At 38.2% G+C, this 115,343-nt stretch carries 110 protein-coding genes, 2 tRNA genes, 3 pseudogenes and 1 riboswitch (1 of these 116 running past the window's edge); of the genes and pseudogenes, 83 read left to right on the top strand and 32 right to left on the bottom strand.

Annotated elements, in window-relative coordinates:
- From Ga0466249_RS07830 to Ga0466249_RS07815, 4 genes are all read left to right on the top strand, one after another.
- Positions 1-666, top strand: the 3' portion of a protein-coding gene (locus tag Ga0466249_RS07830; RefSeq protein WP_215828901.1) for a chloramphenicol acetyltransferase. Its footprint begins 21 nt before the window's first position; 666 of the gene's 687 nt are visible here — the last part of the coding sequence; its start codon lies beyond the left edge, outside the window; the stop codon is at positions 664-666.
- 241 nt (positions 667-907) lie between these two features.
- Entirely contained in the window at positions 908-1,492 is a 585-nt protein-coding gene (locus Ga0466249_RS07825) for a helix-turn-helix domain-containing protein (protein ID WP_215828900.1), read from the top strand.
- A gap of 18 nt (positions 1,493-1,510) precedes the next feature.
- A complete protein-coding gene (locus Ga0466249_RS07820; protein ID WP_215828899.1) occupies positions 1,511-2,182 on the top strand; it encodes a flavodoxin family protein in 672 nt (223 codons plus the stop codon).
- A 442-nt stretch (positions 2,183-2,624) separates the two neighbouring features.
- Complete coding sequence (locus Ga0466249_RS07815) at positions 2,625-3,305, top strand: class I SAM-dependent methyltransferase (RefSeq protein WP_215828898.1); 681 nt, start codon at positions 2,625-2,627, stop codon at positions 3,303-3,305.
- Between the two features lie 415 nt (positions 3,306-3,720).
- Here the strand turns inward: Ga0466249_RS07815 and Ga0466249_RS07810 are convergent, their stop codons facing one another.
- Positions 3,721-4,611, bottom strand: coding sequence for a LysR family transcriptional regulator (locus tag Ga0466249_RS07810; RefSeq protein WP_215828897.1), 891 nt, complete (start codon positions 4,609-4,611; stop codon positions 3,721-3,723).
- Between the two features lie 157 nt (positions 4,612-4,768).
- Between Ga0466249_RS07810 and Ga0466249_RS07805 the strand changes: the two genes are divergently transcribed.
- On the top strand, positions 4,769-5,977 hold the full coding sequence (locus tag Ga0466249_RS07805; protein WP_312889731.1) for an MFS transporter: 1,209 nt from the start codon (positions 4,769-4,771) through the stop codon (positions 5,975-5,977).
- Between the two features lie 93 nt (positions 5,978-6,070).
- On the opposite strand, the gene Ga0466249_RS07800 is transcribed toward Ga0466249_RS07805, so the two are convergent.
- Entirely contained in the window at positions 6,071-6,298 is a 228-nt protein-coding gene (locus Ga0466249_RS07800) for a hypothetical protein (RefSeq protein ID WP_215828895.1), read from the bottom strand.
- Positions 6,299-6,370: 72 nt separating this feature from the next.
- Positions 6,371-6,934, bottom strand: coding sequence for a biotin transporter BioY (locus tag Ga0466249_RS07795; protein WP_312889730.1), 564 nt, complete (start codon positions 6,932-6,934; stop codon positions 6,371-6,373).
- Between the two features lie 166 nt (positions 6,935-7,100).
- On the opposite strand from Ga0466249_RS07795, the gene Ga0466249_RS07790 reads away from it, so the two are divergent.
- The gene (locus Ga0466249_RS07790) at positions 7,101-7,913 is read left to right on the top strand and encodes a hypothetical protein (RefSeq protein ID WP_215828894.1); all 813 of its coding nucleotides are present in this window, start codon (positions 7,101-7,103) and stop codon (positions 7,911-7,913) included.
- Here the strand turns inward: Ga0466249_RS07790 and Ga0466249_RS07785 are convergent.
- Positions 7,897-8,292 (bottom strand): alpha/beta hydrolase family protein, encoded by a 396-nt coding sequence (locus Ga0466249_RS07785; protein WP_215828893.1) that lies wholly within the window; start codon positions 8,290-8,292, stop codon positions 7,897-7,899. The genes Ga0466249_RS07790 and Ga0466249_RS07785 overlap by 17 nt on opposite strands.
- A gap of 88 nt (positions 8,293-8,380) precedes the next feature.
- On the opposite strand from Ga0466249_RS07785, the gene Ga0466249_RS07780 reads away from it, so the two are divergent.
- A complete protein-coding gene (locus Ga0466249_RS07780; protein WP_215828892.1) occupies positions 8,381-9,160 on the top strand; it encodes a class I SAM-dependent methyltransferase in 780 nt (259 codons plus the stop codon).
- Between the two features lie 109 nt (positions 9,161-9,269).
- On the opposite strand, the gene Ga0466249_RS07775 is transcribed toward Ga0466249_RS07780, so the two are convergent.
- A complete protein-coding gene (locus tag Ga0466249_RS07775) occupies positions 9,270-9,812 on the bottom strand; it encodes a hypothetical protein (RefSeq protein WP_215828891.1) in 543 nt (180 codons plus the stop codon).
- A 191-nt stretch (positions 9,813-10,003) separates the two neighbouring features.
- Positions 10,004-10,837 carry a protease complex subunit PrcB family protein gene (locus tag Ga0466249_RS07770; RefSeq protein ID WP_215828890.1) on the bottom strand — a complete coding sequence of 278 codons (834 nt, stop codon included), beginning with the start codon at positions 10,835-10,837 and terminating at the stop codon, positions 10,004-10,006.
- Between the two features lie 424 nt (positions 10,838-11,261).
- On the opposite strand from Ga0466249_RS07770, the gene Ga0466249_RS07765 reads away from it, so the two are divergent.
- From Ga0466249_RS07765 to Ga0466249_RS07750, 4 genes are all read left to right on the top strand, one after another.
- A complete protein-coding gene (locus Ga0466249_RS07765; RefSeq protein ID WP_215828889.1) occupies positions 11,262-11,834 on the top strand; it encodes an acyloxyacyl hydrolase in 573 nt (190 codons plus the stop codon).
- A 292-nt stretch (positions 11,835-12,126) separates the two neighbouring features.
- Positions 12,127-12,765: an RpiB/LacA/LacB family sugar-phosphate isomerase gene (locus Ga0466249_RS07760; RefSeq protein WP_215828888.1), complete on the top strand. Its 639-nt coding sequence runs from the start codon at positions 12,127-12,129 to the stop codon at positions 12,763-12,765.
- Positions 12,766-13,115: 350 nt separating this feature from the next.
- Entirely contained in the window at positions 13,116-14,861 is a 1,746-nt protein-coding gene (locus Ga0466249_RS07755; protein WP_215828887.1) for an ABC transporter ATP-binding protein, read from the top strand.
- Positions 14,862-15,013: 152 nt separating this feature from the next.
- Positions 15,014-15,601 carry a nucleoside/nucleotide kinase family protein gene (locus Ga0466249_RS07750; protein WP_215828886.1) on the top strand — a complete coding sequence of 196 codons (588 nt, stop codon included), beginning with the start codon at positions 15,014-15,016 and terminating at the stop codon, positions 15,599-15,601.
- A 386-nt stretch (positions 15,602-15,987) separates the two neighbouring features.
- Here Ga0466249_RS07750 and Ga0466249_RS07745 read toward each other — a convergent pair whose 3' ends face one another.
- A complete protein-coding gene (locus Ga0466249_RS07745; RefSeq protein WP_246588551.1) occupies positions 15,988-17,778 on the bottom strand; it encodes a sigma-54 interaction domain-containing protein in 1,791 nt (596 codons plus the stop codon).
- A 305-nt stretch (positions 17,779-18,083) separates the two neighbouring features.
- Here Ga0466249_RS07745 and Ga0466249_RS07740 point away from each other — a divergent pair, with 305 nt between their 5' ends.
- The 5 genes and pseudogenes from Ga0466249_RS07740 to Ga0466249_RS07720 all read left to right on the top strand — a co-directional run bounded on the left by Ga0466249_RS07740 (position 18,084) and on the right by Ga0466249_RS07720 (position 23,076).
- Positions 18,084-19,484, top strand: a complete 1,401-nt coding sequence (locus Ga0466249_RS07740; protein WP_215828884.1) for a GntP family permease — start codon at positions 18,084-18,086, stop codon at positions 19,482-19,484.
- 98 nt (positions 19,485-19,582) lie between these two features.
- Positions 19,583-21,124, top strand: a pseudogene (locus Ga0466249_RS07735) (acyl CoA:acetate/3-ketoacid CoA transferase); the annotation flags it as partial.
- A 140-nt stretch (positions 21,125-21,264) separates the two neighbouring features.
- Positions 21,265-21,684 carry a MaoC family dehydratase gene (locus tag Ga0466249_RS07730; protein ID WP_215828882.1) on the top strand — a complete coding sequence of 140 codons (420 nt, stop codon included), beginning with the start codon at positions 21,265-21,267 and terminating at the stop codon, positions 21,682-21,684.
- A 246-nt stretch (positions 21,685-21,930) separates the two neighbouring features.
- Positions 21,931-22,569, top strand: a complete 639-nt coding sequence (locus tag Ga0466249_RS07725; RefSeq protein WP_215828881.1) for a chromate transporter — start codon at positions 21,931-21,933, stop codon at positions 22,567-22,569.
- Entirely contained in the window at positions 22,570-23,076 is a 507-nt protein-coding gene (locus Ga0466249_RS07720; RefSeq protein ID WP_215828880.1) for a chromate transporter, read from the top strand.
- Between the two features lie 87 nt (positions 23,077-23,163).
- Here the strand turns inward: Ga0466249_RS07720 and Ga0466249_RS07715 are convergent, their stop codons facing one another.
- The gene (locus Ga0466249_RS07715; RefSeq protein WP_215828879.1) at positions 23,164-24,186 is read right to left on the bottom strand and encodes a LacI family DNA-binding transcriptional regulator; all 1,023 of its coding nucleotides are present in this window, start codon (positions 24,184-24,186) and stop codon (positions 23,164-23,166) included.
- 501 nt (positions 24,187-24,687) lie between these two features.
- Between Ga0466249_RS07715 and xylB the strand changes: the two genes are divergently transcribed.
- From xylB to Ga0466249_RS07685, 6 genes are all read left to right on the top strand, one after another.
- A complete protein-coding gene (gene xylB / locus Ga0466249_RS07710; RefSeq protein ID WP_215828878.1) occupies positions 24,688-26,187 on the top strand; it encodes a xylulokinase in 1,500 nt (499 codons plus the stop codon).
- Between the two features lie 168 nt (positions 26,188-26,355).
- Positions 26,356-27,435, top strand: a complete 1,080-nt coding sequence (xylF, locus tag Ga0466249_RS07705; protein ID WP_215828877.1) for a D-xylose ABC transporter substrate-binding protein — start codon at positions 26,356-26,358, stop codon at positions 27,433-27,435.
- 64 nt (positions 27,436-27,499) lie between these two features.
- The gene (locus Ga0466249_RS07700; RefSeq protein WP_215828876.1) at positions 27,500-29,026 is read left to right on the top strand and encodes a xylose ABC transporter ATP-binding protein; all 1,527 of its coding nucleotides are present in this window, start codon (positions 27,500-27,502) and stop codon (positions 29,024-29,026) included.
- A complete protein-coding gene (locus tag Ga0466249_RS07695) occupies positions 29,023-30,204 on the top strand; it encodes a sugar ABC transporter permease (RefSeq protein WP_312889729.1) in 1,182 nt (393 codons plus the stop codon). The genes Ga0466249_RS07700 and Ga0466249_RS07695 overlap by 4 nt, the downstream gene beginning before the upstream one ends.
- 128 nt (positions 30,205-30,332) lie before the next feature.
- Entirely contained in the window at positions 30,333-31,382 is a 1,050-nt protein-coding gene (locus Ga0466249_RS07690) for an aldose epimerase family protein (RefSeq protein WP_215828875.1), read from the top strand.
- 62 nt (positions 31,383-31,444) lie between these two features.
- Positions 31,445-32,926, top strand: coding sequence for an L-fucose/L-arabinose isomerase family protein (locus tag Ga0466249_RS07685; RefSeq protein ID WP_215828874.1), 1,482 nt, complete (start codon positions 31,445-31,447; stop codon positions 32,924-32,926).
- An 87-nt stretch (positions 32,927-33,013) separates the two neighbouring features.
- Here the strand turns inward: Ga0466249_RS07685 and gap are convergent, their stop codons facing one another.
- The 3 genes from gap to Ga0466249_RS07670 form a co-directional block, all read right to left on the bottom strand.
- Complete coding sequence (gene gap / locus Ga0466249_RS07680; RefSeq protein WP_215828873.1) at positions 33,014-34,060, bottom strand: type I glyceraldehyde-3-phosphate dehydrogenase; 1,047 nt, start codon at positions 34,058-34,060, stop codon at positions 33,014-33,016.
- 316 nt (positions 34,061-34,376) lie between these two features.
- The gene (locus Ga0466249_RS07675) at positions 34,377-35,141 is read right to left on the bottom strand and encodes a hypothetical protein (RefSeq protein WP_215828872.1); all 765 of its coding nucleotides are present in this window, start codon (positions 35,139-35,141) and stop codon (positions 34,377-34,379) included.
- Positions 35,126-35,665, bottom strand: a complete 540-nt coding sequence (locus Ga0466249_RS07670) for a hypothetical protein (protein ID WP_215828871.1) — start codon at positions 35,663-35,665, stop codon at positions 35,126-35,128. The genes Ga0466249_RS07675 and Ga0466249_RS07670 overlap by 16 nt, the downstream gene beginning before the upstream one ends.
- Before the next feature lie 391 nt (positions 35,666-36,056).
- On the opposite strand from Ga0466249_RS07670, the gene Ga0466249_RS07665 reads away from it, so the two are divergent.
- Positions 36,057-37,727 (top strand): bifunctional diguanylate cyclase/phosphohydrolase, encoded by a 1,671-nt coding sequence (locus Ga0466249_RS07665; protein WP_215828870.1) that lies wholly within the window; start codon positions 36,057-36,059, stop codon positions 37,725-37,727.
- Between the two features lie 115 nt (positions 37,728-37,842).
- Here the strand turns inward: Ga0466249_RS07665 and Ga0466249_RS07660 are convergent, their stop codons facing one another.
- On the bottom strand, positions 37,843-38,778 hold the full coding sequence (locus Ga0466249_RS07660; RefSeq protein ID WP_215828869.1) for an AEC family transporter: 936 nt from the start codon (positions 38,776-38,778) through the stop codon (positions 37,843-37,845).
- A gap of 389 nt (positions 38,779-39,167) precedes the next feature.
- On the opposite strand from Ga0466249_RS07660, the gene Ga0466249_RS07655 reads away from it, so the two are divergent.
- Entirely contained in the window at positions 39,168-39,737 is a 570-nt protein-coding gene (locus Ga0466249_RS07655) for a DJ-1/PfpI family protein (protein WP_215828868.1), read from the top strand.
- Positions 39,738-39,808: 71 nt separating this feature from the next.
- Here the strand turns inward: Ga0466249_RS07655 and Ga0466249_RS07650 are convergent, their stop codons facing one another.
- The gene (locus tag Ga0466249_RS07650; RefSeq protein WP_215828867.1) at positions 39,809-40,603 is read right to left on the bottom strand and encodes an EFR1 family ferrodoxin; all 795 of its coding nucleotides are present in this window, start codon (positions 40,601-40,603) and stop codon (positions 39,809-39,811) included.
- Positions 40,604-40,834: 231 nt separating this feature from the next.
- On the opposite strand from Ga0466249_RS07650, the gene Ga0466249_RS07645 reads away from it, so the two are divergent.
- From Ga0466249_RS07645 to Ga0466249_RS07620, 6 genes are all read left to right on the top strand, one after another.
- Positions 40,835-41,779, top strand: coding sequence for an L-lactate dehydrogenase (locus Ga0466249_RS07645; protein WP_215828866.1), 945 nt, complete (start codon positions 40,835-40,837; stop codon positions 41,777-41,779).
- A gap of 193 nt (positions 41,780-41,972) precedes the next feature.
- Positions 41,973-42,055, top strand: a riboswitch (cyclic di-GMP riboswitch).
- A 59-nt stretch (positions 42,056-42,114) separates the two neighbouring features.
- Positions 42,115-44,322, top strand: a complete 2,208-nt coding sequence (locus Ga0466249_RS07640) for a tetratricopeptide repeat protein (protein WP_215828865.1) — start codon at positions 42,115-42,117, stop codon at positions 44,320-44,322.
- Positions 44,323-44,333: 11 nt separating this feature from the next.
- Entirely contained in the window at positions 44,334-46,244 is a 1,911-nt protein-coding gene (gene pgaB / locus Ga0466249_RS07635) for a poly-beta-1,6-N-acetyl-D-glucosamine N-deacetylase PgaB (RefSeq protein WP_215828864.1), read from the top strand.
- A 20-nt stretch (positions 46,245-46,264) separates the two neighbouring features.
- On the top strand, positions 46,265-47,518 hold the full coding sequence (pgaC, locus tag Ga0466249_RS07630) for a poly-beta-1,6-N-acetyl-D-glucosamine synthase (protein ID WP_215828863.1): 1,254 nt from the start codon (positions 46,265-46,267) through the stop codon (positions 47,516-47,518).
- A gap of 29 nt (positions 47,519-47,547) precedes the next feature.
- The gene (gene pgaD, locus Ga0466249_RS07625) at positions 47,548-48,282 is read left to right on the top strand and encodes a poly-beta-1,6-N-acetyl-D-glucosamine biosynthesis protein PgaD (protein ID WP_215828862.1); all 735 of its coding nucleotides are present in this window, start codon (positions 47,548-47,550) and stop codon (positions 48,280-48,282) included.
- Positions 48,283-48,307: 25 nt separating this feature from the next.
- Positions 48,308-50,269, top strand: coding sequence for a cellulose biosynthesis cyclic di-GMP-binding regulatory protein BcsB (locus tag Ga0466249_RS07620; RefSeq protein ID WP_215828861.1), 1,962 nt, complete (start codon positions 48,308-48,310; stop codon positions 50,267-50,269).
- A gap of 90 nt (positions 50,270-50,359) precedes the next feature.
- On the opposite strand, the gene Ga0466249_RS07615 is transcribed toward Ga0466249_RS07620, so the two are convergent.
- Positions 50,360-50,752 carry a bacteriohemerythrin gene (locus Ga0466249_RS07615; RefSeq protein WP_215828860.1) on the bottom strand — a complete coding sequence of 131 codons (393 nt, stop codon included), beginning with the start codon at positions 50,750-50,752 and terminating at the stop codon, positions 50,360-50,362.
- Positions 50,753-50,929: 177 nt separating this feature from the next.
- On the opposite strand from Ga0466249_RS07615, the gene Ga0466249_RS07610 reads away from it, so the two are divergent.
- Positions 50,930-51,529, top strand: a complete 600-nt coding sequence (locus tag Ga0466249_RS07610) for a nitroreductase family protein (RefSeq protein WP_215828859.1) — start codon at positions 50,930-50,932, stop codon at positions 51,527-51,529.
- A 62-nt stretch (positions 51,530-51,591) separates the two neighbouring features.
- On the opposite strand, the gene Ga0466249_RS07605 is transcribed toward Ga0466249_RS07610, so the two are convergent.
- The gene (locus Ga0466249_RS07605; RefSeq protein ID WP_215828858.1) at positions 51,592-52,470 is read right to left on the bottom strand and encodes a LysR family transcriptional regulator; all 879 of its coding nucleotides are present in this window, start codon (positions 52,468-52,470) and stop codon (positions 51,592-51,594) included.
- 124 nt (positions 52,471-52,594) lie between these two features.
- Here Ga0466249_RS07605 and Ga0466249_RS07600 point away from each other — a divergent pair, with 124 nt between their 5' ends.
- The 5 genes from Ga0466249_RS07600 (at position 52,595) to Ga0466249_RS07580 (ending at position 56,227) form a co-directional block, all read left to right on the top strand.
- Positions 52,595-52,753: a hypothetical protein gene (locus tag Ga0466249_RS07600; RefSeq protein WP_215828857.1), complete on the top strand. Its 159-nt coding sequence runs from the start codon at positions 52,595-52,597 to the stop codon at positions 52,751-52,753.
- A gap of 183 nt (positions 52,754-52,936) precedes the next feature.
- A complete protein-coding gene (locus tag Ga0466249_RS07595) occupies positions 52,937-54,058 on the top strand; it encodes a DUF362 domain-containing protein (RefSeq protein ID WP_215828856.1) in 1,122 nt (373 codons plus the stop codon).
- Positions 54,059-54,369: 311 nt separating this feature from the next.
- Positions 54,370-54,825, top strand: a complete 456-nt coding sequence (gene tadA, locus Ga0466249_RS07590; RefSeq protein ID WP_215828855.1) for a tRNA adenosine(34) deaminase TadA — start codon at positions 54,370-54,372, stop codon at positions 54,823-54,825.
- Between the two features lie 15 nt (positions 54,826-54,840).
- Positions 54,841-54,928: transfer RNA gene (locus tag Ga0466249_RS07585), tRNA-Ser, on the top strand.
- Positions 54,929-55,399: 471 nt separating this feature from the next.
- Complete coding sequence (locus Ga0466249_RS07580; RefSeq protein WP_215828854.1) at positions 55,400-56,227, top strand: hypothetical protein; 828 nt, start codon at positions 55,400-55,402, stop codon at positions 56,225-56,227.
- Positions 56,228-56,308: 81 nt separating this feature from the next.
- On the opposite strand, the gene Ga0466249_RS07575 is transcribed toward Ga0466249_RS07580, so the two are convergent.
- On the bottom strand, positions 56,309-56,866 hold the full coding sequence (locus Ga0466249_RS07575) for a recombinase family protein (RefSeq protein ID WP_215828853.1): 558 nt from the start codon (positions 56,864-56,866) through the stop codon (positions 56,309-56,311).
- A 277-nt stretch (positions 56,867-57,143) separates the two neighbouring features.
- Between Ga0466249_RS07575 and Ga0466249_RS07570 the strand changes: the two genes are divergently transcribed.
- The 22 genes from Ga0466249_RS07570 to Ga0466249_RS07465 all read left to right on the top strand — a co-directional run bounded on the left by Ga0466249_RS07570 (position 57,144) and on the right by Ga0466249_RS07465 (position 81,493).
- Positions 57,144-57,350, top strand: a complete 207-nt coding sequence (locus Ga0466249_RS07570; RefSeq protein WP_215828852.1) for a helix-turn-helix domain-containing protein — start codon at positions 57,144-57,146, stop codon at positions 57,348-57,350.
- A gap of 24 nt (positions 57,351-57,374) precedes the next feature.
- Positions 57,375-60,221, top strand: a complete 2,847-nt coding sequence (locus tag Ga0466249_RS07565) for an SNF2-related protein (RefSeq protein ID WP_215828851.1) — start codon at positions 57,375-57,377, stop codon at positions 60,219-60,221.
- Between the two features lie 19 nt (positions 60,222-60,240).
- On the top strand, positions 60,241-63,402 hold the full coding sequence (locus Ga0466249_RS07560) for a site-specific DNA-methyltransferase (RefSeq protein WP_215828850.1): 3,162 nt from the start codon (positions 60,241-60,243) through the stop codon (positions 63,400-63,402).
- Positions 63,403-63,776: 374 nt separating this feature from the next.
- Positions 63,777-66,632, top strand: a complete 2,856-nt coding sequence (locus tag Ga0466249_RS07555; RefSeq protein WP_215828849.1) for a DEAD/DEAH box helicase family protein — start codon at positions 63,777-63,779, stop codon at positions 66,630-66,632.
- A gap of 580 nt (positions 66,633-67,212) precedes the next feature.
- A complete protein-coding gene (locus Ga0466249_RS07550; RefSeq protein ID WP_215828848.1) occupies positions 67,213-67,554 on the top strand; it encodes a hypothetical protein in 342 nt (113 codons plus the stop codon).
- Positions 67,555-67,587: 33 nt separating this feature from the next.
- The gene (locus tag Ga0466249_RS07545; RefSeq protein ID WP_215828847.1) at positions 67,588-67,863 is read left to right on the top strand and encodes a helix-turn-helix domain-containing protein; all 276 of its coding nucleotides are present in this window, start codon (positions 67,588-67,590) and stop codon (positions 67,861-67,863) included.
- Positions 67,864-68,034: 171 nt separating this feature from the next.
- Positions 68,035-68,241, top strand: a complete 207-nt coding sequence (locus Ga0466249_RS07540; RefSeq protein WP_215828846.1) for a hypothetical protein — start codon at positions 68,035-68,037, stop codon at positions 68,239-68,241.
- A 70-nt stretch (positions 68,242-68,311) separates the two neighbouring features.
- Positions 68,312-69,100, top strand: a complete 789-nt coding sequence (locus tag Ga0466249_RS07535) for a Rad52/Rad22 family DNA repair protein (RefSeq protein ID WP_215828845.1) — start codon at positions 68,312-68,314, stop codon at positions 69,098-69,100.
- A 156-nt stretch (positions 69,101-69,256) separates the two neighbouring features.
- Entirely contained in the window at positions 69,257-70,261 is a 1,005-nt protein-coding gene (locus tag Ga0466249_RS07530) for a hypothetical protein (protein ID WP_215828844.1), read from the top strand.
- Positions 70,245-71,537 (top strand): DnaB-like helicase C-terminal domain-containing protein, encoded by a 1,293-nt coding sequence (locus tag Ga0466249_RS07525; protein WP_215828843.1) that lies wholly within the window; start codon positions 70,245-70,247, stop codon positions 71,535-71,537. The genes Ga0466249_RS07530 and Ga0466249_RS07525 overlap by 17 nt, the downstream gene beginning before the upstream one ends.
- Before the next feature lie 99 nt (positions 71,538-71,636).
- Positions 71,637-72,065, top strand: coding sequence for a RusA family crossover junction endodeoxyribonuclease (locus Ga0466249_RS07520; protein ID WP_215828842.1), 429 nt, complete (start codon positions 71,637-71,639; stop codon positions 72,063-72,065).
- A 138-nt stretch (positions 72,066-72,203) separates the two neighbouring features.
- A complete protein-coding gene (locus Ga0466249_RS07515; RefSeq protein WP_215828841.1) occupies positions 72,204-72,941 on the top strand; it encodes a hypothetical protein in 738 nt (245 codons plus the stop codon).
- Positions 72,942-73,323: 382 nt separating this feature from the next.
- Complete coding sequence (locus tag Ga0466249_RS07510) at positions 73,324-73,962, top strand: hypothetical protein (protein ID WP_215828840.1); 639 nt, start codon at positions 73,324-73,326, stop codon at positions 73,960-73,962.
- 49 nt (positions 73,963-74,011) lie between these two features.
- Positions 74,012-74,197 carry a hypothetical protein gene (locus Ga0466249_RS07505; protein WP_215828839.1) on the top strand — a complete coding sequence of 62 codons (186 nt, stop codon included), beginning with the start codon at positions 74,012-74,014 and terminating at the stop codon, positions 74,195-74,197.
- A 72-nt stretch (positions 74,198-74,269) separates the two neighbouring features.
- Positions 74,270-75,247, top strand: coding sequence for a hypothetical protein (locus Ga0466249_RS07500; RefSeq protein ID WP_215828838.1), 978 nt, complete (start codon positions 74,270-74,272; stop codon positions 75,245-75,247).
- A gap of 91 nt (positions 75,248-75,338) precedes the next feature.
- On the top strand, positions 75,339-75,800 hold the full coding sequence (locus tag Ga0466249_RS07495; protein ID WP_215828837.1) for a hypothetical protein: 462 nt from the start codon (positions 75,339-75,341) through the stop codon (positions 75,798-75,800).
- A complete protein-coding gene (locus Ga0466249_RS07490; protein WP_215828836.1) occupies positions 75,801-76,247 on the top strand; it encodes a hypothetical protein in 447 nt (148 codons plus the stop codon).
- Positions 76,248-76,426: 179 nt separating this feature from the next.
- Positions 76,427-77,725 carry a tyrosine-type recombinase/integrase gene (locus Ga0466249_RS27515; RefSeq protein ID WP_215828835.1) on the top strand — a complete coding sequence of 433 codons (1,299 nt, stop codon included), beginning with the start codon at positions 76,427-76,429 and terminating at the stop codon, positions 77,723-77,725.
- A gap of 2 nt (positions 77,726-77,727) precedes the next feature.
- The gene (locus Ga0466249_RS07480; RefSeq protein WP_215828834.1) at positions 77,728-77,892 is read left to right on the top strand and encodes a hypothetical protein; all 165 of its coding nucleotides are present in this window, start codon (positions 77,728-77,730) and stop codon (positions 77,890-77,892) included.
- Positions 77,861-77,950: transfer RNA gene (locus tag Ga0466249_RS07475), tRNA-Ser, on the top strand. Before Ga0466249_RS07480 ends, Ga0466249_RS07475 begins: the two co-directional genes overlap by 32 nt.
- Before the next feature lie 1,058 nt (positions 77,951-79,008).
- Complete coding sequence (locus tag Ga0466249_RS07470; RefSeq protein WP_246588560.1) at positions 79,009-80,298, top strand: MFS transporter; 1,290 nt, start codon at positions 79,009-79,011, stop codon at positions 80,296-80,298.
- A 43-nt stretch (positions 80,299-80,341) separates the two neighbouring features.
- Positions 80,342-81,493: an amidohydrolase family protein gene (locus Ga0466249_RS07465; protein WP_215828833.1), complete on the top strand. Its 1,152-nt coding sequence runs from the start codon at positions 80,342-80,344 to the stop codon at positions 81,491-81,493.
- 519 nt (positions 81,494-82,012) lie between these two features.
- Here Ga0466249_RS07465 and Ga0466249_RS07460 read toward each other — a convergent pair.
- Together Ga0466249_RS07460 and Ga0466249_RS07455 are read right to left on the bottom strand one after the other, a co-directional pair.
- Positions 82,013-83,452, bottom strand: coding sequence for a radical SAM protein (locus Ga0466249_RS07460; RefSeq protein WP_215828832.1), 1,440 nt, complete (start codon positions 83,450-83,452; stop codon positions 82,013-82,015).
- Positions 83,453-84,159: 707 nt separating this feature from the next.
- Positions 84,160-84,780, bottom strand: a complete 621-nt coding sequence (locus Ga0466249_RS07455) for a TetR/AcrR family transcriptional regulator (RefSeq protein WP_215828831.1) — start codon at positions 84,778-84,780, stop codon at positions 84,160-84,162.
- 119 nt (positions 84,781-84,899) lie between these two features.
- On the opposite strand from Ga0466249_RS07455, the gene Ga0466249_RS07450 reads away from it, so the two are divergent.
- The 5 genes from Ga0466249_RS07450 to Ga0466249_RS07430 all read left to right on the top strand — a co-directional run bounded on the left by Ga0466249_RS07450 (position 84,900) and on the right by Ga0466249_RS07430 (position 90,211).
- Positions 84,900-86,282 carry an MFS transporter gene (locus tag Ga0466249_RS07450; RefSeq protein WP_215828830.1) on the top strand — a complete coding sequence of 461 codons (1,383 nt, stop codon included), beginning with the start codon at positions 84,900-84,902 and terminating at the stop codon, positions 86,280-86,282.
- Positions 86,283-86,328: 46 nt separating this feature from the next.
- A complete protein-coding gene (locus Ga0466249_RS07445; protein WP_215828829.1) occupies positions 86,329-86,973 on the top strand; it encodes an MBL fold metallo-hydrolase in 645 nt (214 codons plus the stop codon).
- 278 nt (positions 86,974-87,251) lie between these two features.
- Complete coding sequence (locus tag Ga0466249_RS07440) at positions 87,252-88,385, top strand: alpha/beta hydrolase family protein (protein ID WP_215828828.1); 1,134 nt, start codon at positions 87,252-87,254, stop codon at positions 88,383-88,385.
- A 379-nt stretch (positions 88,386-88,764) separates the two neighbouring features.
- Positions 88,765-88,965, top strand: a complete 201-nt coding sequence (locus Ga0466249_RS27740) for a DUF2691 family protein (protein ID WP_215829023.1) — start codon at positions 88,765-88,767, stop codon at positions 88,963-88,965.
- A gap of 19 nt (positions 88,966-88,984) precedes the next feature.
- Positions 88,985-90,211 carry a TlpA family protein disulfide reductase gene (locus Ga0466249_RS07430; protein WP_215828827.1) on the top strand — a complete coding sequence of 409 codons (1,227 nt, stop codon included), beginning with the start codon at positions 88,985-88,987 and terminating at the stop codon, positions 90,209-90,211.
- 464 nt (positions 90,212-90,675) lie between these two features.
- Here Ga0466249_RS07430 and Ga0466249_RS07425 read toward each other — a convergent pair whose 3' ends face one another.
- The 7 genes from Ga0466249_RS07425 to Ga0466249_RS07395 all read right to left on the bottom strand — a co-directional run bounded on the left by Ga0466249_RS07425 (position 90,676) and on the right by Ga0466249_RS07395 (position 96,404).
- Positions 90,676-90,966, bottom strand: a complete 291-nt coding sequence (locus Ga0466249_RS07425; protein ID WP_215828826.1) for a replication protein RepA — start codon at positions 90,964-90,966, stop codon at positions 90,676-90,678.
- Positions 90,967-91,451: 485 nt separating this feature from the next.
- On the bottom strand, positions 91,452-92,312 hold the full coding sequence (locus Ga0466249_RS07420) for a hypothetical protein (protein WP_215828825.1): 861 nt from the start codon (positions 92,310-92,312) through the stop codon (positions 91,452-91,454).
- An 80-nt stretch (positions 92,313-92,392) separates the two neighbouring features.
- The gene (locus Ga0466249_RS07415) at positions 92,393-92,725 is read right to left on the bottom strand and encodes a hypothetical protein (RefSeq protein ID WP_215828824.1); all 333 of its coding nucleotides are present in this window, start codon (positions 92,723-92,725) and stop codon (positions 92,393-92,395) included.
- Between the two features lie 67 nt (positions 92,726-92,792).
- A complete protein-coding gene (locus tag Ga0466249_RS07410; RefSeq protein ID WP_215828823.1) occupies positions 92,793-93,326 on the bottom strand; it encodes an AMMECR1 domain-containing protein in 534 nt (177 codons plus the stop codon).
- Complete coding sequence (locus Ga0466249_RS07405; protein WP_215828822.1) at positions 93,313-94,965, bottom strand: outer membrane protein assembly factor BamB family protein; 1,653 nt, start codon at positions 94,963-94,965, stop codon at positions 93,313-93,315. The genes Ga0466249_RS07410 and Ga0466249_RS07405 overlap by 14 nt, the downstream gene beginning before the upstream one ends.
- A gap of 20 nt (positions 94,966-94,985) precedes the next feature.
- Entirely contained in the window at positions 94,986-95,714 is a 729-nt protein-coding gene (locus tag Ga0466249_RS07400; RefSeq protein WP_215828821.1) for a hypothetical protein, read from the bottom strand.
- A 33-nt stretch (positions 95,715-95,747) separates the two neighbouring features.
- Positions 95,748-96,404 (bottom strand): VgrG-related protein, encoded by a 657-nt coding sequence (locus Ga0466249_RS07395; RefSeq protein WP_215828820.1) that lies wholly within the window; start codon positions 96,402-96,404, stop codon positions 95,748-95,750.
- Between the two features lie 717 nt (positions 96,405-97,121).
- Between Ga0466249_RS07395 and Ga0466249_RS26545 the strand changes: the two genes are divergently transcribed.
- Together Ga0466249_RS26545 and Ga0466249_RS07385 are read left to right on the top strand one after the other, a co-directional pair.
- Complete coding sequence (locus Ga0466249_RS26545; RefSeq protein WP_215828819.1) at positions 97,122-98,084, top strand: alpha/beta hydrolase family protein; 963 nt, start codon at positions 97,122-97,124, stop codon at positions 98,082-98,084.
- A gap of 168 nt (positions 98,085-98,252) precedes the next feature.
- Positions 98,253-98,543 (top strand): hypothetical protein, encoded by a 291-nt coding sequence (locus tag Ga0466249_RS07385; protein WP_215828818.1) that lies wholly within the window; start codon positions 98,253-98,255, stop codon positions 98,541-98,543.
- Between the two features lie 70 nt (positions 98,544-98,613).
- On the opposite strand, the gene Ga0466249_RS07380 is transcribed toward Ga0466249_RS07385, so the two are convergent.
- From Ga0466249_RS07380 to Ga0466249_RS07360, 5 genes are all read right to left on the bottom strand, one after another.
- On the bottom strand, positions 98,614-99,687 hold the full coding sequence (locus Ga0466249_RS07380; protein WP_215828817.1) for a radical SAM/SPASM domain-containing protein: 1,074 nt from the start codon (positions 99,685-99,687) through the stop codon (positions 98,614-98,616).
- Positions 99,688-100,003: 316 nt separating this feature from the next.
- Positions 100,004-100,243 carry a hypothetical protein gene (locus Ga0466249_RS07375; protein ID WP_215828816.1) on the bottom strand — a complete coding sequence of 80 codons (240 nt, stop codon included), beginning with the start codon at positions 100,241-100,243 and terminating at the stop codon, positions 100,004-100,006.
- A 94-nt stretch (positions 100,244-100,337) separates the two neighbouring features.
- Positions 100,338-100,823, bottom strand: coding sequence for a hypothetical protein (locus Ga0466249_RS07370; protein WP_215828815.1), 486 nt, complete (start codon positions 100,821-100,823; stop codon positions 100,338-100,340).
- A gap of 253 nt (positions 100,824-101,076) precedes the next feature.
- Positions 101,077-101,541 carry a DUF722 domain-containing protein gene (locus Ga0466249_RS07365; RefSeq protein WP_215828814.1) on the bottom strand — a complete coding sequence of 155 codons (465 nt, stop codon included), beginning with the start codon at positions 101,539-101,541 and terminating at the stop codon, positions 101,077-101,079.
- Between the two features lie 134 nt (positions 101,542-101,675).
- Complete coding sequence (locus Ga0466249_RS07360; RefSeq protein ID WP_215828813.1) at positions 101,676-101,903, bottom strand: helix-turn-helix domain-containing protein; 228 nt, start codon at positions 101,901-101,903, stop codon at positions 101,676-101,678.
- Positions 101,904-102,138: 235 nt separating this feature from the next.
- Here Ga0466249_RS07360 and Ga0466249_RS07355 point away from each other — a divergent pair, with 235 nt between their 5' ends.
- A complete protein-coding gene (locus Ga0466249_RS07355; RefSeq protein WP_215828812.1) occupies positions 102,139-102,711 on the top strand; it encodes a helix-turn-helix domain-containing protein in 573 nt (190 codons plus the stop codon).
- 81 nt (positions 102,712-102,792) lie between these two features.
- Here the strand turns inward: Ga0466249_RS07355 and Ga0466249_RS07350 are convergent, their stop codons facing one another.
- Positions 102,793-102,954, bottom strand: coding sequence for a hypothetical protein (locus Ga0466249_RS07350; RefSeq protein ID WP_215828811.1), 162 nt, complete (start codon positions 102,952-102,954; stop codon positions 102,793-102,795).
- Between the two features lie 473 nt (positions 102,955-103,427).
- Here Ga0466249_RS07350 and Ga0466249_RS07345 point away from each other — a divergent pair, with 473 nt between their 5' ends.
- The 17 genes and pseudogenes from Ga0466249_RS07345 (at position 103,428) to Ga0466249_RS07265 (ending at position 114,802) form a co-directional block, all read left to right on the top strand.
- Positions 103,428-103,769 (top strand): hypothetical protein, encoded by a 342-nt coding sequence (locus Ga0466249_RS07345; RefSeq protein WP_215828810.1) that lies wholly within the window; start codon positions 103,428-103,430, stop codon positions 103,767-103,769.
- A 412-nt stretch (positions 103,770-104,181) separates the two neighbouring features.
- The gene (locus Ga0466249_RS27735; protein WP_215828809.1) at positions 104,182-104,439 is read left to right on the top strand and encodes a LysR family transcriptional regulator; all 258 of its coding nucleotides are present in this window, start codon (positions 104,182-104,184) and stop codon (positions 104,437-104,439) included.
- Between the two features lie 340 nt (positions 104,440-104,779).
- On the top strand, positions 104,780-105,253 hold the full coding sequence (locus tag Ga0466249_RS07335; RefSeq protein WP_215828808.1) for a L,D-transpeptidase: 474 nt from the start codon (positions 104,780-104,782) through the stop codon (positions 105,251-105,253).
- 73 nt (positions 105,254-105,326) lie between these two features.
- On the top strand, positions 105,327-105,752 hold the full coding sequence (locus Ga0466249_RS07330; protein ID WP_215828807.1) for a hypothetical protein: 426 nt from the start codon (positions 105,327-105,329) through the stop codon (positions 105,750-105,752).
- Positions 105,753-105,796: 44 nt separating this feature from the next.
- Entirely contained in the window at positions 105,797-106,126 is a 330-nt protein-coding gene (locus Ga0466249_RS07325) for a hypothetical protein (protein ID WP_215828806.1), read from the top strand.
- 112 nt (positions 106,127-106,238) lie between these two features.
- Positions 106,239-106,556 carry a hypothetical protein gene (locus Ga0466249_RS07320; RefSeq protein ID WP_215828805.1) on the top strand — a complete coding sequence of 106 codons (318 nt, stop codon included), beginning with the start codon at positions 106,239-106,241 and terminating at the stop codon, positions 106,554-106,556.
- 1,114 nt (positions 106,557-107,670) lie between these two features.
- On the top strand, positions 107,671-108,153 hold the full coding sequence (locus tag Ga0466249_RS07315) for a L,D-transpeptidase family protein (RefSeq protein WP_215828804.1): 483 nt from the start codon (positions 107,671-107,673) through the stop codon (positions 108,151-108,153).
- Positions 108,154-108,226: 73 nt separating this feature from the next.
- Positions 108,227-108,652 (top strand): hypothetical protein, encoded by a 426-nt coding sequence (locus Ga0466249_RS07310; RefSeq protein WP_215828803.1) that lies wholly within the window; start codon positions 108,227-108,229, stop codon positions 108,650-108,652.
- Between the two features lie 43 nt (positions 108,653-108,695).
- Positions 108,696-109,124: a membrane-associated protease 1 gene (locus tag Ga0466249_RS07305; protein WP_215828802.1), complete on the top strand. Its 429-nt coding sequence runs from the start codon at positions 108,696-108,698 to the stop codon at positions 109,122-109,124.
- Positions 109,125-109,429: 305 nt separating this feature from the next.
- Positions 109,430-110,653, top strand: coding sequence for an MFS transporter (locus Ga0466249_RS07300; protein WP_215828801.1), 1,224 nt, complete (start codon positions 109,430-109,432; stop codon positions 110,651-110,653).
- Positions 110,654-110,965: 312 nt separating this feature from the next.
- A pseudogene (locus Ga0466249_RS07295) lies at positions 110,966-111,232 on the top strand (VOC family protein); the annotation flags it as partial.
- 146 nt (positions 111,233-111,378) lie between these two features.
- On the top strand, positions 111,379-112,326 hold the full coding sequence (locus tag Ga0466249_RS07290; RefSeq protein ID WP_215828800.1) for an NAD(P)-dependent oxidoreductase: 948 nt from the start codon (positions 111,379-111,381) through the stop codon (positions 112,324-112,326).
- A gap of 172 nt (positions 112,327-112,498) precedes the next feature.
- Positions 112,499-112,660, top strand: a complete 162-nt coding sequence (locus Ga0466249_RS27730; protein WP_215829022.1) for an isocitrate/isopropylmalate family dehydrogenase — start codon at positions 112,499-112,501, stop codon at positions 112,658-112,660.
- Between the two features lie 310 nt (positions 112,661-112,970).
- Positions 112,971-113,543, top strand: coding sequence for a flavin reductase family protein (locus Ga0466249_RS07280; protein WP_215828799.1), 573 nt, complete (start codon positions 112,971-112,973; stop codon positions 113,541-113,543).
- Positions 113,544-113,615: 72 nt separating this feature from the next.
- A complete protein-coding gene (locus Ga0466249_RS07275; RefSeq protein WP_215828798.1) occupies positions 113,616-113,912 on the top strand; it encodes a putative quinol monooxygenase in 297 nt (98 codons plus the stop codon).
- Between the two features lie 93 nt (positions 113,913-114,005).
- The gene (locus tag Ga0466249_RS07270; RefSeq protein WP_215828797.1) at positions 114,006-114,233 is read left to right on the top strand and encodes a hypothetical protein; all 228 of its coding nucleotides are present in this window, start codon (positions 114,006-114,008) and stop codon (positions 114,231-114,233) included.
- Positions 114,234-114,247: 14 nt separating this feature from the next.
- A complete protein-coding gene (locus tag Ga0466249_RS07265) occupies positions 114,248-114,802 on the top strand; it encodes a flavodoxin family protein (protein ID WP_215828796.1) in 555 nt (184 codons plus the stop codon).
- 314 nt (positions 114,803-115,116) lie between these two features.
- On the opposite strand, the pseudogene Ga0466249_RS07260 reads toward Ga0466249_RS07265, so the two are convergent.
- Positions 115,117-115,343, bottom strand: a pseudogene (locus Ga0466249_RS07260) (ISNCY family transposase); the annotation flags it as partial.

The raw sequence follows: 115,343 nt of genomic DNA, 5'->3' as shown, positions 1-115,343 counted from the left end.
GAATTAAGCTTGAACACAGCGTTTCATTCATTAGATTTTGATAAATGGGAGAGAAAACAATATTTTTATTATTTTACAAAGATGCTGCCAATTGGGTACTCAATTAGTGTAGAGGTTGATATCACCAACACTTATGATAGGGTAAAAAAGCAGAATAAAAAGTTTTTTCCTGCGTATTTATATGTTACTTCAAAGCTAGTTTCTGAGCAGCAAGAGTTTCGTATTGCCAATGTAAATGGGCAGATTGGTTATTATGAGGTTTTACATCCGTCCTATACTTCTTTTCATCAAGATGATAAAACCATGTCAAATATGTGGACTGAGTATAACCCTGATTTTGAGATTTTTTATAGGAGTTACATGGAAGATCAAAATATATATGCAAATAACCATGAGATATTGGCAAAGCCTGATATGCCTCCACAAAATAATTGCATGATAGGCATGTTGCCTTGGATACAGTTCACAAGTTATACGCCGATTCCTTATGCTCATTTGGCTAGTTATTTTCCGGTGATACAGGCGGGGAAATTCTCCGATAGAGGGGGTAAGAAGATGATGCCTCTTTCTATTACAGTTCACCATGCTGTGGCAGATGGTTATCATGTAGGCTTATTTTTAGAAAAATTTCAGAACGCTATGTCACATTCAGAAAAATGGATGTAGTAAATACACTAATTAAGCATAATCATCGATAAAATGCTTATGAACAAATCATTTAGCGAGAAAGCGCAGGAAGGTTTTAATATCGACTTGCGCTTGACTTTTCTATATAACAATATTTTTATCGGTGCTTGAAGTAGGATGGTAATATTAACTTTTTACCCTAAAACAGATAACTCTACGGAGAGTTTATTGAATAGCAGATGAAGTTTTTGTACAATTTAATACAGGGAGGTACAAAATAATGCAAAACAGTAAAGTCGGAAACGTAATCCGCACTTTGCGTCAGGAACGCAATATGACGCAAAAACAGCTTGCGGACAAAATGAATATTAGTGACAAAACTGTTTCCAAGTGGGAGCGTGGTTTGGGGTGTCCAGATATTTCGCTTATTCCAGAGCTTTCTGACCTTCTCAGAGTTGACACACAAAAATTGCTAGTCGGCGATATGACTCCGAATGATTTTGTAGGAGGCAATATGAAAAACACAAAATATTATGTCTGTTCAATATGCAATAACATTTCACTTTGCACCGGCGAAGCAGAGGTTTCATGCTGTGGTAAAAAGCTAACTGTTCAGGCACTGAAAAAAGCGGAAGAAAGTGAAAAACTGTCTGTTCAAGTCATAGAAGACGATTGGTATATTACGAGTGCTCACCCCATGACAAAGACGCATTACATTTCTTTTATGGCGTTTGCCACGGGCGATTGTATTCATTTAATCAAGCATTATCCCGAGTGGAATTTGGGTGTGCATATCCCCAAAAGAGGACACGGAATGCTGATTTGGTACTGCACAGAACACGGTTTATTCTATCAGTTATTGTAAATAGGAGAATGGTGTGAAATGAAATTTATAGTATTTAACGGAAGCCCTGCCGGGGCTAACAGTAACACAGATGTAATTGCAGAAGCGTTTTTGAGCGGTGCAAAAAGAGCCGATGCGGACACGGAAAATGTGTTTTTAATTGATAAGAACATTGGACATTGCAAAGGATGCTTTACCTGCTGGTTTAGAACACCAGGAAAATGCGTGATGCAGGATGATATGACAGAGCTTTTAGACAAATATAATGCCGCTGATGTGGTGTGCTTTGCTTCGCCTGTTTACACATGGAATATGACAGCAGCTCTCAAGAATTTTGTCGATAGGCTCGCACCGCTGAAAAGTCCTCTGATTTTAAATTCGGGCGAAAATTTTGACCTTGCTGATTCCAAACCTAAAACCCAGCAATTTGTGGTGATTTCAAACTGTGGCTTTCCGGGCAACAACAACTTTGAAACCATGAAAGTGGTGTTTGCTTCCTGCAATCCTGTTCTTGAGATTTATCGTAACTGCGGCAAACTCTTAAAAAGCAAGAACGAGAAAATCAAAGCAACCGTAAATAAGTATTTGCAAGTTGTCGAGCAGGCAGGATATGAAATGGCAACGCAAAATTACGTATCGGAAGAAACAAAATCAAAACTTGAAATGCAGCTCATGTCGATACCTGATTATGTGAAATACATCGGGATGTAGCATAGGATATGAACAATTTGCAGGATAACCTCATGCGTGATTGTCAGTTAAGTAATAAGAAGCTAATTGGCTATCATAAAGAATATAAAAAATAATAAAACGACATTCATATAAATAAGGGTGAATATGCCTTCCTAAACCGCGTCTTGCGGGAGTTCGAGTCTCTCCGGGTGCACCATCTAAATACAATGATAGCAAGGCTTCAGAGATCCTGAGCCTTGCTTTTTTGTGCTCTTTTTTATAGTTTGCATGCTATGGCGTTTTCTGGCGAGAGTAAAAAGAGAAAAGTAAGCGATTTTCAGGTTGTTCGCCGTGCAGGTTTTTGCATTTATTAGAAGAATTAAAAGGGACATATTGGTTGTGCGTTGTATGAGCCAGAGAACCGTCCCCCGACTCGATGAGTCAGACGGATCGATAAACTGAACGAAAAAGGAGCTCTGTTATGAGAGACAACAAAACGTCGAAACCGGCACAAGAATATGATGGTAATTTTGGTAAAACAATGCTGTATCACAGTTTTTTTCATGAAGAAACCTTGAGGCTAATCAAAGCAGTAAATCCCAGACCTGAAACATGGCTGGACGCTGGTTGTGGTACAGGTATATTGGTAAGTAAAGCGTTGAATTTTTTTGCGGACACGCACTTTGTAATGATGGATCCTTCGGCGGCGATGCTGGATATTGCAAAAGAAAAATTCGCTGGTAGAGAAAACATGAAGCTGTCCTATGTGTTAGCTGGTACTGAGGAAGCCGATTTTCCGACGGAAAATTTTGATGTTATCACTGCAATTCTTGCACATCATTATTTTAATAAAAGCACTAGACAGAAGGCCACAGCGAATTGCTTAGCCATGTTGAAGAAAGGTGGTACTTATGTTACATTTGAAACCATTTTGCCGAGTTCTGACCAAGGTATCAAGATAGGTCTTGAACGGTGGAAAACTGCAATAATTAAGAATGGTAAAGATGCTGCTGCAGCGGAGCAACATATAAGCCGTTTTGGGACTGAACTGTTACCAATTACCGCTATGGAGCATATAGAACTTTTACACAAAGTAGGGTTTTCGGTTGTGGAAATTCTTTGGGCTTCAGGTGTGCAGATGGGATTTTATGCAATAAAATAGCTGGATTTTAATAATGTTTTCAAAGCTGAAATAAATTTGACCAAATAGTTGGTTGGAATGTTCCCAAGGTGTTTCGCGTAAAAGCTTGACCGCGCAACAGAAACCGCCCTCTCATCTGCAATGACTTTTATGCTCATACTGTTTCTGAATTTGATAAATGGGCAAATGGTGTCGAGCAAAATGAAGCAGTGAAAACGGGGGCATAAATTGTCCTCGTTTTCCTCATAGAGTCTGGTTGTGCTACGGGTTTAAGGAAATGTGAAAAGGGTGGACGGCGCTTCCTATAGTAACTAGAAGCAGATAAATTGCTTTAAATGTAGCTCCAAATTGTGCAAAGCATCGCTTGAAACGGTTTTGTTGTGAGACTAAGGTATGCTGTTTAACAATGATTCGCTATTTCGATAATTTAAAGGAATCAAATTGAGTTATTCTTGAATAAATCTGTCATATACTGATCCAGGACAGCAAGGCTTCTTCTTACTGATGGCTTAATATTTCTGTGTATAATCTTGTAGCAGACCCGCTTAGGCGGTGAATCCAGTAATTGTTGAATTACAAATTGTCCCGTTTTTACGAACGTATTGGCCACGGATTTAGGCACGACAGACCACTGCCTGGGGTCTTGCATGAGTAAAAAAATCAATCCGGCAATATCGACGGGAATGTATGCCGAGCGAATCGGGTCCCACCAGCGGTCGTGCCACATTTGAAAGGCTGGTCCCCAATTCCAGTATATTTCATCTTCACAGTTTAGCTCAGTCGGGTGGATTGGTTGTAAGTCGCCCAATTGATAGGTTATAGGTCTAATCAATACGGTCTCATCGACAAAGAACGGTTCCACATCAATGTTGGGCACCGTTCTTTCCATTTTTACGAAGGCTACGTCTATTTCTCGGCGCTCCATTGTACCCCAAAGCTCAACGGAGTGTTGTGTGCGAAATTGTAGTCGTATTCTGGGTCTGTGCTGGGTCAAGGTCCGATAGAGCGGCGGGAGAACATATGTATTTAAGCTATTCGATCCTCCAATTGAAAGACTTAATTGAGGGCCGCTGGCTTGAAGTTTTTCGGTATCCTGTTTTAGCTTACTCCAACGTTCGGCAATAGTGATGAAGTTTTCACCGAACGGAGTTAAAGTAATTTTTTGTATACCTTTCCCTCGCTCGACTAGGGTAGACCCCATTTCTTGTTCCAGGATTTTGAGCCGATAACTGATAGTAGCTTGAGTTAAATTTAACAGTTCAGCTGCTTTTCTTAAGCTTTGGGCCTGGACAATGGCAAGAAACGCATCAATTCCGGCAACATACATAAGTTTTGGCCTCCTTAAATATAGAAACGTTCAATATATAACACAAAATTTATTTGATTTACAGCAGATATTTCTTTATTTAAAATTAACATGAAGTTAATAAATAAACAACGGTACCATTCAAAGTTCTTAATTAAATTTGTAGGAGATGCAAGCTGTGAATACAAGTGCTATTTTTCGCGGGCAAAAAGAACAGTATAAGTGGAAGGCATTATCGACGGGGTGTCTTGCCCATTTTATTCATGATGGTTTTACGGATATGATTTATGTTTTTTTCCCAATCTGGCAAGCACAGTGGACATTGACATTTGTCGAGGTAGGCATTTTAAAAACCTTGGTTTCCGGCTCAATGGCTCTGTTTCAGCTGCCTATCGGTATTGTTGCCAATCTCATCGGACAGGTAAAGCTATTGCTTATCGGAACAGTCATTACTAGTGTCGCGGTTATGTTATGGGGCTTTGCAATAAGTCCTGTTTTACTGGGCTTATTGTTAATATTAGGCGGTTTAGGTTCCAGTGTTCAACATCCGGTGTCATCTTCTGTCATATTGGATGCTTATTCAGATGTCAAAGCCCGGCGAACGGCGTTAAGTACCTACAACGTCGCCGGCGATATAGGCAAGCTTGTTCTACCTGGTTCGGCAGCTTTATTGATTACATATTACGGCTGGCAATCAGCAGGCCGTTTACTCGCGACAGTCGGTTTATTGATCGCACTAATATTTTTAATTAACTCTTTGGGTTTCCGTATGACCGGTTCTTCTTTATCGAAAGAAACGAACCAGCCAACAGGAAATGTTATATTGTTGGGATGGAATGGTTATCAGGGCTTTTGGTCACTGTCGATAATAGGAGTAATCGATAGTGCCACACGAATGGGTTTTTTAACTTTCCTCCCTTTCCTTCTTCAGGAAAAGGGGGCCAATGTCACCCAAATAGGCTTTACGCTCACACTCATTTTTGCTGGAGGTGCCGCTGGAAAATTGATTTGTGGTATATTGGCTACCCGGGTCGGTATTTTGCGTTCTGTGATAATAACTGAAAGTGTTACTGCAATATGTATTACCGGTATGCTTGTTCTGTCATTTAGCAACGCATTATTGCTTGCGCCGTTTCTTGGTGTAGCACTAAATGGCACATCATCCGTGCTTTATGGCAGCGTACCTGAACTAGTTTCAGAAAAACAGAGGAAACAGGCATTTTCAATCTTTTATACGATGACACTAGGAGCCGGCGCGGTTTCACCGGCTATTTACGGGACAATAAGTGATTTCGCTGGCATAGCGACTACGGTCATTATCGTGGCGGTTGTTCTTTTAGCTACTATACCATTGACCTTGCCGCTTCGAGGAAAATTAGTAGATTAATTTATAACAGGCTGAATTTGGAAGAATAGATTGTAGTGTTAAACAACCAAGCAGCGAGAAGTTTACAGGACACTACCACCGTCCCTGTGTCTTTTACGTTACGAGATACATTTCAATAGGAATACGCATATTTTTAGTTTCAAGTAAGATTCTTCCCGGCTGTGCAACTTGGCGCAGAAGGAAAATTCCATTCATGCGCATAAAAGTTGTATCTGGATCAGTTTTTGAAAAGCTGTTTCTGTCCCCAGCTATATGGAGATATTGATTGTATTTTTTAAGGCGATTCCTATATTCGTCTAGTTGTTCCAATTTTTTTTGCAACGTGGATTTCCTTTTGCCTATGCCATGATTGGTGGAGGCGATCCGCCCTTCTATTACCTCAAACTCAGATAATTATTGTCCTCCTTTAGCCGGGTAAATTCCCCGAAAAAGCCGCTTATTTATCTCCCTGCCGAGTACTGTCGCCATACCTAATTTGATTATATCACCGGGAATAAATGGTAATGCACCAACCATCATCGCCTTTTGTATCCCCATACCGGTAAATACACTTAGCCAAGTCACTCCTACTAAATAAACAACACCAATTCCCCCAATAATATTTGCAAGAGCTAGAGGCCAAATCTTATTATTTTTCCCTTTTAATAGTGCAATAAGCATGACTCCAGGAAAATAAGCAAGTAAATACCCGCCTGTCGGTCCCAGCAAAACCCCAATGCCGCCACTGAATCCGGAAAATACAGGCAATCCCACTGCTCCAATTAATAAATAGGTAAGAATGCTCCAACCCGCTTGTCGCACAGACAAAATACTACCCGTCAACATGACTGCTAAAGTCTGACCTGTAATCGGTACGGGGTTAAAGGGCAATGGAATTGATATAAAACTCATTATCACTGTTAAAGCTGCAAAGAAAGCAGGATATGTTAAATTGGCATATTTATTTTGCTGAATCACAATTATCCCCCTATATATCCATTACCAAATAAGTACCATTCACAGTATAGATCATCATTTTTTATTGTCAACCATGTTTTTATTATTAGTTAACATTAAGATAATTTGTTATAATCAATTTGTAAATGACTACGTAACACGATTATGTAAGGAGGGATATAGAGCGATGTGCACAAGTTTTGCTGCATATTATGGTTGCCCCCTATATGGAATGAATTTTGATTTTCCCCAAGTAGATATTAAAGTGAAAATACAAAAAGTAACGGCTGTAAAATTTATCTGTTTTTATATTTATGTATTTAATCACTATTCGCCATTAGTAGGAATGAATGAATATGGTGATTTTGTTAACCTGCAGGAATTGCATCTTGAAGATGACGTTAATCAATTAGAAGAATATCACGCAACAAAGCAAATCGATGGGTTGCAATTGTTCTTTGACTACTTAAATAGACGAATCACAATTGCTGAAATACTGGCAACAGATTGCAAGACCAAGTTAAAACTTCCTGCAAACTATAAAATTCACAACCTTTTTGCCACACTAGATGGTCAGGCTACCATTGTCGAAGGCATTAAGGGAAAACTATGGCAGAAAAAAATAGCTGGGCAAGAGTTAATTATGACTAACTTTGCCCATGCACTATATCCTTACAATACAATACCGGATTTACATTGGGTCGGAGCCGAGCGTTATATAGCAACCTCTCGCCTGCTAAAAGAAAAAAAACATACCTTCGATATTAAGCACGCAATGGATATTTTACAGAGCACCCTACAAACCAAAGGGGACTACCCTACCCAATGTTCTTGGGTTTTTGACCCTACTGCACAAATAGTATATTTTCGCCGTACCGAAAAGATGGATAATGTTTGGAAAATTTCTTTACAAGACGAAACCATCGAAAAAACTGACGATATGCAAGCACCAACTATTAAAATAGGTCCAGCAGGCATGGTCGTCAGTTTGCTAGAATAGGGGTAAAATAGGGACATGAAAATCTTAAAGCGGGACTAGCAGGGCGAATATGCCTTCCTAAACCGAGTCTTGCGAGGGTTCGAGTCTCCCGGGGCGTACCACTTAAAGAATACAGGAAAGGCAAGGCTTCAGAAATTCTGGGCTGTGCCTTTTTTGCGTCTTTTTTATAGTTCCGTATGCTATGGTGCTTTCTTGTAAGCGTAGGAAGAGAAAATTGATTCCAATAAACACCGCCATGTTTTGCCCCTTTGACAACATAACGGGTAGATTCAATGCCCTGCGCAATCAGAGCCTGATGTAGAATTTCTGTTTGACTGGGGGATACCAATGTGTCTTTATCGCCATGCATGAGGAGAAAAGGCGAAGTTAGGAGCGCCATTTACCCAACGCCCACCGACAGCGTAGCCTTTATTTTTATTATTTCTGGTGAGATAATAATATATATTGTGAAGCTTTGAAAGGAACCTATGATGAGAAAAACAGCATTAATTTTTGATGAGATAGCAACTCTTTATCATAAAGTTCGTCCGCACTATCCGCAAGAATTATTTAACGATCTTTTCGCGTTAACGGATCTTAGGCAAAATGCTCTTATTCTTGAAATTGGGGCGGGTACTGGAATTGCAACTATTGAACTTGTAAAGCGCGGGTTTCATGTAGTTGCATTAGAACCAGGAGAACAAATGGCTTCTGTTCTTAAAGACAATCTGAAAGAATATAAACTTGATGTGGTAGTTTCAACATTTGAAGATTGGACCCCGCCGCCAGAAGAAAAATTTGATTTAGTAGTTTCTTTTACAGCTTTTCATTGGCTGGATCCTCAAACGCGCTATCAAAGAATTCATGAGATTCTTGCTCCAAAGGGGTACTTAGCTGTAGTAAAATATCATCATGTAGCTGGCGGGGATCAAGCATTTTTTAATGAAGTACAAAAATATTATAAACAATACAAACCAAATGAGACCGAATTTAAGTTAATGGAAGCTAGCACATTTAAATCTAGTATCCAAGAATTTTATGCTAATGGTCTTTTTAAAGAACCAATTAAGCGAAGTTATCTTACGGAAGAAACTTATCGTCGTGCGGAGTATGAACAACTTTTGCTAACCTACTCCGATCATCGTATTCTTGAAGAAAAAAAGCGTTCTCAGTTGTTGAATAGTATTGGCACATTGATAGATGAACAATATTCAGGTCAAATACGAAAAAGTTATCTAAATGAGCTTATATTGACCTGTAAATGTTAAATTTATATTTATTTTTGATATAATAAGGGGTTCCTGGCAATTGTCGACTATAAATCAAAAGCGACATCTTGTCGCCTTTGAATGGAATATATATTCTGATTTGTTAGGCCTATTCATTTTCTTTTTTGTTTTCATGGCCTTTCGGTAATGGCTTGGTGGCTGCTGGTTGTAAATTGGGAAAAAAACTACTTCTTTCAACGTGGGCAAAGATACTTTCTTGCCATATTTGATAGTTATATAACATTATTGCGAGTACTACAGCAATTAAAAATGTTTGGAAAGGAGAAATGTCGACTAAACGCATCATGCCTTTATTGGGGAAATAAATTTGAAAAAGAAAGAATGCAAATACTATATCTAGTATTATATTAGTAACCAAATATATCCCGAATTTCTTGTAAGTGAATTTGAATAGCCACATTGTTAAAACCATATTTAAACCAATATCAAAAGGCATTATATCATAAAACGGATAAGCTGTTTCTTGGTGAACCCAAAAGCCTAAAGTAACTCCTATGTCGCCTACTATTGTACTTGCGAATGCGGATAGTATACCGACAGGCAAATACCGTTTTAAGTCGTCTTTATTCATAAAAAATAGAGTCAGAAAGGGTAGGAATAATATAGACCACAAAATTGCTTGATTATTCATCGTAAGTCCTCCTATTATTTAATATAGCTAGTATTACCTCATTTGCCTGCTAGATACCGGAATATTGGTAACTGCCTTTGCCAGTGGGCAAAAATTTATCCTCAATGCATTATAGGGGCGCACCATATAAGTATAATAATGCCACCCATAGGCTATTTAGCCAGATGAGTGGCAGCTTTTAGGACCGAGTTTTATTTTCCTGCCAGCGGGACATCGTAGTTAGCTAGCACTGCTCCTTTGGAATCTCTGAACGTGATGTGAATCGGCTTAGTAAAGTCCAGACTTCCACGGTTGACAGGAATAAAATCAGCAAGCTTGGTAGACGGTAGATCACCTCCGGCTGAGGGAGGGTCTTTGAATCTTACTGTGACGTCAAGGCTATTTCCTGTTTGCGTAATTGATTCAATACCAATGCCATAACCTTGAGTAGCTACCGAACCAAGATAAGCATATATAACAAATTGTTTGTTGAAATCAACACCGTTGAGCGGATTTGTGGGATTATCCGAAATAAGGGTAGAGGCTTCAAGCGAAGACCTAGGGTCTTGAAGAAAAGCACCAAACGTCATATCCTTAGGATAAGCATTGCCCAACCAGGCCCAATCTTTAAAAGTATTTGTTTGATACAGAATTTGCCCTTTAGCTAAACGGGTTGGCAGTGCACCGGGTACTGCTGAATTAGGAGCGATGCTGTTTAACGAGGATGACAAAGCATTTCCTTGATTCATTATCTTAATTAAGATTCCGAGTGTTTGGCTATCTTCTTTTCGTTTAAAAATAGGCTTGTTTGCTTCGTCCTGTTTGCGTATCCCATGATTTGGCCAAGCAATATCCGTGGGGTGTGAATCGCTTGGGATTAGGGGTAGATTCGAATTGTCATTAAAATCATTTTTGTTTGAAGCATGAACAGGGGAGATTGGCAATCCTGGAAGCGATGTCGACGACAGCACGGCTGCGCTAGCAATTGCAGCTAGAAATTTTTTGTACCGTCTTCGTCTAGTTTTCTGTCCGCATTTGTGTTTCATAGCTGTCCGCCCTTTCTACGCTTTTGATAATATTATCTTCGAAAATGATTTTGTAATGCCAAACATTTTTTGGTGTATTATAAGTTTAGAAAACCCATTTATATGCAGGACGCATTTACTTTATTGTAAAAAAAATCAATAGCAAGGCTTTATTAGATTTGCAAACAATTTTCTAAACCTTGTGCCAGTGGTGTAAAGAATTTCTAGTAGGTTGCGAATAAAAAGAGAATAATCATGTATGTATATGATATAATTTACATTGTCATATAGTTCATTAGTTGAGAAAAGATTGTAGTGTCCAACAATTCTGGTTACGGTTACTAGTTTTTGCAATAGAGAAAGCAGGCCTAGTGCTGTATTTGGGGTGTAAGTGGACACAATAATTGTCATTATAAAAAAATCATATAAGCAGGAGTGGCATATTGTGCGTAATTTAATTTGTTTGGTAATTATCATTAACTTTTTACTGGTTTGTATGCCGGGAATGTCATATTGCTATGCGAATGATTCTAAGCTTGAAATGGATTGGGACTATTTGACACCAACTGCAAAAACCCGCGATCTTGATACGGTGTCACTACATATACTTAATAAAATTTCTGAAAAAAAGGGTAGGTCTGTATATCGCGGTATTACAATTACTCGGCCACAAGGAAACATAATTTTTAAGCAACAGACTCAGACACAAGAAAGTTCGGCAGTAGGTATTGGGCCTGTTTACATGGTTCGCAATGAAAAGTATCGCTCTGGCAAGCTATCTGCAGTAGTAGATATGAGCGGTGGATTTATCGTATATAATAAGAAGTTTCCGGCCGGAGGGGAATATTATAATTTTATGTGGCGGATCGGGCCTCGATTTATTTATAAATTCAGCCCAAATTCTTCAGTAAGTATCGGATATATGCTAATGCATGTTTCTAATGGTTTACATTCCGAAGCTCATAATCCTTCTTATAACGCCCATGGAGTTTCAGTTGGTTTTGTAACAAATTTTTAAATCAGAGAATTCCGTGACGGTGACAAATTAAACAAGGATAGTGGTAAAAAATGTACATTTAAAGCGGTGATTGCAGCTAGAATATAGCAATGGCAAGGCTTCAGGAGCTCTGAGCCTTGCCATTTTTTAAAAATTAAGGTAACGGTTCATGTTTTTGTATCCGTACATCTTTTCCTATGGTAATTATGTTCAATATATGCAATATTTATAAGAAATATTGGCAAGAATATGAAATAACGGTATGTTATACTATTGATATATAGTATAAATTATATTATGGGAGGCATGGAACGTGAAAATAGCATTAATAAATGAAAATAGCCAAGCAGCTAAAAATGAAATGATCTCTACCACTTTGAAAAAAGTGGTAGAACCAATGGGACATGAAGTATTCAACTACGGGATGTATAGTGCAGATGATAAGCAACAATTGACTTATGTGCAAAATGGAATTCTTGCAGCCATATTGTTAAACTCAAAAGCGGCAGATTATGTAATAACAGGATGCGGTACAGGAGAAGGTGCGATGTTAGCTTGCAACGCTTTTCCAGGAGTGTTATGTGGACATGTGGTGGACTCATCCGACGCATATATGTTTGCTCAAATCAATAATGGAAATGCAATTGCTTTACCATTTGCAAAAGGATTTGGCTGGGGTGCTGAGTTAAATCTTCAATATATTTTCGAGAAATTATTCGAAGGTGAAAGCGGACAAGGTTATCCAAAAGAAAGAGTAATTCCAGAACAACGAAACAAGAAAATCTTGGATGAAGTAAAAAAAGTAACTCAGCAAGATATTATGACTGTTTTAAGAAATATTGATCAAGAGTTGTTAAAGGGGGCAGTCAGTGGAGAAAGATTTCAGGAATACTTCTTTGCAAACTGCAAAAATCATAAAATTGCGGATTATATCAAGCAAGTATTAGCTTAACCAATGTCTAAATGAGAATATAGTAACGGCAAGGCTTCAGGGATTCGGAGTCTTGTCGCTTTTGTATTTTTTGGTACCTGTTACATAGTTTTGTATGTTAAAGGGATGCTACAGTGAGATGTTCCTCAATTTGGTAGGTAATAAATTAGGGACTCCAGTAGCGAATTTTGACAGAATATGCTATATTTAAAGACGCAATAACATGGTGACAAATAAGACATTATCAACCTTGTTATTTGGGTCAGTCAACTTTTGGCTTTGAAGGCTAAGGGAAGCTTATCTGTATTAAATGACGTTGTAGCAAACTTGCAATGGTTGTTATTTGAACTAATATCTCAATAGGAGGAAAAATGAATCTTTACCTGCGTCTGCTTAGTTATGTAAAACCATATATCTTAAGAATTATTGTCGCTTTAACTTGTACCGCTCTGGCTCAAGGAGCAAACTTATATATCCCCGCTATCGTCAGCAAGCTTATCGACAAAGTGCTTGTGAGTAAAGATTTTGCCGCCCTTAATTACATCACCATTAGTATTGTCGTTGTCATTGTCCTGCAAAGCGTATTTTTGTACGGGCAAACTTATTTTATGGCCTACGTTGCCCAGAAAGTCGTCATCGACATCCGCCGAGCTATCTATCGGCATATGCAGCGCCTATCACTGGCTTTTTTTGAATCCCGCCAAACTGGGGCCATTATGAGCTACATTACCAATGACGTCAGTGCCCTGCAAAGTGCCCTCGTTGACAACGTGATCGACCTGGTTGGCCAGTCCGTCGTTCTGGTCGGTTCCATCGCTTATATGTTTTACATCGACTGGAAGCTCTCCTTGCTGACCTTTATTAGCTTTCCCTTCATCATCCAGGCGATCAACATCTCTGGCCGCAAGCTTCGGGTGAAAAGCCGGATTCTCCAAGAACGGGCTGCGGACATTACCGCCTTTCTCCAGGAATCGATTTCGTCGATCAAAATCATTCAGTCCTTCGTCCAGGAAAAATACGAACTGAACCGCTTCGACAATGAAAACAACAACAATTTCCGTGCGCAAATGAAAACCGTACAAGTTTCGGCGGTCATCACTCCAATCATCAATATTTTTTCGGCCCTTGGGATAACTGCCATCATCTGGTATGGCGGGCGCGAAGTCATCCAAAGTGAAATCACCTCTGGCGATCTTGTCGCCTTTATTGCTTTGGCAACTAACCTCTCCAACCCTGTCAAACGTCTGAGCAATGTCTACGGTAATATCCAGCGCGCGCTGGCCGCCGCCCAGCGTGTCTTCGACGTACTAGACATCAAGCCCGCTATCATTGATTGCCTTAGCGCTGTTCCTCTGCCCCCTATCAAGGGCCAAGTCGAGTTCCACAACGTCACTTTTGAATATAAACCCGGCGAACCTGTTCTTACCAATCTCACCTTTACCGCCAATCCCGGTCAAATGGTCGCCCTAGTCGGTCCGAGTGGTGCGGGCAAGACCACTATTGCCAACCTGATTCCCCGCTTTTACGACCCTGCGTCCGGGCACATTACTATTGACAGTATTGAGATTAAGACTGTGACGCTTGAATCTCTTCGCAAGCAAATCGGTATCGTTCCCCAGGAAACCACTCTCTTTAATGGCACTATCTATCAAAACATTCTCTATGGCAATCTTGATGCCACTGAAGAGCAGGTGATTGCTGCATCTAAAGCAGCCAATGCCCATCAATTTATTATGAATACGACGGGACAATATCAGTGCATGATTGGCGAACGGGGAGCGAAGCTATCCGGCGGACAGCGGCAAAGAATTGCTATTGCCCGGGCGATTTTGAAAAATCCCCGCGTTCTCATTCTCGACGAAGCCACTTCCGCTCTTGACACCGAAAGCGAAGCTTTGGTTCAGCAGGCATTGGACACGCTTATGATCGGTCGGACTTCCTTTGTCATTGCTCACCGTTTATCCACCGTTCAACAAGCCGACTTAATCCTCGTCATGAATAAAGGCCAAATCGTCGAACGAGGCACCCATACCGAACTCATAGCAGTCGGTGGGCTTTACAGCAAACTATACAACACCCAATTTAAAAAAAGAAACCATGGCGGACAGCCTAAATAGCAGATGGAATAAGAAGCTTATCACCAAAGGAGCAGGAATAAGGGCGATTTCAATGTTGATAACTTTAAAAGTCAATAACTCTTAAGTAGTAGAGATAAATTATCGATAATATAGGTAAGGACTGAAAAAGTTTTCTTCAGGGGGAATTTAGGATGAATAAGTTGTATGCAATTATTGGTCCGCCCGCATCAGGCAAGACGACAATCGTGAAACAGCTTTTTGAGAATTATGGTATTCCTGCGCTAGTAAGCCATACTACGCGTCTTCCCAAAAAGAATGAAGAAAACGGCAAAGACTATTACTTTGTCAGCAAGGCGGATTTTGCCACGATACAACATATTGAGAAAGCCAATTATTCTGGCGATTCCTATGGACTTAGCAAAGATGAAGTTCTCAATAAAATCAAACTACATCCTGTTTCGGTTGTGGATATCGATGCGACTGGTTATAATCAGTTGAAAAAGTTACTTAGTGGGCATTTGGAATCCATCTATATTCTAGTTGACAAAGATGAGATTATCAGCCGTTATTTAGCTCAAGAGAAAAGCGCAGAGGATATTAAGGTGCTGCTTGAATATGCGGAAGCTAATGGCGAGTTTAATAATTGGCAGATTGCTGATCATGTAGTGAAAAATACGGGTTCTATTGAGGTTACGATGCGTCAGATTGTCGCTATATTGGACTTAGCGAATTCAAGTCATAAGACCTGTGCCATGGAAGGAAAGGAACCCGCAGAATAGATCAGGAAAGTCGAGCCGATTTGTCCAAGTATTTCCGGTATCACTGAACGCTAAAAGAATGTTAAACTGTTCTTGGGGTGATCATGTGGCTAGACTTGGTACATATTTTATGCAAGTTATTTTTGTTGTGACGGTTATCACTCATGTAGCAGGTAAGGGTAGTGTCGTTTGTTATTTTTAAACTGTTTATGTATTAATGTCCTGATTTTAGGTGCTCTTTGCGGGGTACCTTTTTTTATTGCTACGATTGCTACGCGCAACGTAGGCTTCTCCCACCTGCCATCCTATGTAAAATAAGGCTCCGTAGACATATTGTCTATGGAGCCTTTTGACGTGCGCTAGGGTTGGAACAATCTGGGCGCTTACTCGTGGTGAATGAAGACTATCTACAGGAGATGCGGGGGAGTATCTATATCCACCATGTTGTATTTTCGCATTTTCTGATAAAATGCGGAACGGTGAACTCCAAGTATCTTAGCGGCCTTGGTTTTATTGCCCCCTGACGCATCAAGTGCCCGTTTAATAGCTTGTTGCTCAGCTTTATTTATTATTATTTCTAGATCAAAGGCTGCTGAATTATCTTCTGTGGTCAAGACTCCATGGGCTTTTTTTAAAATTGGCGGTAAATGTTCCGGATGGATGACGGTTTCGTCATCCATTAAGTTAATAGTCCGTTCCAACACATTTTCCAATTCACGGATGTTGCCGGGCCAACAATATTTCATCAGTAAATCTAAGGCGGCAGGCGATATTTCTTCGACCCAATGTTCAACTTGGCGATTAATTTTTTTTAGGAGTATTTCGCATAGTGCTGGAATATCATCCAATCTTTCCCGTAGTGGTGGGATGTTTAATGTAAATACATTTAGTCGATAATATAAATCTTGACGGAACTGATTTTGTTCAATCATTTTTTCCAGATCCCGGCTGGTAGCCGCAATAACACGAATGTTTAACTTAATTGTTGTTGTGCCACCCACACGTTCGAGTTCCCGTTCTTGGAGTACACGCAAGAGTTTAACTTGCATTGCGATTGGGAGTTCGCCAATTTCATCAAGCAGAATCGTTCCGCCATTGGCTAATTCAAATTTTCCTGGTTTTCCACCTTTGCGGGCACCCGTAAAGGCGCCTTCCTCATAACCAAATAATTCTGCTTCTAACAGTGTTTCAGGCAGCGCACCACAATTTACCTTAATCAAAGGTCCTTGCTGGCGGGTACTGGCATTATGAATCGAATGAGCAAATAACTCTTTTCCAGTGCCGCTCTCACCTAATATTAGTACCGTTGAAGTACCTTTTGCGGCTTTTAGAGCAATCTTTTTAAGCCATACCATTTTTTCGTTATTGCCAATTATATTTTCAAAAGTATATTTCCCAACATTTACTTTGCTGAATTCTTCTTTATAAAATTCTAATTCAGATTGCAATTTATTCACCTTTGAAGCAAGAACTCTTACATCCTTGACGTCCTGAAATATGACGTTTCCTACAGCACCAATGATTTCGCCATCTTTTAAAATAGGTATTCGTGTAACAACACAGACATGATTATTGATTTGCTGAAATTCAGCGAATTCCGCATTCCCGCTTTGAGCGACTAAGTGCATTCGAGTGTTTTGAATAACGTCAACAATTGGTTTCCCAACAACTTTTTGTGGGTCTAATCCGAGAAAATTACCGTAGGCTCGATTCATTTTGGTAATAATGCCTTGCTTATTTATTACTACAATGCCCTCTTCAAGTGCTTCTAAAATAGATTCCAACGTACTTTTCAGTTTTTTGACGTCTTCCAGTTCTGTTATAACAGCTGTCAGTTCGGTAATGTCTTGGAAAATAGCAACTGCGCCAATTATTTCATTCTTTTTATAAATAGGGGATCGATTGGTGAGTATGATTTCTTGCCCCATATTCATGTGTTGATTGATTTCAGCAATCCCGGTCTTCAGTACTCGCAGCAGCCCAGTATTGGGAATAACGTCATCAACTGGCCGACCGATAATTTTTTCTGATGAAAATCCGATGAGTGATGCTGCAGCATGATTAATTAAGGCGATTCGTCCCTCACTATTGACAATCATGACGCCATTATACACTGAATTAAGAACAGTAGTGATCTCTTCAGTTAAGAAGGCTGGTTTGGTAATTATAGCCGGTTTTTCATGCGTATGCTTTTGCAAAGTGGAACCTCCTGTTACTACCAATATCATTCAGATATTTCCATTCATTTTTATTATAACCAATTTACCACTCGCTATCTAGTTCTGTTTTCATGAATTGCAATGAAGTGTAGATGTTTATATACAACTGTCTATTTTTATATACGCTATACAAACTATTATTCATAATTGTAGTTTGGAAAACCCAGATTTTATCCAGCCTTTTAATGGTTCGTATGTTGGCATGTTTCTTGCTAATAATATATGACGAAAGCTCCTGCAGGAGATGTGTCGTTTTCAACTTCAATATAAGGGAGGTTATTATTTTGGAAGTAATCGGTATTATTCTCAGCCTTTTCTTGCTTATGTTTTTTGCATACAAAGGGTTTTCCGTTATTTTGTTTGCCCCAATATTTGCATTGTTAGCGGCTTCACTGTCAGGACTGTCCATCATGCCGGCTTATACTGAGTTGTTTATGGCTAAAGGTGTTGTTTATATCAAGTCGTTTTTCCCGGTCTTTTTGCTAGGCGCCGTATTTGGTAAGCTCATGGAAGACACGGGTTTGGCAAAGGGCATTGCTCATGCCATTATTCAAGGCCTTGGTAAGGAACGAGCCATCCTTTCTGTAGTTCTTGCTGGCTGTGTCCTTACTTACGGTGGTGTAAGTTTATTTGTTGTGGTGTTTGCAGTATATCCTTTTGCTTCAGCCTTATTTAAAGAAGCCAATATCCCCAAACGTCTATTACCCGCAACGATAGCACTAGGTGCTTTTACTGCAACGATGGATTCTTTTCCAGGTACGCCTCAGATTCAGAACCTGATTCCCACTAATTTCTTTGGTACAAATATTTATGCAGCTCCGATTCTGGGCTTATTTGGTGGGTTATCGATCATTACACTGGGCATTATGTGGCTGGAACATCGCCGGAAAAGTGCCGCGATTGCTGGCGAGGGCTATGGCAATCACACCCTTAATGAAACTGAAATTAAAGAAGATACTACCTTTCCTTCTTGGAAACTATCCATATTACCCTTAATTGCTGTTCTAGTAGTCAATTTTATCATGAACAATTTATTTGTTTGGGATCCGAATATGTTAGAACCGTTTAAAGCTATGAAACTTCCGTTAACGGCTTCAGAGGTGAAAAATGTAATTAGTATCTGGTCACTAATTATTGCTCTTGTTACGGGAATTTTACTTGTTATCGTTCTTGGCTACAAGAACCTTAAAACAACAAGTGGTTTAGCTAAATCACTCAATGCGGGGGCAATTGGTTCGCTCCTTGCTATTTTAAACACTGCGTCTGAGGTTGGATACGGCAATGTAATTGCTTCGTTGCCAGGCTTTCATGCAATATCTACTGCCTTGATGAATATTAAGGTTGGCGGCTCTCCATTAGTCTCGGAAGCGGTTACGGTTAATGTTCTTGCTGGTGTCACCGGTTCTGCCTCAGGAGGTATGTCGATAGCACTGGATTTAATGTCAAAAGATTGGCTGTCTTGGGCTAATTCTATTGGCATGTCGCCGGAGATACTCCATCGGGTTGCTTCTATGGCTTCCGGTGGTATGGATACGCTGCCTCATAACGGCGCGGTTATTACCTTACTTGCAGTGTGTGGTATGACTCATAAAGATTCTTATGGTGATATTTTTGTATTGACAGTCCTTAAATCCGTGATGGTGTTTGTTGTTATACTTCTTCACACTTTAACGGGAATCCTGTAAGACGTTGCAAAAATGAAGCTTTCTGTGTGATTTGCACAGCAGGCTTCATTACATTCTAGATGCGGAAAACGATCTAGAGCATGAGGAGAGTGAGCATTATGGCTAAAATTATTACGGCGGTAGAAGCCGCCCAATTAATTGCAGATGGCACAACTGTTGCCACAAGTGGATTTGTCGGTAATGGTCATCCCGAAGCATTGACTGCCGCGGTGGAAAAACGATTTTTAGAGCAGGGTTCTCCACGCGACTTGACCCTTGTTTATGGTGCCGGTCAAGGTGACGGTAAAGATCGTGGTCTTAATCATTTTGGTAATGAAGGAATGGTTAAACGTGCCATTGGTGGACATTGGAATTTGGCACCGAAATTGGGCAAGCTTGCTGTTGAAAATAAAATTGAGGCCTATAATTTTCCACAGGGTACACTGACCCATTGGTTTCGTAGTGTTGCTGGTCGGAAACCTGGTGTGATTACTACGGTTGGTCTTAATACATTTGTTGATCCTCGCGTAGAAGGTGGCAAAATTAACGGTGTAACAACAGAAGATTTAGTTGAGATTATTGAACTAGGTGATCAAGAGCTGTTATGGTACAAACCTTTTCCAATTGATGTAGCTCTGGTGCGTGGAACAAGTGCCGATGAAAGGGGCAATATTACGATTGAACGTGAAGCCGTTTCCCTGGAAATTTTATCCATTGCACAAGCTGCCAAGGCTTCTGGCGGGATAGTCATTGTGCAAGTGGAACGTCTTGTGGCTAATGGCACTTTTTCCCCTATGAATGTAAAAATTCCCGGAATTATTGTGGACTATATTGTGGTAGCAGAGGATCTGGCAAGTCATATGCAGACTTATGCTGAACACTACAATCCGACTTATTCAGGTGAGATTCGGATCCCTTTATCAGCGATTTCTCCTATGCTCATGGATGAACGCAAGGTTATTGCCCGGCGCGCGGCCTTGGAACTAATTCCTAATGCTACGGTAAATTTAGGAATTGGTGTTCCAGAAGGGGTAGCCATGGTTGCTAATGAAGAAGGCATTGGCGACATGATGACTTTGACAGTAGAGGCCGGACCGATTGGCGGTGTACCAGCCGGAGGGCTAAGCTTCGGAGCGGCTATTAATGCCGAAGCTATTCTTGATCAACCATATCAGTTCGACTTTTACGATGGCGGCGGGTTGGATCTGGCATTTTTGGGGCTTGCTGAAACAGATCGTTACGGTAATATTAATGTTAGTAAATTTAAAGGAAGAGTGGCTGGCTGCGGTGGGTTTATCAACATTACGCAAAATGCCAAGCGCGTTATCTTTTGTGGTACCTTTACAGCGGGTGGTCTCAAAGTCAAAGTGAAAGACGGCAATCTATCTATAGAACACGAAGGGATGGCTAAAAAGTTTCTAAACCATGTGGAACAAATTACGTTTAGTGGAAAATATGCCCTGAGTGTTAAGCAACCTGTTATGTATATTACTGAACGTGCCGTGTTTGAACTCAAGGAAGAAGGATTAACCCTTACTGAGATTGCTCCCGGCGTTGAGTTAGAAAAGGACATTTTGGCTTTGATGGAGTTTAAACCGATTATTTCACCTGAACTCAAGATAATGGATAAACGTATTTTTAGTGATAAACCAATGGGATTAGGAAATGTCTCGTCAATCAAGCAACCGTCTGAAGACGATATTATCGGTCAGGCAGTAGAAATATTGCCGTCTTTAATTGAGAAATTGAAGAAAATCGGAGAAGTTAGTTAATTTATTCAGCAAATCAGGGAGGGATTATCTTGGCATGTGATATAAAATACGCAGATATCCAAGTGGGCGATAAGGCTAGTATATCAAAGACGGTAACAGAGCATGACGTATATACTTTCGCTGGTTTAAGTGGCGACTTTAATCCAGTCCACATTAATGCTGAATTTGCCAAAAATACGATGTTTAAAGAAAGGATTGCTCACGGTATGTTAGTAGCGGGATTGATTTCTGCGGTACTAGGCACGGAACTCCCCGGTATTAATACGATTTATCTTGCCCAAGAGCTGGCATTTAAATCACCCGTGAAATTTGGGGACACAGTTACTGCAACAGTCGAAGTAATGGAGAAAATTGATGCCAAAAACCGCTTGATGCTAAAAACCGTTGCAACCAACCAGGACGGTACAGTAGTAGTGGATGGTAAAGCTACAGTTATGAAGAAAGATTAGTGTCACACAGCAGGAGATGCAAGTGCCGGTAGTTCAAGTCCTCCGGGCGGCCAGATGTATTTAAAGCTTCAAGAGTATAATGCTCTTGAAGCTTTTGGCTTTTTTAGGGCGATTCGCTTATCTTGCTGTTTGAGTTAAAAATGCAGAGCTTCGATCCAAAACTTTATGAAGGATAACTAGGTGCTCCAAATAGGTTGAAAAAATGTTAGAATGATAATAAAAATTCTTCGTAGGGAGTACAAGTCGATGACTAATCGGAATGAATTTGAATCAAGAAGTCCCAGCTCAATAGCTGTGCAGGATTTTTTTACGATTAACCAATTATTTTTTGCGTGGTTGCACATTGGTTTTACATCGTTTGGTGGTGGTGCCATCACTCAATATCTTATTCAAGAAAGCTTTATTTATAAGCACAAGTGGATAACTGCGGAAGAGTATGCTAACATCATCGCAATGTGTCAAATTACACCGGGCATTAACATTATTGCCTATACCATTCTTATAGGTAAACGCCTTGCCGGATGGCCGGGTATATTTGTTTCAGTCATGGGGCTTATTCTACCTAGTGCGCTGATCACCATTGGGATATCTGCAATTTATACCCGTATTAGTGAGTTTTCAAAGGTGCAAGCTGTGTTGCGGGCAGTGTTTGCAGCTATATTTGGTATTGCTCTAGCCACGAATTGGCGAAATGTCAGACCTATTCTAGTAAGCAATTATAAGCGTGGATTATGGACTTTTCTGGTTACAATTGGAATCATGATCAGTAGTGCAATGATTTACATACTTTTAAATCCGCCCGTGGTACTCTTATATCTTTTGGGCGGGCTATGTGGTGCGCTTACTTACTGGTATGTTGCCAAGAAGAAACGGGAGGATGAGTAGATGGATTGGGTTATATTCTTTTGGGTTGTACTTAAATCAAGCTTGTTTTCGACGGGTGGGTTTGGCCCTTTACCTAGTTTACACACTGATTTTATCGCATACGGATGGGCGAGTGAAAAAGAGTTCACTGAAGCACTGGCAATTGGACAAATTACACCCGGACCCAATGGCCTTTGGGTTGTCAGTCTCTGTTATTTAGTTGCTGGCTTGTCAGGTGCGTTGATAGCCTGTGTGGCACTGCTTTTGCCACCCTTATTTATCGTAATTGTAGAGCGCTGCTATGAGCGCATTGCCAGTCATCCTGCAACACAGGGGTTACTTGATGGTGTTGTACTTGTCATCGTTAGCTTTAGCGTAATCGTTTTGGCGGGAATGTTTCATAACAATGGTTTGGATATAAGCATGATAGCCATTGCCATAATCAGTGCCGCACTTGCCATATCAAGACGCGTATCGGCCAACGTGATCCTGGTGGTAGCCGCTTTGGTCGGGGTAGTTTTAGGTTGAATGTGGCAAAAGCTTCAAGAGTATTGTGCTCTTGAAGCTTTTTATCTTGTGCGCCCAGCATGGGCACTTACACTTATTATTGTCAAACTATAAATTTTCCAGGATCTTTATTTCGTTTTTCATAATATGCTGCGTCGTTGACGGTTCTACTCCGTTTACTAAATAACTGAATACAACTTGCATCGATTTATGTCCCTGTGTATACGGATGTTGACAAATCGTTACATTAATCACTTTTTTTCGCATCATCTCCACTGTATTAGGTGTGCTATCGAAGGAAACAATCGTAATTTTTCCCTGACGCTGCAAAGACATTACTGCTCTGCATACTCCATAGACACCTGCGGCAGCGACAAAAAGTGCATTGATGTCCGGATGTTTCTTTAGCATTTCCATAGTAACTTCAAATGCAATGACATCATCATCATTCGTTTCTGCAAAATCCAAGATCTGAAAATCAGGGTACTTTTTCTTCATTACATTTTTAAAACCCGCAATTCTTTGATTATGTCCCAAAATTTTAACAGAACCTGTAAGCAACCCGATTTTTGCTTTTCCTTTTGTAAACAGGCCCATAATACCGCATGCCGTTTCACCGCCATTAATATAATTACTTCCTACATAACAGGCACGCTTACTATCGGCAATATCATTATTTACAGTAACAATAAATATACCGCTATCTACCAATTCGTTTATTTTTTTCACAATCTTCGGCTCGCTAATCGGGTTTATAATCAATGCATTTATTTTCCCTTTCATTTCATCAAGCAAAGTACATTGCTGTTCTACCTCATAGCCTCGCATCGTTTTCATCAATACTTGCATTCCATAAGCGCGATATTCCTTTTCTGCCGCTTGTATTCCACGAATCACTTCATCAAAAAAAGGATTTCCCTCTGAGGTTAGCAATACCCCTACAACCAAGTTCTTTTTTCTTGCCGACAGTGCTTTTCCTGCTGGATTCGGTGTGTATCCAAACTCATCGGCCACTTTTCTTACCAGTTTTTCTGTTTCTGGTTTTACTTTACCGCGGCTATTCAAAACCCTGTCGACGGTTCCCCTGGAAATACCACAAATTTCTGCAATCTTTTTAATTGTAACTCCCATTTTATATTATCCTCATTTACTAAGTAGTAAGTTTTCTTAAATGATTTTATTATTCGATGAGTTGATTATACCATGAAGCATTATGAAATCTGAAGCGATAATCGATGGAGTGAAGTATTTTTTTAACATAATTTTTAAACATGATAATGTGGCCGAGCACATTCGATAATTGGAATATATCACTTAGATTTCTATACGTCAACATTTTTTATTGAAGAAGAATAGTAATTCCATTTTTTCTCTAAAAATTCTTATTAAGCATATTACAGCAATAAAAACATCCTCTAATTTACAATTTGGTTGTTAATCTACTTGTGTTTATTGCAATATAATCAATAAATAAAAGAATCATAAAATTTGGTAAAATCTTAATTGACAAATTAATCCTTAAATGCTATTCTGAATGTGTTATTAAATGTGCTCAAGCACTTAAATAAAAAAGTAAAACTTAAAAGTATAATCCACTACTTACGTTTAATATGACATAAAGGAGACGGCGTGATGAGATATGTCATTGGGATTGACCTTGGAACGAGTGCGGTCAAAGTGCTTTTGGTCAATAAGGAAGGCGAGGTGGAACATGCAGTTGCCAAAAATTATCCGTTGATTCAGGAACATCCCGGCTATAATGAGCAGAATCCGGAAGAATGGGTAGATAAAACACTGCAGGCATTACGGCAGCTTGTTACTGAATCCGGTGTTAATCCCGCAGAAATCGCGGGATTGAGTTATTCGGGACAAATGCATGGCCTTGTTTTGCTTGACGAAAGGCAGCAACTGATTCGACCGGCCATTTTGTGGAATGATACTCGAACGACTGAGCAATGTGAAGAGATCAAGACAGTTTTGGGTGATAAGCTGTTAACGATTACAAAGAATCAGGCACTGGAAGGTTTTACACTACCGAAAATTCTTTGGGTTAAGGAACATGAACCCGCCAGTTTTAAGCGAAGTACAGTTTTTCTTTTACCAAAAGATTATCTCCGCTTTCGTATGACGGGGAGGTTACATAGTGAGTATTCGGATGCAGCAGGAACCCTCTTGCTTGATGTGGTTAATAAAAAATGGAGTTCGGAAATATGCCAGGCATTCGATTTACCAGTCACATTATGTCCGTCATTAGTAGATTCGGGTGCTTATATTGGCACCTTGCTTCCTGAAATAGCTAAAATAACTGGACTTTCTTCATCAACAAAAGTATTTGCAGGCGGAGCAGATAATGCTTGCGGCGCTATCGGCGCAGGAATACTTTCAGCGGGGAAGGCATTATGTAGTATCGGTACATCGGGAGTGTTTTTATCATTTGAGGAAAATAAACAGCGTAATTTTGCCGGAAAAGTTCACTTCTTTAACCATAGTCAAGAAGATTCCTACTATACAATGGGCGTCACCTTAGCTGCGGGATATAGCTTAAGTTGGTTCAAGAATACATTTGCTGAAAATGACAGTTTTGACCAGCTTTTAGATGAAGCTGCAAAAGTCCCAATTGGTTCTAATGGTCTTCTTTTTGCTCCCTATTTGGTTGGCGAGCGAACACCTTATGTTGATGCCAAAATAAGAGGCACGTTTACGGGCATTGATGGTTCCCATAAGAAAGAACATTTTGTGCGAGCTGTTATGGAAGGCATTGTTTTTTCGATCAACGATACGGTTGATATTTTCAAAGCAAACGGCAAGAACGTAGATACGATCATTTCCATTGGTGGTGGAGCAAAAAACGATTTGTGGCTGCAGATGCAAGCAGATATTTTTAATGGAACAGTCATTAGTTTAGCGAATGAACAGGGACCAGGCATGGGAGCAGCTATGCTTGCGGCTTCTAGCCTAAAATGGTTTTCATCACTTAAAGAGTGCGCTGAACATTTCATAAGGTTCCAGAAAAAATTTAAGCCCATTCAAGAAAACGTTGAAAAATATAAGACGCTCTATCAAATTTATAAAAAAGTATATACTCAGACAAAAGATATTAATTACCAGCTATTTCCGTTCAGAGAACAGTAATTTGTTGACTTTAACGATATGCGAATTAGTGTCCAGATTTTTGCTGTTTCGTGTTGGTATGGCATTCGTTCATTCATCATGAAGGTATTTAGTCATAAACATTTGCTCAAGGCTCAGTGGGTGAATGTATGGCTTGGTTCTTATCAAAATAATGGGAGGGGAAATACCATGCTTAAAGGAAAACGGTTATTACTTATTTTGGTGTCAATTTGTGTTGCTTCTTTATTAATGATGGCAGGGTGTACAAGACAAGAATCTGCTTCATCAGGGGCTCCTGCGCAAAAGGGCAAGGCTATTAAAATTGGTCTCAGCATGGATGATTTAAAATTAGAAAGATGGCAGCATGACAGAGATCTCTTTACCGAAAAAGCTAAAGAACTGGGGGCTGAAGTGGTTGTCCAATCTGCAAATGGCGATGATCAGACGCAGTTCTCACAATGTGAAAATCTTATTTCCCAGGGCATCAATGTATTGGTTATCATTCCGCATAATGGCGAGGCGATGGCTCCTATTATTGAACAGGCTCATAAAGCAGGGATTAAAGTGTTGTCCTATGACCGTTTGATTACAAACTCAGATGTTGATTATTACATTTCATTCGACAACATTAAAGTCGGCGAAATACAGGCGCAAGCCATTGCACAACTTAAACCTAAGGGGAATTATTTCATGATGGGCGGCTCGCCTACTGACAATAATGCCAAAATGCTTCGTCAAGGGCAAATGAATGTTTTGAAACCGCTGATTGATAAAGGCGATATCAATGTAGTGGGCGATCAATGGGCGAAAGATTGGCTGCCTGAAGAAGCGCTAAAGATTATGGAAAATGCACTGACAGCTAACAATAATAAAATTGATGCTGTAGTTGCTTCCAACGATAGTACTGCTGGGGGAGCTGTTCAAGCATTGGCGGCGCAGGGGTTGGATGGAAAGGTGCCAATTTCCGGTCAAGATGCGGAACTGGCGGCTTGCCAGAGAATCGTGGAAGGCAAACAGACGATGACTGTTTACAAACCGATTAAAAGTATTGCTACGAGAGCCGCCGAAGCTGCAGTTCAGATTGCCAAAGGGGAAGTAGTCAAAACGGACGGTGTAGTCAACAACGGGGCTAAAGATGTTCAGTCCATTCTTCTTACACCGATTGCCGTTGATATGAAAAATATGGTCGACACTGTTATCAAAGATGGTTATAACAAATTAGAAGATGTATTTAAAAACGTTCCCAAAGACAAATGGCCTAAAATGTAACTCAAATGGCAGGTGATAGGATATTTTTCCCTCACCTGCTCAATTTGAATATGAGGGGATAAGAATGAGCGATTATATTTTGGAGATGAAGGGGATTGTCAAGGAGTTTTCTGGCGTCCGAGCGCTGAACAATGTTTCTTTCCAAGTAAAAAGAGGGGAAATTCATGCCTTGTGCGGTGAAAATGGCGCTGGTAAATCAACATTAATGAAAGTGCTAAGCGGTGTATATGTCAATGGTACTTATCAAGGGGAGATTATTTTTAATCAGAAGCAATTGGTGATTCGAAATATCACGGATGCTGAGCAGGCAGGCATAGCTATTATTCATCAGGAAATGGCGCTGTTTAAAGAATTACCAGTATATGAAAATATTTTTATGGGGAATGAATTGCAATCCAAAGGGATTATCAACATGCCAGCTATGCTGGCTAAAACACAGGAACTCCTGAATGAAATGAAATTAGATATTAGTCCTTATACGATCATAAAACAACTAGGCACAGGACAGCAGCAACTTGTCGAGATCGCAAAAGCTTTAGCCAAACATGCCACATTGCTTATTTTAGATGAACCTACGGCTTCGCTTTCCGAAGGGGAAGTGGAGATCCTTGTTAATATATTGGGGCGGCTAAAACAAAAAGGCGTTACTTGTATTTATATATCCCACAAGCTAGATGAGGTCTTTCGGTTTGCAGATGCGGTCACGGTGATTCGTGACGGCCAGTCTATCGGGTCAGAACGAGTTGAGAATGTAACGAAAGATGATATTGTGAGGATGATGGTGGGACGTGAAATCACCGATCTTTATCCGAAAGAGAGTCATGTAACGGATGAGAAAGTTTTTTATGTTAAAGACTTTACTTTATATGATGCCAGTGAACCGGATAAAAAATTGGTTGATAACGTTAGCTTTCATTTGAATCGTGGGGAAGTCTTGGGAATCGCTGGTTTGGTCGGGGCAGGCCGCACAGAACTGGTATCCGCTATTTATGGTTTTCATGCTGGTAAACATAGCGGAGAAGTCTATTTAAATGGGGAAAAATTAATTATTAATCATCCTAAAGATGCATTAGATCATGGTATTGCTATGGTACCGGAGGACCGTAAGCGTCATGGTATCATAGAATTGATGTCAGTTAAACAGAACATGACATTAGCTAATATCGAAAATTATCGTTCAAGATTTGATGGAATAGATAATTGTAAGGAACTAACAAATGTCAATACTTATATGAAGAAGTTAAGAATTAAAGCGCCAAGTTTAGATGCTATTCTTAAGAACCTGAGCGGTGGCAATCAACAAAAGGTTGTTTTGGCAAAATATTTGTTGCGCAAGTTAACAGTGCTTATTTTGGATGAACCGACTCGAGGAATTGATGTTGGAGCTAAATATGAAATCTATAATCTCATTAATCAATTAGCAGCTGAAGGGATCGCTATTATTATGATATCGTCCGATTTACCGGAGGTATTAGGTATGGCTGACCGAATATTGGTCATGAACGAGGGGCGTATTAGAGGGGAATTCATTAATAAAAATCTTGATCAGGAACAAATAATGCATTGTGCTATAGGGGGGGCTACTGCGTGACTGCAAAGATGGAAACAAGCAATGGAATAGCAGTGAATAAAAAGAATTCGCTTACATCCCTGTTTAACTTTAACATCAAAACGTACACTATGATTTTGGCACTAATCTCCATTTGGGTTCTTTTTAGTGTAGCGACAAATGGAGACTTTTTAACTTCTAGAAATTTGTCTAATCTATTTCGACAAATGTCAATAACAGGTGTTTTATCTATCGGAATGGTTTTTGTAATTATTGCGGGGCATATCGATCTTTCCGTAGGGTCCTTTATGGGGTTATTAGGTGGTATAGTTGCAGTTCTCAATGTATGGTTCCACGTCAATGGGATTGTCGCAATGGGCATAACCTTGATGATTGGTTTAATAATTGGTGTATTGAATGGTTGGCTGATTGCTTATAAAAAAATACCGTCTTTTATCGTTACTTTGGGTGGCATGCTGGTTTTTCGAGGAATTCTTATCGGTATGACCAAGGGAACTACTGTAGCTTCTCTGACTCCCGATATTCGATTTGTTGGGAATGCTTATTTAATAGATGGTATTGGAATATTTTTGGGGATCATTGCTATTGCTGCTATCGTATATACCACTATGAGCGGCAGAAAATTGCGGGCTCAGTACGGTTTGGCGGTACCATCGGTTTCGGTGGAAGGAATAAAAATTGCGTTTTGTGCGGCTTTGATCATTTTATTCATTAGTATTTTAAATTCTTATCAAGGGTTCCCGGTTCCGGTGCTGATACTTGCCTTATTAGCAGTGGTATTTTCCTACATATTAAATAAAACTGTTTTTGGTCGCAGAGTCTATGCCTTGGGGGGGAATTCCGAAGCAGCAACATTATCTGGGATTCACGTCAAAAAAATGACGATGACCTTGTTTGCCATCAGTGGGGTATTAGTGGCTATTGCTGCAATTTTGCTGTGTTCTAGGTTAAATGCCGCTTCAGTTGCAGCCGGGCAAAATGCTGAAATGGATGCGATTGCGGCATGCGTTATTGGTGGCGCAAGCTTAATGGGTGGTGTGGGCAGTGTAGGCGGAGCTCTTGTCGGAGCTTTGGTCATGGCTAGTCTAGACAATGGAATGAGTATGTTAAATATTGAAAACTTCTGGCAGCTTATTGTTAAAGGTTCGATCTTGGTTTTTGCCGTATGGGTGGATATTGCTACAAAAAACAAAAAATGAATACATCCCTGCGGAAAATCAGTTCTACTGCAAGCCGTTTTATTTACTATCTGGAGAACTTGAAATTGTTAAATGAAGTATTAATTGTAAATCTGAAAATTTAAAGTGTATTATAAGGAGGGTGAAAAATGATCCAGGTTTCCAAACAAGAATTCGGAACGACGATACAAGGTACCGAGGTATTTCTTTATACGCTGACAAACAAGAATAAAATGAGCGTGAGCGTTTCGACATTTGGCGGTACGATTGTATCTGTAAAGGTGCCAGACAGAGACGGGATTCTTATCGATGTTGTTTTAGGATATGATGATCTCGCAAGCTATGAAACGCAAGATAAATATATCGGTGCTCTCATCGGACGCTGCGGCAATCGAATTGCCAAAGGCCAATTTAAATTAAACGGCAAAAAATATCAACTATATTGTAACGATGGAAACAATCATTTACACGGCGGTAAAATTGGCTTTGATAAAAAAGTTTGGGATGCGGAAACGACAGAAACTGGATTAAAACTTACTTATATTAGTCCTGACGGTGAAGAAGGTTATCCGGGAACCCTTACTGTGCATGTTACTTATACATTATCCGATGACAATCGGTTATCCATTGATTACGTTGCAACGAGCGATGCCGATACAGTATGTAATCTTACCAATCACACTTATTTCAATTTATCAGGCTATGACAGTGGTACTATCGTAGATCAAAAAATTCAACTCTTTGCAGATTGTTATACTGTTGCCGATCAAGAATCTCTCCCGAACGGGGAAATTGTTTCTGTAGAAAATACGCCGCTTGATTTGAGGCAGCCGACGAGAATAGGTGACAATATTGATAGTAGCTTTGAACAAATTCAATTTGCCGGCGGATTCGACCATAATTGGGCTATTAACGATTATGATGGCACATTAAAACAAGCGGCCTGGGCTTATGCCGAAAGTTCAGGCATCACATTAATTGCAGCAACGACGTTACCCGGTATTCAATTCTATAGCGGAAATTATTTAGATGGCGCTTCTGCTGGAAAAAAAGGTGCAACTATTTACAAAAGATGCGGATTCTGTTTAGAAAGCCAATACTTTCCGAATGCATTAGAAAATCCGAATTTTCTTCAGCCCGTTTTAGAAAAGGGAAAAGTATATCATGCTGAAACAACGTATCAGTTTGGAATAAAATAGGCAGTATCATTAACAGAGGGCTAAAAAATAAATAATTTGAATGATAAAGGAGAGTAAATAGCATGAACAATATTCCAGAAGTAAAGCTGGGAATCATTTCCGTAAGCCGTGATTGTTTTATTATTTCCCTATCGGAAAATAGAAGAAAGGCTATTGTCGAAAGCTATACAAAAACGCAGGGAAAAATTTTTGAAGCAAGAACAACCGTGGAAAATGAAAATGATATGCTGAAAGCCGTACAGGAAGTGAAAGATGCCGATTGCAATGCACTTGTTGTATTCTTAGGAAACTTTGGACCTGAAACACCTGAGACTTTAATTGCAAAGAATTTTGAAGGCCCCGTTATGTACGTTGCAGCAGCTGAAGAAAGCGGTAAAGATTTAATCAATGGTAGAGGCGATGCGTATTGCGGCGTATTGAACTGTTCTTATAATTTAGGACTCCGTAAATTAAAAGCGTTTATTCCTGAATACCCTGTAGGTACAGCGGACGAAATTGCTCATATGATCGAAGACTTTCTCCCTGTAGCACGTACATTAATCGGTCTCTCCAGCTTGAAAATCATCACCTTCGGCCCGCGTCCGCAAGATTTTTTTGCTTGTAATGCACCGATTCAACCACTTTATGATCTTGATATCGAGGTTCAGGAAAACTCCGAACTCGATCTTTTGATTTCCTATAAAGAACACGCTGGCGACCCGAGAATCCCCGATGTTGTAAAAGACATGGCAGATGAATTGGGTGCCGGGAACAAATATCCTGATCTTCTCCCTCGTATGGCGCAATATGAACTAACGTTAATCGACTGGGCTGAAAAAAATAAAGGTGCAAGTAAATATGTAGCCTTTGCCAACAAATGCTGGCCTGCCTTTCCGAATAAATTCGGATTCGAACCGTGTTATGTAAACAGTCGTCTTGTTTCCAATGGTATTCCTGTTGCCTGTGAGGTCGACATCTACGGTGCATTAAGTGAGTATATCGGTATGTGTGTAAGCAATGATACGGTAACCCTTCTGGATATAAACAATTCCGTTCCGAAAGATGTGTTTGATGAAAATATCGCCGGAAAATTTAACTATACATTAAAAGATACATTTATGGGTTTTCATTGCGGGAATACACCGCTGTGCAAACTTGCCAAAGGGGCAGTAAAGTATCAATTGATTCAAAACAGACTGCTTGAAGACGGGGGAGTTCCCGACATTACGAGAGGAACGTTAGAAGGCGATATAGCCGCAGGAAAAATTACTTTCTTCCGTCTGCAAAGTACGGCAAATGCCAAACTTACTTCTTACATTGCACAAGGGGAAGTTCTGCCTGTTCCCACAGGCTCATTTGGTGGAATCGGTATTTTTGCAATTCCTGAAATGGGACGGTTCTACCGTCATGTTTTAATTGAAAAACGTTATCCCCATCACGGTGCAGTCGCATTTGGTCATTATGGTAAAGCATTATTTGCTGTGTTCCAATATTTGGGAATTAAAGATATTGCTTTTAACCAACCTAAAGGGTTGTTATATAAAACGGAAAACCCATTTGCATAATACTTATCGCAGCCCGTGCGTTTTCTAATATCAAAAGGACTGAACCTCTTTCGATGGCTCAGTCCTTTTTTATGCACTTTCTCATTACTATCCTACAGCTTTTATTTTAATATTATCGAGTTTCTCTTTACATAGAGTTTTACCGACGTATTGTGCTAAATCAATTACCCGGCAGGAGTAGGCCCATTCGTTATCGTACCATGCAAGAATTTTGGCTGTTCGTTTAGCAACAACTAATGTGGATAGGGCATCTACGATAGCTGAGTGTTTATTACCTAAAAAGTCAATTGAAACGAGAGGCTTATCACAGTATTCGATAATACCCAACATAGAGCCCTCGGCGGCAGTACGTAAAGCGTTGTTAATCTTATCAACGGTAATGTCTTGTTCTAGTTCAACAACCAAATCAACTAAGGAGACATCGGGAACTGGAACACGTACGGAAACTCCGTTTAACTTTCCTTTTAACTCAGGTATTACAAGGCCGATTGCTTTCGCGGCACCCGTAGTTGTCGGAACTATCGACTGCATACAGCTTCTGGAGCGGCGTGGATCTTTATGGCTATTGTCTAAGCTGCGTTGATCCGTTGTAAAGGCATGAACCGTTGACATTAAGCCATTAACAATTCCAAAATTACCATGAATCACTTTGACAATAGGAGCTAAGCAGTTTGTTGTACAAGATGCATTCGATATAACTTTATGGAATTGTGAATTATAAGTAGTTTCGTTAACTCCCATAACAATTGTAGGGGTGGAGTCTTTCGCAGGTGCTGAAATGATAACCTTTTTAGCACCATTTCTCAGGTGAACTTCACAATCTTTACTGGAATTGAATTTTCCTGTAGCTTCAATGACGATGTCGACACCGAGCTTTCCCCATGGAAGGTTAGCGGGATTGCGGTCGGAAATCATTTTTATGGGCTGCCCATCAATGATGATTTGATCTTCTGTTGCTTCGACTTTGTTGTTGAGTTTACCATGTATTGAATCATATTCTATAAGGTGAGCTGAGGAAAAGCTATCTGACGTACTGTTAATGGCAACAACTTGTATATTTTTATTTTGTAATGCCGCTCTAAGACACATTCTTCCGATGCGGCCAAAGCCGTTAATTCCTACTTTTGTTATCATATTTTCTTCCTTTCTTAAATGGTATATGCTGCTTATCAATAGTAAGACTAATAGTGTAGCATTTAATGTAATTAGTATACCATAATAGTAATAAATAGAAAATATGATGACAGCACTTTTTTTATTTCCTGTAATTAATGGTGATTAGATATCTAATGATAATAAAATTAGAAAAAATGTTATTTCTTACCTATTGGCGAGAAGTATATTCTTTTTCTGCACTAACAATGCAAAGACTGTAGTGTTATACTTGAGCCCGATGATTTGATTCATCAGGCTCTCTTTGTATTAGTGGAATTGAGGATATTTATGAAATTCAGTTGCCCGGGGGAATAGTGGCCAGCAGGTCGGCATGGGCTTCAAGGAATTGGTGTTTGGAAATTGTTTTGCTAGTTAGATATTGTGAAAAGTATTCCCAGGATTGCACTTCATCTAGGACACAATGATCAAGATGAACATAGCTGAAAACTTTCTTTTTTACATGCTCTGATCCAAATAAGCGCAGTGAGGCAATATTGATAGTTTTAGGGTGGGGATATATATTAAATTTAACCCGGTTGTAATCATAGCCATGTTCGCTTAAGGAAGCCATGGCTTTTGCTGAAATTCGGAGCAGAAAATCGAATAGCTGCTGATTGTCTACTGCTTGATCTAAGCGGCACCAGAGATGATATCCTCGTCCGCTCTCAATAACCAGCGGTTCTATAGCATATTTCTGCAAATGCTGCTTCAGGAGGGTTACGGTGGGCTTCATTTCCGGGATGAGGGCCATGTTGTTAATCTTGCAATTATTATCTAAATTGAAGCAAAAAGTATTGTTGGCAAGTTCATTAAAATACAGGCAAATATTATGGATTTTGTTTACATGCCCCTGCAAAAGTTGATTCATGCGATGTTGGGGGACATTGAGGAGACGGTATTTATGGACTAAATTCGTTGCCAATTCACCGTATTCCAGGGTGATACCTTCCGATATCAGTTTATCTAAAAATGGAAAACCATGACTCATTAGTTCTAACTTTAGTTTATTTGTTTGCATGGTACTATAAAAATTTTTTAATAATGCTACTCTTGTATCCACTGTTTCACCTCATCGAAGGTATAAAATCCTTTAGCAGCGTTTTGAGGAATGGATGTATGTTTTTCCATGATGGGATAGTAGACATTAACCCCATATTGTTCGCCATACAAGATGTTAAAATCTGCATCATCAATTAAATGAGGTATTTCCCATAGGTTGCAAAAAACGATTTTATTTAAGGCTGTGAATAAATAATCATAAGGAATCTCATTGGCTTTTAACCATTTTTCGGTGTAAGCACTGGACATTCGTAAATCCCGATGGGTACAAATAACAATTTTCCAGTTATTTTCTTTTAGCCATTGCATAAATTGGATACCATCTGGTTTGGCAGTAGCCAGTTGGTGGCACTGTTCATGGATACGGTAACGCAAATAAGAAAATTCGGTTGTTAGTAGCGTGCTTTCAGGGATAACATTATGTCTTATATCGAGGAGGTATTTGTCGAATCTTTCTTTGGGCAGACCATAAGAGTCATTATAGCAAAAGATAGTATTTTGCAGCGTATCAGAGAAGTTATTCAATGTATCATCAAGATCAACGGCAATAGTTTTTATAGAGATCTACTCCTTTAACAGAAAGTACAAGCTTAGTGCATTTTCTTAGGTGAATTCGCGTAGATGTTCTGAAATCCTGCATTTGTTTTTCTTAGGGCCTAATTTGTAAAGAACATCCTGAGAAAATTCCGAGCGGAACTTTCTCAGGATGTTCTCATTTTTTCTATGGAGAAGGAAAATCCCACATGCTTATTGGGAAACAGTTATTTATTTTAAGGAAGTTTTTGGTTTAGGCCTCATGCAGGGGAACATTATTATGAGGTTGAATAAACTCTATCGTAGAGAACTCAAATGACAGTGTGTTAAGTAATGATCTTTCAAGTAACTTTTTGTCACTAGTTAGGGATGGTGTTAGTAAATGGGTATTCCACTGCATAAGTTAATTGGAGAAGAGTCGCAATTTTCAAGGGAGCATCGGATTCTTAACATCGTATTATTTTTTGGTGTTATTATCGCTATATGGAGTGCCATTACCAATTATCTGCTTGGATTAGATTTATTATTAGTGCTCACTTGTCTCATCAGCGGTGCAGTCCTGTCCGGTCTTCACTATCTTTCTGTTGTAAAGAAACAATATAGGTTTTGTATTTCGACGTTAATTATTTCATCCTTTATTATTATACCTGCGGCATGGATTTTTAATGGAGGAATTTCAGGAAGTATTCCATTCTATATTATATTGTTTTCATTGATGGGAGCGACTGTACTCTCAGGTATTAAAAGAGTTGCCTTCATTAGCCTTTTTATCATTATATCTTGTAGTCTTGTTTATTTGGAATATAAATACCCATTTATTATCATTGGCTATTCTAGTAAGGCCGAAAGATATATTGACATTCTCATTGGGCTGGTAACTATCATTATAGCGAATGTTGTAGTATATGTTGTAATTTTGAATTATTATCGAAAGGAACATGAACAAGCAAAGAAATATTTGGAAAAAAGCCGACAAGTACAGGAAAATTTACTGTATTTAAGTTACCACGATGCCATGACAGGCCTTTATAATCGGACGTATTTTGAAAAATTGATTACAGATTTAGAAGGCAAAATAGCCTGTGAATTTGGCGTGTTTGCAGTAGATATAGATGGATTAAAATTTGTTAATGATACTTTTGGCCACGAACAAGGCGACTCCATGTTGGTTCGTACCGCGAAAGTTCTTCAAGCGTCATTTCGAGTGGAGGACATTATTGCAAGAATCGGCGGCGATGAATTTGCCATTATTGTGAAAGGAATTTCTATGGATGATATGGAGGATTTATATAAGTGCATTCGCGATAATATTCAGACTGAAAATGCGAAAAATTCTGAGTCTGTCATTCCTCTGCAGATGTCGTCAGGCTATGCCTATTCTGCTGGTGTCGATAAATCCCTACGCAAGTTGTTGCGTGAAGCCGATGATAAAATGTATCGGGAAAAATTGTACCATCAGGCCGGAACGGAAGGTTCTATCATACAAACTGTCAAAAAAATGTTATTGGCGCGAGATTATGATACGGGAGTTCATGGCGATAGGTTGAAAAACATCATAGCATGCTTTGCCATAGCGGCAGGCCTGCCAGAGTCAAAGCTGGCTGATATTCAATTATTCGCTGAATTCCATGATGTAGGGAAAATCGGTATTTCGGACCGTATTCTGCATAAGCCAGGGCCTTTGGACCAAGATGAGCGAGAACAAATCCAGCGCCACTGTGAGATTGGTTACCGGATTGCTCAGACATCAACCGAACTGATGCCTATTGCAGATTGGATATTAAAGCATCATGAGTGGTGGAACGGTGAAGGGTATCCTTTAGAAATCAAAGGGGAACAAATTCCCATCGAATGTCGTATTGTAGCCATAGCTGATTCCTATGATGCTATGACAAGTGACCGTCCTTATCGTAAATCCTTAGGCCATGAAGATGCAATAAAGGAGCTTGTGAGGTGTGCAGGAACTCAATTTGATCCTGAGTTAGTTAAGATATTTACCAGAGTCAATAAAGATTTTTACTGTAGAGACAACCCATTACGTAAATGCAATTGAGCGGGTGTACCCATTGAATCGATTTAATTAAGTACAATGGAATGGCAGTGGTTAACAAAAGCTTCAAGAGTAGTGAACTCTTGAAGCTTTTGTGATTCATCGGAATATTGTCATGTCATAATGAGAGCATATAAATGGGAATGACTATGGCTGAGGCAAGTGTCGTGATGGCTGTAAGCGTGGCGGCATATTTTGTGTCCGCCTCATGCACCTTGGCAATAATCGTTACTTGAGTCATGGCCGGTAGAGCCGCTTGAATGACAAATACTTTTTTCATCAATAGGGGGAGCGGAATAAAAGAAGCAACAAACAAAACGGATAAGGGAGATACAATAAATCTTCCAATTAAAATAGCAATGACTTCTTTATCAAAACGAATATCTTTCATTTTGACCCCATAGATGACAATGCCGATAAAAATTAGTGAAAGAGGTGTTGTCATATTGCCGAGATATTTTGTGGTATTTATTATAAAATCCGGCAGCGGAATTCCTAACAAAACGATTGTTAAGGCAAATAATAACCCTAAAAAGGGCGGGGAAAAAATATGTTGCAGCGTGCTGAGACTGATAAATTTCACATCGGAAATATTGCCATCCTTTCCAATCCAGTAATTTCCGATTGTCCAAAAAAAGAGGGTATTGATAAAAAAGTATAACATTACATAGGGAGTACTGCTATCGCCAAATAAAGCCAAATTGACGGGAAGTCCAATAAAAACGGTATTGGAACAAAAAAATACCGTACAGAAAACACCTTTGCGTTGCGCAGGTATTTTTAATATTTTAGCGATAGCGAAGCCAATCATGCAACATAGCATCATTGAAGAAAAAGGGACAGCTAATCCATAGAGCAGGGATAGTAGTTTTTCTTTGTCAAAAGTGCTTGTTAGATTCCATAACATATAGGTTGGTAGTGCTACGTAATTTACCAGCTTGGGAATAAATTTTGAATTCTCTTCGTTAAACCACCGTTTCATTGTAAGAAAATATCCTACCATAACGATAATAATAATACTGAATATACCTTCCAGTGCATGAAAGAAAACCATATTTATTTTCACTTCCTATGATCCGAATCAATCTTTTATTGTGACTTATTGATAATAAAGGCTAGCTATTAGTTTGTAATGTGCAAATAACTATTGAAACTTACTGTTTTATTATAACTCGCATGGTTATAAATATAAAATATCTAAAATAGATGTTATAATAAATATTATTTTCTGCTATACAAAAGCTTGAAAAAGAAATGAGAGTAATGTTCTTCATATACAAGCCGGACTAGCCTGGAATAATCATCGATACATATCCATTGCTTCGCAAGCTTTTATTGATTTTATTAAAGATTTTCCTTTTGAATTTTAAGATATGATCCTGCAGGAAACTTCTAACAAATATAGAACGATTATCTATCATCATATCGAGGAGGTTATCACAAATGGCAAAGAAAATTCTTTTGCTTACTGGAGATTGTGCCGAAGATTATGAGGTTAAAGTTCCGCAACAGGCGCTTCAAATGCTTGGATACCAAGTAGATGTTGTTGTGCCGAACAAAAATGCAGGAGATACGATTCAGCTTGTTTCACACGATTTTATTGGACTAGACACCTATGTAGAACTGACGGGGCATCGGATTACCGTAGATATTGCTGCGAAAGATGCCAAAGAAGCTAATTATGTTGGCCTAGTTGTTCCTGGCGGACGTGCACCTGAGTATATTCGCATGTATGATGAAGCAGTAAAATTAGTGCAGAATTTCTTTGCTGCCGGGAAACCCGTTGCTGCTATTTGTCATGGTTCGCAGCTTTTGGCTCCAGCGAAAGTTCTGGCAGGAAAAACCGTTACTTCCTACCCAGCTTGCGCTGCTGAGTGTAGACTAGCTGGAGCCGAATGGAAGGATGAGCATGTAGTCGTAAGTGGTAATTTAGTAACAGCGCAAGCCTGGCCCGATCATCCTGGCTGGTTAAGGGCCTTTGTAGATTTGTTGGGAGCTAAAATTAGTATTTAAGCGATATAAGATGAACCCTGTCTTCCTATTTGGAAAACAGGGTTTTTTGGTGAAATTCATGGATACTGAGCTTATTGAGGGTCTGATTTTGATTTAATAATATCTGTTGCAGTAATTTCTGGATGATGGTATCTTTCTCTGCCACGAGTTCGCGATCCAAATTCAATACTTTGCTCAGGACAAAAATGGAAACAAGCTAAACATTCTTGACAATGGTGCCGCCAAATGGGCTTACCTCCGACTAAACGAATATTCGAAGCAGGGCAGACTTTTTCGCAGCAGCCGCAAGCTGTGCAAGTGTCGGCAACAGAAAATTTGCGGTCCGTCTTCGGTAATAGTCGTTTTTTCCAATACTGATTTATTTTGGAACAAGGAAACCAAAAATATTCGGTGGCAATAGCCTGTTCTTGCTTCGAAAGGACAGCAGCAATTTTTTGAATGGTCTTATCTGCTTTCGCTAAGAGCTTTTGTCTCCTCTCTAGCGAAGGAAGTGGAAATAGTGGTACGTAACTGGATATCATATCAACATAAAAACCGGCAGCTAATTTTTTATCTTTTTTCAGTAGTATTTTTCCCAATTCATGGAGACAACTGCCAAAATGATGATCGCCGCAAGTAACAATGGCAAAAATATAGTCTACAGATGTTAAGTCTAATTTATTAACAAATTCTTCGAGCATAGGGGGTAATCCGAAATAATGCATGGGAAAAATGAGTCCTATGTTCTGTGTTCTTGGCGTTACAGTTGTCTCGCGGTTTAATGCCGGTATGGCTGTCAGCTTGCTTCCGTCTATCATGGTGGCTATCGTTTTGGTTACATGAAGAGAGTTTCCTGTAGCTGAATAATAATACATGGTCAGTTCCATTTGATGACCCCTGCTTTCTATTTATTAAACAATTTATTTTTTGTTGGAAAGGGTTGATGTAATACTTGATGGTTAGGATGCTATTTGTTTACTTTTTCTAATTGGTTTAGTTGATAACATTATTTGATTTTTAAAGTAGGGATTCCTGCTTCAATTGCTATGTTTGGAGGAAATAGGTTGAAAGATAGAGAAGTAAAATTTGTAAAATCTTTGACTGGAGGATGAGGTACCATGGGAAAGGTTGTTATTATCGGAGCAGGAACGATTGGAACAAGCTGCGCTTTTTCAATGATTAACCAAGGTGTATGTAACGAAATATGTCTGATTGACATTAATGAGGAGCGTACACGTGGGGAAGTGATGGATTTATCGCATTGCATGGGATTTTCGAATAGTCGTAGCAAAGTCCGATTAGGTACCTACAAAGATTGCCGGGATGCTGATATTATCGTTATGACGGCAGCGGCTAAAACGCCGGCAGGGACGAAATCAAGGCTGGAGTTTTTCTCATCTGCTGTCAAGATTACGCAGAATGTGGTAAGTCAAGTGATGGAGAATGGATTTAACGGTATTTTTCTAGTTGCCGCGAATCCTGTAGATATTGTTACTTATTTGATCTGGAAAAAATCCGGTTTGCCACGGCAACAGATTATTGGTACAGGAACTTCGTTAGACAGTGCCAGACTAAAAACGATTCTGGCTCGGTATCTCAATGTTGCACCTGTGAGCATCCATGGTCTATGTATGGGAGAGCATGGTGATTCCCAAGTGATTGTCTGGTCGCATGTAACAGTTGGGGGAAAACCTTTACTGCAATTGCTTGTCGAGAATGACAAACTGAGGAAACAAGTCGATTTGGAAAAAATTTATCATGAGGTTGTTAGTGCGGGTCCGACTATTTTTTCCTTGAAAGGGTCAACATCTTTTGGTATTGGAATTGCTTTGGCCTATCTAGTTCGTTCGATTTTTAATGATGATGAGCAAGTCATTCCTCTATCTGTTATTTTAGCCGGTGAATATGGTTTGTATGATCTTGCTGTTGGCGTTCCCGCAGTGATTGGACGCCAAGGCATTGAACAAATTATTGAATTAAACCTTGAAGAACAAGAAAAACAACATTTTGATGATTCTTGCAAAGTTGTAAAGAATTATATAAAAATGCTAGATACTTTGTAGGGAGAGGATATTTTCAACTTTAAAATTCATTCAAACTTGGGACTTTCAGTTGGGAATTATGGACTTTAATGGAATTAATAAAAAAATAATGATATTGTAAAGATAGTATAATGTAGATTGATGTATCATGGTGTATAATATTTATTAGAAACTAAAATAAGTAATGTTATGTAAAAGATAATAGAAAAAAGTGAATATTTGAGGGCAAACTTCGCGAAAGCCAAGGACGCAAAACTCTGGGTCTAACGATATTTCTATGACAGCCAAGTTGCAAAATAAAAAATTCTATGAATTTTTTTGCATTTGGCTATTTTTTTTTGAGAGGAGTTTATTTCATGTGGCGTATGTTATTGCTGATATTCTCAATTTCATTTATGAATACTTGTGTACAAGCAGCTGAGCGGGACTTGCGCAGCCAGGAAGAGGACAGTGTAGCTATAGCCCGGACAGGACGTTACGATGAAGCGTTAGAACAATTAACGCGATTATCTAGTCAGGGACTTCCTGTTGCCCTTTGGGATGAAATTGTTGTACTGGGGTGGGCTGGCAGGCATGAACAGGCTACTACCTTATTTGAAAAAAATCCGGGTGAGAATTGGCCGGAATATGTTCGATTAAGTGTGGCTGGTTCTTATTATCGGTTGGAGCATTTTAAAATGGCTGCGCAGTTGTATCATGATGTAGCTAAGACAGGTAATAGTCAAGCTAAGCGTTGGGAAGCTGAAAGCCTGATGCGTTTAGGCGATAGGACAGCAGCGGATGACCTTTATTTACAGATTTTGGCAGAACATCCGCAAGATGCAGATGTTTATCTTAGCCGCGGAAATATGTATTTATTAGCGGGTGATATTGAGGCAGGTACTGCCGATTTGGAACGGGCCATGGATTTGGCAGTAGACAGTAAGGTGAAAAATCAAGTTGGGGCGCAGGTTGCTGCGTTATACATACAAAATGGTGACTATGGTAAAGGAATTACCTGTTTGAAACCAGCAATTGACAATGGTTCAGCTACGCCGTTTATGCAGGCCGACTATATTTTTGCTTTGCGGTTAAATGGTGATTATACGACAGCTATTAAAGAAGGACGCCGCTTGTGGCCTAAAACAGATTCCATTCCTGTTTACGGTATTCAAGCTTTGGCTGATTCCTATTTGCGTAGTGGCCAGTCCAAGTCAGCCATTACCCTTTATCGTAGTCTTCTGGAACGTCAGCAGGACGATGTGAATCGAAAGGATGTCCAAGGTGGTTTAGCTTTTGCTACCATGCTGGATGGGCAGGTTGCCGAGGGAAAAGTCTTGTACGACAATTTGCTAACAAAATATCCAGGGTTTGCACCTGTCGCTGCCGGCGATGCGGCGGCGTTTATGGAAAAAGGGCGCTACTGGACAGCTAAGGTTTTATTCCAGCTTGTTATTCATAAATTTCCTGATAACCGTATGTACAGGCAACAATTTGCTGGTTTACTTGCGAGTAAGGGAATGCCTCGTGAGGCAGCAGAAGAATACGCCGCTCTAGCTAAAATGCCCAATAGTCAGCCAAATGCAGGTGCAGGGCTTGCTGTGAACAGTTTAGAGGCTGGTGACTATCAATTGGCACGCCAAGGGGTAGGACAGTTAGCTAATCAATCCATTAGGAAGCCAATTGTGGGTCAGGCGGTGGAAAAGTTTGCCGAGCGTCCTCAAGGCCAAGGAATGATGAGTACGAGCGTCCAAAAAGATTATAAGGGAAACGACATCAAAGATTTTGGCATGAGTGGTGAGCAGAGGCTGACGGATCGGCTGCTTTTTACGATCGGTGCAGACACTAAAAAAATTGCTGATTTCGGTGCCGATACTCATTATAAAACCCTGTCGCCTGGGTTTCGTTATCAAGATGTGGGTCAGGCGCTAGAAGCTGCGGTGTATCATTATAGTGGCGATATTCATGCCAATGGCTATCATGCCGCCTATACTCACTATTTTGGTGATCAAGCCAATTTATCATTGAAATTAGATCGGTTGCCTGTCGATGAAGGGACAGCGATTGCGGCGGGTGTTTTTCAGACCAGCCAGCGGGTGGAATATAATAAATCATTGGGTAAAACGGATTCTTATTTGTTTGGACTTACTCGTTCTACTTATAATGATGGCAACCAGACATTTGGTTATGACGGTGAATGGGAACATACCTATTATGATCAAGAGGATACGGCTCGTAGTATGGCGGTATATTTTAGCCGCAATCGTTTTAAACAACAGATAATCAATGACCAGGTGACGCCTTATGAGAGTCCGGCTTTGCGGGAAAATTATGGCGTTTCCTGGCGGCAGCACTGGACGATTCCGAATGGTTATTGGGAGAATACGTTGAATTTTGAATGGTCTCGTGATCATCCCGAAAATTTTTCTTTTTCACCTTATGATCGGTTAGAATACGGTTATCGTTTGGCACAAAGAGCCTGGCTTACGTTCGGTGTTGAATATGGATTGCGGACTGTTCATGATGGTGGTGGTTTTTGGTTTGACCACCGGAGTTATGATATGAATTATCGCCTTGTTTGGTAAGGAGGGTCTTTATGAAAGAAAAAATGGTGACACGGCGCTGTTTTCTTCGGGGAGTAGGGATTGGTTTGGCAGCGTTAAGTGGTCTTTCATTGCAAAACGGCTATGCGATGACGTTATTGGCAGAAGATGAAAGTCAGAGCTTATCTGGTAAAGCTTCTTCTAAAGTCGTCATTCTTTGTTATCACGATGTAGGTAAATTAAAAACGGAGTATGCTATGACTCCCGAAAATTTAGACAGCCATTTTGCTTATTTACAGGCTCAAGGTTATCATCCCATCTCGCTTGAACAGTATATTGCTGCGAGCAAAGGAGAAGAGGGGCTGCCAGATAAGCCGGTATTGCTTTCATTCGATGATGGTTATCGATCTTTGTATACCGAGATCTTTCCATTACTGAAAAAATATAACTATCCGGCCATGATGGCGATTGTTACTAGTTGGCCGGACGGCTATACCAATGCGGAGTTAGGCCCGATCGTAACATGGGATCAGCTGAGGGAAATGGATCAATCAGGCCTCGTAGCTCTTGCTTCTCATTCACAGGATTCACACCGGTATCAAACAATTAATGCTTATGGTGATTCCAATCAGATGCTGGAATCCTTTAGCTACCGAAATGGCAGTTATGAAACAATCATGGAGTTTAAGGAACGAGTGAGTAGTGATTTCCATCAGAGTCAAGTGGCTTTTGTTAAGTATCTGGGGCATAAAGTGAAAGCCTTAGTATGGCCGTTTGGCTGTTATAACCAGTTTGCCCGCGAGATCGGGCAGCAAGAAGGATTTGAAGCATTTTTCGGTTTAGGTGATGGATTGAACAAGTTACCTGGGACTAATTCCTTATTAAATGCCAAGCGAGTCATTGTCATGAATAATCCGTCTGTCAATGACTTTGCTAAAATTTTGCAAAATGCTGGAGCGTCATTTATTGTCAATGCTGCACAGCTAGATATTGATATGATTTATGATGCGGATTCGGTACAGATGGAGCAAAACTTGAATCAGGCCATTAACCGATTTGGTGATTCTAAAATTAATGTAGTTTTTCTTCAAACCTTTAGTGATCCAGATGGTAAGGGCAATATTGAAAGTGTGTATTTTCATACCGATAAAGCACCGGTTAAAGCTGACGTATTCGGTCATGTAGCCAGTCGTCTAGGTGATGCAGGATTTCGCGTTTATGCCTGGCTGCCGACACTTAGCAATCAATGGCTCTTGAAAGAACATCCTGAAGCCGCGGTAGTGGCTGAACCGGCAAAAAATTTAGGCTGGTACAAGCGAGTTACACCGTTTAGTCCACTGATTTCTCAGGCTCTGTCCGAGTTGGTTGGCGATCTCATGGCCTATAGCAATCTTGATGGAATTTTGTTTCAAGATGATATGTATTTAAATGATTTTGAAGATTATTCACCAGCTGCTAAAAAGGCTTTCCTTGAAGTTACAGGACGAGAGTTAACGCCTGAGACACTAAAAGATAAGGAGCTTTGCAGTCAGTGGATGCATATGAAAACAGATGCTCTGACCAATCTGACGCTTCAACTGATCAAGACAGCTAAACAATATCATCCTTCCCTAAAAACAGCGCGCAATCTTTATCCCAGTTTGATTACCGAATCTTCTTCACAGGAGTGGTTTGCCCAAAACTATCAAGACTATTTACGGCACTATGACTATACAGTCGTTATGGCTTATCCTTATTTGGAAAAACAGTATGATCGGCCCATCGCTTGGTTGAAAGATTTGGCAAGTAAGGCCTTGTCTGATAAAGCCAATGTGAAGAAGGTTGTTTTTAAATTACAGACCTATGATTGGAACACGAACAAGTGGTTAAGTGCCACCGAACTGCGGCAACAGCAAGCTGCTTTACGAGACCAAGGGGCGCTTCATTTTGCTTATTATCCGGAAAATATTTTTGGCGAAGAGTAATGTGGAGAAAGGAATAATTCATGGAATTATTAGCCCGATTTATTGATTTAACGGAAGAATTTGTGTTTTATTATCCTTTAGCAATGAGTATAGTATGGATTGTTGGCGCACTTTTTTTCTTTTATCGTCGCGAAAGGCGTTTAGGCACCAAAGCGCCTAAGCTAACTCGTTATCCCATGGTATCTGTTATTGTTCCTGCTCATAATGAGCAAGAAGCTATCGCCAGTACAATTGAGAGCATTATGCAGTCCGATTATCCGAACTTTGAAGTGTTAGTCGTGGATGATGGCAGTAAAGATGATACGCCCCGTATTCTTCGCGAACTGGCTGTAAAATATGATAAGCTTCGGGTATTTATTCTGGAGAAAAACAGGGGGAAACCTTCTGCTTTGCACTATGGAACGCTAGCTAGTATTGGTGAGATTGTAATGACAATCGATGCCGATGCCTATGTAGATGTTGATGCTATGACCTGGCTAGTAAGCCATTTTGTTACAGGACCGCGAGTAGGAGCTGTAACAGGCAATCCACGGGTACGGAATCGTACTTCTTTATTAGCAAAAATTCAGGTGGGCGAATATTCTTCTATTATTGGTATGATTAAACGCACGCAGCGATTACTAGGTAAGGTACTGACTGTATCAGGGGTTATTGTGGCTTTTAGCAAACCGGCTCTTTATGATGTGGGATTATGGGATTTTGACATGATTACAGATGATATCAATATTACGTGGAAGCTAGAAAAAAAGTTCTGGGATATTCGTTATGAACCGAAGGCCTTGTGTTGGATTTTGGTGCCTGAATCTTTAAAAGGCATTTGGAATCAGCGGGTGCGCTGGGCTCAGGGTGGCGGCGAGGTTATCCGTCGTCATGTCGGTATCTGGACTGACTGGCGCCAGCGGCGCCTGTGGCCGGTCTATATGGAGTATGTATTTTCCGTTGTGTGGGCCTATGCTTATATTGGTTTGTTTGTTCTTTGGCTAGTTGGTTTGGTTTTCCCAATACCTGACAGTCATTTCCGGTTTTTGCCGGATTGGAAGGGATCTTTGCTTGTTTTCATTTGTTTGTTGCAATTTGGTGTATCCTTATTTATTGATAGTTATTATGAAAAAGGATTGTTCCGATGTATTTTCTGGGTCATTTGGTACCCTGTGGCCTACTGGCTGATTACGGCATTATGTACTGTATGGGCTACGCCTAAGGCTCTCACCCGCAAAATGGGGGGGCATGCAACATGGGTGAGTCCTGACAGAGGGATGCAACAGCATTTATAAACTGTCTTTATTTTGGGAGATGAATATCTTTGACGAGGGAAATGTCTGTTTCAACCAGACGTCGGCGACGTTCTTCTGGCAGTGCTTTTAAAATCAAGCTGCTATTGGGCGTGGGGTTTGTAGCTGTAGCTTTCTATATTCTTACTGCTGATTTCAGTCATTTAGATCGCTATTGGCTGCCTTGGGTTGCTGGGATGACAATAGCTAGCTATTTATTAGTTATTCTGTGGGAATTTGCTCGAATCATGCAAGCCCTGATGCGTTCTGTGCCAGTTTTCCACTTACCACGCATCCGTCTAAATTCTATTATCTCCCCTAGTAGTAGCTTATTAATCAACCGACCGAGATTGAAGGGCTTTGCTCAATATTCGCTGGAATTTTTTCTTTCTTTATCAGCTTGGTCCATTTTTCTTTATTTTTTTCAGCCGTTGTTTACAACCTTACTCTGGTTGGTCACAGGTCAATGGTTGTGGTGGTTTGCTTTTTCCGCAGAGGCTATTTATGGCACATTACATATGCTATTTTATGCCGGTATTTTTAGTGTCTTCATTTTTTTAATACTATTCGGCTGGGCAAAGTGGAATATTCATCATTATGGCGGACTGGATCGCCGTAAATTTCGTCCGCCTGTCCGGGATGCTGAGGTTGCCGTGCATTTTCATATTTCCGTACAGGAAGTACAAGCGGCGCAACAGGCTAAAATTGCTCTCGTTAATCCACTTCCAGAAGGACCCGTTTTTACGGTACAAATGAAAAAACACTAGAGCATACGGCTGAGGGGGGATTATTATGCGAAATCTTACAAAGTTTATACTATTGATCTATCTATTTTCATTACCGCTTGCAACGATTGAAGCTGCCGCGTATACAGTGCCTTTGTCTGTGTTAGGCTATTCCCAGGATCTTACTATCAAGGGTTCTAATACGGCTACTTCAGTCTTTTTTCCGTTGCCTAAAGCCAGTTTCCAGGCTGGTAGCAACATTAATCTATATCTGGAACCTTCTCCTTATCTCAATGATGGCAGCACTTTCTCGATTGCCTTAAATGATCAGACAGCTGTCAATCTTACTGCTGGTCAATTGAAAAAAAATTCTCAAATACAACTGCCTATACCAGCGAGTGCTGTAACTGCTCAGGGTGTTAATGTAACCATTCATACGGGCATGTTCGCGAGCGATGATCTTTGTGCGGACTATCGTAAAGGCTATTTGTTCTATACGTTACGTCAGCAATCGAATATGACAATGAATGTTATTCCACCATCGCCTCAAACGATTCCTGATTTTTTTGCCGGGCTATATCAAGGATTGGCAATTGTTTTACCTCAGTCACCTAGTAAAGAGGAAGTCAATGCCGCAATTTGGTTATTTGGTGTCTTACAAAAATCCTACTCCTACCAAAATATGAAGATCGTCATTGGTGAATCCCAGGGATTGCCGCCTAACACACCACAGCTTTTGGTGGCGGAGCGTAGTCATTTGCCGCAAAATGTGCAAAAACCAGTAGAAAATTTGTATTTGTCAGCTCCAGATAAACTAATAGTTACAGCAAGCAGTGGTGCAGAACTATTACAAGTTACCCGCCAGTTATTGACTATGCCTGCCTATGCCGCTTTGCCTGTTGCACAGTCGACCATTCAGAGCAGCAGTCAGGGTTCTGCTTTGTTGCAAGATCGCATCTATTTTGGCAATAGCACAGTTCAAGAAGGTATTTCAAATATAGTGATGGATTTTCCGCTCTATCCCGGACAATTAACTACCATACCGAAAAGTTTAGGCCTTCATTTGGAAGGACGTTATAGTCCATCTACAACGGCTGGGAAACCAACACGGTTAGATGTCTTTTTTAATCGTAATTTAATTCATAGTTCTGTTTTAGATGATTCCGGCGTACTCGCGAAAGATATTAATTTGCCTGATAATTTAAATCTTAAAGCCCGCAATGCCTTGTCAGTAAAAGTATCCTATTCTGAAAATATCTGTGATGTACGAGGAACTGCGGAAAATGCTCAAATACTTCCATCCAGTTATTATACAGGAATACGTTCTTTAGTCGGCGAACGTTTGACATGGGACAGTGCTGGACTTGTATTTAATCGAACGGGTATTCTTTTTTTGGAAGATAATCCTTCGACTGAAGCAATCAAAGCGGCTGCTCAAGCTATTTGTTTTTTGAATAGCCAGCTTCCACCGCATGAATTTGCTTGGCCGGAAATTCGATTTACATCAGAGTATGAAAAATCATTGACTGCCGATTATCTTGTGTTGGTAGGAAGTGAATCATTACCAGCAGAACTGACAAAAGGACTGCCCATTCAAGCAGGACAAACGGCGACTGTCTATCAGGGAAACGGACAGACAAGTCAATTTACCTATCAGGCAGGGACGGATGCTGTCATAGGTCAGATTGGACAGTATCAGGGTATTCCCTTATTGGCTTTTCAAAGTGTTCAATCACCCCAAAAATTGTCGGAAGCCATTTACTATTTGACAAAGTCATTGGTGAATTTAACTGCCACAGGCAATTTATACATTTATAGCGATAAGCCGATATTTTTGTCTACCTTGTCACCTAGTATTCCTGAAAAAATAGGTGTTACTCGTTTTCTGAGTATCCCTTGGAATCTTTTGGAACAAGCCTATCATTTAGCTGGCAGCTATTATCGATTCCTGTTCCTGGCAATTCTCATTATCGTGGCATTTGTCGCCTTTCGTTGGTTTATTCATTGCGGTGGCAAGGGAAAACATTGACTATGAAATGTTTTTATCGAAAAAAAGTAAGCGGGTTCATATCACTTTTATGTGATGCGAACCCGCGTACTTTTTTCGGCCATTTCTTTATTATTTTGACGCAATTAATTTGTCTTCTTTGATAATATGCTCCACAAGCCAATCTGTTACGAAATTCAATATGCCGATGAGGTACTGGTTTTGGCCGTCATCAATTTTAGTCAGGTCAATTTCATCCATTTTTTCTAAGAAATCATGGTGAGCAACTTTTTGCGATAGAAATTTTGCGTAGCCAATACTTTGCATATACTTTTCTTCCGCTTGAAAATGATAATGAGTATAATCCTGTAATTCGTTAATAATTTCGACAATGCTATGATACTTATCTGTGATTAAATCATTTTTTAACAGAGTATATATTCTGTTCGCTATTTCAAATAGCTTTTGATGCTGTTCATCAATGGATTGTATTCCCGTGCCATATTCATCTTTCCATAAGATCATAAAAAATAGCTCCTTTCAATATTATATTAAAAGGTTAATTCGAAATGAATCAATAAAATCCTTCTTGTTAATAACTATCTTTTAATAATATTTATCTAAACGTTGACATTTTCCTATATAGCAAGTATGATAAAGGAAAATAGAGGAAATATATATATAGGTAAGGAGGATTGTGTTATGGATAAATCATTTTTTAGTGCCGTGAAGGATAGAAGAACCTTTTATGGCATCAGTAAAGGTTTTGTTGTTTCAGATGAGCGTATTCAACAGATTGTGGAAGAGGCAGTGAAGTATACGCCATCAGCATTCAATTCTCAAAGTGCTAGAGTCGTGGTTCTGCTTGGAGACCAACATGATAAGTTATGGACAGCAACAAATAATGAGCTAAGGAAAATAGTTCCGGCTGAAAATTTTGCATCAACAGAAGGAAAGCTGAACTCTTTCCGCAGCGGTTATGGATCGATTCTTTTTTTTGAGGATTCAGCTGTCGTGGAAAATCTTGAAAAACAGTTTCCTCTTTATAAAAACAACTTTCCTATATGGTCTAATCAATCATCAGGTATGCTCCAATTCGTTGTATGGTCAGCTTTGGAACTAGAAGGTTTCGGTGTATCGTTGCAACATTATAATCCGCTTATTGATGAAGCAGTTAAGGAAACTTGGAATATTCCTGAACAATGGAAATTAATTGCGCAAATGCCTTTCGGTAAGCCAATAGCAGCACCGGAGGCCAAAAAATTCCAAGTGCTAAAGGAACACATCCGCATCTATAAATGATTTAGGTATATGTTTTGTTCTAAAAGCAAATAAGACTTTGCCGATTTTTATCTGGCAAGGTCTTATTTGCTTTTAGTAAATGTTGTGGTGAAATCAATAAAAGCTTTTGAAGCGTTTGACAGATATCTTTCACTGTTCCAGGCGATGCCGGCGCGGATAAGCAGTGGCTCAGTCAATGGACGGCTCAATATGTTTAATTTTTTTTCAACAATTGTATCAAGGAGAAAAGATATGCCTGCTCCTTGTTCCACCAGACCCAGAATAGTTTCGATTTGACTGGAAGAAAAGATAATTTGCGGGGTAAATTGATGTTTTAAGCATTGTTCTAAAATGAGTTGACGACTATAAGTGTCTTCTTTAAATAAAATAAAGCGTTCTTTGCTCAACTTCGAAAAGGAGATAGTAGATTGTTTTTCAAGCGAATGGTTGGTTGGCAAACAAACCAGAATTTGACCTGTCATAATACATGCTGTCTCTAAACGAGGTGGCATATTTGATAAAATCAGAATGCCCACATCAAGGTTTCCATTTTCTAGTTGGTTTCGAACAGCTAACGAACCTTGTTCGACAACTGTCATTTTTACCTGGGGATAGGCTTGTTGAAATTTTGTAAAGATGTAAGGAAATAAGGCTGCACCCACCGTTGGGGTAATGCCAATGCGAATCGATCCCTGTTGAAGAGTTCGATAATCTTTCATTTCTAATATAGAGTCATGCAAACGGGTCAGAATATCATCTACGCGCTGTAAATAAATCTGCCCTTCTGCTGTTAAGGTAAATTGTTTCTGGTTGCGATCAAATAGTGTAATACCCAGTTCTTCCTCAAGCTTTCGAATAGAGACCGTAACAGACGGCTGTGAAACATGTAAGTGACGGGCGGCTTTGGTGATACTGTGCAAGCGACTGACCATTTGGAAATATTCTAACTGTCGAATTTCCATATTACACCTGCCATTAGTATAGTTATAAACTATTATAGCATAGTTATTAAATATTTTTAATCTATAGTGAAAAGGGGTATAATGCAGATATAAAGATAAGATTCGACATTGCAGTAGGGCGGGGGTGAGTTACTTGGGTAATGCTTTAGAAAAATGGTCAGAGAATGCTGAAGCAGAAGTCATAAATAAGACAGTGAACAATAGCCAATGGTCAGATGGGGCTAAGCGGATAATCGAATGTAATGCAGTTATCTTATTGATGTTATGCTTGCTGTTTTTTTAATTATTATATCATTATGTTGAATAGATAAAGACTGACAGCGTTTGTTTTATGAAGTGTCAGTCTTATTTTTATTTACCAGTATAAATCTTTCATTAACATCATGTAATTTTAATATAATTAACAGGATTATTCGAAGACTGTCGGGAATTTTAGTTACAATGAAAAGAGTAGAAGGAGGTTATTATGGAAAAATCAAAAGTTTATTTTACTAATTTACGGACAACTTCCAGTATGAATTTACTACAGAAGTTAAATAGGCTGGTTAAAAAGGCAGGGATTGAGCAGATTGATTTTAAGGACAGAATAGCGGCCATTAAAATTCATTTTGGTGAACCCGGTAATCTTGCTTATCTCAGACCCAATTACGCTAAAGTAGTTGTAGATATAGTCAAGGAATTGGGTGGTAAGGTATTTCTTACTGACTGCAACACTTTGTATGTCGGTCGACGTAAGGATGCATTAGAACACCTAGATGCCGCTTATGAAAATGGCTATAATCCATTTACTACAGGTTGCCAGATTATTATTGGTGACGGTTTAAAGGGAACAGATGAGGCTTATGTTCCTGTGCCTTGTGGAGAATATGTAAAAGAAGCTAAAATTGGGCGTGCCGTGATGGATGCTGATATTGTTATTAGTTTGACACATTTTAAAGGCCACGAACTGACTGGCTTCGGGGGTGCCTTGAAAAATATTGGCATGGGTTGTGGTTCTAGAGCTGGAAAAATGGAAATGCATAGTGAAGGCAAGCCGCGCGTAGGCAAAAAAGTGTGTGTCGGCTGTGGGACTTGTATTAAGATTTGTGCACAAAGTGCTATTACTGTGACAGATAAGAAGGCTACGATTGATCATACGAAATGTGTCGGCTGCGGCCGTTGTATTGGTGTATGTCCTGTCAATGCCATTATTCCGGCTTGGGATGAGTCGAATGACATTGTCAATAAAAAAATAGCCGAGTATTCTTGGGCAGTGCTAAATAATCGACCGCATTTTCACATTAGTCTCATTGTTGATGTAGCACCGTTTTGCGACTGTCACGCTGAAAATGATGTTCCTATCATTCCTGATATAGGTATGCTGGCATCTTTTGATCCCGTTGCGTTGGATATGGCTTGTGTTGATCTGGCCAACAAGGCGCCGGTTATTTCCAACAGTTATTTAGCCGAACAGCTTACAAAAGCTGTTGATCATCCTGAGCACGATCATTTTTGTGCGACCCACCCGGAAACCAATTGGAAAGTCTGCTTAGATCATGCTGAAAAAATTGGTCTTGGTACCAAAAACTATGAGTTAATTGAAATGTAAGGTGTAATAAAGATTTATTTATTGCGAGTGCCTATCCCTTTTCAGGTGATAGGCACTTTTTTATGACTAAACTTGACTTTGGCGAGACATTTCCTGATTCGACTTTTGTTGGCTGAAGGATAAACGCTGGAAAGAATTTTCATGATGGTTGGGGTTGCGTGTTGTTTTGTTATGAGTTAAAATATTAAAGTATGCTTCTATTCGTCTTGTAATCAGAAGCAGGCTTGATTTGTAAGGGGTTCTTGCTAGCTGATATAAGTCTACGGCAGTGGTTTAGTCGAGACTCATCGTATTTTGTATGAGGAATTACTATGGAAAATAAAGATGATTTTTATATGGGTTTGGCAATAGAGCAAGCAAAGCAGGCTGGCGAAATCGGTGAAGTGCCGATTGGTGCTGTCATTATTATGCAGGATGAAATGATTGCTGCTGCTTATAATCGTCGTGAAACATGGCATGATGCGACAGCTCATGCTGAAGTTATTGCCATACGTGAGGCTTGTGCCAAATTAGGCTGCTGGCGTTTGACGGGTGCAACACTTTATGTTACTATAGAACCGTGTCCTATGTGCGCGGGCGCCTTGGTCATGAGTCGTATTGACCGTTTAGTATATGGTAGTGCCGACTATAAAGCAGGTGCTGTAGAATCATTATTTAATATTGTGCAGCATAAATCATTAAATCACCAATTGTTTGTTACAGCAGGTGTAAGGTCTGATGAGTGCAGTACATTGATGAAAGATTTTTTTCGGCAACGTCGTAAATAATCAAGTTCATATCATGGAGAGGTGTCCGAGTGGTCGAAGGTGCTTGACTCGAAATCAAGTGTCCCGCAAGGGACCGTGGGTTCGAATCCCACCCTCTCCGCCATATTTAAAGGGTCTGGAGCTTTGGTAAAAAGCTCCAGTTTTTTTATAACCAAAATCCTCCACAAAATTTGATTTCACAAGATGATTAAACATACGATGATGATGAATAAAAACGGACAAAAGAATAAGATGATGATGAAAAAGAAGCGATTAATCACCGCTAAAGTTGGATTATAGAGCGTGGTGTCTATCTTTTTAAAATAACTGTGATTAGTGGGTTGTCACTACAGTTAAGGGTTAAGAAAACCACATGACAACCAAGAATTGACATTACAGAAATGACAGTATACGCTATTGTTTAGCTAGATTAGTAACAAGGTGGAGATGAAGTTATTATTAGACTTTTCACTAGCCTTGGATACGATTAGGGAGCAATTGCATTATATTCTGTACTTAGAGATAAATATCGCGTTGCTGATATAAATAAGTTTGCTTTTGAAGCCTAAAAATTTTTTGATAGAAGGTGGATTGATTGAATAGTGATGAAAAACAATCTAAAGAATTAACAGAAAGCAAGGCTGTACCTAAACATTATAAACCGATAGTGATAAAGGGCGAGTGGGTTGAGGCTATACAAGAAACAGCAAGGGCTTTTCAAACTTTAGGGAAAAAAGTGCGACAAATTGCAGAACAAATAAACAAAGCATTATCAACCGTAATTACTCCAGAACTAATTGAAGCTTTAAAGGATTTGCCAGAACGGTATAGACTAACGTTAGAAGAGGTCGTAGCAGCATGTGATAAATTAGCAGATGCTGGATGGATATTGCCCCTGGAATTTTTTCCGTTTGAAATATTAGAGGTAGTTGATAAATATACCTTAGAAGAATTAGATGAGTATTTTTATGACTTTTACACAGAAAATGACAATGAACGCATCAAATTAATATTTAAAGATATCAAGGAAAGTAAAAGCATAGACCAGTGGAACGGCTTAATTGAAGAGTGTATAAAAGCATATCAGAATGGGTATTGCTTAATATTGATTCCGAGCTTGCTTTCGGTAGTTGAAGGTCTGCTTTCAAAATTATCTGATAATCCTCAAAATATAAAAATGAAATCATTGTGCAAAAGCCAAGCTGAAAATGAAGATGGCATCACTAGAGTGATTTGGATGTCCATATGGAAATTTATAGAGCAACTTTATAAAAAGATAAATTTTGATGAAGTACGTCCATATGTAATAAATAGGCATAGAATATTACATGGTAGAGATGAAACTAATTGGAAACCTGTTGATGTAGTTCGTTTGTTTATAGCTATTCATACGGTGCTTTGTGTGCTACCTGATGATGATTAATATTATTAGATATGGTTCGAGATAATCATAGAAAAGATAGCTGAGAAGAAAAACTTTAGTAAAAGAAATGCAGGGGCAGTATTACCCCTGCATTTCTTTTACTAAACGATAGAATGTTCCTGGTTTGAGAGACATTCTTCTCATGGCTTCTGTAGCCGTTATCTTGCCAGCCTTCCATTCTCTTACATTATGGTTGAAAGTTTGCGGAACGGAAATACGTGGGCGACCAAAGCGAACGCCTTTACTGCGTGCTACCTCAATTCCTTCCTTTTGGCGTTGTTTAATGGTGTCGCGCTCAAGTTGAGAGAGAGCGGCAAAAACGGTCAACATAAATTTTCCAGAAGGCGTTGATGTGTCGAGGCTTTCTTTGGCTGAGACGATGCCGACTGCTTTTGCAGATAGCTCCTCTACAATGTTGAGAAAGTCTTTGGTATTGCGGGCAAGACGGCTGATTGATTCTATATAAATGGTATCTCCATCTCGACAGAATTTCATCATTTCTTGAAGTGCTGGTCTGTTTCTGTCTTTGCCGCTGATTTTTTCTTCGAAGATTTTTTCAAGAGTATATGGTTTGAGTATTTCATGCTGGCGGTCGGTATTTTGGTCGAGGCTTGATACTCTGATATAGCCAATTTGCATTGAATCATCCCCTTTCTATTCAATAATACCCTATTTACTTTTTGGATATTTAAAAAAGGGGATTGTAGAGTTTTTGAATAGAAAAAAATTAACTTCAAAAAAGTAAACATTTATAAACACAGCAAAGCCGTCTCTTGCTTATGATTAGTTCTCGAAAATAATTCGTGAAGAGACATGATGCCAAATGACTTCGCGAAAATATGATTGGAATCGCGAATTTTAAAGTATATAATGATAATTGATGATATTTTATGCCACCTAACGTGGGAGGTGCAAAATGGCTATAACCTATAAAAAACTATGGAAGCTTCTCATTGACCGTGATATGAGTAAAGCAGAATTACGTGAGCTTTCAGGAGTTGGGGCCAGCACATTTTCAAAGATGAATAAAAATGAATACGTGTCCTTGGAAGTATTGGTAAAACTGTGTCTTGCTCTTAATTGCGAATTAGGCGATATAGTAGAAATTGTGCGGGGAGACTAAATTCAACATTGGATTGTAGGTGAAATGATGATAACGAAGTACCATGCTAAATACTACGCCAATGTACTGACTCAACGTTCGATAGGTGGAGATATAGACAGTTTGTCGCAGTCGCTGCTTAATGCAGCAGTTGATATCAATCCTCATCAGATTGAGGCTGCACTGTTCGCGTTTAAATCACCCTTATCTAAAGGTGTTATTCTTGCTGATGAGGTTGGTTTGGGGAAAACAATCGAAGCTGGACTGGTGCTTTGCCAATATTGGGCTACGGGACGCAAAAAGATAATCATAATTTGTCCTGCTTCTCTTCGTAAGCAATGGAGCTTTGAGTTGGCGGAGAAGTTTGGTATTGATAACGAAATACTGGATATGAAAAATTGCAATGAGTACGATAGAGCGGGAAAAAAGCCGTTTTTGCAAAATAAGATTGTGATATGTTCCTATAATTTTGCAGCTCGTAAGAAAGATGAAATCAAGCTAACTGGTTTTGATTTGGCTGTTATTGATGAAGCACACAAATTGCGCAATGTATATAAGAAGAACAGCAAGACGGCACATTCCATTCGCGATGCTTTGAGCCAAGTGAAGAAACTGCTTCTTACCGCTACTCCATTCCAAAATTCTCTCATGGAACTTTTTGGACTAACAAGTGTTATTGATGAGAATATTTTTGGCGATAGTAAATCTTTTCGTGCAGAATACGTGCATGAAGAAAATTTCTCAGATTTACAACGTAGACTTGCTCCTTACTATAAAAGGACTCTTCGCCGTGATGTAACCGAGTACATAAACTATACTAAGCGGCTTCCGTTAACTCAGAAGTTTGATGCAACAGATTTAGAACAAGAACTATATGATGGATTTTCCGAATTTTTAAGAAGAGATAATATTTATGCTGTTCCTTCAAGACAGAAAATGCTGACGACCATGGTGATAAGAAAAATATTAGCTTCCTCAACATATGCAATTATAGGTACTCTTCAAGCAGTAAAAAATCGTCTGATAAAAATGCTTGCAGACGAAGAAAATCAGCAGTTAAATCTTAAAGAGTTGTTGGATGAGGATGAATTTGAACTACTAGTTGCAGATGAAGAAGAATTTGAAGATACGCAGCAATGTAACGAGTTGAGCGACAATAAAATAGACAAGCATCTGCTTGCCGATGAAATCAAAACAATTGAAAGTTTCATCAATACAGCTTTGAAAATTAAGCATGACTCTAAATCTACAGCGTTGCTTCAGGCTTTGAAAAATGCTTTTCAACAGCTTCCATCTATTGGGGCGCAGCGAAAAGCGTTGATTTTTACCGAATCCACACGGACTCAAAGTTATTTAAAAGAGTTCCTTGAAGAAAGTGGCTATCTGGGCAGGATTGTATTGTTCAATGGTGCCAATACGGATAAGGATTCAAATGCCATTTATGATAAATGGAAAGAAAAAAATGCATATAATGGCAATGTTAGTGGTATAAAGGATGCTGACAGAAGGGCAGCTCTTGTGGATTGCTTTCGTAATGAAGCGGAGATTATGATTGCCACAGAAGCCGCCGCGGAGGGTCTTAACTTGCAATTTTGTTCATTGGTTGTTAATTATGACTTGCCGTGGAATCCGCAACGAATTGAACAAAGAATAGGGCGTTGTCATCGGTATGGGCAGAAGTGCGATGTAGTTGTCGTTAATTTCGTTAACCAGCGTAATTATGCAGATATGCGTGTGTTCAATTTGCTTAATGACAAGTTTCATTTATTTAGTGATGTGTTTGGTGCTTCCGATGAAGTGTTGGGACAAACAGAAGGAATTGACTTTGAGAAAAGAATATGGGCTATCTATCAAGAATGTCGTACAGAGCAAGAAATTAATACTGCTTTTGAAAAATTGCAACATGAGATGCAAGGTGAAATTGATATACGGTTGAATGAGATAAAAGACCAGGTAATAGTAAACTTCGATATTGAAGTTCAGGAACGATTGAAAATGGCAAAAGAGCAAACCAGTGCATTTATCAATCGTTATGAACATATTTTTTGGGAATTGACAAAGTATATACTTGGCAATAAAGCAGACTATGATGAAAGAACGCATTCTTTTATTCTGAATACGAACATTAATGGATGCCCAAAGGGGAAATACAGGTTGCTTTCTGGTGATACCTCGGATGGTATTCTTTATCGTCTATCACATCCATTAGCTCAGTATGTATTAGCGCAAGCAAAAAATATTCCGTTAGGACAGGGGAAGATACTAATTAGTATGGAAGAAACGGCTGTGAATATTACGTTGCCTGAAGCCTTGCGACAAGCGAACGGGTATATGCTGCTTTCAACCTTGGAGGTATCGGCTTTTGATACAGAACAGTATTGTCTTTTTACTGCATATACAAAGAATGGAAAACGTATAGCTCAAGAAGAATGCGAGAAGATGATGCTTTGTGGTGGTATAGATAAAGGAAGCGTAAAGTTGGATGTTGAGATAACGAATAAGCTGACCGCTAACTCAGAACAGCACAAAGTAGGTAAGTTGCAAGACATAGATTCGCGCAACTTGTCATTTTTCCGTGAAGAAGAAGAGCGTATCTTCCGTTGGGAGAAAGATTTAGTTAATAGTTTAGAAAATGAACTTGATACAGTCAAACGTCAGATTCGCGAATACGAGCGCCTTTCCAGAAGTGTTTGCACTGTGGAAGAGAAAATTGCTGTAACAAAAAAGATTGATGAATTAGAGCGGATTAAAAGGAAAAAACGTAATGAGCTTGCTGACCGTGAAGATGAAATTGGGAATAAACGACGTAAGCTAATTGCTGATTTAGACAGCAGAATGATTAGGCAAACGACATCTGATGACCTGTTTATTATTGAATGGCAAGTAATCTAAGTAGAGAGAGGTAGAGAAAATGTCTGAGAAGTTAAATCGTTTTACGAACTTGATGAAAAATATTTTTGAACTGGACAAGTCTGATTTGGATTTTGGCATTTACCGTATTATGAATATACGTAAAGCAGAGGTTGAAAGATTCTTATCTGAAGGATTACCTCAGAGAGTCCAGGACGCACTGGCTCCTTTTGCATCGAATACAGAAGACATAGAAAAACGAATTGCAGAAATTGATAAGATTTGTAGTGATGTAGGGGTGGACGTGGCAACCAGTAAAATGGCAGAAGAATATGCTACGCTTAAATCACAATTAGCGGGCGGCGTAGATATGTCTGCTCTTGAGACAGATGTGTACTCTGCACTATACAGCTTTTTTAACCGTTATTATGATGAAGGAGATTTTATATCAAAACGGCGGTACAAGGAAGGCGTATATGCCATTCCTTATGAAGGAGAAGAAGTAAAATTATATTGGGCAAATCAAGACCAATATTATATTAAGAGTGCTGAGAATTTTAAGGATTACACATTCAAAGATGGCGATAGAACGATTCATTTCCGTTTAGTGGATGCCACTACAGAACAGAACAATAACAAGGAAAGTGATGATAGCAAGCGTACGTTTATGCTGTGGGAGGAAACGGAAGAGTACCCCGATATAAGGACTTTTGAAGTGAGCGGAAATGAAATGATTATCCGCTTTGTATTTGATGTTCCCGAAGATAAAAAGAAAAAGTTTGTGGAAGAAAATTATCAGAAGATAAGCGCAGCTATTGCATCAAAGTATAAGGAATGGTTCGACTTGCTGCGCCCGATTGCTACCAATAATCCGAAAAAGACCAAGACATTGCTGGAAAAACACCTGGAAGCCTACGTGGCGAAAAATACTTTTGACTATTTTGTTCATAAAGATTTACAAGGATTTTTGATGCGTGAATTAGATTTTTATATTAAAAGTGAAATTATACATTTGGATGACATTGATACAGCAAATGAAAAACGCGTTGAAACTTATCTTGCAAAAGTGAAGGCAGTAAAACGTGTTGGGAAAATCATAATTGATTTTCTTGCCCAAATAGAGAATTTCCAAAAAAAGTTGTGGCTGAAAAAGAAATTTGTGGTTAGCACGGATTGGTGTATTACACTAGATAAAATTAATGAAAGCTTCTTTCCCGAGATTATTTCAAATGATGCACAGGTTAGGGAATGGATTGATTTGTATGCAATTGATGAGATTATGGGTAGTGAAAATACGATTGGATTTTCGAATCACTTGACAGACGAGTTTTTGCACCAGAATTTGAATCTTATAGTTGATACAAGATATTTTAATACGGACTTTAAGCATAGATTGCTCGCATCAATTGATAACCTTGATGAATCAACAAATGGAGTTTTGATTCAGGGTGATAATTTTCATGCAATTAACATAATTACTGAGCGGTTCAAGAAGTCAATAAAGTGCATTTATATTGACCCACCTTATAATGCAGATGCATCAGAAATATTATATAAAAATGGATTTAAACATTCTACTTGGTTAAGTATGATGGAGAGCAGGCTATCAATAGCAGCACCGTTAATGAAACTAGATGGCATGATTTGCCTTACAATAGATGACTATGAAAAGGATAATGCATCTATACTACTCTCACAAATATTTGGACAGGAAAATATGCAAGGTATTGTTTCGATACGCAATAATCCACAAGGACGTTCGACTGTAAAAGGGTTTGCCGTAAATCATGAATATGCATTGTTTAGTGGAATAAGTGACCAATTGAAATCGGTCGGTCGCCTTGAACATTCTCAGAAGCAGAAAGATAGGTATTCGGAGCGGGATGATGAGGGTAAGGCTTTTCTATGGGATAACTTTAGAAAAACAGGAACTGACTCAAACCATGCAGACCGACCTAAACAGTATTACCCTATTTACATCAACAAGAAGGAAATTTCGTTCCGTATACCACAGCTTAGGTGGAACGCAGTATCGAATATGTGGGATGTGTTAGAAACTCCTACTGTTGATGAAGTTGTTGTTTTTCCTATAACAGATGCTGGTGAAGAGAAAGTGTGGAAGTGGGGAATTGAACGAGTCAAAAAGAATCCTTCCCATATTAAAATCGAAATTAAAAATGATGATATTCAATTATATCGAAAAAACTACTTCAATGATGAAGGCGCTCTGCCTAATACTTGGTGGGATAATGCTCGGTATGCTGCGGGCTCTCATGGCACAAATTTGCTTACTAATATCTTTGGCATAAACAGGAAATTTTTATTTCCTAAGTCTGTTTATGCAGAAATGGATTGTATTAGAGTATGTAAGGCGCAGGGTACTGATATAGTATTTGATTTTTTTGCTGGTTCAGGAACAACAGGACACGCTGTATTAAATCTTAATAGAGAAGATAGAGAGAACCTGCGATATATTCTTGTCGAAATGGGTGAGTATTTTAATACTGTTACTAAACCAAGAATGAAGAAAGTTATATATTCAGCAGAATGGCAAAATGGAAAACCAGCAAATCGTTGCACAGGTATATCGCAAATAATGAAGTATATTCGTCTCGAAAGCTATGAAGATGCGCTTTCTAATATTGCACTTTCAGAAGAAAAACATCAGATGGCAAGACTTTTTGGCGATGATTATCTTATCAACTATATGTTGGATGCTGAAGCTGAAGGTAGCATTCTAAACCTCAATTTGTTTAAAACACCATTTAATTACAAAATGAAGATAAATGAAAACAACGAAACAAAAGATAAAGTGATTGACCTAGTGGAAACATTTAACTATTTATTGGGATTGTCTGTCATGCGTCAGAGCGTTATTGCTTATTTTAAAGCAGAACGCGATGATAAAGATAATTATGAGGGGGCTGTGCGTCTTATTAAGGACATTGATGGAGAATATGCCTTCAAGCAGGTAGAAGGCATACTTCCCGATGGACGACGTGCATTGATTATATGGAGAACGGTAACGGATGATTTGATTGCAAGTAATGCTGCGCTTGATGCGTATTTTGCTAAACATCGTATTAATCCAGCTGACCGTGAGTTTGATATCATCTATGTCAATGGTGATAATAATCTCGAAAATATGAAAGCCGAGGATGAATGCTGGAAAGTGAATATGATAGAAATTGAATTTAAGAATCGTATGTTTGAGGAGGCTTAGTTGTGGCGCGAGTAAATAAACAAAATAGCGTAGCTTTCAATGACCAGCTTCTTCTATTTCGCTATTTTTTAAGTTCGTTTGGAAAAAGCACATTATCCAGTCTTGCGAGTAAGCTGAATGACATGGAGTACGAGGGCTACAATGAAAACCAAAACACATATTTTTATGACTATCTTAGTCGTATTTGTAGCGGCAATAAAGACTCTGTAAAAATTAACCGTGATAAGCTACGTTTGTATGACGAAAATATTTGTCGCCATGTAAAACAAATTGGTGAACGGCGTGGTGGAATCGTATTAAAGTACTTTCAGTACATTTCTTTGCTATTTACGGAAATTTATCTTGACCGTTATTTTTCTGATAGAGATAATTTGGTGGCAGATTTAAACGCATATATGGATGCTGTTTCAACAGAAACGATGGGGGCTATTTCATTTCATCATTATACGCCAGATAATATGAACAAGTTGGCGTTTATGTGTGCTACTGGCAGCGGTAAAACGTTGATGATGCACATAAATATTTTGCAGTTTTCACATTATCTGAGACGGGCACAGCGAGTGAATAGCAATTTGGCGATTAACAAAGTGATAGTGCTATCTCCTAATGAGGGAATGTCTAACCAACATCTGGAGGAGCTACACCTGTCATCTATTTCAGCCGCTTTATTCCAAAAAGAGGGGCTCGATTTTCAGCGCCAAGATGTTGTTGTAATTGACATGAACAAGCTTAAAGAAGAAGGGAAAGTAAAGACAGTATCCATTGATAGCTTTGAGCAAAATAACCTTGTTCTCGTCGATGAAGCACATCGAGGTTTATCTGGTGATGTTTGGTATGACTATCGTACCAGGCTTTCTGCGGAAGGCGGATTTGCTTTTGAGTATTCGGCCACATTCAAACAAGCATTAAAGTCTTTGAACGCAGCGAAAGAGCATGACTTATTGGGAGAATACTGCAAATCCATCATCATGGATTACTCCTATAAATATTTTTATGAAGACGGATATGGCAAGGATTACCGTATCTATAATTTGAAAGAGGGTATAGATGAAGAACAACGCTATCTATATCTGACAGGCTGCTTGATATCCTTCTATCAACAAATCAAACTATTTGGCACATATCGCAAAGAATATGCACCGTTTGAGATTCAAAATCCGTTGCTTGTTTTTGTTGGAAATCGCGTGACAGCATCTACTTCAAAAGCCGAGCTGACCGATGTGGAAGAGGTCTTGGATTTTATCGATAAATTTGTTAACCGTAAAGACAAAACGATTGAACGCATTGACGCAGTTTTACATGAGGATACGGGTTTGATAGATGGTAGCGGTAACGAGCTGTTTTCACAAGATTTTAATGCACTGAAATCCCTGTTTGGCGGGATGCCCAATGCAGAGGATATCTATGTAGATATGTTGCGTGTTATGTTTAATAGTGATACTACTTCCGATGCGCCACGTCTTCATATTGAAAACCTCAAGCAAGTTCAGGGGGAAATTGGGTTAAAGATTGGTGAAGATGGCGAGTATTTCGGTGTTATCAGTATTGGAGACACAGCAGGTTTGGTTAAAAATTGTGAACAGAAGGGCATTGTGGCGAAAAACGAGGAATTTGTTTCTGATTCTCTTTTTCGCAATATCAATTCGGCTAATTCAAATATCAAGATACTAATTGGTTCACGGAAGTTTACTGAAGGTTGGAATAGCTGGCGTGTCTCGACAATGGGACTCATCAATTTCGCAAAGGGCGAAGGCTCTCAGGCGATTCAGCTTTTTGGGCGAGGAGTTCGCTTGAGAGGGCATAAGGGCTGTTTGAAACGAAGTCGCAAGCTTGATGATAGAGGAGTGAACATACCAAAACATATCGAACTCCTAGAAACGCTTACTATTTTTGGCATAAAAGCTCAATACATGGAAGATTTTAAAAAATACCTTGAGCTTGAAGAAATGCCAGCAAATGATAAGCCGCATGAATTTAAACTGCCTGTGCTAAGTAGGTATAACGAAATCAAAGATAAAAAGCTCAAAGTGATAAAGGTAAAAGCTGGGGCCAATTTTAAGAAACAGTCACGAAGACTTATCTTGGATGTTCCTGATGATGGCTTTATGCATTATCTGACGAAAAACAGAGTGGTTATTGATTGTCGGTCAAAAGTCCAGACGATTGAATCAAGTGGTAGTTTGCAAATGATTTCTACCACAGGAGAGCATACGCTAGAGAAAAAATTCATTCCTTATCTTGATTTTGATAGAATCTTTAAAGAGCTGCAAATGTACAAAAATGAAAAACTTTACTATAATATCAGTCTTGAAAAAGAAAAGTTGCAAAGCATTCTTGAAACAGATGGATGGTATTCGCTGATTATCCCTAAAGTCCATATTCAGATTGAATCAATGGAGAAGTTGGAAGCTGCCGTTGATTACTGTGTGATGGTCTTGAAAAGCTATATGGACAAGTTTTATAAGTACAAGAAGGGCGAATGGGAAGCTCCCTTGCTTGAATACCAAGAGTTATTGGAAGATGATAATAATTTTGTGCCCGAGTATACGATTTCGTATACAGCAGTGGATGAACGTGATAACAGCGCGGAATCTCTTAAAACTTTTGTCGAGGAATTGGGCGGACTGTTAAATAAAGATAAGGGGATTGCTGGATATGAGACAGGAGTATTTAAAAATTCGCTTGTAGCGTTTGATTTCCGTGCACATTTATATGCGCCGTTAATCTGCTTGAAAGCGAATGGACTTAAAATTCAAGTGTCTCCAGTCAGCCTCAATGAGGATGAGAAACTCTTTGTTGATTTACTAAAGGCATATACGGAAAGCAATGAAGATGTCTTTAACGGCAAAAATCTATATTTACTTCGGAATAAGAGTAAAGTGGGGATGGGTTTCTTTGAAGCTGGGAACTTTTATCCTGACTATGTGCTTTGGATTGATACGCCTGATACGCAGTATATCAGCTTTGTCGACCCGAAAGGCTTGATGAAGATTATGCCGAATGACCCCAAAATTGAATTCTATGCAACTATCAAGGAATTAGAAGCGCGATTGCAGCCGACTAGTACTGACAAGAAAATTGTTCTCAATTCTTTTATCATGTCTGGTACAAAGTCTGCTGATTTAAAAGAATGGTGGGGGATGTCGAAACCAGAACGAGAGGCAAAGAATGTGCTTTGCCTCGATAATGAAGATTGCATGGAAGTGATGATTAGCAAGATACTGCCATAGCACGTAAGAAGGGCTGGAGTAATAAAAACGCCAGACCTTCTTGTATTTTAAAATCGAACGACTTCGCTATTGCTCATGAATACCAATTGCTTGGCGAGTAGAGTGAGGTAGCTGCCCAAATAAATCATGATATATATAAGCATATATAGTGAAAATAAAAGGTAATTGCAGTAAATAAAAGAAAACAGAACAATGAAGGATTAAATAAATCATAAGAATTATTTTTTGACTATAAAAAAATAATTTGCCATAATTTGATGGTTTAGCAAAATGAGTAGTCTTCATTCTCAATTCAGTTTATGGCTGTCACTGATGAGCTGACCGCAGGAGATATTTTTAACCTCTCTGAAAAAGAAGATTTTTACATTTGTATTTTGAAGAAAATTTAAAATGGAAATCGAAAAACTTAATGCTATATACGCATAAATGACACCAAAAGCCAAGAGGATTGCTTCGCGCAATCTTCTTTTTTTTGTTCAAAGAAATTTACAAAATAGGCTTGTGAAATAAAAAAACGTTGGTATAATCTCAAAAGCGTTGGAAAAACACCGCTAGAAATATAATAAGCGAGGCGATAAAAGTGACAAATGCTCAAGATTTATTTGAAACCCTTAAACGAACCATTTATTATTCTAGATTCTCTACTGTAATAGTCAACGGCGAAACTTGCGAATGGAATGGAGACGAAATGAGGGAAGGCATTGAGGACGAAGCGACTCAATTTCTTTACAATCAGGATTATTCAAAGATGGAAGTTGATGACATAAAATTCGACGGAAGCGCGGTTGGCTACTTAGACGAATTTTATCCAGAAACGCTTAAGGAAATCGAACTTGACGCTGCTGAGTGGTACGCATTCGACATCATAGAAAAGATAGGACTCGAGAAAAAAGACCTAAAGTCAATTGAATTTCAGTTGTAACAAATCAATCTCCAATGAAAGGGGTGAAACAAAATGAAAACATTGAGACTTGCACGGAAGGCACAAAAAATAACGCAAGGCGAACTTGCTACTAGGCTGTCAGAAAAACTCGGGGAAACTGTTACACAACAACAAATTTGCAACTACGAAGTTAATTTTTCCCTTCCGCCAGTGGATAAATTAGTGGCTTTAGAGGAAATTCTGAATGTCAACCTCATGCAAGAATACCGTCAACTTGTAAAAGCAGGGGTAAGAAAAATGATGAGAACAAGATTTAAAAATGGTCGCAAATCAATTCAGCCAGTTTGACGGTGTGGCTGGGCGTTGTCCAGCTACACTAGTTTCATCAGGACTCAAAACCTGATGCTAGTGATTGGTTTTAGAAACATCAATTTGAAATCAGGATATGGTCTAATGGAACTGTTGTCGGCGGTGGCTTTGACCCAAAATACAAAACATATTTGAAACGGAGTGGCAAAAATGTGCACAATCTTATTCGACAATCTGCATCCGCTTGCGGAGGAGGATTTTGAAAAATGCGGTTATCCGTCTTCTAAAAATACTCGCGTCGTAATCGAACGAGAACTGGAAGAGGAGCAATACATGATTGACCAGTTGTATGAAGAATTTCAGTCTCAAATTTACGATTATGACGCAAGCCAAGGCGAGAAACATTATTTTACTTGATTTGTCCGCACGGTTTTGGATTTCTAAAAACCTAAAATATAAATCTAATTTTTGAAAGAAGGTACTCACAATGACAAATGATTTTAATAACCAAGACCAAGAAACTATTATGAGGAAGCTGCAAGCTCCATTTCCGCTTAGTGATATCGAATTTAGAATCGGCTCAATGAATCCAGACAAAACTCAAGGCATGGCACTTGCATATGTTACCAGCCGAGCAATTCAAAATCGTTTGGATGAAGTGTTTGGGATTGGCGGTTGGTCCGCTAAATTTAGAGAGTGGAGAGGGAAAGGCGTTATCTGTACTCTATCTGTAAAAATAAATGGAGAATGGGTCAGTAAGGAAGACGGTGCAGAAGAGACTGAGATAGAAGAAGTCAAGGGCTCGCTCAGCAATAGTTTCAAAAGAGCTAGTGTCCATTACGGAATTGGACGCTACCTTTACCGATTGGAAGCGCAATGGGTTCCAATTAAACAAATTGGCTCTGGGAAGAACTATAAAATGTTACAACAGCCGAAATTGCCAGCTTGGGCATTACCTGGAGGAGAAGAGAAATCGAATCCTGTACCAGCTCAGCAATACTCGTATCAACCAGTTCCAGATAACGTGGTGCGAATGGAAGACAAGAAGCTTGGGCAAGCAGCTACAGACCAACAAGGCGACCTTTGCGAATGCTCCGTTTGCCACAAAATTAATGTTCCTGCAAATGTAAAGGAGTTTTCGACGCGAAAATTTGGCAAATCGATTTGTTATTCTTGTCAGAAGGAAGGGGGAGGAGTACAGCAGAAAGTTTCTGGCAACCCAATTCCTCGCCAACACAATGAAGAAGCCCTAGACGATGACGAAATCACTTTTTAAATCTAATCTCAAAATTTAAATGTAAGAGAGGCATTAGGTAGTTAACAAAAATATTCAATAGCTATTGAATGTACAAAAAATATTGGTATTATACATGAGACCAAAGTAAATGAAGTAGTATTAGCAGAAATTTATTTTAAATTAGAAAGGATTTATATGAAAAATTCGGGCTATTATCAGATGCCACGCTGGTTGTTAGAATCTCAAGTGATACGAAATGAATATGAAGAAAATGCGTTAGTTCGCCTATATTCAAGAGCGAAGTACGAAGATGAATGGGTTATGCATAAGGGGCACAAAATTCTTCTGAAACGCGGCGATGTAGCAACTGCACCTGGTGAATTTATAAAGCAATTGCGCGGTAATTACTGGACAAAAGACAAAATGGATACTTTTTGGAAAAGATTAGAAAGAGAGGGGTGGATTAAGATAAAAACAATTCCTTCGGTGACGACAATCATCTCTATTACACACTATGTAGGCGTTGAAAAACGACTTGGTATTGACTTAGTAGATGCCACGGTAACGACTCGTGAAAATGCAGGAATGGAAGGGGGTTCTGGCAACAAACGACTCGGTACGGACTCGGAAAAGACTCGAAACCTACCTATATATAATAAGGGAATAAACAAAGAAGATAATAATTCTTATGAGGATAGTTCTTCTGAATCAGAGACAGATGAGCAAAGTGAATCTTCTATTTTAGGGGAAGAAGAGAAAACGGGAAGTAATAGCAAAAAGGCTAAAAGAAGTGATTCTTCTCCAAAAGTGAAAAAAGCATCATCTGCTGAGTTGGTGTCTTACTTCTATAGCAAATATCAAGACAAAACTGGTTCTAGCTACCCCGCCGCTATCGCTCTGGATAGAAAGAAGATGAATATCCTTCTTGAAAACGTAAATGATGATTTAGGAAAGGCAAAAGCAACAATAGATGCGTTTTTCAAAAATGGCTGGATAAATAAAATCAATCGTTTTGACGTCAAGTTGCTGACAAGTGAAAATGTTCTTCCTCGCTTGATTATAGAAGCAAATGATAAGCGAAATCAGATAGATAATTCCTCCGTCGCTTTCGACGTTCAAGAGGCCATAAAAAAACAACTTGCCGCTTTGAATGGCAAGAACTACCCAAAGGAGTGTAAAAATCATGATGAACCAATTTGAATCCTATATTCTTAATAAAATCCTTGATGACAAAGAATATGCTATCCGACTTATTAAAGAAGATATCGGAATCTTTTCCCAAACAATGATGCAGGTCCATTTCGGATTAAGAACGATTCTCGAGAAAAACATGCCAATCACCTTTATGAGTGTGATTAAAGAGTCTAACCTTCAAAAGCATCATTTGGAAGACATTGAAAAAACGCCTTCTATTAAAATTACCAAAGAGAAAGCTCATCTTGATGATTTTGACTACTGCATCTTTAAGATTAAAGAAGCAAAAAAGATACAGGAGATGAAATGGATTGCGGAGGATATTCTTAAAAATGCCGACAGAACAACAGACACAAAAGACTTAATTGGAAAAGCGATGGAAAGAATCGGCTCACTGTCCAATATGGGAGCTGAAATCCAAACCCTTGACGGTAATGCCTTAATGGATGAGTTTGATGCATTTACGAACGACATTGAAGAAAGGAAAGTTGTTCCTTCCATTAAATGCGACCTAGCTGAATTGAATCGGGTTACAGCAGGTTTTCAGTTTGGAGATTTGGTTTTGCTAAAGGGATTCACGGCAGCGGGTAAAACAGCCCTTGCTCTTCATCTAGCTAAAGCGTTCGGGATTACACAAAAAATCGAGACTGTCTATATCAACATGGAAATGAGCAATAAACAATTAGCAGGTCGTCTTATATCATCAATTTCACAAAGCGATGATATTTACTGGCATTCTTTGCTCGACCATGAGACATATAAAAATCAAAACTTAAAATCTGAAATTGAAGAATCAAAACAGAAAGTCAGAAACTCTAAACTGAGACTTATTAATATCAATTTTCCGACTGTCAATCAAGTTGAATCGCTTATTAGGGAATATAACGTAAAATACGGTACGAAAGTTTTCTTTGTGGATTATTTGCAAAGAATGCAGTTGCCCAAAAACAATAAAGAGGAATCATGGAGACAGCTAGTAGATGTTGCTAAATATTTAAAGACGCTTGCAAAATCGCTTAATGTCATCATTGTTGCTCTGGTTCAGGTAAGAACTGACGGAACTACAGCAGGAGCATCCTATGTGGATTGGGAGTCCGATTTGGCCTTCTGGATTCGAAAGCCAGAAGAAGCAGATTTAGAAGGATTCGTGAATGATTATAAGCTTGCTGAAATCACAAGGGTTATCGAGTTTACCAAACAGCGCATGGGTGCGGAAAATATAGTGATTCCTATCAATTTTTATGGCAGAAAACTACAGTTCTTTAATGTATCTAAAATCTAATCGACAATTTAAAAACAAAAGAATGGTGAATTATTCTTCCAATTCAAAACATCATATCATCTTTTTACTTAGCAAATTGCAAAATCAGGAGAATTCATCATGACTATCAAAAGCGAATACAAGAAGAATCAAAATATGACCAAACTTATAATTAAAGGTCGTCCAGTGACGAAAAAAAATCACTGCCAAATCATTAGAAATAGGAATACGGGGAGGCCGATGCTTATCCAGAGTCCGCAGTATCGGCAATATGAAAAAGAGTTTATCAAGCAGATGGACGAGAATTTAAAAGGATTATTTGATGCAGAGGTTCAGCTTCATATGCGGGCGCTCTATTATTTTCCTGACAGACGAGGTAAGGCGGACCTTGTAAACTTGATTCAGGCCACACAAGACATTCTCCAAAAATTTGGCTTGTATAATAATGATTCGCAAATCAAATCTCTTGACGGGTCTCGGATTGTCGGAATTGACAAAGATAATCCTCGAGTTGAAATCGAAATTGAAGCGATAACGAAGGCTGATTAAGCCGTTGAAAATATTTTAAAAAATATTTGTTAGTATCTTGAAATCTACTTTTTCTTAGATATAATCCATAGGACTGAAGAGGTAAGGGCCTCTTCAGGAATTGAAAACAATGAGGATATAGAAGGAGTGCGATGAACAATGTTTAACCATTTTGAAGCTGAATTAACACAAGAACAAATAGCTCGAGTAAAAGAGTTTTACAATCCGCAAGTCAAGTACGATGGTATTGAACTGACAATACCAGGAAGAAATAAGTTTTTTTCAATCCGTGACTATGAAAGCCAAGTAATTAATCCCGTCAAACCATGTATTGTATATTTGACGTTTGGTGTGAAATGCAGTTCCGAAGAAGAGGCACTTGCTGTTGGCGCAATTAAGACAACAGATAAAGAGTTAGCAAAAGCCTTTGCGCCTGACTTGTTTCAATCGATTCAAGGAAGCAAAATGGATAAGCGTTCATCAGCTTATTTGAAAGACTGTAAACAGGATTTACAATTAGTAGCTATAGAGCATGGCTGGGATGGAATAGCTCACGCTATCGAAAAATCAATATCTATTTGGCTGAATACTAGCGAAGTGGAAATTGGAAAAGTAACCGAAGGCAAATATACAGGGAAATATATTGCTACCTATAGCGTGCAGATAAGTGTTGATGATTATGACATCACTAGCTTGATTTTCGAAAAAGAGCCGAAGAAAGAAGAGATTCAAACTGCGAGGTTGCTGGAAAGGGCTGAAGATGTCATCATTATAAAAAGGAAAAAGCCTGTCTTTAAATGTAAAGAGTGCGGTAAGGAAAGTCACTGGCTTGATATTCCAGGAACCGATAAGGAAAAAGTGGATTTTTTGGAAGATGCATATTGTAATCACTGCTGATTTGGGACAATGCATTAAAAGGGACTGCTCGTCGTGAGTTGGTCCTTTTTTTGTGAATTTTTTTAACCACTATAAAATTAGAATTATAATCGTAGTTTTGATAAAAAGAAAAACCACCCCGTGAGGTGGTACAAAAAAATGGAGAGTGTTGTTCATTCAATTGTACCCCTATTTATTGTTAAAGCCAATAAATAGGCGATATATGTCTGCTGTTTTTAATAGTGTTTGATTTAGCAGAGTTTCTTAATGATGACTTCTTGCCATTTTATTAGTCTTACAGAAAAATATTTTATATTGATGCGAAAACGGAACGGAAAATGGCAATGGCCTTCAAGAAATTATTTTATACTAAGCAGAGAGGCAACGAAGGGAGATGCTGCTGATGGGGTATGAAATAAAACTTTCTTTCGAAAAATGGCACGAATTTCTGAATTTCATGACCGATTTGCATAATAGAGAAATGCAAAATATAGAGGAAGTGAATAGTTTGGATAAAAACAAATTTCGATTTGAAAAATTAGAGGATATAGATGAAGATATGGAAGAGTTAATGCAACAATACCCTGTTGCGTTTGAAGATACATTGAAAAATGCGGCTGAAATAAAGAGAATCCATCTTGTGACTGAGAAGATGGCAAAGCGACCTAAGGGCTACGTCAAACCAGCCAGCGCAATTACGACTACGTATATCCTATCGCGGATTAAAAAAACATTTACATCAGATAAGTTCTTTCTTGCGTTACCGCTTACAATCGCCGCTCTTTTTCGTATCAAATGCGGCAACACGTTTGAGGACAGCCAGACGCGTACGTGGCAAGACTTGATGGATTTAAACCTGTTTCTTCTCAATGAATATGGATTCAAGTCTAAAGGGGTTGAAAACGCTCTGGAAGTATTGGACGAATATAATCTTCTAAATATCGATAAGGATTATACAGAGGACAAGGAAAACCCTAAGATAACATATCAGGCCAATGATGAGTTATGCAATCTCCTGATTACAGATGAAGAGCCATTTTAATCCATACCTGAGGAGATGTCGCTATAGGTACAACGTTAAGAAGAGGTGAATGATGATGGATATTATTTTTGAAATGGCGGGTTGGTGCAAAACGGTTGGTGATAAGTTTTTTGCTACGATTGGATTTGATGTGGAAACACCAGAAGGAATAATAGCCATCGCTATCGGTGTTGTCGTATTAAACCTTGCGGGAATTTTCTTCGGGAATATGGCCGATAAATTTAACGAGAAATAGCATATTCTTCATTAAAATAGCAATGATTCAATTGGATAACACGTTATAAAAATGGGAAAGGCGTGATTGACGATGAATGCAAAACCATTAAATCGTTATGAGCTTGAGGAGACTTTTCAAAAATTTGGTTATATACCACATATTAATAAAATAACCGTTGCAGGTCGAATCGATGATGGTGCGAAGAATCAGCTTCAATATACAAGAAGTCGCAATTGCGGCGAAAGGCTTCCAATGTATAGGACCATTTTAGAAGTCCCAAGTCCAATCAAAATTGGTAGGAGCGGGATGCCTTTTGTCTCTCATATTCCGATTAGGTGTGTTGGCGATTTGGCGGAAGAAATTGCAAGCCAGTACTATAGCGCAGGAATGTTTGTACAAGGAACAGGTCGAGTGCAAAACTATAAGGTTGAAAAGCCACAGTTTGCTGACCAGAGACAAATCGAACTATTGATGAACGTTCTTCGCGTGGACGATTCAGAGGATAAGCTTGTTCAGGAAATCCTCAATATCCTCGATATGAACGGGCAGAAATATTCCCGCTTGATGACGACAGTTGCCGCACAACAATTCAGCCTTTCGGATGATGGTGCTTTTATCAATGAAGCCATTCTACAAGGGTTAATATATATGCCACCTAGTTTAAGACGTACTCAAAAAACGAATACCGCAGCTCTACATATTAAAATGTGGATTAAGCGTGCTGGTGACATCGGGCCTGTACCTGATTCGGCTGCAGCAGATAGAGATATTGTTAATATCATGTTCTATGGAGAGAACGCCATTGAACTTTATCCAAAACTCAAACAAGGTTATCCAATAATGGTAAAGGGAAGACTGGAAAGCGACACATATAGAGCTGAAATTAATGCTAGCGGTGAGCAGAAAAAGAAAATTGCCGATTTATTAGGAATTACGGAACAACATCCTATTTTGGAAAAAATCTTAACCAATTGCGGAATTAAGAATAAACTGAGGTTATTTATCAAGCACGACATTTGGGGAACTTCGCTTGAAACATCAAACTTTTTGCCTGAAGAAGCCGCGTAATAGATAAACTCTTGCATGATGAAATGTCGTTTTACCTACGATATAACTTTGCTATAATGATATGTAAATTTTATAAGAAAAGGTGATGCCAATGTACAAAGCAAAAGTTGTCTTGTATAATGCCCAGAAAGAGCTACCAGCTAATGGAATCGAAATACTCTCTCAAAAAATAGTCGGTATAAATTTTGTGTTCGAATCGGAGGGTGAGCAGGATTATTTTAGGGAGACGAAGACGAAAGTTTTCTCTCCAATCAAGGAACAAAAAGTCGAATGGCGAGACGAACTATGGAACTCTCTGTCAGAAGAACATATTATCATTTCTGCGGAAGACCCTTTCTCTGTGATTCTTCAAGAAGATTTTGTGCGGATTGAGCAAGGAGATAAGGGAGAGGAAACAAATAAGCTTATCCAGATAGATGCGAAGTTGGAAGGATTCGAAGATGGCGATGAACTTTGGGGAATTATCAATAAAGAGGATAACAAATATGCTATCGTCCCTGAGAATATGATTAAGCGTCCAGAATTAAAATTGATTAAAGGGGGATTGTCGTAAATGTATTATTTTAAATTAATTCTTCTCAAAGCATATAAAGAAGGAAAAAAACTTGAGCAATATGCCCAAGCCGAAGTTACTTTCAAATTTGACGAAAATGATATCCGTCGAGCAACGCAGATTTCGACTTGCGAACCTCAAAACCCAGGAGAAAAGATTTATTGGCGAAACGAATATTGGGATAAGCTTATAAAAGAAGATATTGTTTTTTTGTCTGAAAATCACTTTGCAGTTTCGGCTGGAGAAGGCGAAGAATGCGAGAATTTCAAGCAATGGGATTGCGAAGAAATTGATGACGAAGACGAGGATGACGTTATGAATCCCGAAAGAAAGTGGGAGATGCTTAATCCAGAAGATACACAAGCTTTAATTCTCAATCCTCAGAGCAAAGAGGTAAAGCGAGAAGTCTTCAAAGTCTTAGAAGGTGGAAAATTTAAAGAGTCATAATTATCAACAGCTCCTCGGCTTGGGGAGCTTTCTTTCTATCGGTTGTTACATCCATATATACGCCGTAGTATACATACCGTATATATGGATGTAGATATTTATATGCAATTGTACATATCTTTTATTGCAAAAAATATAAAAGTATATATTTGTATATATAATGAAAGAAGGTGATAATAGTGGCGAAAAAATTAGACAAAGGATTTGATTACAATTTAAAATGGGGCGCAAATAGTGCATTTCGTTATAGAAAGATGATTAAAGGGAAACAGTTCGAAGTCTATGGCTCGAACCCTGACGTTTGCAAGGATAAGATGGAACGAGAGATTGCGGACTTTAAGGAAGGATTCAAAAAGGACAATCCGACACTGGGCGAATGGATGCGGGAGTATTTGCGTCATTATATAGAAATAGAGATGAAAACCAAAGCAAAAACGAAGAATACAAATATGGAAAAATTCGAGAGCACCCTGGCAAACTATGAAACAACCGCTCGAACAGGGGTTATAAACAGAGAGATAGGGAATATAAGAATTAAAGATTTATCAGAAAAGGACTTGTATCTCCATTTCCACCAGCTTTTTATAGAAAAGCCAGCTAGCGCAAAAAATGCTCTCTGGCTCTGCAAGAAAGCTTTGCATCGCGCCATGAAAAATCGCCTAATTAGGGATAATCCGTGTGAGGATATAAAATTACCAAAACTGGATATTATAAAAAAAGCGAAACAGCCGACCAAAGACCTTATTAAAATCATAAAGGAGATTTTAAAACGATTTGACAGAAACGACGACGACCTTTCTCTTTATTACCATCTCGGATTTAGGTTGGGGATGCGTAAAGGTGAAATCCTTGGGCTTGCTAGCTCTTGTATCTTTTTAGATAAGAAGCAGATTGAAATTTGCCAGCAACTCACTAAGACAAATCCACTTGCGTTTGATTTAAATGGAAATAAAATTGAAGAGAGGAGCGATAAATACAAAACCTCAATTTTAAAGGAAACAAAAACGGAAGGGTCTAATCGAATAATCCCAATTCCCAACTGTTTATTAGAGAAAATACAAAAGAAAATCCAAAAAAGCTCTATAATAGAGAATAAAGTCGCTGAATCCTGTATTCTTGCCAAAAGCAAAGATTTTACCCCAAAATGTGACCTTCTTTTTATAAAAGCTGACGGGAAACCTTATTTTTCGAACACTCCAACTAAGAAGCTAAAAAAGATGCTAGAAGAAATCCAAAATGACGAAAAATTTGAGATGTCGGAAGAGGACAAATCTCTTATCCTAACTTCTCACGATATGCGAAAGCTGGCTAACTCTATTCTAGCTGGAGAGGATATCAATAAATCTAAATTAGAAGCTTTGCTTGGTCATAGCCCTCGGTCTGAGGATACCAATGCCGCCCATTATACAGCATTCACATCAGAATCCCTCATCAATCTTGTCGAACTTCTCTCGGAAATCATCGATAAGGAGGAATAATTATGCTATCGAATCTTCCCCAAAAATCTCCACAAAAACTACACAAAAATAACCTAAAAATCGGTTTTTATCATCACCTTGAAGGGGAAACCAAAAGTGCCTTCAAGCCAGCAATCATGCGGCTTGAAGGAGACTGGAGAGGTGTCCGAGTGGTCGAAGGTGCTTGACTCGAAATCAAGTGTCCTGTCAAAGGGACCGTGGGTTCGAATCCCACCCTCTCCGCCATATAAAAAAAGCTTTGCGTAATTTTACGCGAAGCCTTTTTTTTGTACACAAGAATGGCAAAAGTAGTGGTTTTGACAACATCCAAATATTTGGCTGCTGTTTTTTAACAAAAAGGATGATTTATTAGAAAAGTCCAAGATAAGGGCTAGCGATTGCCAAGTCCAATATTTATTCGGTTTGTTTTGATACATAAATATATTCTATGACGCCCTGCTTTGGAATTGTCCAGAATCGTTATACCGAAACGATTTCATTTGGCCAGGCGATACGACAAGAAAAAAGGAAATTTACGGAGTAATGCGGAAATCTCTGGTGTGAAATAATTTGGGAGGTTTATGCCATGGATAAAAGAGTACACTCGGAAATCTTTTCTCCAACTAATTGTTATGATATTGGAAGACGCTCCTGCTGGCGTAAACTGAATAAATAAGTGCAAATGTGTTGCACTTTGCAAAAAAACATGTTGCACATAGCAACGTGTTTTTTATTTGCTTATCTAAAAATACAGAAAATACGCGTTTTTCTATATTGGCACGCAACTTGCAAAAAATAGATGTAAATGAATAGGGAAGGTGATCCAATGGTCAGTCTGGCAGTAATTGCAACGGAATATCTGTACAAATAGAATCAATGAAAATAAAGCGATGAAAACGGCTTCGGATGTGATCGTTTGAAGATGGCATGACGGTTTTGGAAAAAGCATATGACCGGGTTGGTTGCAGGAATTCAGTATTCCATATCTAATGGGCGGAGTTATTGGACCTATCGTAACCGGATTTATTGTAAGTTACACAGGATATTTTTAATATGCATTGATGTTTTCCGCTATACTGATCGGCAATTCGCCTGTAACACGTACAAAGTTTCAAAGCCTTGGAAGAAAAGCTTCTATCAAGGAAGATTGCCTTGGATTTGGCTTATTGTTGTGGATGATTCTATAGAAATGTAATTTAAATCACAATATTAGCTGAAAGATATGGAATATTTAATAAATTTAAAATGCAGTTATAGTACAAGTTTATAAATATATTATTGTGAGGTGTATTAATTTGGAAAATATGAAGAAAACAAACGTAAGATGGACAGTTTTTATTATGCTAGCAATAATTTGCACCATAAACTATATTGATAGAGCTGTTATATCCGTTTGTATGCCGCAAATTCAAAAGGAGTTACAATTTTCACCGGAAATTGTTGGTGCAATACTTAGTGCTTTCTTTTGGGGATATGCATTAATGCAGATACCCTGTGGCTGGCTCTGTGATAGGTTTAAACCGGGGAAAATTTTGTTGATTGGAGGCTTAGGCTGGGGTGTTTTTCAAATTTTAACAGGTATCATAAGCAGCAGTAGAATGTTTATGTTTATTAGAACATTGTTGGGGGTAGCTGAAGCGCCTATTTATCCAGCTGGTGCTAAATTGCAATCTATTTGGTTGCCAGCTACAGAACGTTCTCGTGGGAGTGCGCTTGTAGATGTGGGCTCTTCTTTAGGAAATGCTCTTGGGGCACCGCTTGTTGCGTTATTTGTGTTATGGTTTAATGGCTGGCGTGAAGCACTTATTATTATTGGTGTTTTAACAGCGGTGATTGTCCTTCTTTGTGGAAGAAAATTAATGACCACACCAGATACGAATAAAAATATTAACCAAGCAGAGAGAGAATATATAAAAGGTGCTTTAGAAGAAGAGTGGAAAGCTAATCAACTGGATAGTGAAACGAAAAAAATTACTGTAGGGTTAAAGCAATATTTTTCAAATAAAAGTTTTTGGGGAATGTGCTTTGGATTCACTTGTGGGAACTGTATTGCATATGGATTAATGACGTGGGGGCCAATGTATCTGGCAACGGTTCATCATTTGGACATTAAAGGATTAGGTGGAGCACTGTTTATTATTTATGGTGTGAGTGTCTTAGGTGGTTTATTAGGTGGAAGTATTACAGATAAATTGAAATCTAAATTCGGTAAGGCAAAATATAATAAAATTATGCATGTGAATTTACTAATTATTGGCATAGCTACCGCAGCTGCAATGCTCTTGCTGAGTCAGGCAACGTCTATATATATGGCTATATCCTGCATCACTGTAGCCTTGTTTTTTCAAAAATGGTCTGGTTGCTTGTACTGGACTGTACCTGCGGCTTTAGCACAACGTGAAAATATTGGTACTGTAGGCGGATGTATGAATTGTGTTGGTAATATTGGTGGTGCTATTATTCCATTGGTAATTGGAGCGATTGTAGGTTCAACAGGATCTTATTTTTTTGCAATATTATTGTTTGCATGCTTTGGATTAGGCATAGGTTTATGTTCATTATTTATTAATTTCAATAAAAAAATTGGTGAATAATCCGCGATAAATCATTACTTGTTTAGAGAAAGAAGAGATTGAAATGAGTGAGAAAATAGATATATTAATTAAAAATGCAAATATAATTGATCCTGAAAAAGGTACTATAAAGAAAGGAAATATAGCGATTAGTAATGGGAAGTTTATCGAATATGATATGAAGAAATCATATTCTGTAAATGATCAATTGGATGCGGAAGGCTATTATATCAGTCCAGGTTGGATTGATTCACACACACATATTTTTAAAGATGTCACAGAACCTAGGTTTGCAGCGGATTTAGGGTTAATTCCGATGGGGGTAACAACGACGATTGATGGGGGCAGTTCAGGGATTGCCACATGGCCTGCGTTTAAGAAAAATATAGTTGATGAGAGTTATTTGAACATTTTTTATTCAATTAATGTTTCTCCGGCGGGACAAATTACCGAGCGCTATCCTGAAAATGTAGATCCTCTGCATTATGATGCTGATAAATTAAGAGAGCTTATGAAAATAGATTCAGTGCATGTCAGAGGATTAAAATTACGCTATGGAAGTGAAGTTGTTGAACCGTTTGGAAATGATGTTTTAGATAAAACCATACAATTAGCCGATAAATTAAATTGTGCGATTACTTTACATGTTACCAATCCACCTTGCCCAATGGAAGAGATCCTTCCTAAGATGAGGCCGGGTGATGTTATTTGTCATATTTATCAGGGAAAAAGTAGTACTATTATTGATGCTGATGGTAAAGTAAAATCTGCCGTGTTTGAGGCAAGGGAACGGGGAGTATATTTTGATTCCGCTGATGCTAGGATAAATCATTGTTATAGTATTATTAAATCGGCGCTTAAACAGGGATTCAAGCCAGACATAATTTCTACTGACCTAACAAAAAATGGGATATTTAGCAATATGTGCTGGGGATTACCTGTAGTTCTTTCAAAGTGGTTAAATCTGGGGCTGTCTTTGGATGAAGTTATTGCTGCTTGTACGTGCAATCCAGCGAAGATTCATCATCTACCTGATGGAATTGGCACATTCAATCATGGTGCAGCTGGCAATGCTACAATTTTTAGTGTTGAGGATAAAGAGTTTGATTTAAAAAACAGAATGGGAGAAGATTTTCATGGAAATAAATTAATCGTTCCGCAAGTTACCATTATCAATGGAAGCATAAGATATAAGAGTCTGATGTTTCCCCTTTAAGGAAAGCAGTGTGGGATGATTTTTTAGAAATCTTAAAATTTGATCAGAATTTTTGTTGATAACTTATTTAAAAATATTGAGGATGAAGTGTAAGCGTCAAATAAATCATCACCTGTACAATTCAGCCAATGAGAAAATATATCCATGATATCTAAGCTTAGAGCTTTTTAGATTGTTTTAGTAGGCAAACTCTTGTTAAAATGAATACTTTATCAACAATTGCTATAAAATCATTTGATTACGCTGCTTAAAAACAAGGCTTTTTCAGTGGTTTCGAACCGTCCCTTTGATTCTCGGGTTTTTTGCTTTTTCAGGATAAAGTTGTTTCGTGGTAACAGAAGAATTCTGTTATTCCTCAATCATTTTGATCGAGTCAAGAACTAATTGAGCTTTTTCTAGTGGTTGTTTAAGATTTTACTTCAAAATTATGTAAGCTTGCATCCGAGTTGGGCGGGATGTGCAAAAACACCCAAGCTGGTCCAAAAACTGAGCGAAGAAAGCAAGACTAGCCAGAGCGTTCTAAATTGGCTCCATATCTTTCATATAATCAAAAGCAGATAAATTTTCCTCAAGGATAGAATAATAATTTACCAGCATTTGCGTTAGTGAACTCCGAGTAGTTTCACATTGAGTCTCATGGATATTTTTATCAATCCTACCGTTTACTAAAAAGGTATTAAAGCAATTTGAGCATATCCTGCAAGCCCAGCAGTTAAAACAATCCAAAGAAGCCGCGATATATTCATCAAAGAGCTTTTCAATTCTTGATGTGTCTATCCAGTCTTCAACAGTGCCAATTTCATAACAATGGTCCATTTTTTCACATACATAAAGCTTATGATCAATAGAAACAAAAAGCCTTCGGAAGCCGGGCAAGCAACAACCATTGGGATATATCGCATCTTCAAGGGGCGTTTTAGCGCGATTATAAAAACGTAGAAAATCATTCCTATGCATATTTTCGATTAACGAATTTTGTACATTATTATTTATGGCATCTTTTGGAAACCGTTTAAAGAACTCAGAAGTGCAGTTATTCCAATCATCATAATCTTCGGTAGTAGAATTAAAATCAAACCCATCAACGCCTTTACTCCTCATATAAGAGAAAAATTTCTTATTCTTATTTACTAAGGACTCATAAGTAAAAAAATCATTTATCAAAGTAAGATTGACAGGAGGGGCATTAACTATAGAAAATGAAATATTTTTTCTATAGAAATCTTCATCAAGCCATTGAAGGTATCGTAAATTCGCAACTATTGTATCATAACTACCTTCGCCATTACTTAATTTTCTATATCTGTCATGGATTGTTTGTGGTCCGTCAAGACTTACTGCAAATGAAAAATTTTTTTTATAAAGAAAGTCACATATCGGCAAGGTCAAAAGAGTACCATTGGTAGTCATATTCCAACTTATATTCTTTTTATAAGAACCTTCTACATATTTTACAATCCTTTTAATTAGTTCAAAATTAAGCAAAGGTTCCCCGCCATAAAAAGATATGACGACTTCATCAGCAGCATTTCGTAAAAATTTATCTAATACAACTTTGGCGGTTTCAAAATCCATATCTCGTTCACTATGTACTCTCTTCCCTTTATACTTTCCACTATAAATACAATAACTGCATCTGAGATTGCATCTTTCAGTAATATTTAAGATTAGCTGCTGGTGAGTCATATCTTTAAAATTGTTTAAATAAATCATTTGTGAAGGGTAGTGAGTAGAAAATAAACCGTTTTTTGTTATTGCATGATCTATTTCCTTCCAACCATCAAGTAACTGTTCCCTTGTATATTGAGGGCACTTTCTTATTGCCTCATTAAAATTATATTCAGAATAATAGTCTATAAGCTTATAGACTATATCACTCACCTGAAAAACCCGATTCGTATTTATATCATATATATATTTAAAGTTTTTAGTTCCAAATTTATATATATAAGGCTTCATTTTTACCTCGATTTATTGAAACAATATCTTGCATTCAAATGGGATTCAAATGCAAGATATTGTGTTGTAGTTAATAATTCTTATTTATCCTTTTGGATTGAACCAGCATTTGGGTTCGGGGTAATACATGATGGTGGTTGTGAACTAGCATCTGGACTCAATCCAGGACAATCTGAGTTCCTTTTTTTATATGAGCATTTTGCTTGTTCTACATCGATCTCTTTCATACTTTTCGCACCTGCCTTTAATAGATTTTCAATATTATTATCAACCAACCCTGTTGTTTTTCTGCAATGTAAATTTTAGCATTTTACGTACCGGAAGATCATGGGGATTATGGTCCTGTCGTCGATGAAAAAATAAGAAAGTATAGTGCGACCGGGCAGTGTCCGAGACACGGGGACGGAGGTTATATTTTGGGGGCATTGATTTTCTTTGTAGTCTTGACTTGCTGATCTTGTTTTTGTTCCTCGCCCGAAATATCAAGATAAATGAATGCCAGATAGGATAATGGGAAAAATTAAGGTCGTAATTTACAGCTTCCACGAAAATTCGTGGAAGTCATTTTTAAATTGAAACCCAAAAATAAAACCCCATTATGAAACTCATACCTCAAAAATGTTACACCAAATCAATGCCGGATAAAGAAGAAAAATCTAACCGTGTCGAAAAAAATATCGGCTGAGGATTTGCAAAAAGCATTTGATTTACGTTTGTATGCTATTTGGTTGAATAAATGCCAAGCAGAGTTGCTCCAAAAACATCTCAGGGGTATAATTCCGCTCATTCCTTTGGAATTGATAGAAATCTTTACTTAAAGCCGTCAGCAGCATATCTGCTTTAAAGATATTGTTAGGATGATTTTGTTCGGTAGCACTCATTTCGTCAAAAAGTGCAACAAGTAATTGATGCAACTCGTCATATAAAGGGCTCTGCATGCGAGACTTAAATGAATTTGTCGCCGTTGATCCCTCAACCCCGGTAAGCAACTGCGCCTTTTTTTCTCTAAAACGGATAAATATATCAAGCAGTCCCCTAAATCGTTGATATGGCGGATTTTTCTGGTTTAACTCCAAGTATTCATCAATATCGTCAAAAAGAAGAACAATATTATCCTTAATTAAATCTAAGCATAATTCACTTTTGTTTCGATAGCGGCGATAGAGCGTTCCAGGCCCGATCTGCGCCTCGACGGCGATTTGATTCATACTGACTTGTTCAACGCCATTTTGTTCAAATAGCTTAAGCGCCGCATTCAATATGCGCTGGCGATTTTCGGCGGCATCCCGACGCTCAGGACGGGTGTGATCTGTATTTTTTTCATTCACTTGATTCTCACTCCTGAAATTTAATTATAATTTATATTGACAAGTGGAGAGTTCTCCACTTATTATAAAAAGGAGAGTTCTCCACTTAATAATAACCTATAGGAAAGGAGTTTACAATCATGCAAAGTGTGAATCCCTTCTCATGGCGGTTCGTAGCACCGCTGTATATGGGGTCTACACTCAACCCCATTAATAGCTCCATAATCGCCACAGCATTAGTGCCAATTGCTGCGGCCATAAATGTCTCAGTGGCTCAGACTACACTATTAGTCACTGCACTCTACTTGGCGAGTTCGATCGCTCAGCCTACTGCCGGAAAACTTTCCGAAGAGTTCGGGCCGCGCCGGGTATTCCTCACCGGAATTCTCATGGTGCTTGTCGGAGGTTTATTAGGCGGTTTAGGACGCGACTTGATCATGTTGGTCGTGGCGCGTGTTTTCATCGGCATTGGAACTTCAACTGCTTATCCATCGGCCATGATCCTTATTCGCCGACGGGCTGATCTAGCTGGACTGGTCGAGCCGCCTGGTCATGTTCTTGGTGCGCTTCAGATCGCCGGGGTAGTAACGGCCGCTATAGGACTCCCCATTGGCGGAGTCCTCGTAGACGCCTGGGGATGGCGTACAACGTTTCTTGTGAACATACCTTTTTCACTTATTGCATTTGTCATGGCCGCGTTATGGATTCCTCGGGATGGGCCGATCAAGGGTGTGAAGACAGCCCGGGAGATAGCATCTCGCATTGACATTCTTGGCATCATTGGATTCGCTGCGACCACGACCACCTTACTGGTATTCCTGTTTACGTTGCCTGATTTATCCTTGCTAGCCCTCGGAGTAGTCCTTGTGTCGGGTGTTTCCTTTGTTGGATGGGAGCTCAGAGTAAAGCAGCCATTTATCGATGTACGTATGCTTGCCTCGAATCTAGCGCTTACCCGTACTTACACACGTGTTATGTTAATGACACTATGTATATATACAGTGTTGTACGGTGTTACTGCATGGATCGGGTCAACACGCGTTGTCTCCTCTCTAGACGTGGGGCTACTCTTGTTACCTATGAGCATAATTTCTGCCATCGTGGTAGGACCCATTTCAAAACGAAACCTAGTACGAGGTCCCCTAATCGTGTCTGCAGCATCCTCAATTGTCGCATCGATTAGCCTAATATTTCTTACCGCAAGCTCGCCAATTATTTGGATTCTTATTGTCACCCTTATTTTTGGTGTCACTATGGGCACAATGGTTAGCAGTAATCAGACAGCGCTATATACCCAGGTTACCGCAGACCAGATTGGCACTGCTTCCGGGCTTTTCCGCACCTCCGGGTACATTGGTTCTATCGCATCTTCAGCCATAATCGGCATAGCTTTTCACACGGTAGTTACAGACAGCGGAATGCATGCTATTGCCATCACCATGATAACAGTCAGTGCCATAGCACTGCTTATTACTGTCACTGATCGCCGACTCCGGACACCTATCAAGTCTGCTAAGAACTAAGAATGAATGTCTTTGGAAGGAATTACTGTTTAATGAGGAGGAGCATATGAAGATCAAATGGTTTGGGCAATCTTGTTTTATGATAACGTCTGAAAATGGGACGAAAATAGTAACTGATCCGTATGTTAATATGTTGGGTTATAAATTACCTGAAATTCAAGCAAATATAGTAACTACAAGTCACAATCACAAAGACCATAATAATATCAACGCAGTTAAGGGAAAATTTGAACACATACAGGGATCGGGTAGTTTTTCCAAAAATGAAATAAAAATAAAAGGTGTGGAAACATTTCACGATAAAGTTTCAGGGGCTAAGAGAGGAAAAAACACGATATATAACTTTAATATTGATGGAATCAATGTTTGCCATTGCGGGGATCTGGGACATATTTTGACTTCCAATCAGATTGAAGAACTAGGAAACGTAGACATACTGCTTCTTACGATTGGAGGGTTAGTTACGATTAATGCAGCTAACGCAGTTCAAGTCGCAAAACAGCTAAACCCGACGGTTATTATACCAATGCATTACCGGACAAAGGCATTAGGACTATTGGGTTATATCTTTTGTAGTGTTGATAAATTCATTTCCATTTCAGGAATGAAAGCAAAAGAATACAATGAGTTGGAATTAAACAAAGCAAATTTTAGAGATTATTCGGGCATTGCTGTTCTTAAATATAATTAATATTGCCTCTGATGGCTCAAGGATAATGTGAGGTTTGCCCCCTGCAAAATCAAATTGGTTTTGCGGGGGTTTACCATTTCTAATGGAAATAAATCTATCCGTACGTTTGAATTTTGTATCAAGTATTAACTGTTTTATCAGTAATACCAAACAAAAGAATAGTTTCTTTCGTAATAACCATAGATAAACTGATTAGTCAAAACCCGTCTAGCAGGTTTTGATTTAGAAGAGTGGTTGCCTTAAGCAATACTTTGGTTTAAAAGGGAGATAGTAAGGAAATGGTAAAACGCATTACTGTTGCAGTTGTCTGTTTTATAGTTTTTTGTTACATGCCAGTTATATCAGCGAAGGAGGTGGCATACAATCCGTTTATTGCGGCAAAAGGTCAATACGAAATCGGAACAACATTTTTTACTTGGACACCTACAGGTCAAGCCGAGCAATATGTGGGACAAATATGGTATCCGGCAAATAAAGGCCCAAAATCAAAGAGAGCATACTATTTGCCTGACAATACTTATCAATTCGTGCAAAAAGACCCCGCTTATTCCAAGCTCAAGAACTTTCCTACAGATGCAATCGTAGATGCGTCAATGCTTAAGAAGGGGAAGCCTTATCCAGCGCTAATTTTCTCACCTGGACAAGGCCTAATCAGACAACAAAACACCTTCATGTTTGAATATTTAGCTAGCAGAGGGTTTATCATCATTGCAGTAGATCATCCGGGTAGTAGTGTACTAGCAGAGAAAGCGGATGGTTCTTTTACATCTTATGATCACGCTTATGATGATTCCGCGCTTGAAGGACAATTGACAGAAGAGCGTGGTAGGCAGTTGTCGACTGTTTTAGATACAATTTTAAAACTAAATAGCGATCCTAGTTCAAAAATATATGAATCCGTTGATACAAATAAAATCGGAGTATTTGGACATTCACTAGGTGGCAGGACAGCCTTAAGGGCGTGTTCTCAAGACAAGCGGTTTAAAGCGGCTCTTGATCTAGATGGAAGTCTTGAGGGCGAAAAGTCTTATAGTTTTAGCAATCAAGAAATTCTAATGGTTAGTGCTGATATTGAAGAAAGATTGGAAAAAGCGGAGAATTATAAACAATCTAAAAAAGAGTATTCAGCAGTTATGGACAATTTAATGCTTAGTCCAAACGCAAAAAAATATTTAATTTATTACAAGGGTACAGAGCATGCTAATTTTTGTGATTTAGGGTTGCTTCTCAATAAAGAACTTTCTTCTGCCGTTGGGCCTGCTGATGCTCAAACGGTACTGCTTTCTTTATCGGCCTTGGCTAACGACTATTTTCATGGTGTCTTCTCCGAAAAAGGCTCCACTTTGGTGAAAACTAATTTTCAATATCCATATACGGAATTAATAAGACTTGAGAATGATTTAACAAAGTAATACTTAATCCTTAAGGCAAAGAAAAACTATGAGGTGTTTATCGAGTCTGGGGTTGCGGAGTTGAATTAGAAGCTCATATGCCTATAAGAATTAATAAGAAAGATTCCTATGTATTTTACATATATAACTTAAATATAACAAATTCAACTCGAAATCAAGTGTTTTGTCAAAGGGACCGTGGATTCGAACCCCGTCCCCTCCGCCAGGAAAATCAAGGCTTCACGCAGTTTTGCGTGAAGCTTTTTTATATGTAAAAGTGATGAAAATAGTGTTCTTGACAATGGAAAACTAGACGAGGACTTTTTTCCGATTCAGTTATTAAAGGCACCGATTTTTTCGATTTAATTAATAACAATACTTATTACATGATTTTGTAAATATACAAGCCTATCCTGAAGACAGTATATTTCTTTCTCGGATACAATATGAAGACTTTAGTGCCAGTGAATGTCAAATCATTATGATAGCGGCGGATAGTAGGTATGTTGATATATATTGTAAAGTTAGCTCATTGATAGAGAAATTGTATGACAATGCGAAATCTAAAGGCCACAAGTATGTTGGATATACAATAAACTGAATTGTTAGGAGAGTGAATTATGAAACAAGGCTTAAGTATAATTATTGGAATTATTTTGTTTGGCGCAATCATAAGCAACCATATGCATGCTGTTGGAGCTCCAGCCCCAATTAGCGACGAGTTTGCTCAAGTGCAACCAGGGGAAACTGCTCTACCTATAACTTTACCTAATATGCAAGGAACGAATACAATTATAGGCTTTAAAGGAAAGCCTACAGTTATAATCTCATTACATGAGTTTCGCATAAATAGGCTCACAGGCTTTCAAGAGTTTTATGACAAGTACAAGCAATTAATTAATTTTTATATTGTCTGTCATAGTGATAAAGAAATAGTACAACAGTTATTTGATACTTATGGATTTACAATGCCTGTGCTGTTGGATAATAAAAAGGAATATGTCAATAGTTTTAATATAGGTCTACCTTCAATGTTAATTGTAGATAAAAGTGGCATTATCCGTTACAATGGAACAGCATTTGTTGATGAACAGTCTTTAGATGGATATACAGTTGAACTTATAGCAGATAAAATTAAGAGTTTGCCAGTCATTATGCTTGACCCGCCAAACTATGCTCAACCGGCGCCACCGTCTATGAAAATTGGTGATGTTGTTACAGATGAACGTTTGTATGATATTGATGGCAACTACATTACGATTAAGTATACAGGGAAACCTACAGTTTTGCTTTTCTGGGCGGGTTTTAATTCGTCACAGACTTTAGATATAGCTTTGCCTGTAATTCAAGCTGCTTATCAAAGTAGAGGAAATGAAGCAAACTTTTATTCCATAAATTTTGCCAGTAGACCTGAGCAGGCTCAGAAAGTTTTAAATAGCTATAACATTACAGTACCTTCTTTATTTGATAAATATCCAACGGTTAATCTTAAATATACACATTCATGTCCTACTTTTGTTATTATTGACCAGAGCGGTGTGGTACGTTACCGTCCAGTTAGGTCAATAAGTGTTGAGCAATTGGAGACAATTATTGATAGTTTGAATTCGCCTAATGACACAGTTTTAGCAGAAAAAGTGCAGCACATAAATGATGTTGAAATGTACCAATCATCACCTCATACTTATCAAAATGATGATTTTCATTGCAAAATGACGCTTCCTATAGGGTGGTCGAAAACTAATTGGACGAATAAAGGAGCTATCTTTCTATATAAAAGCATTCCTGTAATGGATGAAAAAATGGGGGCCATCATGGAAATACGCCAAAAAAATTTAAATAGCTAAAAAAAACTATGTAAAGGAAAATTTTGAAAAAAAATCCAGGATATTTGCAGTTATACAGGAATCCTGGTGGTTTATTGGGATGCAAAAAAGCCGCCCTCATGTAGGCCTACTATTCGAGACGAAGGTATTGTGATTCGTCTGAACCAGATAACTACTTGTGCTGGCCTAACTAATATTATCGTTGCTGCGATAATTAACCAGACAAGTATTCAAGGAGAAATCCTCATGAATCTCACCTCCTCTATTCGGTTTTGGGACGGGGGCCTCCGTCCCTTTAACATTATAGCAAAGGAAAAGAAGTAATCGCCAAAAAAATATCTATTTTACAAATTATATAAACCGGGATATGGTTGTCATGCATGTGCCGGAGAGTATGAAAGTCTATGTATATGAATGCGGCTGGATGCCAAAAGACCGCCAACTGCTACTTAAAACCGTCTATGCGGTCGAAGGGGACTCCTACTCTATTGGAGGCTATGACCTAATTCAATTTCTCTACTTTTTTTCCGGACAACTTCTGTCGTAATCCATGACAAAAGCAATCGAGGTATTATCCCATAAGGAGTACCATATTTAGGATGACCATACATAACAAGAGTATAATCACCATTTTCTCGATAGTAACAATTTGCTTTTGGCTTTGAATGTGGCATTGTAGCTTGTACTAAGGATCGGGCCATAAAACTGGTTGTAAAATCATCTTGTGCTTTTGCTGCCCTTTCAATAAATCTGCAAATGTTTTCGTCTACGATCATATAAAGTCAACCCCCATATTTGTGACTCCTTTTAATTTTTTTTAAAATAGAAGGGATTTTTTTATAAAATATAATAAACACAACAGAAAACTAGCACTTGGATAGAAACCTATCCTGTGCTCATTTTGAACTAGAGATCTACCGCTACAGCCGGCTAAAGTTGAGGCGGTTTTTCTCTTTCTTGGTTTATTCTACATATTTTTGTGTTAATTCCTTTTTATGCAAAACAAACCTCTCTAACATTAGAGCGGTTTGTTGCTATCTTGAAAAAAGAAATTCAATTATGAAAACAACTTGCATATTTCCTATAATTCGTAGAAAAGTAGCTAAACGGACAGAAATCCAAAAATCGGTAAATGAAATTATGAACTAATTTATTAAACTAATTATAAATATATTTTAAAATGGCATACAATTCAATGACATAGATTGCTCCCAAAAGCAAAAAAGCCCTCAGCCAAAGCCAAGGGCGCTAAAAGATATTATTAGACTTTGCTTTTAAGTTTTGTAGAAAGGTTTTTTAATTCGGCGAGGGAAACGACAGACATGGCCTCTAATGCTGCGATTTCAATTCTGTCACGGGCCGCCACTGTAAAGCTTGATGTGGCCTTAATTTCTGATCTTAATCTGGTAATTTCGGATGTCACCCAAGTTGTAACCGACGTACTCCCGCTAGTTGTTGCATTGTCAATCTCGGTAATAGCTGCCTCTTTTAATGCATTCGTTGCTGTAGTCGCAGCCTCTGTAGATGTATTTGTAGCTTCTTCACTCATGTTATCATTCTCCTTAATACTATTTTTATTTTTAACTGCACCAGCAGTTAAATACCTGTATAAATCCATAGGCGTTACGCAATCTGCATCAACTCCAGGTAAAACGTTGAGACCGCCAGCCCTTAATATTCGGGTGACGGTCTCACTACAGTTCATGGTCCACTTTCCAGTGCTTAAGTTTACTGGAATGTGAAAAAACTTTGTTATCAATATATTAATTATTTTGTTGAACCAAGGGCGGAGATTTATGCCAAATAGGTCATAGGTGCCACCCTCGATACACCCTATGTAGGAATAAAACATGCCTATCATATTTCTGGCTTCATTCTCGGCGGCAGCTAGATCAGGCAATTCTACACTAACAAATTCAACGTATGGCTTGTTATCATACTTGCCTAAATCATGTAGATGTATTCCCGGATATTTATCTCCATCATCTGGCATCCCCAATGCTTCCAGGACTCCTCCAAGAATTTTAATAGCGGTATGACTATATTTACCATTGGTTATATCGTCAATTGACTTATCAATAAATGTATCACCATGAACAAAAATGATGGATACTTTAGCCATTAATTCCCCCCCTTTGCTCAATGAGTCCGTATCGATATCTTACGTTCCTCTAGATTAATAAAATGAATTTTACGTCTCTTTTATTTTAAATTAGCCGCTATTTCTACAACTTTATCACGAATAACTTGGTTAGAATTGCAGCTTTCTTTTAATTTTGATTCTACATTATCTGCTAATCCTTCGATTTTTACTTTCATTTCTTGTGCTCGATTGTCATGATGCTGTAAACTTTCACTAATCCGTTCCATAGCGTGGGATGTCTCTACAGTAACTTGCGTGTTGTTATCTACCGCTTTCGATAGCAATTTCATCGACTTTGATAAATTTGTCTGATAGTCCCAAAGTAGTTTAAAAACAAAGGCCAGAGCAACTGCTCCGGCCCCATACGTCATTACGGCATTGATTTCATCCACGCTTCATCCTCCTAGACATAAAATAGCTACCTTTTAAAGCTAGTTCGCATATTTTATGCAATTATTGTTACTCTGTGCCTTTTTCTATATGGCGAACTGTAGTAAATCTGTTAATTGTAAAAGTTTCATCATCGTACATTTTCGCTTTTGATTTAACAATTTTTAATTGCTTTTCAATGGTGCTTATTCCTTCCAACCTAGGTAAAATGATACCTCGTTTTTTATCATTGTAAACTGTAATTCCATACTCATTTGGATCCAAGTCACATATCTTAACATTTTTTTCGGGTATTGAAAGTACATCTACTGAAAAACTAAGATTTTCTAATTCTTCCAAATTAATAGCCCAAAATCTAGGGTCTTGAGTACCAGCTCGAATTGCACAGTAAATAATCTCTAACCCTATATTGGATTTTTTAGGATAAATTGTACCTATACATCCTCGGTTTTTCCCATTTTTCTTTATAGAAACAAAGACTGCAGCTTGTATACCTTTATCGTTAAAATCAGGCGGTAATTCTATATCTTCTCCCGTTTTTAAGAAATATTCTAAAGATCGTCTTGCTAACTTAGGATATTGACTATTATTAACAAATTTCATTTGAAAGTTCCTTTCTGAAATCGCTTCTAGGTTGACACTCAGAATTGCGTTCCTCATTTTTCAAATCAAAACAATATAAATATCCATCCCATGAAGTTACATATAAACAATCATCTGCAATAACTAAGGAACAACCAACCTCATCTCCAGTTTTATATCTCCATTTTATCTTTCCAGTATTCTGCTCCAATGCATACACATAACTGTCAGCAGAACCAACAAAAACCATATCTTGATATAGAACAGCTTCGCCTTGACTCCATCTCTTAAATGATGATATCCATACGATATCACCAGTATGTTTATTTAAAGCAAAAAATTTATGTGAATCTGAGGCAACTAATATATGATCATTCGAGATAATTGGATTAAAGAAAATTCTATGTCCGATTTTTCTTTTCCATACCAATGAACCATCTTTAGCATGTAAACAATAAATATATCCATTAAATGAACCTGCATAACACTTGCCCGCTTCATAAGCAATATTTCCCTTAACTTCGCCACCTGTATATAATTGCCAAAGGACCTTGCCGTTTGTTACGTTAATGCAATAAATTCTATAATCGTTAGCTCCAAAAACAACTGCATCAATTTCTTTTATGTATGTTGGTGTAGAAACTACATAGTTCTCTGCTCTTATATTCCATATTGTTTTTAATGTATCAACATCTATACAGAAGATACCGCCCCCTGGCTTTTCATTAGTTTCATCAGTTACAATGATTTTATTATCAATCACAATTGGATTACTATGTATTCTTACTAGAGAAGGAACGCCTGCGTTTTTCAAAGTATCGTTAGCTATATCATAGATATATAAGCCTCCACCATAAGCACCAAAGTAGACTTTTTCATTATAGATGATTGGAACAGATCGACTACCTTTTTTCCATTTGTCTTCGACTAGTGGAAATTCTTTAATAATATTTCCATTCAAATCTAATATCATAAAAGTCCATCTGTCTGTTGGGACATAAATTCTATTTTTATAAATTAATGGACCCCCTTCAATCATTCTTCTACTCGTATTATTTACTTTTGATTTCCACTTAAGTGGAAAATCTAAGTCGTTTTTCCATGTATCTCTATATTTCATTCCCATGTCAACCAAATCATATATGAACTCAAATGGAATGCCGATGGAATTGATAAAAATCTCACCTTTACGCTTAAAATTAAGCAAGGCTGCAACAGCAACAATTTCTCCAGGTGTATTTTTTAAAATCTGTACTGCTTTCATAATAGATTGTCCTGCACTAACGATGTCGTCTACTACAACAATTCTATCCCCAACTTTAGGCAATGTACCTTCTAGAGTCCTCAAACGACCATATTTTTTAGGCTCTTTTCGCACAATCACTGATCGCAGATTATCATTACCATCTTTATACGCTTCATGAGCAATTCCAATTAACAATGGAACTGCTGCCAATTCAATTCCTGCGACAATGGTTGGATTGTATTTCTTTATTCGTTCCCAAATTAATCGACTTGCTGCTGATAATATTTTAGGATGCAATAATATTTCTCTAGTATCAATACCCCATCGCCAAGGGTTTCCTTGGGGTCCGACTCCTTCGCCAAACTTAATTGCGTTATTCATAAGATTAAACCGTATCAATTCTAAATTATTCATATTTTATACTCTCCTGTCGATTATAGCGTTGGATCAATTGGATTAAAAAAATTAATAGCCTCATAAGTTGTACATAGATTTAATCTTTTCTCTTCATTAGTGATAATATAACGCAGTCTACATGCTGTGTAATAGTATATTAGGTAATTCAGTACAGGAATAACCCACTTCTCAATATCAGAAACTTTGAAAGTTATTGGTTGCAGACAACTAAACTTTTTAAAATCCATACTGCCAATATTTTTCTGAAACTTCTTAATATCATTTAAACAAGTTGAATTATTAATAGATATAATTTGTTGTATATTTTTCATAACTTCTTCAGTATTTAGCTGAGTTAAATTAGATAGTTGTAATAATGCATAGTCTTTATCATTAGTCAAATTAATTTGTTTCCATATAGGATACCTATTAAGCATTTTTTGTAGATAAAATTGTTTTATTTCCCATGATCTTATTTTAGTAAATTCTTTAACTGATAACTCAAAATACCATTGTTTAGTTAAAGATGAAAATTTAAAAGCCGGTAAAATTTTCAACGCCTCATTGTGATTTTTAATAAATTCCCCAATAGTAATTCCGGAATAAATTTCATCATTAACGTTGATTATATTAGACAAAGGTAACTTTACAAAAGCAATTCGAGTATCATTTGATTTAGGAAGATCAGCCTTCTCATTACTGATAAGACCAAACAGAATGTTTTTTTTGTTTGGATCTTTGTTAACGCTTATAATCAAATTTTCCATATTTATTCTCTTCTTTCTCATATTTATTGTTTTTTATAACATTGCTAATGCTTCGACACGCTCATTATAAAATCTGTTTATCAGGCTATTTATAATGTCATGACTACCATTTAGCCAATCATTAGGGCTGTGCCACAACCCATTATCTGTTTGATATGCTTGGTTGCCATCTTGAATAAGAAATTCATAGATATTATATATTAGATCGTAATCGCTGATATTTGATATATTTTGTCCGGCAATGTTACATGCATCATTAAATAGTTCTACCATATTTCCTGCTGAGTATTGTACGGCTCTACTCCATAAAACTTGTTGAAGTGCTTCCGAGTGATTATTAACATCGATCCCTAAGTTATCTATTAGGTTTTGCACGGCTTCATCATAGTAGACGGCTTTTATATAATCATGTTGTAGTTGTCCAAACCCGATAGGATCAATGGTTCCTAGTTCTTGCCACTTAGCAATAAATTCAGCACTATTTACTGCTCCGCTCTCTTCTAGCACAACGCCATAGTTATTTAAAGGCTCGGCTTGCTGTTTTGTCCATTGTACAAATGCATCTACTACACCATCAATTGAGGAAAATTGATACATCCCATATGACTGACCGCCTAAATCACCACAACCAGACGACACACAGGCCGGGTCACCGTTTGATTCATATTGTTTTGATAAATCTCCTAACATTATAAATTAACCTCCTCTTTCTATTGATTACTTACCATCTACCGATGTGCTCTTGTCATACATCTGCCCCTTTGCTGAAATTAAAGTAATTTCCTATAATAGTAAAACAATAATTAAGAACTCTTTCACCACCTTATTTAAATGACGTTGATTGAGCATAACTTGTATTCAATAAAAAAGACGTTACAAATTAATGTAACGTCTTTTTTATTGACTTTTGTGTTAGGGATTACACCGGAAAATGCCGATTTTATCAACTTATCATCTCTATATTTGTTCATTTTATAAATTAGATGAACTGCCATTTTCAGATAAGATACGGCCCTACCTTTTCTAGATTTCTAGCTTATGAAACCATCGTTAGTGAAATCCTTACTATTACTATATCACCGTAAAACAGACATTAATGGCAATACGTGGTGATCTTTAAGTTAATATGGAGCGTTCTTATAATCAGTAAAAGTGGGCTTTGAAAAAAGAGACGCCCCGCAATACAATAACAATGGGCTGATCTGAGTAAAGAAAAGCACAAACCAAAAGGCCATCTATTCTTAACTTGATTCTATGCGGCGTCACCTCTTATAGTATAAACGTGGGTTTTATTATTTTTATTCCAGACTGTGGTATAATTGATAATAAATGCTAATATTTTTTAGGAAGAATATTGATTAAAGTTTTTTTACAATGCCTGAAAATTATTGTGAAGGAGAATCTGTAGTGAAAAAATTTTTTTTTATAATTATTTTTATTATAATTATTTTGAGTTTTACAAACCAGCAAATTAGTTTAGCAAACGAAAAAGAACCTTATACTATTGAAAGTACTATCTGTAATTATAAAAGTGAAGTAAATGGAATCGAAAAGTCTATTTGCATTGAACATATTATGTTTAATGCGAATATTAATAATCAAAATCATCTTTTAGAAGCTGTTATTTATAGACCTATGGATGATAAGCAACATCAAGTTATGATTTTTACTCATGGTAGGAAAGGCCCGAATCCACCGAAAAATCCAAGACAATATTTGGCGTATAACAATATCTGTAAATACTTCGCAGGGGAAGATTTGGTTGTCATGTATGTAGTCCGAAGAGGCTTTGGCAATTCGGAAGGTTCCATTATGGATGAATATAAAGACACACCACTGTCTTCTGGTTTGGAAATGGTTAAGGATTTATCAGCTGCTATTGATTATATTAAAACGAAAGATTATGTATTAAAAGATAAATATGTTATCGCCGGCCATTCCCAAGGTGGTTGGGCTGCTTTATCTTCTTCTACAGTGAAAATAGATGGGGTTGCTTGTGTTATTAATTTTTCTGGTGCAACAAACTATGCAAAAGCACCGCGAATCTCTAATTGGCAGCCAGTTGTCAACCGTAATCTTACTGAAACTTGCAAAATACTTGGTAAGTCCAATAAAGTTCCTACTTTGTGGATTTATGGCACAGATGAACCCAATCGAACACCTGATCAAACAAAAGAGATGTTTGATACCTTTGTTTCATCAGGCGGAAATGGAAATTTAATAATTTTGCCTGGAATTGATCACGACACTACCAATTCAAGCGCAATTAAATTATGGCAAGTTGAGGTTCGAAAGTTTTTAGAAAAAAATAGCATTGTGAATTTGCAAAATAACTCAGTCCTACCTTCTCACAATAAATTAGTAGCATAGCGTATTAGTTTACAACTGGGGAAATGTCGATACCGACAGTATGGATGGTAGACATCGTATTTATATTGAACGCTTTTGAAGGATAATAAATCTACTAAATATCCACCTAGGCAGATCAAAAAAAGTGATTGATAAGGAAAATACGTAATAAAAAGGAGTAGAATCTGAATGGAATGGGAAAAACAAACTACTTTAGATAAGATACTAATATATAGTTATCTATTTTTAAGTCTGTTTGATCATATTTTTAGTTGGATAAAAATAATAGAAGTATGTGTTGTTTTTATTTACCTAGTTTCTAACATTATCAAATTTTTACGTTGTCGAAGAGATCCTGTTTTTAAAGCGAAAATTACTCGTATTGGAATTAAATTAGAAACTATGTATTACTTAGCAATGGTAATGCTATTTTTAGTATTGGTTTTTCAAATATTTACAATAATTCATTTTAACACATAGGTGGCCTCTACACATGATCTGGTGCAAATTTGAATTTCACCAATTTTTTCACATTTTTTGAAATTTTGTTTTATTTAAAAGGATGTTCCATAATCATTTCAACTATAGGATATAAAGTCGCTCTTTTCATCTCACAATAATATCTTTTTCTCACTTCTTTTGTTATTAATGGGCAACCATTTTTGCAAATGCTTTGAACATAGCAATTTTTACAGTCCAAATTAAACGATTTTGTATCATCATAGGATATGACATTTTTCAGATAACTAAAATATCCATCATAGATATTTCCTAATTTAGTATGAGTGTTATGACAACGGTATAAATTTCCATCCAAATCAAGGTTTAGAACATTGTATCCGTTACCACATTTGCATACAGAAAACCTAATGTCTCTGTTCATCTTATTTCTAACATACCTACTGATAAACTTTACATAAAAAGGATTGAATTCTTTATTGGATTGATAATTTTTATAGTGCTCACACATTATTTTCATTTCTTTCGAAATTCTACTACAATCTAGTTCTGTCAAATATTTAGCTTCAAGACCGGTATCCATTATTTCATCCATATTAATATTTAGTGAAGCAGGCAATAATTTATTTGCTTTTCGATATTTAATATATTCTTTGTTTAATTTATCCACTTGTTCTACAATAGACAAAGGGTAGTTATAAGAACTTAATACTGCCGAAATGCAGACATTATTTAAATTAAATATGCATTCTTTTAAGGTAGAGTTTTTAAATATATTTTGACCTCGAGTTTCTTTAACATTAATTCCATCCCAACTAATAGTTACATTAATTTTATAATTATTTAAAAATTCTACTTTATCCCGAGTAAGCAAACTACCATTACTGATTATAGAAAAAGTGCAATTGCAATCTTGTAATGCTTTTGTAATTGAGACAATATTATTCCAATATAATAGCGGTTCTCCTCCATAAAACAGTATCCTCAAGGGGCTTTTCTGGCTTTGGGCTGTTTCCTTCAAGAAGTCTATCGTATCAGAATTTATTTTTGAGGTAACTTCCTCAGTTATTAAAGGATGCTGTAAACAATATTTACACTGAAAGTTGCAAGACGAACCTAGCATTATAAAAATACAATTTATATTTTGTCTTAGGAATTTTTTCATAAGAATATCGCTCCTTATCTAACATTAACTGTCGCAGTATCCGTAATTATTAGTAATGATTAGTGTCGTAATAGAAACAGTAAGGGGTTTGGATTTATAGAAAAATTGAACTTTAATGACATTAAATCAGTATTGTCTTTTTTAGACACAAAGAATATTTGACGCATAACCCAATATGGTTCACATTGATTGGGTTTTAAGTGTATTCAATATTTAACAAGACGTTACAAAAATGCAACGTCTTGTTGAAACGAATATATTAGGAATTACACCAACAAGATGCAAATTTCATCGACCAAATAATTGTATCTATAAATTAATTACTACCACTAGAAGAAGTGAGAGGGTCTACATGCGATACTACTCTTGCATTCCAATTTGTATAACCATCACTTTTCTTCTTTATACCAATATTTGTTGAAAGTGCTACCACGCCTCCGACAGAGTTATTAATACCAATGGTTTCTGCAAGGTTACTTCCTTTAATGTAAGCTGCTATCTGAGTAGCTGCGTTTTGAAGTATACCTTGGACTGTTGAATCTTCAAATGTTGACATTAAATAAACCTCCTCCTAATGTTATTTTTATGCCTTTATAAAACTATTGTAGCGTCAACGTTAAATTATTAACGATTTAATGGTAGGATAAAAATTAATCGCCGCCGTCGCCGCCATCGCCGTCGCCATCGCCGTCGCCATCGCCATCGCCGTCGCCGTCGCCGTCGCCGTCGCCGTCGCCGTCGCCGTCATCGCCGCAATCACTACTGCAATCACAATCACTGCTACAATCACAATCACTACTACAATCACAATCACAATTACAATCACAATTAGTCCCGGTAGCAGCTCCTGCTGCTGCTGCATCCACGTCTTGTTGAGCCTCTGCTAATCCAGCATCAACTTGAGATTGGGCCACAGCTGACGCAATATCATTTACATACGACGTTGCTGTTGTACTCCACCCTGTATAATTGTCAACTGTATTTACACCAATACTTACTGCACAACCTACTACCCCTGCGACAGTAGTGTCAGCTCCAACGGCTTTTGCAGCAGCAGCTCCTGCCATGTATGATGCTACACTATCAGCCGCTTTTTGAGCTATACCTTGAACTGTCGAATCTACTAGATCTGGCATTAAGCAAACCTCCTAACATTTTATTAATATTTTTTATGAATTTGCGAAACCTGATTCGAAGAACCTAAAACTAGATGGCTTAGAGAGCGGACCTCTTTTCTGTTACGAATAAGTTACTTTTTTTAACTTTTAGCGTATGAAATCGCTGTTGGTGAAATTCCTACTATTACTATATCCCGTAAACCGGATGTAAATTGGCAATATAAAGTGATTTCGGAGTCAATATAGAGAGGTCTACATCCAGTTAAGAATTTTATGAAAGTATTTTTTTTATTGTATCAATAGCCGTTCTACGATATCTACGAAATTGATCTTCACTAATATTCATTTCACTACACACTTCAAACTTTCGCATTTTCTCGAAATAAAATAGTTTTATTAATTGTTTACAATCTTTAGTAAGTGCATTATAGGATATTTCGATAATTCTAACCAAATTGCTAGCTTGTGGTATGCTCATTCGCTTAATTGCCAAGTTTTCGGTCGGGTTACTAATATCTGTAGTATGAGGCATACCTTCATAACTAGACGTACAAAACGGCTCAATTTCACATAATCTCTCTTCTTCAAGGATTGACTTAGCTTTTAGATAGTTATAATCCCTTAGTAAATGAATAATATAATCTTCAAATTTAGCAGCTTCTTTGTCTTTTGGCCCGTGTTTCACTAAGTCTATTCCAAATGTATTATCTTTAATTGATAACGAATTTATTGTCATATTAGTCCCCTCCTACGCATTTTAAGTTTTCTATCCACCACGATTGTTCCACGACATAAATATCAAATGTTATCAATACTATGACCATTAATATAACTTCAATATTCTCATAGTTGCACTCTAAAAAACTGTAACTATGAGGCTTTTTTCTTATGTTTTTTGACTTGGCTATCAAACAAAAATGAAACCCTTATCTCTAATACTCTACAGACTGCTTCCATTAAATCTATATGCCATCGTCGTTTTTTACGCAATAGGCTTGACATTTGTTGTGTCGAACAACCAACATACAATGCCAAACGGGTTATATCCATATTCTTTTTTTCCATGACAGCTTTAACAATTTCAATAAATTCTTCCATAATAACCCTCCTAAGTTAATAATTTGATGTTTTCTATATAATAATCATATTGCTTATTTTAAACAACGTGTTAAATAAGCAATATGATTAAAAAAATCAAGAATTTTAATAATAATTTATATATTTTCTCCATATTGATTAGTTTTTTATCTTTTTTTAATCAATATGATTATTGTGTGTTGCTTTTAGATGTGTTATGTTTTAGGTCAAATTGATTAAAAAGGAGATATTATAAATGGAAAAACAACAGACGAAACTACGAAACATAAGAAAATTAAAATCAAAAGAGCTTGGTTTATCTGTTAAAGACATTGCCGGATTTTTGGGTATATCGATACAACATTATTACGCGTTAGAACGTGGAGAGCGTCGGTTAAATGCAGACCAAATTAATTCAATATCCAAATTATTAGGTATATCTAGCAATGACATACTAGGTGCAATTGAAAATAATAATGAAATACTTAGTAACCTTCAAGATACAACTCTTTTTGTGTTTGTTAAAAAGTTTGTTTTCAACAAATTAAAAGAGACCGCCAACAATATGTTGTGGTCTCATTCCGAAGTAGAAAAATATATAACAGATTTAGAACTCGAAGATAAAAATAAACAAATTGAATTTTTGTTGGCTATAATTAAAAATATTACTATCGTTGATGGAGAACCTATTATAGAAATGGAAAGTCCGAGTAATTTAGAGATATTACGAACTACAAAATTGACAGTTGATGAAGTTATTGAAATTGTAAAAGGCTTTCCGCCTAATAAACGAAAAGCCATTCTAAAAAAATTAATTGATATTAGTTAATCTAATCCAATATCATAGAATAAAAATTCCTATAGAAATGGAACCGATTATACCTTAAAATTCTCCTAAAATATATCAATATCACATTTCAAACTCAGGATTATTACATTTATACTGCTCATGAATAAATTCCATGCGTCCTGGTTGTAAAAGTGTCAATTCAAGTAAAATAGTTAATTCCATGAACTTAATATCCTCTGTCAAAACTCCATTAATACTAGATTCATCTTTAACAATATCCATATAAAATCCCCTCCTTTTTTATGATAATTGATATAGATTATTATTATAAAGTAATTTTACCATTTTTCTTATAAAATCAGTTAAAATATTACTTTATTTTACATAGGCAATCAGAAAAAATTTCAGATAGAGTTTTCTTGCGTAAATGCTTATAAATTGATTCTTAAGTCAAACCGCCTAAAAAATATATTTGTTAGAAACATCCAGCAATCGAGTTCATATATAATCTTTTCTACTTCTGTTATATCTTAGTTTATAAGACAAACAAAAAATCGTCTCACTTTAATGAGTCGACTATTAATTTTAGTAGGGGCTTACTTTTACTTTATTGTTGAAGAAGCCCCTATTCGGTTTACCTTAACAGCACCGTAAGGTTTAAAAAAATAGTTATATGTCTGTAGCGTATCCAGGAAATACTCTACACTATTAGAATATCATGTCCCGTAAAGATTTTACGCTAAAAGAAGGATGTTTTGGGGCTACTTTATAGGCTGTTTCAAGGGAGATTAGTATTTACATTTCAAACCTTGAACGATTTACCAAGCGAAAAGCTGGAAGCAATAAAGACAAAATTCATAAATTTCACAAGGGACAATATTCGAGAAAAGAACAATATAACAGTTGAAGGTAACATCAAGGATATTGGTAAATGCAAAGTAATTTGGATAGTTAGTTCGGGAAAATGTCGGGTTATTGATGCTACTTTGATAGAGAACGGCGTAATGTGGGATTTTCATGTGGCCATTCCTTCAGAATATCTTGATACCATGACGATAGAGCTAGAACAGATGATTGAATCATTCACTATGATTTAGTAAAGTTGTATAATTGTGCAGAGAATTTTAAACAACTTATAGTTTTCAATAATTTGGAAATTGAGGGGGCGGTTCTCTAGAGTTTGATTTTGACTCAAAAGAGCCATCCCTTCAATTTCAATGTAGAACATAGACAAAGAAGTTGCCTAAAATAATTTTGACCGGCTGGACGGACAGTAGAATTGCCTATGTTTTACATAGAACGAATAATTCTGAATTTTGCTATTGAGAGAGTATTCTATTTATGATATCTTTATAGAAAGATTATGTAGAAAAAAGACGGAATTTTAAAGTTTTTGAAGGAAAAGATAAGCTCATAATTTAGGTAAAAATGGAGGCTTATTATGGAAGAACGGGACTGGCTTATCTTACACACTTTATGTGAAAAAAAAGCATAACTAAAACTGCGCAAGTGTTATATATTTCACAGCCTACATTGACCGGACGCCTCCAGCAAATCGAAGAACTATTTGGGGTGCAAATTGTTATACGCAGTAAAAGGGGAGTGTCTTTTACTCCTGAAGGGACATATTTAGTTGAGTGTGCAAGGAAAATGTTGCATGAAATGCATGGCATTAAAGAGACGTTACAGGCTATGAAACAAGAAGTGGCGGGAACATTAAGAATTGCAGCTTCGAAATCGAAGGGACGGTTCTCTAGAGTTATTTGATTTTGACTCAAAAGAACCGTCCCTTCGATTTTAGGAATAGACTCGAAAATCAGAATTAGTTGGCAGAATGATATGCTGCTGGGCGGCATCTCTTTGTTTGGTTGACGAACCATTGTTACGGGAAATATCGTTTTGCTAAAAAACACTTCAATTGTCACAATTTGGTCATAGGTTTTTGGTATTATGTGGCATGTACCTAAAGTCAAAGGAGGCATACAAATTATCTAGGAATAAAGCAATTTTTTTTTGAGGCATTGCGAGTTTTGCAAAAAGTAACACATCTTTTATCGTTCAATGCATGTAGTTTAAAAAAACAAAAAGGAGAGGTAATATAGAATATATGGGACAAAGAACGCTAACTTTGGAGATGGGATATCTGACATTTTGTGATGGCGATGGAAATGTGATCGGTACTTATAAAGCATCAACGGGTAAGTGGGGAGAAACTGATCCTACGAAAGAGAACGTTGGACCATGTCCGCCTGGGACTTATACCTTGTATCCTTCAGAAATTTCCGGTGGAACAGTTTTGTCCTTTATAGAGCGAAATATTCAGGGTAACTGGGGTATTTATAGGGCTCCGCTTCATCCCAATGCGGGTACGGATACTTACAATAGAGATGGACTTTTTTTGCATGGAGGAATATGGAATCCTTATGTTCATGGTTCAGCTGGTTGTATAAATGTGGGAACTCCTTGGGATAAAGAGCTATTTGATCTAATTAAGCAATCAGACGATTCTATTTTGGTTATAGTATCAAAATATCCCAATGAGTGGTCCGCGGAACCAGCATATGACGTTTATGCAGGCTAGGATAAAATATAATAAGGTGGTGTATCTACAAATAGGAAAAATATTTCGATTTACTATAATTGGCTTTTTTTTCATGGCTATAGCTAAAATAGACTTCTTAAATGGAATATTTATTTTATGTGGTCATTCTGCAGAAATGCGTCTTATATTATTAGCAATAGGTATTACTGTTTTATGTGTGCTTGCAACACTGTGTTTTACCCTCAAAGAACGGCTTAAACTTTTTTTAAACTTAAGTATTTGCTGCGTAATTATTCAAGCTGTCTGGTTTTCGGTGGGCCTAGCTACAGAAGGGCTAAGTTACATTCCTATTAAAGGTAGTATGCCGATTTTTCGGGAGGCGTTGCAAGAATATCTGAGGGGTATTTTAGTAGCGCCAATATTACACATTATTGCATTTATAATAAGTTTCCTTTATTTCATTGCTGTAATGTGTATAATTTTAGTGATTAAAAAAGGTTATAAACAAATCACAACATACTTTGCTAGGGAAAAATAAAATTTTATTTACAAAAAATTAAAATGGAATTTTGGAGGAAGTTTATGGGTTTTAGACTTAGTGTTAAAGGAAAAGAGAATATTGATTTAGGACCAGAGATGATTCAGTCAGTACATGTAGACGTATGCACGCCAACGGACTCAATGGCTAAATCTTCTAACGTCAATGCTACAATATTTATAAGCGGATGTATAGTGCTCATCGACTGTGGCTACCAAGATACGCTGGAATTCCGAACCCCTCCGGTGTCTTTGCTGAACCTTTTGGCACCAGACCTGACAGCGAACACGGCGTATAGCGTAATGGCAAACTGTGTACTCAAAGTAGCGCAAAGTTTAGCGGATACTGTGAGGGTGCAACTTATTTTATGTTAATAAATGTTAATATATGTTGATGAAGGACAATGGTCCCGCAACGCCGAAAACTGATAATAAATATATGTTTCAACATTGTGGTATAAGATTTTAAATAAGGTGGAGGTTACTTATGGGTACAAAAGTTTGTAGTAAGTGTGGAAAGCTTTTTTTTAGTAATGGAAATAATTTATGCTTGCAATGTCTTGAAGTTTACCAGAAGGAAGAAGATCTTGTCTTTGATTACTTGAGAAAAAGGAAAGCAGAAATTACTATAGAGCAACTATCTAAAGAAACTGAAGTTCCTTTAGATATGCTTATGGATATGTTTTATCACGATAGATTTATCGGTGATTACGTGGTGACATCTCAATGTGAGGTTTGCGGGGAACGTATTCGTCAAGGAAAGCTATGCAAGAAGTGTGCTTCCAAGCTCTGCAGTGGATATTAACAGAAGATAGCACGTCCGCAAACAACCGAAATAAAGGCTGTCAGTTTTAGCTCTAATTCAAAAAAGATAGTATATTACAGAGTGTGGCTTCGTGCTGCACTATTTTTGTCAATTCAAGGATTCCTACGTTTCCCTTTATTAAATAACGATATCAAGGCACAACTATGTCCACCCATGCAATCATAAGGGCAAGCAAAGTTATCTCCATTTTTCCTATCATACAATAGAGAAAACAGGGCTACATTGGATAGGGGCGGGGTGAGTTGGTGTAGTCCTATGAAGAGCAAAGTGGAGTCAAGGACTCCTCCCAAAAATTTTTGTGGAATTTTCGCTGGAATAGTCGAGCTTATCAATGCTGTCGTTTCAGAAAAATTAGGCGTGGCAGGTAGAAATAACTTTACGATATAGTAAATCATGGTATAATGAGCATTGATTCATATAATAAGAGGAGATGTTCAATATGGGAGATAAAAGCCCAAAGAACAAGGAAAAGAAGAAGAAAAAAGCTGATAAGAAAAAAGTTGCTACAGACTCTACCTTATCAGCAATACAATCTAAATGATATTAAACGTGACTGCTTAGGTGGTTGCGTTTTTTGTTTAAGAACACACAGGTATCTTAATGCAACTGTGGACTGCATTATTACCTCGAAACGTGGTCGCAACGGTGGGACCTACGATAAATTCAGACAAATTTTGCAAATCTGGGAGGAACTGGGGAGAATTGTGTGGAAAACTTAGGAAATCGAAGGGACGGTTCTCTAGAGTTATTTGATTTTGACTCAAAAGAACCGTCCCTTCGATTTTAGGAATAGACTCGAAAATCAGAATTAGTCGGCAGAATGATATGCTGCTGGTTGTCATTCTTTGTTTGGTTGACAAACTGTTGTTACGGGAAATATTGTTTTGCTAAAAAAATACTTCAATTGTCACAATTTGGTCATAGGTTTTTGGTATTATGTGACATGTACCTAAAGTCAAACGAGGCATACAATTATCTAGGAATAAAGTGATCTTTCTTTAGTAGGCATTGCGAGTTTTGCAAAAAGTACACATATTTTATCTTTCAATGCATGTAGTTTAAAAAAACGAAAAGGAGAGGTAATATAGAATATATGGGACAAAGAACGCTAACTTTGGAGATGGGATATCTGACATTTTGTGATGGCGATGGAAATGCGATCGGTACTTACAAAGCCTCAACGGGCAAATGGGGGGAAAATGATCCTGCGCAAGAGAATATTGGACCATGTCCGCCTGGTACTTATACTTTGTATCCTTCAGAAATTTCCGGTGGAACAGTTTTGTCATTTATAGAACGAAATATTATTGGGCGTGGAAACTGGGGTGTATATAGGGCACCACTTCATCCCAATGCCGGTACTGATACTTACAACAGAGATGGATTTTTTTTACATGGAGGAGTATTAAGCCCCTATTTTGAGCATGGTTCGGCTGGTTGCATAAATGTGGGAACTCCTTGGGATGAAGAGCTATTTGATCTAATTAAGAAATCTGATGATTCTATTTTGGTTATAGTATCAAAATATCCCAATGAATGGTCCGCGGAACCAGCATACGACGTTTATGCTGGTTAGGATAAAATATAATTAGGTGGTGTGTATACAAATAGGAAAAATATTTCGATTTACTATAATTGGCTTTTTTTTGATGGCTATAGCTCAAGTAGACTTTTTTAATGGAACATTTATTTTACGCGGCCCTTCTTCAGACATACGCTTTATATTTTTAGCAATAGGCAATACTATTTTATGTGTGCTTGCAACACTGTATTTTACCTATAAAGAGCGACTCAAACTCTTTTTTAATTTAAGTATCGGTTATGTAATTTTTCATGCTGTCTGGTTTTCGGTGAATCTAGCTACAGAAGGGCTAAATTACATTCCTATTAAAGGTAGTATGCCGATTTTCCTGGAGGCGTTTCAAGAATATTTGAAGGGCATTTTAGTAATGCCAATATTACATATTATTGCATTCATAATAAGTTTCTTTTATTTCATTGCTGCAATGTGTATAATTTTAGTGATTAAAAAAGGTTATAAACAAATCACAACATACTTTGCTAGGGAAAAATAAAATTTTATGTATAAAAAATGTATAAAAAATTTTGGAGGATTTTATGGGTTTTAGACTTAGCGTTAAAGGAAAAGAGAATATTGATTTAGGATCAGAAATGATTCAGTCAGTACATGTAGATGTATGCACGCCAACAGACTCAATGGCTAAATCTTCTAATGTCAATGCTACAATATTTATAAGCGGAAAACTTATTTCTAACACGATGATTAAACAGGACGAAACTTTAAAACTATTTAACTGGTCGTTAGTTCCAGCACAAAACGCAGAAGCCTATCGAGACGTAACTATTAAAGTAATTGCAGCCGATAATGTTTTTCGGATAGTACATTTTCCAAATACTTTTGTGATTGATTATAGTGAAAGATATAATGATCACATAGGTGTTGGTGAGTTTTCATTAGTGCTAAGACAAAAAGCGGATAAAATACCTGATATAACGGCTGACGGTGGTCAGAAATTAGACGGATAATAAAAGCCAGCCATTAAATAACAATTGTTCTGGAAATCGAAGGGACGGTTCCCTTGAGTTATTTGATTCTGACTCAAAAGAACCGTCCCTTCGATTTCCCAATTAATACTGGAATTATATACCTGGGGAGCAAGGCAAAACAAGAGAGCAGCTTTCAACTTTCATGGACAAAACTGCTAAGCAAGGCATGGTTATTGGGGGCTAGCAGTTACAGAAACATTGACCCGACCATTTCATAAGAACTATACTAAGAGGGTAGCTCTTTTTCCATTTATCATAGAAATACTTTTTTAGGAAGTGATTTTTTGAATTGGAAAACTATCCTAGCAATCCTTTCCTGTAACATCATTTTTATGTCGGCCAGCTACACCATGCTGATTCCTTTCCTTCCCATGTACCTGACGCAGGAACTTGGCGTGGATGCGGCATCCGTGAACCTATGGTCCGGCATCGTCTTTTCCTCGACCTTTTTTGTCAGCGCCATCATGGCACCTATTTGGGGGCGTATGGCCGATACCAAAGGAAAACGCCTAATGGCCATACGTGCCAGCGTCCTCCTGACTGTCAGCTATTTTTTAGGCGGCATCGTCACTTCGCCAGAGCAGCTCACGCTGATGAGGGCCTTCCAGGGCTTTGCTGCCGGGCTTTGGCCTATGGAGCTCGCCATTATGACACTTTATGCTCCGCCGGAGAAGCTCGGGCTCTGCTTAGGTACGATGCAGGGCGTCCTGACTGGCGGTGGCGTCATCGGACCGCTTCTGGGCGGCATCCTGGCTGAGTGCTTCGGGATGCGCGTGTCCTTTTTTCTTGCGGCAGCCGGCCTTTTATTCAACAGTTTCATGTTCATCTTCTTTGTCAAGGAACCGCCAGATCCGGCACGCAAGGACACTTCCACGGCAGAAGCTGTCCCGGTAGAGAAAAGCTCCTCTCTGCTGCATATTCCTTTGATCCGCGATATGCTGGTTTGCGGCATGCTGGTGCAGATGGTTATCCTCATCCTGCAGCCGATCATGACGACATATATCACCGGGCTCGCCGGGGACCTGCCAAATCTCATCTTCGTCTCCGGCCTCATCTTTTCCCTGGGCGGCATTGCCGGAGCCATCACCGCTCCCTTTTGGGGACAGTTCGGCCAGCATCATGGGTTCTTCAAGGCAATGAGCCTCGCTCTGGTTTTTGCCGGTGTCTCCATCACGATACAGGGAATCCCAGATAACCTCTATTGGTTTGCCGGGATGCAATTTGCCGGTGGCCTCTTCTTTTCTGGCATCTATCCCTCCATCAATGCAATCCTGGCGGCAAATACGCCGTCCAGGCTCAAAGGCAGCATCTTCGGCCTGTCCTTTTCCACCCAGCAGATTGGTTCTATGGCCGGGCCGCTTTTGGGTGGCGCCATCGCGACCTTCTGGGGAATGAAATATGTCTTTTTCACGGCCGGAGCAATCCTTATCGTCCTAAGCTTCGCGGTCCATCACCGCTTTATTGCGGACTCCGCAGCAAAGACGTCTACCGAACCGCTGATGAAATGAGCTTGTCGATTGGCAAGGATATTTCGTCGTCTTCCATAAAAATACGGGGCTGACGTTCCAAATCGGCAGCCCCGTATTTTTTCATGAAAGACGTTCGGTTACCGGCACAGGCAGGGAGAAAATGAACCGTCAAGGCAACAGAGCGAATAAATCAGATTATGCGAAAAATTATGATATAATTAATCAAAAAACAAATAAGTATTATTCCTTAGTGCGATTCTCTTTGGAGAGTCGTACTATCAATATACGAGTTATGTCTAGACCTCTATACCACGTAATATTGTTTCGGAAGGAATTTGATGTGGGGGGTATTTTTTCCTCGTTAACGGTCTGTGGATTTGTATCATGGAGGGTGAATCGCTCTCTGAATGTACATATAATCATATTGCCTTTAAAATAGATGATGAAGAATTCGAAACCTATGAAGCCAAAGTACGGGCGCTTGGCGTTGACTTTCGGCCACCCCGGCCAAGAGTTGAAGGTGAAGGTCGCTCAATGTATTTTTATGATTTTGACAACCATCTTTTTGAGTTGCACACTGGCACACTTTCAGAAAGATTAGCGCGTTATGCTCGCTGATGCCCCTCCTTTGATATTGCCTAGATGTTTAAAACACGATGCAAGTTAGGTAGTATGCAGATGAAGTTTATCATATGGCAAGTAATTGCAAACATTAAACGGGTTTTCTTCGAAGCATGGTATAGAGCATGAAAGGTGGTTTAGCAATGAAGATTCTCATAGTCGGCTATTTTACCGAGACCTCAAAATCAAATATTGCAAGGCATTTTCCGGGAGACTGGGACATTGTAATTGTCCCGCCCGGGAAAGAAATGCTGCATCATATTGAAGATTGCCAGGTAATCATACCTGAACATATTAAAGTGGACCGCAGCCTGCTTTCTATAGCAAAAAAATTAAAATTGGTACAGACGGGGGCAGGATTTGATAATGTAGATATCGATGCTTGCACGCAGCTCGGCATTTGGGTAGCCAATGCTGCAGGAGTGAATGCACAGGCAGTGGCCGAGCACGTAATGGCACTGATATTGTCTTATTATAAAAACATACCGTTTCTTGATGCTTTCATGAAAAACAGGATGGATGAAAATCAATTGGACTATACAGGGAGTGAATTAAAGGGCAAAACAATTGGGATTATCGGCTTGGGCGCCATCGGTAAAAAAGTAGCTGAGTTTTGCAGGGCTTTTGATATGAATGTGCTGGCTTATGCTAGAAATGCCGTTGTAGAGTCTGACGGTTTTGTGAAAATGACGGATTTCGATAATCTTGTAAGCACATCGGACATAGTAAGTGTACATATATCTCTTAATCAGCAAACTAAACAGCTGATCAACAAAGCAGTATTCAAGAAAATGAAGAATACCGCACTTTTTATAAATACAGCCCGCGGCGGGATTGTCAATGAAAGAGACTTGACAGATGCATTAAAAAACAGGGACATTTCAGGCGCATGCCTAGATGTGTTTGAATCTGAACCGCTTCCAACTGACAGTGAGCTCCGGAATCTTGGTAATGTGATACTTACTCCCCATACGGCAGGTATGCCTGACGGTCGCAAATTCCATAAAAAAAGATATGATTTCTTTGTGAATAATATAAAACGTGTAGAGAATGGCGAAGAGCCTGAAAGCAAGCTCAATCAGTTATTATAGTTTGGTACAATAAAAATAAGAGTCCTTTTGACGTGTTCCTATAGGGACATTTTATGAACGGTGGGTATTGGGTGAGGCAGACAGCAGATCAAGCTGTCTGCCTTTGCCGTTGTTTGGCTATTTTTTCGGCTTCTTCGGCGAATGCACCGCCGACGCCGATGTCACGTTTTAGATAAATCCGCCGTATTCAGCTACACGTAAAGGAGTTGAACGAATAGTTGTTGCTGCTTTCGAATATGCCCAAAAACACGGGAGAAAATCCGTTACGATGGCTGGCAAATCAAACGTGTTGCGTTTAGTTACGATCTTTGGCAGCGTACATTTAGTGATGTAGCCCGACGTTATCCGGGTATAAAAGCGGATAACGAGTATGTGGATGCACTTGCAATGCGCTGGATGGGCGTGTCCGCGGGAAATAGAGTTTGTTTAATTGTTAGTTCTGAAGTTCTTAGCAGCCCTAAGTGTCATTAAGTCTAGAAATCTATATTTAGTATATAGAAGTATACTACGTTACTTTTAAGTGCGTACTTGTATAAAATACTATTGTTGTCTAATATTATAGCAAGAAGAAAATTTCCAGGAAAGAAGAAATGGTTATTTTCTTAGGTAATTCTTAGAAATTAGTAAAAACGAGGAGTGTAGATATGAAAAAATCCTTAGGTGCTAAAACTTTTGCTATGCCTGCCCCAGTATGGGTAGTTGGAACGTATGGAGAAAATGGTGAGCCTAACATAATGACTGCTGCCTGGGGGGGCATTTGTTGTTCTGTTCCTCCTTGTGTGGCAGTATCTTTGCAAAAGCCTCGTGCCTCTTATGCCAATATTCTTGCACATAAGGCGTTTACAATTAATATACCATCTGCTGCTCATTTAACTGAAACTGATTATGTAGGTATCATTAGTGGGAAAAATGAAGATAAATTTTCAGCTGTCAAACTTACTCCAGTCAAGAGTGATATAGTTGATGCTCCTTACGTTAAAGAATTTCCTTTAGTACTTGAATGTAAATTACTACAGGTTGTTGAAATTGGTCTACATACCCAGTTCATTGGAGAAATTATAGATGTTAAGGCAGAAGAAAATGTTCTTGGTGAAAAAGGCTTGCCGATTTTAGAAAGGGTAAATCCGTTTCTCTTTAGTCCGTCAGAGGGAAAATACTATGCTGTCGGACAATTCTTAGAACAATCATTTTCTAGTGGATCGAAATTTAAGAAATAATATAGGGATTCAAGATAAGAACTACTTTCATTAAGCACCAAAAATTTATGAAAAATAAATGGAGGAATTTTTATGATCGTTTTAGTAGCCACTATGATAGCGAAACAAGGTAAGGAAGCTGAGCTTGAATCTGCATTGAAATCTGTCATACCAATGGTGGGACTGGAGGAAGATACATTGCAGTATAGTCTGCACCGTTCGCAGGAGGATTCAAGTAAATTTCTTTTTTATGAAAAGTATGCGAATAAAGAGGCATTGGAGTTTCACGGATCTACACCATATCTAAAAGAGTTGTTCAGTAAAATTGAAAATTTGCTATTGGAAAAACCAGCAATTTCCTTATACGAAGAAATTGCAGCCATTAAATAAAATGGCTGTACAACTCGGCGAACCTTCTGTTAGCATTACCGAACTAGCAGGAGGTTTCTTTAAATAATAAATCGAAGGGACGGTTCTCTTGAGTTGTTTGATTCTGACTCAAAAAAACCGTCCCCTCGAGCTACTGCTGCGCTTGACCGCCTGAATAAGTATTTTACTTTCAGCGAAATGCCGATAGTAAGCAGCCTTTATTGGAATATGGTATTTGAACCTGACTCAAGTGTAGCGGTGGATACTCATGGCCAGCAGATTTTACAGACATTAGGTGCCAATATGTCGGATATGCTGAGAATGAAGAAAAATATACAGTAAGTGGAGGAATAACTATGGCTATATTAGTGGTATGGGCCAGTCCGAATGAGGACGGCTTGACAGCCTCGGCAAAGGATCATGTAGTAAAAGGAATCAAAGCCACGGGCGTGGAAGCGGAAATCCTTCATTTGAATAAATGTAATCTGAAGAACTGCCTTACCTGCGGGAATGGGTGGGGTAAATGCCAATCAGATGGACAGTGTGTCATACCAGATGATTTTTCAGTTATATACAATAAGCTGATTGCAGCCGATGGAATCGTGTGGATTACCCCTGTTTACTGGCATGACCTCTCTGAGCGCTTGAAGTATTTCTTAGACCGCTTACGGCGTTGTGAAACGGCGCACAACCACTATTTGCAAGGAAAGGCGTGCCTTTTGATTGCCTGTGCCGGGGGTACGGGGCGTGGCGCAATACAATGCCTTCACAATCTCGAAGCAACACTTAACCATATGGGAATGGTCGCTGTTGACCGCTTACCTGTGATCCAATTTAATCGAGATTATATGCTCACGGCTTTGGCTGGTGCGGGACAATCATTTACAACCTATTTGCACAAGAATATATGATGACAGCAAGGTCTTTTATTGTAGCAACAAAGTCGGCATAAAAAATGTTATCCTGTTTTTTAAATTGTAGGGACGGTTCTCTTGAGTTATTTGATTCTGACTCAAAAGAACCGTCCCTTCGATTTTTGAAGAGCAAAGTGGAGTCAAGGACTCCTCCCAAAAATTTTTGTGGAATTTTCGCTGGAATAGTCGAGCTTATCAATGCTGTCGTTTCAGAAAAATTAGGCGTGGCAGGTAGAAATAACTGTCAATAACTTTTGAAAATGTCACCTAAAAAGGGTTCTAATTATCGGATGAAAATGTCACTTTAGAATTTAAGCATAATTTTTCAGGAAAATGCTTTCAAGCATCAAAAGGATATCTTTATCGCCATCTTCAAAAGTTACTTTTTTTACCAAGGTGTGGCCATATTTATAATAATGGCTATCTGGTGGAGAATAAGGAGTTTTGCCCGATTTTGAGGTTGAGCTTGGCTGATTTAATTTCTTCTGTTTGATATAAGGAAGAACAGAGAAAAGAGTTTTTTTGAACTCTACAGCAA

This window comes from Pelorhabdus rhamnosifermentans, from assembly GCF_018835585.1.
Classification (GTDB): domain Bacteria; phylum Bacillota; class Negativicutes; order UMGS1260; family UMGS1260; genus Pelorhabdus; species Pelorhabdus rhamnosifermentans.
The sequence above is the reverse complement of the archived record's forward strand: the minus strand, read 5'-3'. Positions and strand labels throughout refer to the sequence as shown.

Excerpts from the sequence above, each read along its gene's own strand:
- Ga0466249_RS07825 (WP_215828900.1), top strand. The coding sequence starts at position 908 with ATGCAAAACAGTAAAGTCGGAAACGTAATCCGCACTTTGCGTCAGGAA.
- Ga0466249_RS07820 (WP_215828899.1), top strand. The coding sequence starts at position 1,511 with ATGAAATTTATAGTATTTAACGGAAGCCCTGCCGGGGCTAACAGTAAC.
- Ga0466249_RS07815 (WP_215828898.1), top strand. The coding sequence starts at position 2,625 with ATGAGAGACAACAAAACGTCGAAACCGGCACAAGAATATGATGGTAAT.
- Ga0466249_RS07810 (WP_215828897.1), bottom strand. The coding sequence starts at position 4,611 with ATGTATGTTGCCGGAATTGATGCGTTTCTTGCCATTGTCCAGGCCCAA.
- Ga0466249_RS07790 (WP_215828894.1), top strand. The coding sequence starts at position 7,101 with ATGTGCACAAGTTTTGCTGCATATTATGGTTGCCCCCTATATGGAATG.
- Ga0466249_RS07785 (WP_215828893.1), bottom strand. The coding sequence starts at position 8,292 with ATGGCGCTCCTAACTTCGCCTTTTCTCCTCATGCATGGCGATAAAGAC.
- Ga0466249_RS07780 (WP_215828892.1), top strand. The coding sequence starts at position 8,381 with ATGATGAGAAAAACAGCATTAATTTTTGATGAGATAGCAACTCTTTAT.
- Ga0466249_RS07775 (WP_215828891.1), bottom strand. The coding sequence starts at position 9,812 with ATGAATAATCAAGCAATTTTGTGGTCTATATTATTCCTACCCTTTCTG.
- Ga0466249_RS07770 (WP_215828890.1), bottom strand. The coding sequence starts at position 10,837 with ATGAAACACAAATGCGGACAGAAAACTAGACGAAGACGGTACAAAAAA.
- Ga0466249_RS07755 (WP_215828887.1), top strand. The coding sequence starts at position 13,116 with ATGAATCTTTACCTGCGTCTGCTTAGTTATGTAAAACCATATATCTTA.
- Ga0466249_RS07750 (WP_215828886.1), top strand. The coding sequence starts at position 15,014 with ATGAATAAGTTGTATGCAATTATTGGTCCGCCCGCATCAGGCAAGACG.
- Ga0466249_RS07725 (WP_215828881.1), top strand. The coding sequence starts at position 21,931 with ATGACTAATCGGAATGAATTTGAATCAAGAAGTCCCAGCTCAATAGCT.
- Ga0466249_RS07720 (WP_215828880.1), top strand. The coding sequence starts at position 22,570 with ATGGATTGGGTTATATTCTTTTGGGTTGTACTTAAATCAAGCTTGTTT.
- Ga0466249_RS07715 (WP_215828879.1), bottom strand. The coding sequence starts at position 24,186 with ATGGGAGTTACAATTAAAAAGATTGCAGAAATTTGTGGTATTTCCAGG.
- xylB (WP_215828878.1), top strand. The coding sequence starts at position 24,688 with ATGAGATATGTCATTGGGATTGACCTTGGAACGAGTGCGGTCAAAGTG.
- xylF (WP_215828877.1), top strand. The coding sequence starts at position 26,356 with ATGCTTAAAGGAAAACGGTTATTACTTATTTTGGTGTCAATTTGTGTT.
- Ga0466249_RS07700 (WP_215828876.1), top strand. The coding sequence starts at position 27,500 with ATGAGCGATTATATTTTGGAGATGAAGGGGATTGTCAAGGAGTTTTCT.
- Ga0466249_RS07690 (WP_215828875.1), top strand. The coding sequence starts at position 30,333 with ATGATCCAGGTTTCCAAACAAGAATTCGGAACGACGATACAAGGTACC.
- Ga0466249_RS07685 (WP_215828874.1), top strand. The coding sequence starts at position 31,445 with ATGAACAATATTCCAGAAGTAAAGCTGGGAATCATTTCCGTAAGCCGT.
- gap (WP_215828873.1), bottom strand. The coding sequence starts at position 34,060 with ATGATAACAAAAGTAGGAATTAACGGCTTTGGCCGCATCGGAAGAATG.
- Ga0466249_RS07665 (WP_215828870.1), top strand. The coding sequence starts at position 36,057 with ATGGGTATTCCACTGCATAAGTTAATTGGAGAAGAGTCGCAATTTTCA.
- Ga0466249_RS07660 (WP_215828869.1), bottom strand. The coding sequence starts at position 38,778 with ATGGTTTTCTTTCATGCACTGGAAGGTATATTCAGTATTATTATTATC.
- Ga0466249_RS07655 (WP_215828868.1), top strand. The coding sequence starts at position 39,168 with ATGGCAAAGAAAATTCTTTTGCTTACTGGAGATTGTGCCGAAGATTAT.
- Ga0466249_RS07650 (WP_215828867.1), bottom strand. The coding sequence starts at position 40,603 with ATGGAACTGACCATGTATTATTATTCAGCTACAGGAAACTCTCTTCAT.
- Ga0466249_RS07645 (WP_215828866.1), top strand. The coding sequence starts at position 40,835 with ATGGGAAAGGTTGTTATTATCGGAGCAGGAACGATTGGAACAAGCTGC.
- Ga0466249_RS07640 (WP_215828865.1), top strand. The coding sequence starts at position 42,115 with ATGTGGCGTATGTTATTGCTGATATTCTCAATTTCATTTATGAATACT.
- pgaB (WP_215828864.1), top strand. The coding sequence starts at position 44,334 with ATGAAAGAAAAAATGGTGACACGGCGCTGTTTTCTTCGGGGAGTAGGG.
- pgaC (WP_215828863.1), top strand. The coding sequence starts at position 46,265 with ATGGAATTATTAGCCCGATTTATTGATTTAACGGAAGAATTTGTGTTT.
- Ga0466249_RS07620 (WP_215828861.1), top strand. The coding sequence starts at position 48,308 with ATGCGAAATCTTACAAAGTTTATACTATTGATCTATCTATTTTCATTA.
- Ga0466249_RS07615 (WP_215828860.1), bottom strand. The coding sequence starts at position 50,752 with ATGATCTTATGGAAAGATGAATATGGCACGGGAATACAATCCATTGAT.
- Ga0466249_RS07610 (WP_215828859.1), top strand. The coding sequence starts at position 50,930 with ATGGATAAATCATTTTTTAGTGCCGTGAAGGATAGAAGAACCTTTTAT.
- Ga0466249_RS07605 (WP_215828858.1), bottom strand. The coding sequence starts at position 52,470 with ATGGAAATTCGACAGTTAGAATATTTCCAAATGGTCAGTCGCTTGCAC.
- Ga0466249_RS07595 (WP_215828856.1), top strand. The coding sequence starts at position 52,937 with ATGGAAAAATCAAAAGTTTATTTTACTAATTTACGGACAACTTCCAGT.
- tadA (WP_215828855.1), top strand. The coding sequence starts at position 54,370 with ATGGAAAATAAAGATGATTTTTATATGGGTTTGGCAATAGAGCAAGCA.
- Ga0466249_RS07575 (WP_215828853.1), bottom strand. The coding sequence starts at position 56,866 with ATGCAAATTGGCTATATCAGAGTATCAAGCCTCGACCAAAATACCGAC.
- Ga0466249_RS07570 (WP_215828852.1), top strand. The coding sequence starts at position 57,144 with ATGGCTATAACCTATAAAAAACTATGGAAGCTTCTCATTGACCGTGAT.
- Ga0466249_RS07565 (WP_215828851.1), top strand. The coding sequence starts at position 57,375 with ATGATGATAACGAAGTACCATGCTAAATACTACGCCAATGTACTGACT.
- Ga0466249_RS07560 (WP_215828850.1), top strand. The coding sequence starts at position 60,241 with ATGTCTGAGAAGTTAAATCGTTTTACGAACTTGATGAAAAATATTTTT.
- Ga0466249_RS07545 (WP_215828847.1), top strand. The coding sequence starts at position 67,588 with ATGAAAACATTGAGACTTGCACGGAAGGCACAAAAAATAACGCAAGGC.
- Ga0466249_RS07540 (WP_215828846.1), top strand. The coding sequence starts at position 68,035 with ATGTGCACAATCTTATTCGACAATCTGCATCCGCTTGCGGAGGAGGAT.
- Ga0466249_RS07535 (WP_215828845.1), top strand. The coding sequence starts at position 68,312 with ATGACAAATGATTTTAATAACCAAGACCAAGAAACTATTATGAGGAAG.
- Ga0466249_RS07530 (WP_215828844.1), top strand. The coding sequence starts at position 69,257 with ATGAAAAATTCGGGCTATTATCAGATGCCACGCTGGTTGTTAGAATCT.
- Ga0466249_RS07525 (WP_215828843.1), top strand. The coding sequence starts at position 70,245 with ATGATGAACCAATTTGAATCCTATATTCTTAATAAAATCCTTGATGAC.
- Ga0466249_RS07520 (WP_215828842.1), top strand. The coding sequence starts at position 71,637 with ATGACTATCAAAAGCGAATACAAGAAGAATCAAAATATGACCAAACTT.
- Ga0466249_RS07515 (WP_215828841.1), top strand. The coding sequence starts at position 72,204 with ATGTTTAACCATTTTGAAGCTGAATTAACACAAGAACAAATAGCTCGA.
- Ga0466249_RS07510 (WP_215828840.1), top strand. The coding sequence starts at position 73,324 with ATGGGGTATGAAATAAAACTTTCTTTCGAAAAATGGCACGAATTTCTG.
- Ga0466249_RS07505 (WP_215828839.1), top strand. The coding sequence starts at position 74,012 with ATGATGATGGATATTATTTTTGAAATGGCGGGTTGGTGCAAAACGGTT.
- Ga0466249_RS07500 (WP_215828838.1), top strand. The coding sequence starts at position 74,270 with ATGAATGCAAAACCATTAAATCGTTATGAGCTTGAGGAGACTTTTCAA.
- Ga0466249_RS07495 (WP_215828837.1), top strand. The coding sequence starts at position 75,339 with ATGTACAAAGCAAAAGTTGTCTTGTATAATGCCCAGAAAGAGCTACCA.
- Ga0466249_RS07490 (WP_215828836.1), top strand. The coding sequence starts at position 75,801 with ATGTATTATTTTAAATTAATTCTTCTCAAAGCATATAAAGAAGGAAAA.
- Ga0466249_RS07480 (WP_215828834.1), top strand. The coding sequence starts at position 77,728 with ATGCTATCGAATCTTCCCCAAAAATCTCCACAAAAACTACACAAAAAT.
- Ga0466249_RS07470 (WP_246588560.1), top strand. The coding sequence starts at position 79,009 with ATGAAGAAAACAAACGTAAGATGGACAGTTTTTATTATGCTAGCAATA.
- Ga0466249_RS07465 (WP_215828833.1), top strand. The coding sequence starts at position 80,342 with ATGAGTGAGAAAATAGATATATTAATTAAAAATGCAAATATAATTGAT.
- Ga0466249_RS07460 (WP_215828832.1), bottom strand. The coding sequence starts at position 83,452 with ATGAAGCCTTATATATATAAATTTGGAACTAAAAACTTTAAATATATA.
- Ga0466249_RS07450 (WP_215828830.1), top strand. The coding sequence starts at position 84,900 with ATGCAAAGTGTGAATCCCTTCTCATGGCGGTTCGTAGCACCGCTGTAT.
- Ga0466249_RS07445 (WP_215828829.1), top strand. The coding sequence starts at position 86,329 with ATGAAGATCAAATGGTTTGGGCAATCTTGTTTTATGATAACGTCTGAA.
- Ga0466249_RS07440 (WP_215828828.1), top strand. The coding sequence starts at position 87,252 with ATGGTAAAACGCATTACTGTTGCAGTTGTCTGTTTTATAGTTTTTTGT.
- Ga0466249_RS07430 (WP_215828827.1), top strand. The coding sequence starts at position 88,985 with ATGAAACAAGGCTTAAGTATAATTATTGGAATTATTTTGTTTGGCGCA.
- Ga0466249_RS07425 (WP_215828826.1), bottom strand. The coding sequence starts at position 90,966 with ATGATCGTAGACGAAAACATTTGCAGATTTATTGAAAGGGCAGCAAAA.
- Ga0466249_RS07420 (WP_215828825.1), bottom strand. The coding sequence starts at position 92,312 with ATGGCTAAAGTATCCATCATTTTTGTTCATGGTGATACATTTATTGAT.
- Ga0466249_RS07410 (WP_215828823.1), bottom strand. The coding sequence starts at position 93,326 with ATGAAATTTGTTAATAATAGTCAATATCCTAAGTTAGCAAGACGATCT.
- Ga0466249_RS07405 (WP_215828822.1), bottom strand. The coding sequence starts at position 94,965 with ATGAATAATTTAGAATTGATACGGTTTAATCTTATGAATAACGCAATT.
- Ga0466249_RS07400 (WP_215828821.1), bottom strand. The coding sequence starts at position 95,714 with ATGGAAAATTTGATTATAAGCGTTAACAAAGATCCAAACAAAAAAAAC.
- Ga0466249_RS07395 (WP_215828820.1), bottom strand. The coding sequence starts at position 96,404 with ATGTTAGGAGATTTATCAAAACAATATGAATCAAACGGTGACCCGGCC.
- Ga0466249_RS07385 (WP_215828818.1), top strand. The coding sequence starts at position 98,253 with ATGGAATGGGAAAAACAAACTACTTTAGATAAGATACTAATATATAGT.
- Ga0466249_RS07380 (WP_215828817.1), bottom strand. The coding sequence starts at position 99,687 with ATGAAAAAATTCCTAAGACAAAATATAAATTGTATTTTTATAATGCTA.
- Ga0466249_RS07375 (WP_215828816.1), bottom strand. The coding sequence starts at position 100,243 with ATGTCAACATTTGAAGATTCAACAGTCCAAGGTATACTTCAAAACGCA.
- Ga0466249_RS07370 (WP_215828815.1), bottom strand. The coding sequence starts at position 100,823 with ATGCCAGATCTAGTAGATTCGACAGTTCAAGGTATAGCTCAAAAAGCG.
- Ga0466249_RS07365 (WP_215828814.1), bottom strand. The coding sequence starts at position 101,541 with ATGACAATAAATTCGTTATCAATTAAAGATAATACATTTGGAATAGAC.
- Ga0466249_RS07360 (WP_215828813.1), bottom strand. The coding sequence starts at position 101,903 with ATGGAAGAATTTATTGAAATTGTTAAAGCTGTCATGGAAAAAAAGAAT.
- Ga0466249_RS07355 (WP_215828812.1), top strand. The coding sequence starts at position 102,139 with ATGGAAAAACAACAGACGAAACTACGAAACATAAGAAAATTAAAATCA.
- Ga0466249_RS07350 (WP_215828811.1), bottom strand. The coding sequence starts at position 102,954 with ATGGATATTGTTAAAGATGAATCTAGTATTAATGGAGTTTTGACAGAG.
- Ga0466249_RS07335 (WP_215828808.1), top strand. The coding sequence starts at position 104,780 with ATGGGACAAAGAACGCTAACTTTGGAGATGGGATATCTGACATTTTGT.
- Ga0466249_RS07330 (WP_215828807.1), top strand. The coding sequence starts at position 105,327 with ATGGCTATAGCTAAAATAGACTTCTTAAATGGAATATTTATTTTATGT.
- Ga0466249_RS07325 (WP_215828806.1), top strand. The coding sequence starts at position 105,797 with ATGGGTTTTAGACTTAGTGTTAAAGGAAAAGAGAATATTGATTTAGGA.
- Ga0466249_RS07320 (WP_215828805.1), top strand. The coding sequence starts at position 106,239 with ATGGGTACAAAAGTTTGTAGTAAGTGTGGAAAGCTTTTTTTTAGTAAT.
- Ga0466249_RS07315 (WP_215828804.1), top strand. The coding sequence starts at position 107,671 with ATGGGACAAAGAACGCTAACTTTGGAGATGGGATATCTGACATTTTGT.
- Ga0466249_RS07310 (WP_215828803.1), top strand. The coding sequence starts at position 108,227 with ATGGCTATAGCTCAAGTAGACTTTTTTAATGGAACATTTATTTTACGC.
- Ga0466249_RS07305 (WP_215828802.1), top strand. The coding sequence starts at position 108,696 with ATGGGTTTTAGACTTAGCGTTAAAGGAAAAGAGAATATTGATTTAGGA.
- Ga0466249_RS07290 (WP_215828800.1), top strand. The coding sequence starts at position 111,379 with ATGAAGATTCTCATAGTCGGCTATTTTACCGAGACCTCAAAATCAAAT.
- Ga0466249_RS07280 (WP_215828799.1), top strand. The coding sequence starts at position 112,971 with ATGAAAAAATCCTTAGGTGCTAAAACTTTTGCTATGCCTGCCCCAGTA.
- Ga0466249_RS07275 (WP_215828798.1), top strand. The coding sequence starts at position 113,616 with ATGATCGTTTTAGTAGCCACTATGATAGCGAAACAAGGTAAGGAAGCT.
- Ga0466249_RS07265 (WP_215828796.1), top strand. The coding sequence starts at position 114,248 with ATGGCTATATTAGTGGTATGGGCCAGTCCGAATGAGGACGGCTTGACA.